Below are 109,893 nucleotides of genomic sequence, written 5' to 3' on the forward strand. Positions count from 1 at the left end.
TCTCGGCCGGGAAGTTCGGCAGCGTCGACAGGTCGTTGCCGAACGACGCGGTCTCCGAGGTGAAACGGTCACCGGTGAGCTGCATACCGTCACCCGAGTCCCCCGCGAACCTGATGATCACCCGGTCGAGGCGACGAACGTCCTTCGCGCCCGCCGCTTTGCGCTGCTCTCCTAGGACTGCTTCGTCGGCCTGCTCCGCTGGGCTACTGACCTGGCTGGTCACTGAACTGGACCTCCCTCGAGGCGGCTGTCCGGGAAGGCCTTCCCGCAGGCATTCCCAAAATCAACACTACGACCGCAAGGGTCGCCTTCTTCGGGTCATTCGCATGTTGGACACGACTTTGAGACGATCGCGCGGCCTGACTCGTCCTGTTTTCCGGTCTCCTGTCCTGCCCTTCAAGACGCTCCGCGCCCGCCCCTTGGTTCGGTCGGGGACTGGTCGGCCGGTCAGGAATTCAGGTACGTCAGCACGGCCAGCACCCGGCGGTGGTCCCCCTCGCTCTGGGAGAGCCCCAGCTTCAGGAAGATGTTGCTGACGTGCTTCTCGACCGCCCCGTCGCTGACCACGAGCTGCCGGGCGATCGCCGAGTTCGTCCGCCCCTCGGCCATCAGCCCCAGCACCTCACGCTCCCGCGGGGTCAGCCTCGCGAGCACGTCCTGCTTACGGCTGCGGCCCAGCAGCTGCGCGACGACCTCCGGGTCGAGGGCCGTCCCGCCCTCGGCCACCCGCACCACCGCGTCCACGAACTCACGCACCTCGGCCACGCGGTCCTTCAGCAGATAGCCGACGCCCCGGCTGGACCCCGCGATCAGCTCCGTGGCGTAGCGCTCCTCCACGTACTGCGAGAGCACCAGCACACCGAGCCCCGGGTGCGCCTTGCGCAACTGCACCGCGGCCCGCACCCCCTCGTCGGTGTGCGTGGGCGGCATCCGGACATCGGCGACCACGACATCCGGCAGCTCGCCCTGCGCGTCCAGCTCCGTGATGGTCTTGATCAGCGCCTCGCCGTCACCGACCCCGGCGACGACGTCGTGCCCCCGGTCGGTCAGCAACCGGGTCAGGCCCTCCCTGAGCAGCACTGAATCCTCGGCGATGACCACCCGCACCCTGTCCTCCACGATGTTTCGGCCCCCCACAGCCCGACGTCGCCCGTCCGCAGCCCACAACGGCTCCGCGCCCACCCGTACGACGGGTCCAGCATTTCAGGATCGGGAGCCGGATGGGGGTTGGACAGGCTTGTTGTCCGACCGAACCGGCCGATTCGGGTGGTGGGGCGAGCTTGCGGGAGCGGGAAGGATCAAGGCCGCGGGTCCGGGGGGGAGGGACCGAGGCCGGGCACAACTGTCAGTCCGGGGGAGAGACCCAGGCCGGGAACAACCGTCAGCCCGGGGGGAGAGACCCAGGCAGGGCGCAACCGTCAGCCCGGGGAGAGAGACCCAGGCCGGGCACAACCGTCAGCCCGGGGAGAGAGACCCAGGCAGGGCGCAACCGTGGGGGTGGCAGGGCTCAGTCCCCGCCACCCCCTCGCCCCAGCCGAAGGCCAGGTCACCTCACGTGCGCGCCCCGCCACGGCAACTCCGCCGTCACCCGGGTCGGCCCACCCGTCGGCGAGTCCACCACCAGGATCCCGTCCACCGCGTCGAGCCGCTCCGCCAGCCCCGCGAGCCCCGACCCCTGGGATGTGTCGGCCCCGCCCACGCCGTTGTCCACGACCTGGAGCATCAGCCGGTTCTCCGTCCGCCACACCTCCACGCCGGCCCAGGTCGCCCGCGCGTGCTTGCTGACGTTCTGGAGCAGCTCCGACACCGTGAAGTACGCGATCCCCTCGATCGCCGGCGCCGGCCGCTCCGCCAGGTCGACCTCGACCTGCACCGGCACGGTGCACCGCGACGCCACCGCCGACAGCGCCGCGTCCAGCCCCCGGTCCGTCAGCACCGCCGGGTGGATCCCCCGGGCCAGGTCCCGCAGCTCCTGCAACGCCGTCTTCACCTCGCCGTGCGCCTCGTCCACCATCCGCACGGCCTCCTCCGGATCCTCCTGGAGCTTCTCCTTCGCCAGCCCCAGATCCATGGCCAGTGCCACCAGCCGGGCTTGCGCCCCGTCGTGCAGATCCCGCTCGATGCGCCGCAGATCGGCCGCCGCCGTGTCGACCACGACGCCCCGGTCCGACTCCAGCTCCACCACCCGTGAGGCCAGCCGCGACGGCCCGAGCAGCCCGTGCACCAGCAGCCGGTCCACCATCGTCAGCGCCCGTACGATCCACGGCGTGGCGATCGTGAACAGCAGACCCACCAGCGCGGTCACCGTGATCTCGAAGGGGTTGTCCAGGTAGACCCGGTGCGTCTCGTCGCCGTACAGCTGCATCCCGTCCTGCCCGGCGTACATGGGGAACACCCAGAACCACACCGGGTACGTCAGCAGCGCCCAGCCCAGCACCCAGACGTTCACGGCGACGACGAAGGAGAACACCGCCCAGGGCAGATGCAGCACCGCGTACAGCAGGGCCCGCCAGGAAGCGCCGCTCTTGAGGACGGCCCCCATCCAGGCCATGGCACCGGGCTTCTTGGCCCGCAGCGGCTCCGGCTCGGCCACGTCCATGCCCAGCAGCGCCCGCGCCCGCAGCCGCTCCAGCGCCCCGAGGGCACGGCACCCGGCGAGCGCCGCCGCCAGCACCGGGATGCCGAGGAACGTCACGAGCAGTCCCGCCCCCAGCGACACCATCGTGACCGCGTAGGTGAACAGCAGGATGCTGATCGGCAGGCTGAGCAGCACATAGCCGAGCTCCCGCCAGGTGCGGCCCTCGACCGGCGCCCGCAGCGCGGCGGGCAGCCGGTGCCGCCGCTCGGTGCTCCCGGGGAACCCGGGCCTGCCGTCGAGCCCGTACCCCTGTCCGTACTCCGTGGCCATCGGCGCCGTCCTTCTCCTCGTCCTGCGGCTGTTCCCTCGTACCTCCACCCTGCTCCGCCGCAGGTCGGCGGACCATGGAGTCCGTCGGCGTCTTGGACGGGGGGTTTTCCCTACCTCGCGCGTGCGGCTACCGACGATGTGGCTGCGGCTGCGGCTGCGGCTGCGGCTACCGACGATGTGGCTGCGGTTGCGGCTGCGGTTCGGTTGCGGTTGGGATTGCGTCCCGCGTCTGCGGCCACCGACCACGCGTCTCCGGCCTTCGGCCCGCGTCTCCAGGCCTTCGGCCCGTGCCTGCGGCTTCCGTCTCGTGCCTTCGGGCTTCGGTGCGTGCCTGCGGTCTTCGGCCCGCGTGTGTGGCCACGGGGCCCGCGTCTCCGGTCTTCGCCCCCGTCCGTGGTCACCCGGCCCGTGCCTGCCGCCCTCGGCCCGCGTGTGCGGCCACCGGGCCCGCGTCTCCGGCCCCCGGCCCCCGACCTCCGGCCTCCGGCCCCCGGCCCCCGGCCCCGCGCCTGGCGGCGACAGGACCTGGACGGTGGCCGGACCTAGCGGCTGTCCGCGCCGGAGGCGTCCGTGCGGTCGCGCCAGGGGAGTTCGGCCATGACCGTCGTCGGGCCGCCTTCGGGCGACTCCAGGACGAACAGCCCGTCGACGGCGTCCAGCCGTTCGGCCAGGCCCTTCATCCCCGTACCGCCGTCGAGACTCGCGCCCCCGCGGCCGTCGTCCCAGACCTGGATGAGCAGCCGGTCGTTCGTCCGCCACACATCCACCGAGGCCGACCTCGCCGCGCTGTGCTTGCTGACGTTCTGGAGCAGCTCCGAGACGGTGAAGTAGGCGATGCCCTCGATGGCGGCGGCCGGCCGCGCCGGCAGGTCGACCGTCACCTTGACCGGGACCGTGCAGCGCGAGGAGACCGCGGACAGGGCCGCGTCCAGACCACGGTCGGTCAGCACCGCCGGGTGGATGCCGCGGGCCAGGTCGCGCAGTTCCTGGAGCGCCAGCTTCACCTCACCGTGCGCCTCCTCGACCATCGCCGCCGCCGCGTCGGGGTCCTCCAGCACCTTCTCCTTCGCCAGGCCCAGCCCCATGGCCAGGTTGACCAGCCGGGCCTGCGCCCCGTCGTGCAGATCCCGCTCGATGCGCCGCAGGTCGGCGGCGGCCGTGTCGACGACGACCCCCCGGTCCGACTCCAGCTCGGCGATGCGCCGCTCCAGCTCGTCGGAGGGGCACAGCAACGCGCGCACCATGGCCCGGTCGGCATTGGCCAGGCCCCGCGCGACGAACGGCAGCACGGGCCACAGCACGAACAGCGAGGTGAGCGTGATGGTGAAGGTGAGGACGCCCCACGGCAGCCGGATGAACTCGTACAGCACCGTGCGCCAGCCCACGGGGTCCTTCAGCAACATCCACAGCTGCGGGAGGAAACCGCCCGAGCCCCGCAGCGGCAGCCGGCTCGGTTCGTCCACCCGCACCCCCAGCAGCGCCCTGGCCCTCGCCCGCTCCAACCGCCCCAGCAGCCGCGCGCCCATGAGCGCGGCCGCGAGCAGCGGGAACCCGATCACCGTGATCGTCAGCCCCAAGCTCGTGAACAGCGCCGTCACGACGTAGGTGAATCCGAGCAGCGCGACCGGGAGGTTCGCCAGAAGGTGCGCGATCTCCTTCCAGGTGTGCCGGTCGTAGGCGAGACGGGGCGGCGGCGGACGGTCGTCCTGCCCGGCCGCCGCGGTGGCCGTGCTCGTGCCGGAGGACGGAATGCGTTCGGTCATATGCGTTAGCGTGCCCGGCGGCGGGCAGCCGCGCCATGAGGTAGACCGCCAGGATCGACTGAGGTAAACCCCACCCCCGCATGCCAGGGCGTGACGGGCTGCTTACCCTGCCTTTATCAGGGCCTAGACTCCCGTGCGTACAGATCGTCGAACGGCGGCGTCCGTGGTTCCCGGCCGTACTCCGGAGTCGCGGAATCGATCGTCGCAGGATCCAGTCCGAGTTTTCAGGGAGCGAGGGACGGACGTGCCGGAACCGACCGTCGTCACCACGACCGTCGTCGCGGCGGACTACTTCCAGTCCTATTCGGTCGTCGGGCTGCTCGCCGTCGTCGGCGTGCTGTTCGTCGCCGTCGCCTTCGGGGCGGGCCGACTGCTGCGGCCCGTGGTCCCCACACCGGAGAAGCTCCTGACGTACGAGTGCGGCGTCGACCCCGTCGGCGAGGGCTGGGCCCACACCCAGGTCCGCTACTACGTCTACGCCTTCCTGTACGTGATCTTCGCCGTCGACTCGATCTTCCTGTTCCCCTGGGCGACCGTGTTCGCAGCCCCCGGCTACGGCGCGACGACCCTGGTGGAGATGTTCATCTTCCTCGGCTTCCTGGCCGTGGGCCTGCTCTACGCATACAAGAAGGGCGTGCTGGCATGGACGTGACCCCCTCCAGCCCCGAGCCCGTGCTGCTTCCGGAGCCGAAGCGGCTCGGCGCCCTGGCGCGACTCGCGCCCGAGCCGATGAAGGTGATCCTCAACTGGGGCCGCCGCTACTCGCTCTGGGTCTTCAACTTCGGCCTCGCCTGCTGCGCGATCGAGTTCATCGCCGCGTCGATGGCCCGCCACGACTTCATCCGGCTCGGAGTCATCCCGTTCGCGCCGGGCCCCCGCCAGGCCGACCTGATGGTGGTGTCCGGCACGGTCACGGACAAGATGGCACCGGCGGTGAAGCGCCTCTACGAGCAGATGCCGGAACCCAAGTACGTCATCTCCTTCGGCGCGTGCAGCAACTGCGGCGGCCCGTACTGGGATTCGTACTCCGTCACCAAGGGCGTCGACCAGATCATCCCCGTCGACGTCTACGTCCCCGGCTGCCCGCCCCGGCCCGAGGCGCTGCTCCAGGGCATCCTCAAGCTCCAGGAGAAGATCGCCCGCGAGTCGCTGGGGGAGCGGTACGGCAGCGGCGCCGCCCGTCCTTCGGCAGCGGCGTTGCAGAGCGGTCTGGTGCAGCCGCCGGCCCCCGCCCCGGGCTCCGACTCGACGCCGGGGGAGGAACGATGACCGCGGTCGGCTGGCTCCCCGCCGACGCCGAGGAACTCTTCGGCGCGGACGCCACGGCCGAGGAGTCGTACGAGGTCCTCACGGTCGACGTACCGCCGACGACCTGGATCTCCGCCCTGGAGGCCGCACGCGACCGGCTGGGCTGCACGTACTTCGACTGGCTGAGCGCGGTCGACGAACCGGGCACGGGCTTCCGCGTCACGGCCCACGTCGCCGCGCTGTCCCCGCTCCGGCGGCTCCTCCTGCGGACGACGGTCCCGCACGAAGCCCCTGCCCTGCCCTCGGCCGTCGACGTCTACGCGGGTGCCGCCTGGCACGAACGCGAGACGCACGAGATGTTCGGCATCGCCTTCGAAGGCCACCCGGCGCTGGACCACCTGCTCCTGCCCGAGAACTTCGAAGGCCACCCCCTGCGCAAGGACTTCGTCCTGGCCGCACGCGTCGCCAAGGCCTGGCCCGGCGCGAAGGAACCCGGCGAGTCGGAACACGGCGGCCCCAAGCGCCGCCAGATGCTTCCCCCCGGCGTCCCCGACCCGAACGAGTGGGGCCCCCTGAAGGGCCAACTCCCCCCGGCTCCGGCCCGCGGCGCCGGCCGTGCGGCAGGCGACCGCCCCGCCAGGGGCACCGCCCGCCCCGCAGCCGAACGCCCGGTACGGCGGACCCGTTCGTCGTCGGAGGGCTCGGCCAGCCAGTCCCCTGCCGGTGACGCGGGTACTCCGCCCCCGACGGCCCCGCGCCGCAACCGCTCAGCGGCGGCGGGTTCGGCGAGCCAGTCCGCCGCGGGCGACACGGGCACGCCGCCTCCGTCTGCCCCGGCCCGCGACCGCTCGGCGGAAGAGGGCTCCGCCGGCCCGGCCGCTCCCGGCGACACGGGCACGCCGTCTCCGACTGCCCCACGCCGTGCGCGGACGGCCGCGGAGGGCTCGGCAAGCCAGACCGTGCCGGGGGAGTCGGCTGCTCCGGCCTCGGCGGGGCCGCGTCGCGCCCGCTCGGCGGCGGAGGGCTCGGCCGGTCAGGCCACGACGGGCGACACGCCCTCCGAGCCGCCGACCGGACCGCGCCGTACCGGCACAGCGGCGGAGGGCTCGGCAAGCCAGACGCCCACCGACCCTGAACCCACGGCTTCACGATCCCCGCGCAGCACGGACGCCCCCTGGCACCACGCCCGCCCGGCCTTCGAGGAACCGGCTCCCGAGCCGTCGCCCGAGGCCGGACCGTTGCCGACCCCCGAGCCACCGGGTGACTCGAAGACCCCGAACAGCACCTCGGAGTCACCGGACACCCCGAAGCCGACGGACAAGGGCAAGTCCCCCGACAACTCGCAGACGTCGAGCAGTCCGGAAACCCCCGAGCCTCCGGAGACTCCCGAGCCCTCGGCCGCCCCGGGCCTGGCTGACGGCCCCGAGCCCTCGGCCGCCCCGGGCCTGGCGGACGGCCCCGAGCCCTCGGGCACCCCGGGCCTGGCTGACGGCCCCGAGCCCTCGGCCACCCCGGGCCTGGCTGACGGCCCCGAGCCCTCGGGCACCCCCGGCCCCGCGGACGGTCCCACGCCCTCGGACACCCCGGGCCCCGCGGACGGCCCCGAGCCCTCGGCCACCCCCGACCCCCCGAAACCGGCGAACAACCGCCAGCGCATCGACGACCCCGACACCCCCGACAACCCCGAAGACCCCGCAGGAGGCCCGCGGTGAACGACGTGCTCGACGTCATCCTGCGACTCCTGATCGTGTTCGTCGTCTTCCTCACCTTCCCCTTGATCATCGGCCAGACCGAACACAAGGTGATGGCCCACATGCAGGGCCGCCTCGGCCCCATGTACGCCGGCGGCTTCCACGGCTGGGCCCAGCTGATCGCCGACGGCGTCAAGTTCGCGCAGAAGGAGGACGTCGTCCCCGCGGGCGCGGACCGCCGCATCTTCCAACTGGCCCCCGCCGTCGCCCTCCTGCCCTACCTCCTCGTCCTGCTCGCCATCCCCATCGGCCCGGGCGAGGGAGCCGTCGGCCAGGTCATCGACGCCGGCGTCTTCTTCGTCCTGGCCGTCATGGGCGTCGGCGTCCTCGGCTCACTCATGGCCGGCTGGGCGTCCGCGAACAAGTTCTCCCTCCTCGGCGGCCTCCGCACCGCCGCCCAGCTCCTCGCCTACGAACTGCCGATGCTCCTGACCGCCGCCTCGGTGGCGATGGCGGCCGGCACCGTCTCGATCCCCGGCATCCTCGACGCCTTCGAGTGGTGGTGGCTGCCCTGGCAGATCGTCGGCGCGATCGTCTTCTTCGTGGCCGGCCTCGCCGAACTCCAGCGCCCGCCCTTCGACATGCCCGTCGCCGACTCGGAGATCATCTTCGGCGCGTACACCGAGTACACCGGCCTCCGCTTCGCCCTGTTCCTCCTCGCCGAGTACGCCGGAATCGTCGTCCTGTGCGGCCTGACCACCGTCCTCTTCCTGGGCGGCTGGCACGGCCCCTGGGGCGCCGACGGACTCGGCTGGGTCTGGACCCTGCTGAAGACCGCCGTCCTCGCCTTCCTCGTCATCTGGCTGCGCGTCACCTACCCCCGGCTGCGCGAGGACCAGCTCCAGAAGCTCGCCTGGACCCTCCTCGTCCCCCTCTCCCTCGCCCAGATCGCCCTCACCGGCGTCGTCAAGGTGGTGATCCAGTAACCATGGCCCCCATCCCCGGCAGCGGCCTGGCCAAGGGCCTGGCCGTCACCCTCCGCACGATGACGAAGAAGTCCGTCACCGCGCAGTACCCCGACGCCCAGCCCGACCTTCCGCCCCGCACCCGTGGCGTGATCGGCCTGTTCGAGGAGAACTGCACGGTCTGCATGCTGTGCGCCCGCGAGTGCCCGGACTGGTGCATCTACATCGACTCCCACAAGGAGACGGTCCCGGCGGCGACCCCGGGCGGCCGCGAACGCAGCCGCAACGTCCTCGACCGCTTCGCCATCGACTTCTCCCTGTGCATGTACTGCGGTATCTGCATCGAGGTCTGTCCTTTCGACGCCCTGTTCTGGTCCCCGGAGTTCGAGTACGCCGAGACCGACATCCGCGACCTCACCCACGAGCGCGACAAGCTCCGCGAGTGGATGTGGACCGTCCCGGCCCCGCCGGCCCTCGACCCCGGCGCGGAGGAGCCGAAGGAGCTCGTCACCGCCCGCAAGACCGCCGACAAGCTGGCCGCCCAGCAGGCCCCGCCCGCCACCGAGCCGCACGCCGACGAGCAGGCCCGGGCAGCCGAGCGACCGACCCGCCCGCAGGGCGACTCCAAGCAGCAGACCGACCAGCCGAAGCCAGATCAGCCCAAGCCAGATGAGCCGACACCGGGGCAGGAGGGCCGGGAATGACCCTCGCCGCAACCGCAGGCCTCCTCACGACGGGCCCGGCCACCAGGGCCGCCGCCGAGACCCACGGCTTCCTCTCCCCGACCGGCGTCGAGATCGCCTTCCTCCTGGTCGGCCTGGTCACCTTCGGCGCCGCGCTCGTCACCGTCACCACCCGGCAGCTGGTGCACGCCGCCCTGTGGCTGGTGGTCACCCTCGGCGGCCTGGCCGTCGAGTACCTCCTGCTCACCGCCGAGTTCATCGCCTGGGTGCAGGTCCTCATCTACGTCGGTTCCGTCGTCGTCCTCCTCCTGTTCGGTCTGATGCTCACCAGGGCCCCCATCGGCCGCTCCCCGGACGCCGACTCCGGCAACCGCTGGGCCGCCCTCACCGTGGCCGTCGCCGCCGGTGCCGCCCTGATCTGGGTCGTCGTCGACGCCTTCCGCACGACCTGGATCGACCTGGACGGCCCCGCCGCCGGTTCCACCGAGGCCACCGGCGCGAGCCTCTTCCAGAACTGGGTCCTCCCCTTCGAGGCCCTCTCCGTCCTCCTCCTCGCCGCCCTGGTCGGCGCGATCGTCCTGTCCCGCAAGGCGAAGTCCGCCACGGCGACCGCGGCCGCGAAGACCCCGGCCGACCCGAGCGAGAAGGACCGGAGCGAGCAGAACCGGAGCGAGAAGGACCGGAGCGAGAAGGAAGGGACCCGCTGATGCACCTCGCCTATCCCGCCGTCCTCTCCGCCCTCCTCTTCTGCACGGGCCTGTACGGCGTCCTCGCCCGCCGCAACGCGATCCTGGTCCTGATGTCGGTCGAGCTGATGCTCAACGCCGTCAACCTCAACCTCGTCGCCTTCGACGTCTGGCTCAGCAAGACCGCCGAGGAGACCCTGCACTCCGGCCAGGCCCTCACCCTGTTCACCATCGCCATCGCCGCCGCCGAGATCGGCATCGGCCTGGCCATCGTCCTCGCCGTCCACCGCAACCGCGGCACCGCGGACATCGACAGGCTCCGCGACACCGCCGAACGGCACGACCCCGACGGCACCGACCACGACGCCCTTACGGCCGAGCAGTCCGGCGAGGCCCAGAAGGCTGAGGCCACCGCGTGACCACGACCACCCTCGCCGTCCTCGTCCCCCTCCTTCCGTTCCTCGGCGCCGTCGCCGGCCTGCTCCTGGGCCGCACGGCACCCGGCTTCGTCCGCCCGCTCGCCGTCCTGCCGACACTCACCTCCCTGGTGCTCGCCGCGCTGGTCGCCGTGCGTCAGGGTGGTGACGCGGCCGTCAACGCGGCCACGGAACTCACCCCCACCGGCTCCGTCCCGATCGAACTCGCCCTGCACATCGACGGCTTCGCCGCCCTCGTCGCCGTCCTGGTCGGCCTGGTCGCCTCCTGCGTGCAGATCTACTCGACGGGCTACCTGCGCGACGACCCGCGCTACTCCTCGTACGCCGCCCTCGTCTCCCTGTTCACCTCCGCGATGTTCCTGGTCGTCTACTCCGGCGACCTGATCGTGCTGCTGGTCGGCTGGGAAGTCATGGGCATCTGCTCCTACTTCCTGGTCGGCCACTACTGGGAGACCCCGGAGGCCCGCGCCGCCTCCCTCAAGGCCTTCCTGGTCACCAAGCTCGGCGACGTCCCGTTCCTCATCGGCCTGTTCGCCCTGGCCACCGACGCCGGTTCATTCCGCATCACCCGGGTCCTGGGCGCCGTCGCGAGCGGCTCGCTCGACCACCCGACGCTGATCGCCCTGCTGCTCCTGGCGGGCGTGGCGGGCAAGTCCGCGCAGTTCCCGCTGCACACCTGGCTCCCCGACGCGATGGCGGGCCCGACCCCCGTCTCCGCGCTGATCCACGCTGCGACGATGGTCGCCGCCGGCATCTACTTCATCGCCCGTCTCCTCCCGGTCTTCGAGGCCTCCCAGGCCGCGATGGTCGTCCTGGCCGTCATGGCCGCCGTCACCATGGCCGGCTCAGCGCTCGCGGCGCTCGCCCAGGACGACATCAAGCGCGTCCTCGCCTACTCGACGATCGGTCAGCTCGGCTACATGTCCGGCGCCCTCGCCGTAGGCGACCGCGGTGCCGCCGTCTTCCACCTCCTGTCCCACGGCGCCTTCAAGGCGCTGCTGTTCCTCGCGGCCGGCGTGATCATCCACGCCGCCGGCACCAACTCGCTCGCCGCGATGTCCCGCATGCGGAACCTGCGCGACCGCGTCCCCGACGCCTACTGGACGATGACCGTGGCGCTCCTCGCGCTCGCCGCGATCCCGCCGTTCAGCGGCTTCTTCTCCAAGGAGGCCGTCCTCGGCGTCGCCGAGCACGTCGTCACCGGACACACCGAGCACGCCCCCGCCGCCGCGGGCTGGATCGTCCTCGTCGCCGGCCTGCTCACAGCCGTTCTCACCGCCGCCTACGCGATGCGCCTGTGGCTGCTGGCCTTCCGCGGCCGGGGCACCGAAGCCCCCGACCACGGCAGGCAGCCGCTGACGATGACCGTCGTGCTGTGGGTACTCGCCGCCCCGTCCCTGGCCCTCGGCGCATTCGCGTTCCGCCTGCTGCCCGACTGGTTCGACGGCCGCGACCTCAGCCCCACCCTCACCACCTCCGTGCTCGGCACGGGCGTGGCCCTGGTCGGCGGCATCGTCACCTACGGCGCCTGGCGGCACACCACCGCGCTCACCGCACGCGTCCCGCTGGGCGCGGTCGCGGCCCACCCCGAGGGCGACGCCGCCCAGGTCGAGGCGGAGGCGATCGCCACCCACAAGCCGGCCTACGGCGACATCGCCTACGCGGCCGACCCCGCCGACCCCGGACGGCTCCTGCTCGGCCCGCTGCACCGCCACGCGGCCGCCGGCTTCCACATGGACGCCGTGTACAGGGCCCTCTTCGTCCGGCCGGTCCAGGCCGGGGCGAGCCTCGTCCGGTTCCTCGACCGGGAGGTCGTCGAGACCTACGTACGCGGAGCGGGTGCGCTGCCCCGCTGGCTCGGCGCCGCCGTACGGCGCGCCCAGACCGGCAACGTCCAGACCTATGTGAGCGCGCTGCTCGCCGGCACCGTCGTCCTCGCGGTCGCCGTCGTCCTCGTCGCCACGGGAGCGTGAGCAGGCGTGATCGATATCAACGAGTCCGTGATGCAGTTCCTTCTGGCGTTCATCGTCGTCGGCCCGCTCCTGGGCGCCGCCGCGGCTCTCCTGCCGGCCCCGCCCGGGCTGAAGGGGAAGTCACCCGAGCAGGCCGTCCTCCGGCACGGTGTCACCGTCACCGGCGCGGTCCTCATCGCGGCGATCGTCCTCGCGCTCGGCTTCGACCACGACCAGCCGTCGAAGATGCAGGCCAGCACGGACATCAGCTGGATCCCCGCACTCGACGTACGCATCCACCTCGGCATCGACGGCATCTCCCTCCCCCTTCTGGTCCTGACCGCGCTGCTGACCTTCCTCTGCGCGCTCTACTCGTACTCCAAAATGCCCGAAGGCCCGAGCCCGAAGGCCTTCGTCGCGCTGCTGCTCGTCCTCGAGGCCGGCACGCTCGCGACCTTCGCCGTCCTCGACCTGCTGCTGTTCTTCCTCGCCTTCGAGATGGTCCTCATCCCGATGTACTTCCTCATCGCCCGCTGGGGCGGCGAGGGCCGGAGCCAGGCCGCCTGGCGGTTCATCCTCTACACGCTGCTCGGCTCCGTGGTCATGCTGCTCGGCCTGCTCCTGATCGGGATCAAGGCGGGCACGTTCGACATGATGGCACTCGCCACTGACAACGCCCGGTCGCTGACCACATCCGTGCAGGTCATCGCCGTTCTGGCGATCGGGATCGGCCTCGCGGTCAAAACGCCGATGTGGCCGTTGCACAGCTGGCTGCCCGACGCCCACACCGCCGCGCCGACCGTCGGCTCCGTCCTGCTGGCCGGTGTCCTGCTGAAGATGGGTACGTACGGCTTCGTCCGGATCATCCTCCCCGTCGCCCCGGACGGCTTCCGCGCTTTCGCGCCCTACCTCGCAGCACTCGCCGTCGTCGGCATCATCTACGGATCCCTGGCCTGCCTGGCCCTCGCCAAGCAGGGCGCGAAGGGCGACCTCAAGCGCCTCATCGCCTACTCGTCCGTCGGCCACATGGGCTTCGTCCTGCTCGGCATCGCCACGATGACCCCGACCGGCGTGAACGGCGCCCTGTTCGCCAACATCGCCCACGGCCTCATCACCGGCCTGCTCTTCTTCCTGGTCGGGGCGCTGAAGGACCGCACCGGCACCACCGACCTCGACACCTTGGCCGAGGAGACCGGAGCCGCGCTCTACGGCAAGGCTCCGCGCCTCGGCGGCCTGCTCGCCTTCGCCGCGGTCGCCTCGCTCGGCCTGCCGGGCCTGGCCGGATTCTGGGGCGAGATGCTAGCCCTGTTCGGCGCGTTCCAGCCGGCAGCAGGCCTCAGCCGTCCCGCGTTCCTCACCTTCATGGCGATCGGTGCGTTCGGCACGCTGCTGACGGCCGCGTACCTGCTGATCGTGGTCCGCCGCGTCTGCATGGGTGCCCTGCCCCAGGACGCCCCCAAGCTCACCGACGTCCGCAGTTACGAGTTCGCGGCCTGGACTCCGCTAGTCGTCCTCACCGTCGTCGCGGGCCTGTGGCCCAGGGCCCTCCTCGGCCTGAGCGACCCGGCCGTCCAGCAGCTCCTCGCAGGAGGCACCCGATGAGCTCCCCGGCCCAGCCCCTGGCCGCGTCGCTGGTCCAGTCCGTCGACTGGCTCGCGATCGCACCGCCCACCATCGCGGCGGTCGTCGGCCTCGTCGTCCTGGTCGCCGACCTGTTCGTCGCCGAGAACCGGAAGACGCTGCTCGGCTGGACATCCGTGGCGGGCCTGGCCGCCGCCACGCTGATGCTGCTGCCCCTCCTGGACGGCGACCGCAGCACCTTCTGCCTGACCGGCGACGCCACCGTGTGCAGCTACACGGCCGACCGCTTCACCCTGGTCATCCAGTTCCTGGTCCTCGGCGGCGCCCTCCTCGCCGCTCTCCTGTCGGTCACCGCCCTGAAGGACGCCCGCAAGGAGCTTCCCGAAGGGGAGTACTGGTTCCTCCTGCTGTCCTCCGCGGCCGGCGCCGCCCTCCTGCCCGCCTCGCGCGACCTCGCGACCCTGATCGTCGCCCTCGAGGTCGCCTCCCTGCCCGCTTTCGCGCTGGTCGGCCTCAGGTACGGCGACCGGAAGTCCTCCGAAGCGGCCCTGAAATTCTTCCTGTCCTCGGTCACCGCGACCGCGGTCAGCCTCATGGGCATCAGCTTCCTGTACGCCTCCACGGGCACCCTGTACCTCACCCAGGTCGCCGACCGCATCCAGAACGTCGACGGGCAGCTCCACACGCTCGCCCAGACCGGCGTGGTCCTCACCCTCGTCGGCTTCGCCTTCAAGACGGCCGCCGTGCCCTTCCACTTCTGGGTGCCCGACACCTACGTGGGGGCGCCCCTGCCGATCGCCGCCTACCTGTCGGTCATCGGCAAGGCGGTCGGTTTCAGCGGGCTGATCCTGGTCACGGTCGTCGCCCTTCCGTCGTACGCCGACGCCTGGGGCCCGGCCCTGGCCGTCCTGGCCGCGCTCACCATGACCGTGGGCAACGTCGGAGCCTTGCGACAGCAGGCCACGCGCGCGTACAGCGCGGTACGCCTGCTCGCCTGGTCGTCCGTCGGCCAGGCGGGCTACCTCCTGGTGCCGATCGCGGCCGCCGCTTACTCCGGGGACGCCGAGAAGTCGATCGGCTCCACCGTCGCCTACGCCCTGATGTACGGCGCGGTGAACCTCGGCGCCTTCGCCGTGGCCGCCCTCGTCGGCCGGACGAAGTCCCTCAACCGCGTCTCCGACTACCGCGGCCTGTACGCGTCGAGCCCGCTGTCCGCGCTGCTGCTGGCGTTCTTCCTGCTCTGCCTCGCCGGGCTGCCGCCGGGCATCATCGGTCTCTTCGCCAAGGTCACCGTCTTCTCGGCGGCCGTCGACGCCGGCCTCGGCTGGCTGGCCGTGATCATGGCCGTCAACGTCGTCATCGCGCTGTTCTACTACCTCCAGTGGACGGCCCTGCTCTTCCGTGCCCCCGAGGGCGAACCCGAGAAGCACCGCGTCCCCGCCCCGCTCACCGCCGCGATCGCACTGACCGGCGTCCTCGGCATCGCCCTTTCCGGAGCACCTCAGTTGGTCCTGCGCTTCACCGACACGGCCCTCTTCTGAACAACAGGGGCATTCGCCACGCGCGCGTGGGGCACCCGGCCCTCCACGCGCGCGTGCCGCTTTCCCGGCGCCGTTCACCCGGACGGTCCACACCCCCCGCCGCGCGCACAAGGGAACTAGTGCCTCCCGCCTGGCGTTGACCAGTACGGGAAGGTCCACTGGACGTGAACATCACGCCACCAGTGGCACCGCAGATCAGCAAGCAAGGGTCCCCCTGCCGCACCACTTGGAGGGCGTACCGTGCACCGCCGGCACAACGGGCTCAGGACAGCAGTCCTCCTCGGAGGACTGTCCGCACTCATCATCGTCATCGGCAGCTTCTTCGGCCGCATGGGGCTCGTCATCGCCGTCCTGGTAGCGCTGGCCACCAACGCGTACGCGTACTGGAACAGCGACAAGCTGGCCCTCCGCGCGATGCGCGCCCGCCCGGTGAGCGAGTTCGAGGCCCCGGGGCTCTACCGCATGGTCCGCGAGCTCTCCACACAGGCCCGCCAGCCCATGCCGCGCCTTTACATCTCCCCGACGGAGGCGCCCAACGCCTTCGCCACGGGCCGCAACCCGCGCAACGCCGCCGTGTGCTGCACCGACGGCATCCTGCGCCTCCTGGACGAGCGCGAGCTGCGCGGCGTCATCGGCCACGAGCTCAGCCATGTCTACAACCGCGACATCCTCATCTCGTCGGTCGCCGGTGCCCTCGCCTCCGTGATCATGTTCCTGGTCAACTTCGCCTGGCTGATCCCGATCGGGCGCTCGGACGACGACGACGGCCCCGGCCTGCTCGGCATGCTGCTGATCATGATCCTGGGTCCGCTGGCCGCCTCCCTCATCCAACTGGCCGTCAGCCGCTCCCGGGAGTACCAGGCGGACGCCTCCGGCGCCCAGCTCACAGGCGACCCGCTCGCCCTGGCCAGCGCCCTGCGCAAGCTCGAACTCGGCACCAAGCAGCTCCCGCTGCCGCCCGAGCCGCGCATCGAGACCGCCAGCCACATGATGATCGCGAACCCGTTCCGGCCCGGCCAGGGCCTTTCGAAGATGTTCTCCACGCACCCGCCGATGGCGGACCGCATCGCCCGGCTCGAGAAGATGGCAGGTGGGAATCAATGAAGACCATCCTGAACGTCATATGGCTCGTCTTCAGCGGCTTCTGGCTGTTCCTCGCCTACATGCTCGCGGGCCTGCTCCTCTGCATCACGATCATCGGCATCCCGTTCGGCGTCGCGGCCTTCCGCATCGGCGTCTACGCGCTGTGGCCCTTCGGGTACACGACGGTCGAGCGCCGTGACGCGGGCGCGCCGTCCTGCGTCGGAAACGTGCTGTGGCTGGTGCTCGCGGGCTGGTGGCTGGCCCTCGGCCACATCGTCACCGGCATCGCGCTGTGCGTCACGATCATCGGCATCCCGCTCGGCGTCGCCAACTTCAAGCTCATCCCGGTCTCGCTGCTCCCGCTGGGCCGCGACATCGTGCGGACGAACGAGCCGTTCGCGGTGCGCTGACGGCGGGGCGACGCCACCCGTTTCCACAGGCCACGGGTTATCCACAGGCCCGCCCGGCTGTCAGTGGCGGTCTGCATCATGAACCCATGACCGCGATCGAGCAGTTGCAGACACGAGCGAGGGGCAAGGCCCCCAACACCTGCCCACACATTCAGACTTCACGTCCTGAGCCCGCCGCCCCGGACAGAGGCCCCTGACCGGCAGCATCCGAAGCGGGCCCGGACAGCAGCCAAGAGGCCCCGGGCCGCGGCTGAAGAAACCCCGACCGACCACAGTCACGAAGCCCCGACCACAGCAAACAGGGCAGTCCTACGCCCTCCCGGCCCTGGCCCGCACCACCCGCCGCACTCCGTACGCAACCGCCCCCACCACCAGCACACCCGCGCCCACGACCACCGAAACCCCCGGCAGCGAGAACGCCAGCACCGCGCACCCGACCAGCCCGACCACCGGCACCACGCGTGCCGTCGGCGCCGAATCCAGCGTCCAGGCCGACGCGTTGGCCACGGCGTAGTACGCCAGCACCCCGAAGGAGGAGAACCCGATCGCGCCCCGGACGTCCACCGTGGCGGCCAGGACCGCGACCACCGCACCCACGGCCAGCTCCGCCCGGTGCGGCACCTGGAAACGCGGATGCACGGCCGCCAGCGCCCCCGGCAGATTCCGGTCCCGGGCCATGGCCAGCGTCGTCCGCGAGACGCCAAGGATCAGGGCGAGCAGCGACCCCAGCGCGGCCACGGCCGCACCGATCCGCACCACCGGCACGAGCCAGGGCATCCCGGCCGCCCGCACAGCGTCGGCCAGCGGCGCCGCCGCGTCCCCGAGACCCTCCGATCCGAGCACCGAAAGGACAGCCACCGCCACACCCACGTACACCACCAGAGCGATGCCCAGCGCCAGCGGGATCGCGCGCGGAATGGTGCGCGCCGGGTCCCGCACCTCCTCACCGAGGGTCGCGATCCGGGCGTACCCGGCGAACGCGAAGAACAGCAGACCGGCCGCCTGAAGCACGCTTCCCGCACCGTCCGAGGCCCCGATGTCCAGCCGCCCGGCATCCGCCTCGCCGGACACCAGACACACGACCACCACAGCAGCGAGGACAGCCAGGACCACCGCCACGATCACCCGCGTCAGCCACGCGGACTTCTGGACACCGCCGTAGTTCACCGCCGTCAGCGCCACCACGGCCGCGACGGCCACCGCGTGCGCCTGCCCCGGCCAGACGTACGTGCCCACGGTGAGCGCCATCGCCGCACAGGAGGCCGTCTTCCCGACCACGAACGACCAGCCCGCGAGATACCCCCAGAACTCCCCGAGCCGCTCGCGCCCGTACACGTACGTACCGCCCGAGGCCGGATACAGGGCGGCGAGGCGAGCCGACGACATGGCGTTGCAGTACGCGACCAAGGCGGCGACGGCGAGCCCGAGGAGCAGCCCGGAGCCGGCGGCGTGCGCCGCGGGCGCGAGGGCGGCGAAGATCCCGGCTCCCACCATCGAGCCGAGTCCTACGACCACGGCGTCCCCGACGCCGAGGGTGCGGCGCAGTCCGGAAGCGGAGGCTGTCATGCACCGCACCCTACTGATCAGTGCAACCGGCGGGTGCTGCCAGGGCGTCCTCCCCACCAAGACGGTGTGAACACGCGCGGCAAGGACGTCGCACACGGAACACCGGCGTACGACGCACGAGCACGGCCTGCCGGGAGCAAGATCACATGGCCGGGCAGTGCGGGCACAGCGCGAAAGGGCAGGTTCACGGCATGACCATCATCAGCTGGATCCTCCTGGGACTGTTGGCCGGAGCCATCGCGAAGTTCCTGCTGCCGGGTCGCGACCCGGGCGGCCTCATCGGCACGACCCTGATCGGCATCGCAGGAGCGTTCATCGGCGGCTGGATATCGGCCCGCTGGATGGACCACCCGATCACCCAGAACTTCTACGACGGCGCGACCTGGGCCGCGGCGATCGGCGGATCGCTCGTCCTGCTGATCGCCTACCGCCTCCTGTTCGGCAACTCACGGAGCTGACCGCGCGTGACGCGCGGCCGGCACATCTCCACCGCCCCGCACAGCCCCACGACTGGTCGGCGCCCACCGCCCGTGCGCACACCCCAGGGGTGGCCGGCGCCCCCGGCCCGTGCCGCGCGACCGACCCACGTACCGCCCGTGCTCGGCACGAACCCAATCGACCGCAGCCAGCAGGCGAGAAGGGTGGGCACCCAGCAGGTGCCCACCCTTCCTCGCAACCATGCAGACCGGGAGCCCGCCCGTGCAGGCCGGGAGCCCCGAGGACCCGACCGGACCTACCGGTAGTTCACGAACTGCATGGCGAAGTCGAAGTCCTTGCCCTTCAGCAACGTGATGACGGCCTGAAGATCGTCACGGCTCTTGGAGCTGACCCGCAGTTCCTCACCCTGCACCTGAGCCTTCACGCCCTTGGGGCCCTCGTCGCGGATGGTCTTCGCCACCTTCTTCGCGTTCTCCTGGGAGATGCCCTCCTTGATCGACGCGAAGATCTTGTACTCCTTGCCGGAGAGCTGGGGCTCGCCCGCGTCCAGAGCCTTCAGTGAGATGCCGCGCTTGATCAGCTTGGACTGGAAGACGTCGAGGATGGCCTTCACCCGGTCCTCGGAGTTAGCCTCCATGAGGATCTGCTCACCGGACCACGAGATCGAGGCACCCACGCCCTTGAAGTCGTAGCGCTGCGAGATCTCCTTGGCGGCCTGGTTCAGTGCGTTGTCGACCTCCTGCCGCTCGACCTTCGAGACGATGTCGAAACTGGAGTCGGCCATGTCCTGTGGCTCCTTGTATCGGGGTGCGTATCGTGCGTACCGGCGTACGTAGGCGGCCGCCGGGCCTGTTCAGATCCCGGGCCGCATCCGGACAAGCCTAGCCACCCCCCGCCCTCCGAGCGCCGATCAATCGGGTGGCGAAGCACCCCTCCGCATCAGGTATTGTTTACGTCGTTGCCACGGAGCGCCGCCGAAGAAGGCGGTTCTACAGGCAGCAACCCCGGCGGTGTGCCCGAGCGGCCAAAGGGAGCAGACTGTAAATCTGCCGGCTCAGCCTTCCCAGGTTCGAATCCTGGCGCCGCCACACTGGGGAAGACCCCCTCTCAACTGCGAAAGTGCAGTTGAGAGGGGGTCTTTTCGTATGGGTGGTCCGATATCTGATGCCGGTCCGGGAGCCGACTGCCTCCGGGGGAGTGATGTGGATCATGGCCCAGTGCAACGTGCGCCGGTGCCCAGGCACCACCGAGGCACCGGTCGGGTGGCCCGAGCTACGGACGCCGGTGTGTACGTGGCGGTCGTGTCTGGGCAGGCCTCGGCGAGACCGGAGGTGTCGGTGGCCCAGCACCTCGCCATGGCGGAGGGCAAAGCGGGGTCGCTGATGGGGTGTTCGTGCGCCCTGGGCGACGTACTGGCGGCGTACTGGCCGGGGCGCACAGCGAACGGGTACGCGGGCTGGAGAAGACCACGGGACGCGGGAACGAGAAGACCACGGGCGAAGACCACGGGCCGGGGGACAGGCATACGCAAGCCGCCCGCGCGGCACACTGGCCCCATGTCCTCCCGTCGCAGAACCTGCCCCGAGTGCCGTCGCGAGATCGCCGTCGTCGCCGGGCGGTACGCGCGCCACGACCCGCCCGGGGCCCGGGAACATGGCGAACTCACCTCATGCCCGGGCTCCCGCCGCCAGGCCCGGCTCGGCCCGGAACAGCCCTCCCTGGACGGCTACGCGCTCCCCGACTTCCCGGGCCAACTGCCCCTGTTCTAGGAACGGTTCCCCGGCGTCGTCAGTTCCCCGCCACGGACTTCACCGCCACGGACACCGGAGCCGGCCCGCTGATCAGCTCCAGCGTGAGGCCGGCCGTCGCGGGGGTGTCCACCAGCTCCGCCAGCACGGCGGCCACGTCGTCGCGCGGAATCGGGCCGCGGCCCGTGCGCGCCTCCAGGCGTACGAGCCCGGTGCCGGCGTCGTCGGTGAGCTGACCGGGGCGCAGAATCGTCCAGTCCAGGGCGTCCAGACCGCGCACGTACGCGTCCGCCTCGCCCTTGGCGCGCAGGTACACGTCGAAGATCTCGTCGCCCTGGTGCCGCGGGTCGGCGCCCATGGACGACACGATCACGAAGCGCCGCACGCCCGCCTGCACCGCCGCGTCCGCGAACAGGACCGCCGCGGCCTTGTCCACGGTGTCCTTGCGGGCCGCCCCGCTGCCCGGGCCCGCACCCGCCGCGAACACCGCCGCGTCGGCCCCTCGCAACCGCTCCGCGACCTCGTCCACGGACGCCGACTCCAGGTCGAGCACGACCGGTTCGGCACCGGCCTCCCGCAGATCGTCGGCTTGTTCGGCCTTGCGGATGATCCCCGCGACCTCGTCCCCGCGCGCGGCGAGCAGCCGCTCGAGCCGCAGCGCGATCTGACCATGACCACCAGCGATGACAGTACGCATGCCTTCGACCGTACGCCCGGACAGCACCGTCCGCCGCACGACTTGAGCCACACCCCGACGCCCCACCCGGACTCTAGGACAACTGCCCCCGCCCCTGCCGCGGCAGCCCCAGCTCCACCGAAGCCGCCGAACTGCAGAACTCCCGCACCGCGCTGGTCCGTGCCACCACGCGCCCCCGGTGCACCACCACCCGGCTGTACGCCAGCGAGAGCGCCCCCGCCAGCCGGTCCCCGCGCACCGCGAGCAACTCGGCCGGGAAACCCGCCTCCACCCGCACCTCCGGCAGCCCCAGCACCGCCCGCGCCGACCCGCTCACCGTGTCGTACGCCTCCTCGGGCGAGAGGCCGTAGCGCGAGGCCAGCAGGAACGCCGCCTCCAGCGGGTCGCCGCGCCCCACGGGGTTCGACACGTCCCGCAGCGCCCCGCTCCCGGCGGCCACCCGCACACCCGCCGCGCGCAGCAGCCGCACCGGAGCCGCCCCCCGCCGGTCCACGCCACCGCAGCCGCCCTGCGGCAGGCACACCACCGCCACGCCGGCCGCCGCCAGTTGGTCCGCGGTCCGCGAGGCCACCTCGGAGGGCAGCCGTCCGAGATCGCCGCACGGGCTGAGGGTCACCCCGGGCCGCAATCCGCCCGCCATCGCCGCGAGCCGGGCCAGCCGCGCCGGATCCCCGGCGTCCGTGTGCAGGTCGACGGGACAGCCGTGCTCGGAGGCCACCTCCAGGACCGCCTCCACGTACCCCGTCGGATCCGGGTCGAGATCCGGCCGGCCGCCCACCACCGAGGCGCCCATCTTCACCGCGTCCCGCAGCACCGCAAGCCCGTCCGCCCCGGCCACCCCGGTCAGCACCCGGGGCATCGCCACCGTCGTCAGCTCGGCCAGCCCCCGCAGCGCCCGCCGCGCCTGCAACACGGCCGCCAGCGCGCCCAGCCCCTGGACGTCCCCCACACGCACATGGGCCCGCACCGCCGTCGCCCCGTGCCCGAGTTGGAGCAGCGCGGCCTCGGTCGCCCGGCGCTGGACGTCCTGGGGTTCGTACGAGACCGGGCCCTCGGCATCGGCCGACAACGCCGTGTCGGCATGGGCGTGCGGCTCGGCCGGGGCCGGCAGCAGCAGATAGCCGCCGAGATCCACTCGCGCCCCGCACGCGCGCGTGCCGCCCGCCGCCAGGCTGCCGGCCGTGCCGACCGCCTCGATACGCCCGCTGCCCAGCCGTACGTCCACGGTCCGGCCGTCGGTGAGCCGCGCCCCGCACAGCAGCAGCGACGACGGGTCGGCCGGACCCGGCGAGGACGACGGGGGTGGCGGTGGCTGCGGCTGGCTGTCGGGCATCGCGCTCCTGGGGCTCGGCTGCGCACGCGAGGACGCATGATCACTCAGAGTGAGTCGAGCCTAGGACGGCCTCCCGCCCGTCGCGGGGAGGAGCGCAATAGTCGTACCGGCGTGGCCCGCGATGCGGAACGAGAGGCACGCACGAGGCTGCCGGGAGGACGGTGCGCGCGTCCGGGGCGGGTACCCGAAACGGATTTGGGCGAACGGCGGCGGAGCGTGTAATGTCTTCATCGCTCGCCCCAATAGCTCAGTCGGCAGAGCGTCTCCATGGTAAGGAGAAGGTCAACGGTTCGATTCCGTTTTGGGGCTCTGGTGTGAACGGTTCCCGTCGCGAGGCGGGGGCCTGACCACATCAAAGCGGTGTAGCTCAGTCGGTAGAGCAAGCGGCTCATAATCGCTGTGTCACCGGTTCAAGTCCGGTCACCGCTACTCTCAGTAGCCGATTGCGGGGTCGGTCCTTCGATCGGCTACTCTTCTTGCGTTAAACAGTCCATCCGTTCGTCTTAGGAGCACTCACGTGGCTGCCACCGACGTCCGCCCGAAGATCACGCTGGCCTGCGTGGAGTGCAAGGAGCGGAACTACATCACCAAGAAGAACCGGCGTAACAACCCGGACCGTCTTGAGATGAAGAAGCACTGCCCGCGTTGCAACGCGCACACCGCGCACCGCGAAACGCGATAAATCAGGCTCGTACGCGAGGCCGTTCCCGAGTGATCGGGGGCGGCCTCGCGTCGTTGAATGACCACTATCGTCCAGTAGTGCAACCAGGAGGTGCCGGGCCATGGCGCTCGACCAGTCCTTCGTGGGGCGGACGTACCCGCCCACCGAGCCCTACGAGGTGGGCCGGGAGAAGATCCGTGAGTTCGCCGAGGCGGTCGGGGACGCCAACCCGGCGTACACGGACGCGGACGCCGCCAAGGCGCTCGGCCACCCCGACGTGATCGCGCCGCCGACCTTCGTCTTCTCGATCACCTTCAAGGCCGCCGGGCAGGTCGTCCAGGACCCCCAGCTCGGCCTGGACTACAGCCGCGTGGTGCACGGCGATCAGAAGTTCGCCTACCGCCGCCCGGTCCGCGCCGGCGACCGGCTCACGGTCACCTCCACCATCGAGGCGATCAAGTCCCTCGCGGGCAACGACATCCTGGACATCCGCGGCGAGGTCCACGACGAGGCCGGCGAGCACGTCGTGACCGCCTGGACCAAGCTCGTGGCCCGCGCGGCCGAGGAGGCGTGAGCGATCCCATGACGGCGAAGATCTCCTACTCCGACGTCGAGGTCGGCACGGAACTGCCCGCGCAGACCTTCCCCGTGACCCGCGCGAACCTCGTCCAGTACGCGGGCGCCTCCGGCGACTTCAACCCGATCCACTGGAACGAGAAGTTCGCCAAGGAAGTCGGCCTGCCGGACGTCATCGCGCACGGCATGTTCACCATGGCCGAGGCGATCCGTGTGGTCACCGACTGGATCGGCGACCCGGGCGCGGTCGTCGAGTACGGCGTCCGCTTCACCAAGCCCGTCGTCGTCCCGAACGACGACCAGGGCGCCCTGATCGAGGTCGGCGGCAAGGTCGCGGCCAAGCTCGACGACAACACGGTCCGCGTGGACCTCACGGCGACGAGCGCCGGGCAGAAGGTGCTGGGCATGTCGCGCGCGGTCGTGCGGCTGGCCTGAGACCGCGGATGCCGGGTAAGGGGCGCTCTCCGTTGCGGGGCGCCCCTTACTCGTACGCGCGTACGGCATCACTCATACCGACTCACCGGCATCCCGCTCCCGAACGGGGGCCGCACCCACGCGGGCCGGAGCCTGTCAGTGCCGTCTCGTACTCTTGAGCCCGTGCAGGAACTCCACGACGCCCCCCTCGCCCCGCTGACCACCTTCCGGCTGGGCGGCCCCGCGACCCGGCTGGTCACCGCGACGACGGACGACGAGGTGATCGCCGTCGTACGCGAAGCCGACGAGGCGGGCACCCCGCTGCTGCTCATCGGCGGCGGCTCGAACCTGGTCATCGGCGACAAGGGCTTCGAGGGCACCGCCCTCGTCATCGCCACCAAGGGCTACTCCCTCGACGGCACGAGCCTGGAGCTGGCCGCCGGCGAGGTGTGGACCGACGCCGTCGCCCGCACGGGCGAGGCGGGCCTGGCCGGCATCGAGTGCCTGGCCGGCATCCCCGGCTCGGCGGGCGCGACCCCCATCCAGAACGTCGGGGCGTACGGCCAGGAGGTCTCCTCGACGATCACCGAGGTCGTCGCCTACGACCGCCGGACCGGCGAGACGGTCACCCTGGCCAACGAGGACTGCGCCTTCTCCTACCGCCACAGCCGCTTCAAGTCCGACCCGGAGCGCTACGTGGTCCTGCGCGTCCGCTTCTCCCTGGAGGACGCCGACGGCCTCTCCGCTCCCCTCAGGTACGCCGAGACGGCCCGCGCCCTCGGCGTCGGACCCGGCGACCGCGTCCCGCTCGCATCAGCCCGCGACACCGTGCTCAAGCTGCGCGCCGGCAAGGGCATGGTCCTGGACCCCGAGGACCACGACACCTGGTCGGCCGGGTCCTTCTTCACCAACCCGATCCTCACGGACGCCGACTTCGCGACGTTCCGCGCGCGTGTGCGCGAGCGCCTCGGCGAGGGAGTGGAGCCGCCCGCGTACCCCGCGGGGGAGGGCCGCACCAAGACGTCCGCGGCCTGGCTGATCGACAAGGCGGGCTTCACGAAGGGCTACGGCGACGGACCGGCCCGCATCTCCACGAAGCACACCCTGGCCCTCACCAACCGGGGCACCGCGACCACGGAGGACCTGCTCGCCCTGGCCCGCGAGGTCGTGGCCGGTGTCCGCGAGGCCTTCGGGATCACACTGGTCAACGAGCCGGTGACGGTGGGAGTGAGCCTGTAGGGGTGCGGGCGCTCGGCGCGAGGGCCGAGGCCGGGCGGGTCCGCACCCCGGCGGGCGCTACGACGCCAACCAGTCGTCCACCCCCGCCAGCAGCTTGCTCTTCACGTCCTCCGGCGCCGCCGACCCCCGTACCGACTGCCGCGCCACCTCCGCCAGCTCCGCATCCGTGAACCCGTGATGCCGCCGCGCGATCTCGTACTGCGCGGCAAGACGCGACCCGAACAGCAACGGGTCGTCCGCGCCCAGCGCCAGCGGCACCCCCGCCTCGAACAGCGTCCGCAGCGGCACGTCCTCCGGCTTCTCGTACACCCCCAGAGCCACGTTCGACGCCGGGCACACCTCACAGGTCACCTGCCGGTCCGCCAGCCGCTTCATCAGCCGGGGATCCTCCGCGGCCCGCACTCCGTGCCCCACCCGGTTCGCGCCCAGGTCGTCCAGACAGTCCCGCACCGACGACGGCCCCGCCAGCTCGCCCCCGTGCGGCGTCGACAACAGCCCGGCCTCCCGCGCGATCCCGAACGCCCGGTCGAAGTCCCGCGCCATGCCCCGCCGCTCGTCGTTCGACAGCCCGAACCCGACGACGCCCCGGTCCGCGTATCGCACCGCCAGCCGCGCCAGGGTGCGCGCGTCCAGCGGGTGCTTCATCCGGTTCGCCGCGACCAGCACCCGCATACCGAGCCCGGTCTCCCGCGATGTCGTCTCGACCGCGTCGAGGATGACCTCCAGCGCCGGGATCAACCCGCCCAGCCGCGGCGCGTACGACGTCGGATCGACCTGGATCTCCAGCCACCCCGACCCGTCCCGCAGATCCTCCTCAGCGGCTTCCCGCACCAGCCGCTGGATGTCCTCCGGCTCCCGCAGACACGAGCGCGCCGCGTCGTACAGCCGCTGAAAGCGGAACCAGCCCCGCTCGTCCGTCGCCCGCAGTCTCGGCGGCTCCCCGCCGACCAGCGCGTCGGTCAGCGCGTCGGGCAGGCGCACCCCGTGCTTGTCGGCCAGTTCCAGCACGGTCGTGGGCCGCATCGACCCGGTGAAGTGCAGGTGCAGGTGGGCTTTCGGCAGTTCAGAGACATCACGTACACGCTCCATTCCAGGATCCTGCCGTACGCCCCAGCCGTCCCGGAAGCTGTTTCCCCTTTCGTGGTCTTGCTCGCACAAACAAATGGGGCACATACCGAATTCGGTATGTGCCCCGGGCCGGGAGGCCGACGCGGCGGACGTCAGTCCTTGGCCTCCGCCAGCAGCTTCTGCATCCGGCTCACGCCCTCGACGAGATCCTCGTCACCGAGCGCGTACGACAGCCGCAGGTACCCGGGCGTACCGAACGCCTCACCCGGCACCACCGCGACCTCGGCCTCCTCGAGGATCAGCGCGGCCAGCTCGACCGTGTCCTTGGGCCGCCGGCCCCGGATCTCCTTGCCGACCAGCGCCTTCACCGACGGGTACGCGTAGAACGCGCCCTCCGGCTCCGGGCACACCACGCCGTCGATCTCGTTCAGCATCCGGACCATGGTCTTGCGGCGCCGGTCGAACGCCTCGCGCATCTTCTCCACGGCGACCAGGTCACCGGAGACGGCGGCCAGCGCGGCGGCCTGGGCGACGTTGGACACGTTCGACGTGGCGTGCGACTGGAGGTTCGTCGCGGCCTTGATCACGTCCTTCGGGCCGATGATCCACCCGACCCGCCAGCCGGTCATCGCGTACGTCTTCGCGACACCGTTCACCACGACGCACTTGTCGCGCAGCTCGGGCAGCACCGCCGGCAGCGACACGGCGGAGGCGTCGCCGTAGACCAGGTGCTCGTAGATCTCGTCGGTCATCACCCACAGACCGTGCTCGACGGCCCAGCGGCCGATCGCCTCGGTCTCCTGCTCGCTGTAGACCGCGCCGGTCGGGTTCGACGGCGAGACGAACAGGACGACCTTCGTCTTCTCCGTCCGGGCCGCCTCCAGCTGCTCGACGGACACCCGGTAGCCGGTCGTCTCGTCGGCGACGACCTCCACCGGGACACCCCCGGCCAGCCGGATCGACTCCGGGTACGTCGTCCAGTACGGCGCGGGCACGATGACCTCGTCGCCCGGGTCGAGGATCGCGGCGAAGGCCTCGTAGATGGCCTGCTTGCCGCCGTTGGTGACGAGGATCTGCGACGCGTCGACCTCGAGGCCCGAGTCGCGCAGCGTCTTCGCGGCGATCGCGGCCTTCAGCTCGGGCAGGCCGCCGGCCGGCGTGTAGCGGTGGAACTTCGGGTTCTTGCAGGCCTCGATCGCGGCCGCGACGATGTAGTCCGGGGTGGGGAAGTCGGGCTCACCGGCGCCGAAGCCGATCACCGGCCGCCCGGCGGCCTTGAGGGCCTTGGCCTTGGCGTCCACGGCGAGGGTGGCGGACTCGGAGATCGCGCCGACTCGGGCGGAGACCCGGCGCTCGGTGGGAGGGGTTGCAGGGCTCATGGGCCCCATCGTTTCAGACAGGAAACGTGGGCGGCACCGGGGTTTCACAGACTGAACAACGCCGGGCAAACCCCAGAACAACAGTCCGGATCGACCGCCCGGCCTGGGCGATCTTCAGCCGGAGCCCGGTCGTCCGCACCCCGTTCCGCAGGCGATCTTCCGCCAACGAGGCCTCCTCGGAGCCCTTTCTGTTCGACGACCGGCCGCGGACCACGTACACTCTCACCTCGTTGGCCTTCAGCAGGCCGCGCCCGTTCGGTGCACACCAAGCATCCGGACGAATGCGGTACGTTGGGGGACACGCAAAGGGTCGTAGCTCAATTGGTAGAGCACTGGTCTCCAAAACCAGCGGTTGGGGGTTCAAGTCCCTCCGGCCCTGCTACACACACCTTCGCCAGGATGTGTGCGCATGTACGTACAGCAATGCACCGCCGTGCGGCTCAGACCGGGCGCGGCACGGCCACGACCCGGAATCAGGTGAGGACGAGTGACGGACGCCGTGGGCTCCATCGACATGCCTGATGCCCAGGACGAGGCACCGGAGTCCAGGAAGACCCGCAAGGGCGGCAAGCGCGGCAAGAAGGGCCCGCTGAAGCGGCTTGCCCTCTTCTACCGCCAGATCGTCGCGGAGCTGCGCAAGGTCGTCTGGCCGACCCGCAACCAGCTCACGACGTACACGACCGTGGTGATCATCTTCGTGGTCATCATGATCGGCCTGGTCACCGTGATTGACTATGGACTCAGCAACGCCGCCAAGTACGTGTTCGGCTGATCCACCAGCGAAGAGCGCCGAGGTACCCGGCGCTCCTTTCGCATGTTCCACCCCTATGTATCCAGGAAGAAGCAGCCACCGTGTCTGACCCGAACGTGAACGACGCCATCGAGCCTGTCGAGTCCGTCGAGGACGAGCTCGACACCGTCGAGGGCGCGGACAGCGAGGACACCGAGGCCTCCGCCGAGGTCGAGGCTGCCGACGCCGTCGCGGACGACGCCGCCGAGGCGGAGACCGAGGCCGACGAAGAGGCCGCGGACGAAGCGGAAGAACTCGAGGAAGAGCCCGAGGACGACCGCGACCCGATCGAGAAGCTCCGCGAGGAACTGCGGGTCCTGCCCGGCGAGTGGTACGTCATCCACACGTACGCCGGCTACGAGAACCGCGTGAAGACCAACCTGGAGCAGCGCGCCGTCTCGCTGAACGTCGAGGACTACATCTTCCAGGCCGAGGTGCCGCAGGAAGAGGTCGTCCAGATCAAGAACGGCGACCGCAAGACGATCAAGCAGAACAAGCTCCCGGGCTACGTCCTCGTCCGCATGGACCTGACGAACGAGTCCTGGGGCGTCGTCCGCAACACCCCCGGTGTCACCGGCTTCGTGGGCAACGCCTACGACCCGTACCCGCTGACGCTGGACGAGATCGTCAAGATGCTCGCCCCCGAGGCCGAGGAGAAGGCCGCCCGCGAGGCCGCCGAGGCGGAGGGCAAGCCCGCTCCGCAGCGCAAGGTCGAGGTCCAGGTGCTGGACTTCGAGGTCGGCGACTCGGTCACCGTCACCGACGGCCCGTTCGCCACGCTCCAGGCGACCATCAACGAGATCAACCCGGACTCGAAGAAGGTCAAGGGCCTCGTGGAGATCTTCGGCCGCGAGACGCCGGTCGAGCTCTCCTTCGACCAGATCCAGAAGAACTAGCAGCACCCCGGCTTCCGAACAGGTCAGGCGGGCCTCGCGGCCCGTCTGACCTGCTCGGTTTTTGGCCGCACATGGATACCCGTTATCGTTGTGCGGTATGCCTCCATCCGGATGATCCGGATCGGAGGCTGGAAAACTCTCACTAGGACCCGGAGAGAGCACATGCCTCCCAAGAAGAAGAAGGTCACGGGGCTCATCAAGCTCCAGATCCAGGCCGGTGCCGCCAACCCGGCCCCGCCGGTCGGCCCCGCGCTGGGTCAGCACGGCGTGAACATCATGGAGTTCTGCAAGGCCTACAACGCCGCGACCGAGTCGCAGCGTGGCTGGGTGATCCCGGTGGAGATCACGGTCTACGAGGACCGTTCCTTCACCTTCATCACCAAGACCCCGCCGGCCGCGAAGATGATCCTCAAGGCCGCGGGCGTGGACAAGGGCTCCGGCGAGCCGCACAAGACCAAGGTCGCGAAGATCACGCGTGACCAGGTCCGCGAGATCGCCACCACGAAGATGCCCGACCTCAACGCCAACAACCTGGACGCCGCCGAGAAGATCATCGCCGGCACCGCCCGTTCCATGGGCGTCACGGTCGAAGGCTGAGCCCCACCCCATCAAGCAGAAGTGGCAGGGCCTGCTCGGCCCGGACCACGACTCCTAAGAATCCACAGGAGCAGTAGTGAGCAAGCGCAGCAAGTCCCTTCGCGCTGCGGACGCCAAGATCGACCGGGAGAAGCTGTACGCCCCGCTCGAGGCCGTCCGTCTCGCCAAGGAGACCTCCACGACCAAGTTCGACGGCACCGTCGAGGTCGCCTTCCGTCTGGGTGTCGACCCGCGCAAGGCCGACCAGATGGTCCGTGGCACCGTGAACCTCCCGCACGGCACCGGTAAGACCGCCCGGGTCCTGGTCTTCGCGACCGGCGACCGTGCCGAGGCCGCGCGTGCCGCGGGCGCCGACATCGTCGGCGCCGACGAGCTGATCGACGAGGTGTCGAAGGGCCGTCTGGACTTCGACGCCGTCGTCGCCACCCCGGACCTCATGGGCAAGGTCGGCCGCCTCGGCCGCGTGCTCGGTCCGCGTGGTCTGATGCCGAACCCGAAGACCGGCACCGTCACCCCCGACGTCGCCAAGGCCGTCACCGAGATCAAGGGCGGCAAGATCGAGTTCCGTGTCGACAAGCACGCGAACCTGCACTTCATCATCGGCAAGTCGTCCTTCGACGACACCAAGCTGGTGGAGAACTACGGCGCCGCGCTGGAGGAGATCCTCCGTCTGAAGCCGTCCGCCGCCAAGGGTCGCTACATCAAGAAGGCCGCCATCACCACCACGATGGGCCCCGGCATTCCGGTCGACCCGAACCGCACCCGCAACCTCCTCGTCGAGGAGGACCCGGCCGCGGTCTGAGCCTGACGGCTCACCTGTCCGGTCACGGGCCCCGCACCTCTCACAGGTGCGGGGCCCGTTCCCTTTCCCGGTACGTACGCCGGTGGCCTGGGTTAACGTGCGGGAACCGGATGGGAACGGGGGACGTATGCAGGGCAGGACCGTGCGCCGTGTGAGCCTGGTGCTCGCGGTGACGACCGCGCTGACGGGGGTGGCCGCCTGTACCTCCCCGGACTCCTCCGACGGCCAGGGCAAGGACGACCGCGCCGCCCACGGCAGGTCGGTGGAAGCCCTGCGCTCCGCCGAGCGCGCCACGCGGCGGGCCGCGTCCGCCCGGATCGAGTCCACCACGACCATGGGCTCGCTGATGTCCATGACCGCCGACGGCACCCTCGGCTGGGGCCACGGCATCACGGGCACCCTGACCATCACCTACACCGGCGGCACCCTGGCCGACACCATGCGCCGGCTCGGCAGCACCTCCATGGAGGCGCGCTACCTGCCCGACGCCTATTACGCGCGCATGGGCGAGAAGTTCGCCGAGCAGACCGGCGGCAGGCACTGGATCCGGTACGCCTACGAGGACCTGGAAGCCCTCGCCGGGGGCTCCTCCCACCTTGGCGACCAGATGCGCACCGCCACCCCGAACCAATCAGTGAAGCTCCTGCTGGCCTCCGGGGACGTCCGGAAGGTCGGCGAGGAGTCCGTGCGCGGCCGGTCCGCCACGCACTACTCCGGCACCGTGGCCGCCGCGGACGTCACCGACGCAGCCCTGAAGAAGCAGCTCACGGCGGCCGGCGTAACCAGCGAGACCGTCGACATCTGGATCGACGAGCGCAATTTGCTGGTCAAGAAGGTGGAGAAGGCGCGGATGACCACGGGCCGGATGACCCAGACCGCGCACTACGGCGACTACGGTGTCCCGGTCCGTGCCCAGCGGCCCCCGCTGTCCGACACCGGGGACTTCGAGGACCTGATGGGGAAGCGGGCGGGTACGTCCTGAGGTCCCCGAGAATCCGCATAGATCACTTGTGCCCTCTGGGATAGGCTCACGTCCTTGCTGTGAAGCAATCAAGTATTCCTTGGGGGGAATCAATGAGGACATCCATACCTGTCGCCGGGCTGGGCGCTCTGCTTCTCGCCGCCGGTGCGGTCGGCTGCGGTTCGGAGCAGTCGCCGGAGATGACGCCCGCGGCCGCCGTCGCCAAGGCGGCGAAGAACACGGAGGACATCACGTCCCTCCGGTACCGCATGAGCGGCACGGTGCCGGAGTCGGGCCAGGTCAAGGGTGAGGCGTCGATGCGCCTGAAGCCCACGATCGCCATGAGCATGAAGATGACGGCGCCCGAGCAGGGAGCCGAGGCCATGGAGATCCGGCTCGTCGACAAGGCCATGTACATCGGTGGGGGAGCCGAGATGGCCAAGGAGATGGACGGCAAGACCTGGATGAAGTTCGACCTGTCCGGGTCCGACGCGGTCAAGGAGCTGGACCAGCTGGGGTCCGCGACCCAGGCCGAGCAGAACCCGGCGGCCGAGTCCACCTTCCTCACGGGCGCCAAGGACGTGAAGAAGGTCGGTTCCGAGAAGGTCGAGGGCGTCGAGACGACCCACTACACGGGCACCGTCACGCTCAAGGACCTCCGTGCGTCCCTCAAGGACGGCAAGGCGGACACGCGCGCGCAGCGCGAGAAGAGCATCAAGCAGTACGAGAAGCTGGGTGTCGACAAGCTCACGATGGACATGTGGGTCGACGGTGACGACCACACCAAGCAGTTCCGGATGAAGGGCGCGGCCGACAAGGGTCCGCTCGACATGACCATCACCTTCCTCGACTACAACAAGCCGGTGAACGTCACGGCCCCGCCGGCCAAGGACGTCGCCGACCTCGCCGACCTGTTCAAGGAACTCGACGCGAGCTGATCCGTCGTACGGGGCGGATTTGCTTGACGGCGATCCGTTCCCGTACTCTCCTACAGAAGCCAAAGACCGCTGGTCGTTACCGCGCGCTCGGATGAGGGCGCGGTGGCCGAAGGATCCGCTGAACGGCGGACGACCCGCGCAGGTGACACTTGGAGAAGCTCCCGGAGTCCGCCGCCTCGTGCGTGCGTGCAACCGGTCGAGCTACGCCCCGTGCGCCTGCGCCGGGGCGTTTCGTTTTCCCCAGTCCTCCTTCGGGTCCGCGCGGTCCGAATCACCCGGAAGGAGGCCGAGGCTCATGGCGAGGCCTGACAAGGTCGATGCCGTCGAGGAGATGCGGGACAAGTTCCGCAACTCCAACGGCGCCGTCATCACCGCGTACACCGGTCTCACCGTGGCGCAGCTCCAGCAGCTGCGTCGTTCACTCGGTGAGAACGCTAACTACCGTGTGGCAAAGAACACGCTGACCAAGATTGCGGCCAACGAGGCCGGGATCAACGAGATCGACGACCTCTTCACGGGTTCGTCGGCCGTCGCCTTCGTGACCGGTGACCCGGTCGAGGCGGCGAAGGGTCTCCGTGACTTCGCCAAGGACAACCCCAGCCTGGTCATCAAGGGCGGCGTCCTTGACGGCAAGGTGTTGTCCGCTGACGACATCAAGAAGCTTGCGGACCTCGAGTCCCGCGAGGTTCTGCTCTCCAAGCTGGCCGGTGCCATGAAGGGCAAGCAGTCCCAGGCTGCCTCTGTCTTCCAGGCGCTGCCGTCGAAGCTCGTCCGCACCGTGGACGCGCTCCGTGCCAAGCAGGACGAGCAGGGCGGTGCCGAGTAACTCGGCTCGCATCCCGGCCCCCGCTGCCTGAACGCGGAGGCCGTCGCGGGCCAGTAGTACGCCCGCCTCACATGTACATCCGGCACCTGCCGATTTAGTGGAAGGACCGCCAATCATGGCGAAGCTCAGCCAGGAAGACCTGCTCGCGCAGTTCGAGGAGATGACCCTCATCGAGCTCTCCGAGTTCGTGAAGGCGTTCGAGGAGAAGTTCGACGTCACCGCCGCCGCCGCCGCGGTCGCCGTCGCGGGCCCGGCCCAGGGTGGCCCGGCTGCCCCGGCCGAGGAGGAGAAGGACGAGTTCGACGTCGTCCTCACCGGCGCCGGCGACAAGAAGATCCAGGTCATCAAGGTCGTGCGTGAGCTGACCTCCCTGGGCCTGAAGGAGGCCAAGGACCTGGTCGACGGTGCGCCGAAGCCGGTTCTGGAGAAGGTCAACAAGGAGGCCGCCGACAAGGCGAAGGAGTCCCTCGAGGGCGCCGGTGCCTCCGTCGAGGTCAAGTAAGACCTCTCGGATCCGCCAGGATCCACGACACGTCCCACTGGGCGTGTAACGCGTAAGCGCCGAAGAGCGATCATCCATCCGGGTGGTCGCTCTTCGGCGTTTCCGGGGTCCGGCCACGGTTGCCTTGAACCCTCTGTGGCGGGGGGTATGGTGATCTTCGTCGTGTCTCTGGGCCGATCCCGGATCGGGCAGGGGGGCCTTGACGAACCGCACGCAGCGCGCAATTCTCAGGACGCGTCGTCACAAGGATCCGAATCCGAGGTATGGATCGGCGACGAAGAGGGCAGTATCAACGTGCGTTGAGGGCAGCGCCGTGTCGCAGGAGTGGAACAACGAGGGTGAACACGGGTTTCAGAACCCGGACTGGACATCAGTGTGCCGTATGGCTACACTGACCCTTTGCGCTGCCTGTTAGCTGTCCCCTGCCCGTCACCAGGGGTCTGCCCTCGCCCGAGCATCGACGACAAGACCTGTCTGACCTGGCTTTTCGGCCGGACCGACATAGCTTGTCTCTGTGTACGGGAGAGGGGCCGGTACGCGCGTAGTGAGTCCGAGCCCTCGGAAGGACCCCCTCTTGGCCGCCTCGCGCAACGCCTCGACCGCGAATACGAACAACGCCGCCAGCACTGCCCCGCTGCGCATCTCTTTTGCAAAGATCAAGGAGCCTCTCGAGGTTCCGAACCTGCTCGCGCTGCAGACCGAGAGCTTCGACTGGCTGCTCGGCAACACCGCCTGGCAGAGTCGGGTCGAGGAGGCTCTCGAGAACGGTCAGGACGTCCCCACCAAGTCCGGGCTCGAGGAGATCTTCGAGGAGATCTCCCCGATCGAGGACTTCAGCGGGTCGATGTCGCTGACCTTCCGCGACCACCGCTTCGAGCCGCCGAAGAACTCGATCGACGAGTGCAAGGAGCGCGACTTCACGTACGCGGCCCCGCTCTTCGTCACCGCCGAGTTCACCAACAACGAGACCGGCGAGATCAAGTCGCAGACCGTCTTCATGGGCGACTTCCCGCTCATGACGAACAAGGGCACCTTCGTCATCAACGGCACCGAGCGTGTCGTGGTGTCGCAGCTCGTCCGTTCGCCCGGTGTCTACTTCGACTCCTCCATCGACAAGACGTCCGACAAGGACATCTTCTCCGCCAAGATCATCCCGTCCCGGGGTGCCTGGCTGGAGATGGAGATCGACAAGCGCGACATGGTCGGTGTCCGCATCGACCGCAAGCGCAAGCAGTCCGTCACCGTCCTGCTCAAGGCGCTCGGCTGGACCACCGAGCAGATCCTCGAGGAGTTCGGCGAGTACGAGTCCATGCGCGCCACCCTGGAGAAGGACCACACTCAGGGCCAGGACGACGCGCTGCTCGACATCTACCGCAAGCTGCGCCCGGGCGAGCCCCCCACGCGTGAGGCCGCGCAGACGCTGCTCGAGAACCTCTACTTCAACCCCAAGCGCTACGACCTGGCCAAGGTCGGCCGCTACAAGGTCAACAAGAAGCTGGGTACCGACACCGCGCTGGACGCCGGGATCCTGACCGTCGAGGACATCATCGCGACGATCAAGTACCTGGTGAAGCTGCACGCCGGCGAGACCGAGACGGTCGGTGACAACGGCACGTCCGTGGTCGTCGAGACCGACGACATCGACCACTTCGGCAACCGCCGCCTGCGCAGCGTCGGCGAGCTCATCCAGAACCAGGTCCGTACGGGTCTGGCGCGTATGGAGCGTGTCGTCCGCGAGCGGATGACGACCCAGGACGTCGAGGCGATCACGCCGCAGACCCTGATCAACATCCGGCCGGTCGTCGCCTCCATCAAGGAGTTCTTCGGCACCAGCCAGCTGTCCCAGTTCATGGACCAGAACAACCCGCTGTCGGGTCTGACGCACAAGCGGCGTCTGTCCGCGCTCGGCCCGGGTGGTCTGTCCCGTGAGCGGGCCGGCTTCGAGGTCCGTGACGTGCACCCCTCGCACTACGGCCGCATGTGCCCGATCGAGACCCCTGAAGGCCCGAACATCGGTCTGATCGGTTCGCTCGCCTCCTACGGCCGGGTCAACGCGTTCGGTTTTGTCGAGACCCCCTACCGCAAGGTGTTCGAGGGCCAGGTCACCGACGAGGTCGACTACCTGACCGCCGACGAGGAGGACCGCTTCGTCATCGCGCAGGCCAACGCGCCGCTGACGGACGACCTCCGCTTCGCCGAGGCCCGCGTCCTGGTCCGCCGTAAGGGCGGCGAGGTCGACTACGTCACCGGCGAGGACGTCGACTACATGGACGTCTCGCCGCGCCAGATGGTGTCGGTCGCGACCGCCATGATCCCCTTCCTGGAGCACGACGACGCCAACCGTGCCCTCATGGGCGCGAACATGATGCGCCAGGCCGTTCCGCTGATCCAGGCGGAGTCCCCGCTCGTCGGCACCGGCATGGAGTACCGCTCCGCGGTCGACGCCGGCGACGTGGTCAAGGCCGAGAAGGCCGGTGTGGTCCAGGAGGTCTCCGCGGACTACATCACCACCGCCAACGACGACGGCACGTACATCACGTACCGCCTGGCCAAGTTCGCCCGCTCCAACCAGGGCACCTCGGTCAACCAGAAGGTCATCGTGGCCGAGGGCGACCGGATCATCGAGGGCCAGGTCCTCGCCGACGGTCCGGCCACCCAGCAGGGCGAGATGGCGCTGGGCAAGAACCTGCTCGTGGCGTTCATGCCGTGGGAGGGTCACAACTACGAGGACGCGATCATCCTGTCGCAGCGCCTCGTGCAGGACGACGTCCTCTCCTCGATCCACATCGAGGAGCACGAGGTCGACGCCCGTGACACCAAGCTCGGCCCCGAGGAGATCACCCGGGACATCCCGAACGTCTCCGAGGAGGTCCTCGCCGACCTCGACGAGCGCGGCATCATCCGCATCGGTGCCGAGGTCATCGCCGGTGACATCCTCGTCGGCAAGGTCACGCCCAAGGGTGAGACCGAGCTGACGCCGGAGGAGCGCCTGCTGCGCGCGATCTTCGGTGAGAAGGCCCGTGAGGTCCGTGACACCTCGCTGAAGGTGCCGCACGGCGAGACCGGCAAGGTCATCGGTGTGCGCGTCTTCGACCGCGAAGAGGGCGACGAGCTTCCCCCCGGTGTGAACCAGCTGGTGCGCGTCTACGTCGCGCAGAAGCGCAAGATCACCGACGGTGACAAGCTCGCCGGCCGTCACGGCAACAAGGGCGTCATCTCGAAGATCCTGCCGATCGAGGACATGCCGTTCCTGGAGGACGGCACCCCGGTCGACATCATCCTCAACCCGCTCGGTGTCCCGTCCCGAATGAACCCGGGACAGGTGCTGGAGATCCACCTCGGCTGGCTCGCCAGCCAGGGCTGGGACGTCTCCGGTCTCGCCGACGAGTGGGCGCAGCGTCTCCAGGCCATCGACGCCGACCAGGTCCCGCCGCGGACCAACGTCGCGACGCCGGTCTTCGACGGTGCCCGCGAGGACGAGCTGGCCGGCCTGCTGGAGCACACCATCCCGAACCGCGACGGCGAGCGCATGGTGCTTCCGTCCGGCAAGGCGCGGCTGTTCGACGGCCGCTCCGGTGAGCCGTTCCCGGAGCCGATCTCGGTCGGCTACATGTACATCCTGAAGCTGCACCACCTGGTCGACGACAAGCTGCACGCCCGTTCGACCGGCCCGTACTCCATGATCACCCAGCAGCCGCTGGGTGGTAAGGCCCAGTTCGGTGGCCAGCGGTTCGGCGAGATGGAGGTGTGGGCACTCGAGGCGTACGGCGCCGCCTACGCGCTCCAGGAGCTGCTGACCATCAAGTCCGACGACGTCACCGGCCGCGTGAAGGTCTACGAGGCCATCGTCAAGGGCGAGAACATCCCCGAGCCCGGCATCCCCGAGTCCTTCAAGGTGCTCATCAAGGAGATGCAGTCTCTCTGCCTGAACGTGGAGGTGCTGTCCAGCGACGGTATGTCCATCGAGATGCGTGACACCGACGAGGACGTCTTCCGCGCTGCGGAGGAGCTCGGCATCGACCTGTCCCGGCGCGAGCCGAGCAGCGTCGAAGAGGTCTGACGGGAGTTCGGCGGCCTTCGTCATGAAGGCCGCCGGCCCCAGGACCCCCGTATCAGACCAAAGACTTACAACCCTGAGAGGGATTGACGCATAGTGCTCGACGTCAACTTCTTCGACGAGCTCCGGATCGGTCTGGCTACCGCTGACGACATCCGTCAGTGGAGCCACGGCGAGGTCAAGAAGCCCGAGACCATCAACTACCGCACGCTCAAGCCCGAAAAGGACGGACTCTTCTGCGAGAAGATCTTCGGTCCGACCCGGGACTGGGAGTGCTACTGCGGCAAGTACAAGCGTGTCCGCTTCAAGGGCATCATCTGTGAGCGCTGTGGCGTCGAGGTCACGCGCGCCAAGGTGCGCCGTGAGCGGATGGGCCACATCGAGCTCGCCGCGCCCGTCACGCACATCTGGTACTTCAAGGGCGTCCCGTCGCGGCTGGGTTACCTGCTCGACCTCGCCCCGAAGGACCTCGAGAAGGTCATCTACTTCGCGGCGTACATGATCACGTACGTCGACGAGGAGCGCCGTACGCGCGACCTGCCCTCGCTGGAGGCCCACGTCTCCGTCGAGCGCCAGCAGATCGAGCAGCGCCGCGACGCCGACCTGGAGGCCCGGGCCAAGAAGCTCGAGACCGACCTGGCCGAGCTGGAGGCCGAGGGCGCCAAGGCCGACGTGCGCCGCAAGGTGCGCGAGGGTGCCGAGCGCGAGATGAAGCAGCTGCGCGACCGTGCGCAGCGCGAGATCGACCGTCTCGACGAGGTGTGGAACCGCTTCAAGAACCTCAAGGTCCAGGACCTCGAGGGCGACGAGCTGCTCTACCGCGAGCTGCGTGACCGCTTCGGCACGTACTTCGACGGCTCGATGGGTGCCGCGGCGCTGCAGAAGCGCCTGGAGTCCTTCGACCTCGACGAGGAGGCCGAGCGCCTCCGCGAGATCATCCGCACCGGCAAGGGCCAGAAGAAGACCCGTGCGCTCAAGCGCCTGAAGGTCGTCTCCGCGTTCCTGCAGACGAGCAACAGCCCCAAGGGCATGGTGCTGGACTGCGTGCCGGTCATCCCGCCGGACCTGCGTCCGATGGTGCAGCTGGACGGTGGCCGCTTCGCGACCTCCGACCTGAACGACCTGTACCGCCGTGTGATCAACCGGAACAACCGACTGAAGCGGCTTCTCGACCTCGGTGCGCCCGAGATCATCGTGAACAACGAGAAGCGCATGCTCCAGGAGGCCGTCGACGCGCTGTTCGACAACGGCCGCCGTGGTCGCCCGGTCACCGGTCCCGGTAACCGCCCGCTGAAGTCCCTCAGCGACATGCTGAAGGGTAAGCAGGGCCGCTTCCGTCAGAACCTGCTCGGTAAGCGTGTGGACTACTCCGCGCGTTCCGTGATCGTCGTCGGTCCGCAGCTGAAGCTGCACCAGTGCGGTCTGCCGAAGGCGATGGCGCTGGAGCTCTTCAAGCCGTTCGTGATGAAGCGCCTGGTCGACCTGAACCACGCGCAGAACATCAAGAGCGCGAAGCGCATGGTCGAGCGCGGCCGCACGGTCGTGTACGACGTGCTGGAAGAGGTCATCGCGGAGCACCCGGTTCTGCTGAACCGTGCGCCCACGCTGCACCGCCTCGGCATCCAGGCCTTCGAGCCGCAGCTGGTCGAGGGCAAGGCCATCCAGATCCACCCGCTCGTCTGCACCGCGTTCAACGCGGACTTCGACGGTGACCAGATGGCCGTGCACCTGCCGCTGTCCGCGGAGGCGCAGGCCGAGGCCCGCATCCTGATGCTGTCCTCGAACAACATCCTCAAGCCGGCCGACGGCCGTCCGGTGACGATGCCGACCCAGGACATGGTCCTCGGTCTGTTCTTCCTCACCACCGACGGCGAGATGCGCGACCTCAAGGGCGAGGGCCGTTCCTTCGCCTCGGTCGCCGAGGCGATCATGGCCTTCGACGCGGGCGAGCTGTCGCTCCAGTCGAGGATCGACGTCCGCTTCCCGGTCGGCACCATCCCGCCGCGCGGCTGGACCCCGCCGGCGCGCGAGGAGGGCGAGCCCGAGTGGCAGCAGGGTGACAGCTTCCGGCTGAACACCACGCTGGGCCGCGCGCTCTTCAACGAGCTGCTGCCCGAGGACTACCCGTTCGTCGACTACGAGGTCGGCAAGAAGCAGCTCTCCGAGATCGTCAACGACCTCGCCGAGCGCTACCCGAAGGTCATCGTGGCGGCGACGCTCGACAACCTGAAGGCGTCCGGCTTCTTCTGGGCGACCCGCTCCGGCGTCACCGTGGCCATCTCCGACGTCGTCGTTCCCGAGGCGAAGAAGGAGATCGTCAAGGGCTACGAGGCGCAGGACGAGAAGGTCCAGAAGCAGTACGAGCGCGGTCTGATCACCAAGGACGAGCGCACGCAGGAGCTCATCGCGATCTGGACCAAGGCGACCAACGAGGTCGCCGAGGCGATGAACGACAACTTCCCGAAGACCAACCCGATCTTCATGATGGTGAACTCGGGTGCACGAGGCAACATGATGCAGATGCGTCAGATCGCCGGTATGCGTGGTCTGGTGTCGAACGCGAAGAACGAGACGATCCCGCGTCCGATCAAGGCGTCGTTCCGTGAGGGCCTGTCCGTGCTGGAGTACTTCATCTCCACGCACGGTGCCCGTAAGGGTCTGGCGGACACCGCTCTGCGTACCGCCGACTCGGGTTACCTCACCCGTCGTCTGGTCGACGTCTCCCAGGACGTCATCATTCGCGAGGAGGACTGCGGCACCGAGCGCGGTCTGCGTCTGCAGATCGCGAGCCGGAACGCCGAGGGCACGCTGCTCAAGGCGGAGGACGTCGAGACGTCCGTGTACGCGCGCTGCCTCGCCGAGGACATCGTGGTCGACGGCAAGGTGCTGGCCCCGGCCGGTACCGACCTCGGCGACGTGCTCATCGACGAGCTGGTCCGCCACGGCGTCGAGGAGGTCAAGACCCGCTCGGTCCTGACCTGCGAATCCGCCGTCGGCACCTGCGCGATGTGCTACGGCCGTTCGCTGGCCACCGGCAAGCTGGTCGACATCGGTGAGGCGGTCGGCATCATCGCCGCCCAGTCCATCGGTGAGCCCGGCACCCAGCTGACGATGCGTACCTTCCACACCGGTGGTGTGGCCGGTGACGACATCACCCAGGGTCTGCCGCGTGTCGTCGAGCTCTTCGAGGCCCGTACCCCGAAGGGTGTCGCCCCGATCTCCGAGGCCTCCGGCCGCGTCCGGATCGAGGAGACCGAGAAGACCAAGAAGATCGTCATCACGCCGGACGACGGCAGCGACGAGACGGCGTACCCGATCTCGAAGCGCGCCCGACTCCTGGTCAGCGAGGGCGAGCACGTCGAGGTGGGCCAGAAGCTCACCGTGGGTGCCACCAACCCGCACGACGTGCTGCGCATCCTGGGCCAGCGTGCCGTCCAGGTCCACCTGGTCGGCGAGGTCCAGAAGGTCTACAACTCGCAGGGTGTGTCGATCCACGACAAGCACATCGAGATCATCATCCGGCAGATGCTCCGCCGCGTGACGATCATCGAGTCCGGCGACGCCGAGCTGCTGCCCGGCGAGCTGGTCGAGCGCTCGAAGTTCGAGACCGAGAACCGTCGTGTGGTCCAGGAGGGCGGTCACCCGGCCTCCGGTCGTCCGCAGCTGATGGGTATCACCAAGGCCTCGCTGGCGACGGAATCCTGGCTGTCGGCCGCCTCCTTCCAGGAGACGACCCGAGTCCTGACGGACGCGGCGATCAACGCCAAGTCCGACAGCCTCATCGGCCTCAAGGAGAACGTCATCATCGGTAAGCTCATCCCGGCCGGTACGGGTCTGTCCCGCTACCGCAACATCCGGGTCGAGCCGACCGAGGAGGCCAAGGCCGCGATGTACTCGGCCGTCGGCTACGACGACATCGACTACTCGCCGTTCGGCACGGGCTCCGGCCAGGCCGTGCCGCTGGAGGACTACGACTACGGTCCGTACAACCAGTAAGGCGTACGTCTGAGTCACTGAAGGGCGGTCACCTCTCGGGGTGGCCGCCCTTCGGCGTGTCCTCGGGGACGCGCCGGTGCCAGGAGGGCCGTCAGGGCGCATCATGGAGGGACTCCGCGCTCCGGGGAGGTGCCTCACGTGTCCCAGCCGCCCTATCCCTCCTGGCAGCCCTGGCAGGGCCCCAGTGCCCCGTCCATGCTCGCCTCGCATGCCGATCGGGAGCGGGCCGTGGACGTGCTCAGAGCCGGGTACGGCGAGGGGCGGATGGAGCACGGTGAGTTCGAGAAGCGGGTGGCGCGGGCGTACGCGGCGCGGACCGTGGGGGAGCTGGCGGTGCTCGTCGCCGATCTGCCTCAGGGGCCCGTGCCGCAGCCCGCCGGGGTGATGCCCGTGCCGCGGACGTTTCTGCCCGTGCCGCGGCCGCAGACGAACGGGAAGGCGGTGGCGGCCGGCGTGTGCGGGCTGCTGTGCGTGCCGACCATGGGGCTGACGGGGATCCCGGCCGTGGTGCTGGGGCACGTGGCGCGGGCTGAGATCCGCAGCCGGGGGGAGCTGGGGGACGGGCTCGCGCTGACCGGTCTCGTACTGGGGTGGTTGTCCACCGTCGGCTGGGCACTCGTCCTGGTGTTGCTGACGGTGGTGTCCATCGCGGCGGGGTGACGCCCGGGGCTGCTGCGAGAACGTGCGCAAATCGGACAGCCGTCATCGAATTGAAGATCGACAACGGCCGGGGGTCTTGACATGCCCCGTATGGCGATGCGGTCGGCATCCATTTGTTTTGACCGCAGCCAATGCGATAGGTACGCTCAGACCTTGTGCCTGGGGTGTGCCCTGGCTCTCGTGCGTGCCATGAACCGCACGTCGAGCTGATACCGGCCACCGTAATCCGCGCTTAATTCTGCCTGGCAGCGGGAGTTCGCGGGATTCGACACACCCGACCGCGTGGGTCGGCGACGTTCCAGGTTAGCTTCACCTATCGGCACACAGAAACCGGAGAAGTAGTGCCTACGATCCAGCAGCTGGTCCGCAAGGGCCGGCAGGACAAGGTCGAGAAGAACAAGACGCCCGCACTCGAGGGTTCCCCTCAGCGCCGCGGCGTCTGCACGCGTGTGTTCACGACCACCCCGAAGAAGCCGAACTCGGCCCTGCGTAAGGTCGCGCGTGTGCGTCTGACCAGCGGGATCGAGGTCACCGCTTACATTCCGGGTGAGGGACACAACCTGCAGGAGCACTCCATCGTGCTCGTGCGCGGCGGCCGTGTGAAGGACCTGCCGGGTGTTCGCTACAAGATCATCCGCGGTTCGCTCGACACCCAGGGTGTCAAGAACCGCAAGCAGGCCCGCAGCCGCTACGGCGCCAAGAAGGAGAAGTAAGAATGCCTCGTAAGGGCCCCGCCCCGAAGCGCCCGGTCATCATCGACCCGGTCTACGGTTCTCCTCTGGTGACCTCCCTGATCAACAAGGTGCTGCTGAACGGCAAGCGCTCCACCGCCGAGCGCATCGTCTACGGCGCCATGGAGGGCCTGCGCGAGAAGACCGGCAACGACCCGGTCATCACGCTGAAGCGCGCTCTCGAGAACATCAAGCCGACCCTCGAGGTCAAGTCCCGCCGTGTCGGTGGTGCCACCTACCAGGTGCCGGTCGAGGTCAAGCCCGGCCGCGCCAACACGCTGGCGCTGCGCTGGCTCGTCGGTTACTCCCGCGCCCGTCGCGAGAAGACCATGACCGAGCGTCTCCTCAACGAGCTTCTCGACGCCTCCAACGGGCTCGGTGCGGCCGTGAAGAAGCGCGAGGACACCCACAAGATGGCCGAGTCCAACAAGGCCTTCGCGCACTACCGCTGGTAGTCGCTACCCACATCGAGACCGAGAGAAGACTGAAGCCTTATGGCTACCACTTCACTTGACCTGGCCAAGGTCCGCAACATCGGGATCATGGCCCACATCGACGCGGGCAAGACGACCACCACCGAGCGGATCCTGTTCTACACCGGCGTTTCCTACAAGATCGGTGAGGTCCACGACGGCGCTGCCACCATGGACTGGATGGAGCAGGAGCAGGAGCGTGGCATCACGATCACCTCTGCTGCCACCACCTGTCACTGGCCGCTCGAGGACAACGACTACACCATCAACATCATCGACACCCCGGGTCACGTCGACTTCACCGTCGAGGTGGAGCGCTCCCTGCGCGTGCTCGACGGTGCCGTGACGGTGTTCGACGGTGTCGCCGGCGTTGAGCCCCAGTCCGAGACGGTGTGGCGTCAGGCGGACCGCTACGGCGTTCCGCGGATCTGCTTCGTCAACAAGCTCGACCGCACCGGTGCCGAGTTCCACCGCTGCGTCGACATGATCAGCGACCGTCTGGGCGCGCAGCCGCTGGTCATGCAGCTGCCGATCGGTGCCGAGGCGGACTTCAAGGGCGTCATCGACCTCGTGACGATGAAGGCCCTGGTCTGGTCGGCCGAGGCGACCAAGGGTGAGATGTACGACACCGTCGACATCCCGGACACCCACGTCGAGGCTGCCGAGGAGTACCGCGGCAAGCTGCTCGAGGCCGTCGCCGAGAACGACGAAGAGCTGATGGAGCTGTACCTGGAGGGCACCGAGCCCACCGTGGAGCAGCTCTACGCCGCGATCCGTCGCATCACCATCGCGTCCGGCAAGGGCGGCGGCACCACCGTCACCCCCGTGTTCTGCGGTACCGCGTTCAAGAACAAGGGCGTTCAGCCCCTGCTCGACGCGGTCGTGCGCTACCTGCCCACTCCGCTCGACGTCGAGGCCATCGAGGGCCACGACGTCAAGGACCCGGAGAAGGTCGTCGCGCGCAAGCCGTCGGACGAGGAGCCCCTCTCCGCGCTCGCGTTCAAGATCATGAGCGACCCGCACCTCGGCAAGCTCACCTTCGTCCGCGTGTACTCCGGCCGTCTTCACTCCGGCACCCAGGTGCTGAACTCGGTGAAGGGCAAGAAGGAGCGCATCGGCAAGATCTACCGGATGCACGCGAACAAGCGTGAGGAGATCGAGTCGGTGGGCGCCGGCGACATCGTCGCCGTCATGGGCCTGAAGCAGACCACCACCGGTGAGACGCTGTCGGACGACAAGAACCCGGTCATCCTGGAGTCCATGGACTTCCCGGCGCCGGTCATCCAGGTCGCCATCGAGCCCAAGTCGAAGGGCGACCAGGAGAAGCTGGGCGTCGCGATCCAGCGCCTGGCCGAGGAGGACCCGTCCTTCCAGGTCCACTCGGACGAGGAGACCGGCCAGACCATCATCGGTGGTATGGGCGAGCTGCACCTCGAGGTGCTGGTCGACCGTATGCGCCGTGAGTTCAAGGTCGAGGCCAACGTCGGCAAGCCGCAGGTCGCGTACCGCGAGACCATTCGCAAGGCCGTCGAGAAGGTCGAGTTCACCCACAAGAAGCAGACGGGTGGTACCGGCCAGTTCGCCCGCGTCATCATCGCGATCGAGCCGATCGAGGGCGGCGACGCCTCGTACGAGTTCGTCAACAAGGTGACCGGTGGCCGTGTGCCGAAGGAGTACATTCCTTCGGTGGACGCCGGTGCGCAGGAGGCCATGCAGTTCGGCATCCTCGCCGGTTACGAGATGACCGGTGTCCGCGTGACGCTGCTCGACGGTGCCTACCACGAGGTCGACTCCTCCGAGCTCGCGTTCAAGATCGCCGGTTCGCAGGCCTTCAAGGAGGCCGCGCGCAAGGCCAGCCCCGTGCTGCTCGAGCCGATGATGGCCGTAGAGGTCACCACGCCCGATGACTACATGGGCGAGGTCGTCGGTGACATCAACTCCCGCCGTGGCCAGATCCAGGCCATGGAGGAGCGGGCCGGTGCCCGCGTCGTGAAGGGCCTCGTGCCCCTTTCGGAGATGTTCGGCTACGTCGGCGACCTGCGCAGCAAGACGTCCGGCCGTGCCAGCTACTCCATGCAGTTCGACTCCTACGCCGAGGTTCCCAGGAACGTCGCCGAGGAGATCATCGCGAAGGCCAAGGGCGAGTAACGCACCGCGTCTACACGCCGTAGGCTTGACTCCGGAGCCTTGAGGGGCATTCCGCCGCAATCATGGTGAGAATGCCCCGGGGCCCGGGCTTTCCAGCAAAGATCACCTGGCGCCGATGAGTAAGGCGTACCAGAACCACTCCACAGGAGGACCCCAGTGGCGAAGGCGAAGTTCGAGCGGACTAAGCCGCACGTCAACATCGGCACCATCGGTCACATCGACCACGGTAAGACGACCCTCACGGCCGCCATTACCAAGGTGCTGCACGACGCGTACCCGGACCTGAACGAGGCCTCGGCCTTCGACCAGATCGACAAGGCTCCTGAGGAGCGCCAGCGCGGTATCACCATCTCCATCGCGCACGTCGAGTACCAGACCGAGACGCGTCACTACGCCCACGTCGACTGCCCCGGTCACGCGGACTACATCAAGAACATGATCACGGGTGCGGCGCAGATGGACGGCGCCATCCTCGTGGTCGCCGCCACCGACGGCCCGATGCCGCAGACCAAGGAGCACGTGCTCCTGGCCCGCCAGGTCGGCGTTCCGTACATCGTCGTCGCGCTGAACAAGGCCGACATGGTGGACGACGAGGAGATCCTGGAGCTCGTCGAGCTCGAGGTCCGTGAGCTCCTCTCCGAGTACGAGTTCCCGGGCGACGACGTTCCCGTCGTCAAGGTCTCCGCTCTGAAGGCCCTCGAGGGCGACAAGGAGTGGGGCAACTCCGTCCTCGAGCTCATGAACGCCGTCGACACCGCGATTCCGGAGCCGGAGCGCGACGTCGACAAGCCGTTCCTCATGCCGATCGAGGACGTCTTCACGATCACCGGTCGCGGTACGGTCGTCACCGGCCGTATCGAGCGTGGTGTCCTGAAGGTCAACGAGACCGTCGACATCATCGGCATCAAGACCGAGAAGACCACCACCACGGTCACCGGTATCGAGATGTTCCGGAAGCTCCTCGACGAGGGCCAGGCCGGTGAGAACGTCGGTCTGCTCCTCCGTGGCATCAAGCGCGAGGACGTCGAGCGCGGCCAGGTCATCATCAAGCCGGGCTCGGTCACCCCGCACACCGAGTTCGAGGCGCAGGCCTACATCCTGTCCAAGGACGAGGGTGGCCGCCACACGCCGTTCTTCAACAACTACCGCCCGCAGTTCTACTTCCGTACGACGGACGTGACCGGCGTCGTGACCCTCCCCGAGGGCACCGAGATGGTCATGCCGGGTGACAACACCGAGATGAAGGTGGAGCTCATCCAGCCCGTCGCCATGGAAGAGGGCCTGAAGTTCGCCATCCGTGAGGGTGGCCGGACCGTGGGCGCCGGCCAGGTCACCAAGATCAACAAGTAAGTCTTCGGACTGACTTGAGGGTCGACTGACCTGAGTGGCTCGGAGGGGCCCGTACGACTTCGGTCGTGCGGGCCCTTCTGCTGTTTCCGACGCCCGCTCTACGCCGGCTGGGACGCGGCTTCGGCCGGTCCGAGGGCGAGGAGAACCAGGACCGTCACCCGCACGATGACGCCGCCGAGCAGGGCGGCGAGGAAGCCGTCGACGTGAAGGCCGTACTCCATGTCGGAGCCGAGCCAGGACACCAGCAGCCAGATCAGGGTGTCCTGAGCGATGCCGACCACGCCCAGGATCAGCAGGAGGACCGGGGGAGCTGTCCTGATGTCGCTCGGGTAGCTGTAGATCAGCTGGTTCACGATGAGGAAGACCGCGCCGGCGAGGACCACCTCCCACGGGGGTGAGTCGAGGATCGTGCTGATGCCGGGGAGGAGCACGGTGGCCAGTGTGACCCCGAGAAAGGTGCCGAGTACGCGTCTTCGCTTGTCCATGGGGCGGATCATGACTTAGGGCATGTCTGGCGACAAGGTCCTGGCGTGTGCGGGTTCCGGCGCCACGATCGTGAGACGCGTTTCGTCCAGCTGGTCAGAAGCCCAGGTACGTGATTGGCGGCGATGCGGGTCGTGCCCTCGGGGAAGCGGGCTGCGAGCGACTTGATGTCGACTCGGGCGCCCGCCGGGAGCGACTGGATGTGCACGCCGAGCCCGATCGCGAGCAGCGACAGCTCCGGGTGCTGGGCGAGGCGGTTGCCGATCACCGTGAAGCGGGTGGTGTGGCGGGTGTTGTCGTGAACCAGGCCGGCTTGAGGGTGCCGGTTCGAGTGCTTCTTCCCGGCAACACGGGCGTGGGCGTGCGAGGGCGCGCTAGGGTTCTGCGTATCCATCAGGAAGGGGCTTTCTTCCTCGGTGGTCAGGCCCTCGCACTGGGATTGCCGTCCCGGCGAGGGCCGTCGCATGTCTGCGGTCGTGTTGCGCTGAGCGTAGGGCAGGCAACGGCTCCCGAATCCAGCTGAGTTGGCGATGTTCACTCGCGTGAGTGAGGCGGCGGCCTGGGCGGGAGGGGTGGGGTTTGGTGGGGTTCCTTCCTCGTCATGGTCCTTGGAAGAGACCGCCTGCGGCACCGGAGCGCGAGGTGTCGGGACCCGGTGCTTCAAGGGTCAGAGGGTGAGTTCGGCCCAGACGGTCTTGCGTGGTGGCGGGCCGGGGATGACGCCCCAGCGGTCGGCGAGCGCGTCGACGAGGAGCAGGCCGCGGGCGGACTCGGACTCCGGGTCGGGCAGTTGCGGTGTCGGCAGCCGGTCGTCGCGGGTGTCCGTGACCTCGATGCGGAGGGTGTCGGCCACGACGTAGAGGAGCAGGCGGAAGTCGCGGCCGGGGATGCGGCCGTGTTCCGCCGCGTTGGCCGACAGCTCTGCGATGACCTGCCTCGCCGGGTCCAACCGGAGTCCCCAGGAGCGCAGTTGTTCGGTGGCCAGGAGACGGGCCAGGCGGGCGCCGCGTGGGGTGGGGGACAGCTGGATGCTGAAGTGTCGGATGCCGGTGGTCAGTTCGGGGGATTTCTGCGTCACGTCACTCAGCGTGGCGGCCCGTGCCTACTGTGAACAGTGACTCAGCGGGTGCGTACGGTAACTGTCCGGAGCTTGTCCGGTCGTGTCCGGGCTGTCGGGGCCGGGCGTGCGGGTAGGGCGCTGGGCACGGTCGTACGACGGAAGGGTGCGGGATGACGGCGGTCGAGGCGGACGCGGGTCGGCTCAAGAGCGAGGCGGACGAGCCGGGTTGGGAGGTGGACCCGGACGACGAGTGGGGAGTCGCGGTCATCGCCACGGTCGGGCGGCAGCTGAAGCTGCGGCGGGAGGCGGTGGGGATGCGGGCCGCGGAGTTCGGGACGGCGGTGGGGTACGGCGAGGACATGGTCTACAAGATCGAGGGTGGGAAGCGGATTCCTCGGCAGGACTATCTGGTGAGGGCCGATGAGGTGCTGGGGGCGGGTGGGCTCATCGCGGCGACGTGGGAGGACGTGAAGAGGGTCCGGTATCCCAAGAAGGTGCGAGAGCTGGCGAAGTTGGAGGGGCAGGCGGTTGAGATCGGGGTGTACGAAAGCATCAGTATCAACGGCCTGTTGCAGACCCCCGATCACGCGCGAGCCCTGTTCGAGTCTTGGCAGCCCGCGTACTCGCCGGACGAGGTGGAGCGTTTGGTGGCTGCGCGCATGGCCCGGCAGGCCGTGTTCGAGCGGTCGCCGGCGCCGTCGCTCAGTTTCGTCCAGGAGGAGGCGACGCTGCGGCGCCCGGTTGGGGGCACAATGGTCTGGCGTCAGCAGCTTGAGCGCCTGCTGGAGGTGGGGCGGTTGCGTAACGTCAGGCTCCAGGTGATGCCGACGAGCAGCGAGGCCCATCCCGGTCTGAACGGGAGGATCGAGGTGCTGAAGTTCGGGGACGGTACTGCGGTGGGCCGGTCCGACGGCGCCTTCAATGGGCGACCGACCACTGATCCGAAGCAGATCCGGATCCTCGAACTGCGCTATGGCACCATCCGAGCTCAGGCCCTTCCACCACGGGAGTCGCTGGCCTTCATTGAGCAACTGCTGGGAGAAACATGATCCGCAAGCCCTCGATCGGGGACGCCTCCGAACTGGCGTGGTACAAGAGCAGCTACAGCAGTGGCCCTGACGGCGACTCCTGCGTCGAGATCGCGACCAGTGTGGGTGTGATTCACGTCCGCGACTCGAAGCAGGCAACAGGCCCCCGACTCGCACTCACGCCGAAGGCGTGGTCGGACTTCGTGGCCTCCGTCCAGGCGTAGGGCATGCCTTCGGAACCCGCCTCCGACGACCTCGACCTGGAAGGGATCGAGTAACTGTGCGCGGCTGCCACTCCGGGGCCGTGGTTCGTCAGGAACCTCGACGACGACCACGCCATGAACCTGGTCGGGGTCGCGGGCCGGGCCGAGCGATATCCCGACTTCGATCACCGGGAACTGATCGCCGAGAACGCCGCGTTCATCGCCATGGCCAGAGAGGCCGTGCCGCGTCTCGTGGCGGAGGTCAGGCGCCTGCGCTGGCTCGTCGAATTCGGAGCGTGCCACACGGCCGGCACGACGGGCACGGAGTTCGTACTGCCCCTCGACGACGAGATGCTCGCCTACTTCCGCGAGATGACAGACGTACTGGTGGAACACATCGGCATCTCCCGCGCAGAAGCGGTCGCCAGGATCAACGCGGCGTACGGCACGCGACAGTGGGTCGCCCTGGACCTACAGCTCATGGGACATGAACTGCCCGAGTACTGGGCCTACGCGGTGTACTACGCCCCGGACAGCCAGCACCGCCTGCCGATCGGAGACCCGACCGCTGACGCGGACATCGACTTCAGCACGCACCCCGTACGCCCTGCGCCACCGAAGGACTCACCGTTCTGGACGCTGTAGGAGTAGTGGCACGATGAGCGCACGAGTGATCGAGTCATCGTGTGATCGAGCGAACGGGGAGGCCGGCGTCATGGCCCGCTACATGGAGGCACTGACCGTCGAGAGGGGCGGTTTCCGGATCAAGGTGCCGGAGTCGTGGTGGGAGTTCGACGTGCGGCCGGAGTCGCGGGACGACTCGATCCGGCGGATGGTGAACGAACGGGTGCGGCAGCGGCCGGAGTTGGAGCAGTACCGCGACACGTACGTCGACTTCCTCCGGAAGGCGGCTGCGGACGCGTGGAAGTCGGGCGCGCTGTACTGCGGCTGCATGGCGGAGAGCTTCGGCGGGGACACGCCGATCACGGGCTCGGTGACCGTCTCCCTGGTGGGCGGGCGCAACGAGCGCGGTGAGCCGCTGTCGAACGACCCGGCCGTCATCGCGAGTCAGCTTGCGGTCAAGGAGGCCAAGCGGGAAGGGGACTCCTGGCGGAAGGTGACGACCGTCGACATCCCCGGAGTCGGTCCGGCGGCGCGGACGTACGGCATCGAGGACATCGCCGTACCGGGCGACGCGCTGAACCGCACCATCCGGGCTGTGCTGGTGCAGACGTACATTCCCGTGCCGGGCCAGGAGGGCAAGGTGGCGTTGGTCGCCGGCAGCAGTCAGGTCCTCGACCTCGCGGACTCCTTCTTCGACATCTTCGACGCGATCACGTCGACGTTCCGCTTCACTGCTTGATCTCCCTGGACCGGCCGACGATCGCCGAGCACTTTGTTTTCGAGTTCCGTGAGTTCGATCGACACAAGGCGGCGCTGCGGATTGAACAAGATGACCTGACCGTCACCACCGGGGACAAGTTCGTCGATGCCGCTCTCAACCCTGGGAATGGCATTGACGTCCGTAAATGTTGACGTAAGTGGAGAACTGAGTCGACTGTGCGACCTCGACTGGCTCACTGGTCAGGCCGTCGAAGAGGTTCTCGCCGCGTCGGGCTGGGAAGGCGAGCGCAGGAATCCGGCAAAGGATTGGGCGACCACGTGGAAGCGTAAGGACGCCGGCGCCTGGATCCAGGGCGACAGGCCTGTGGAGGTGGAGTTCACCCTCTGGTTTCGCGAGGTCGCCGATGAGTGGCCCGACCCGGACACGTACCTGGACGACCTGTACGACACCGCTGCCGCCGAACTCCCAGGTGTCGTCTCCCAGCTCGAGTCAGGGGTGCTGGGCGCTCGCCTCGAGGTGTGCGACGAGGACCTGACGGGTGGGAGGGATTTCATCGACCACGCCGCATGGAGGGTCTCCGGCAAGGTCCTTCTGGCCGGGGTCAAGCACGACGACACCGAAGTACCGGTGCAGCTCGTCGTCGTCCTGCGCGAGTACGGGACGTCGGCACCGAGTTCTCATGCGGCCAACCAACGCTGACGGCACCGAATCATGGGAGTACATGTGATGTGGCGCGAGCTCGTCGAAGCCTTCCCCAAGGCGGAAGTCCGTGACGCCGTAGACCCCGGAACCCTCGACCGCATCGAATCGGTCCTGGGGCAGTCGCTCCCGGGTGACCTCCGCGCCTTTCTTCTGGAGAGCGATGGGCTGACCGATGAATACGGCACCGACGTCATCTGGTCTGCCGAGCGGATCCTCGACGACAATCTCTCGTTTCGTCACGACCAACAATACGAGTCCCTGTACATGGAGTTCGATTCGCTCATGTTCTTCGGAGACAACGGCGGGGGAGACCAGTTCGCCTTCGTCCGGCGACCCGAGCGCCACGAGGTGTTCGTCTGGGACCACGAGACGGACAGTAGAAACCTCGTGGCGCCGAGCCTGGAGCGCTATGTGCGTAGTGCGTTGGAGAGCGACGGCGAGGATTGGCACCGGTAGGGGCACTGCTCATGGCGTCCGATCGTGACTGGGAAAACGGTAAGGGCCTGCTGGGCATCGACGACCCCGCCGAGTGGGATGCCGCGTGGGAGCGTGGTGAGAGTCGTCTCGGTACAGCGGCGATCGGGTTGGCGCTCCAGTGTTCACTGGAGGAGGCCTCGCCTCGGATCGTGAGGGCGACGCAGTTGCCGCACCCCGAGCAGCGGGGGTACGCCTTCACAGCCGTGGGTACCGCAGCGCGACTCAACCGGGAGCTGACGCCGGAGTTGTACGCGGTGTTGCGCGTTGAAGGGCCCAAGGGCCTGGCCGAGGACGCCATCAACGACACGCTGACCTTCGTGCCGTTCCGCAAGCTGCCGTTGTGGTTCAAGTGGCGGTGGGTTCATGCGACGTTGCGGAACAAGGTGGAGGGCTGGTGGCTGCGGTCCGCGGACGCCGTAGGGGAGGCCTGGCGGGCTGGGCGCGGGCGCCGTTCCTGACGCTGCCCCGAGCTGATCTTTCCGTCGAACGGTTGTGCCTTGTAAGTTCACGTGTGCATACGGTTGTTGACGTTGATGTGCGTGTGACGGGGGTTGCGGTATGGCGGGGCACAGGCCTGCGGACTGGCATGTCCTGGACTTGGACAAGGATCCGACGCCTGGTGATCCGCAGCGGGTGCACACGCTTGCGAAGCAGTTGCACGACTTCGCCGATGACGTCTCCGAGGCGCTGCGTCTGGTCAAGGGGATGGCGGGGGAGGGCACGCTTCTTGAGTGGGCGGGCAAGTCGGCGGATGTGTTCAAGGAGGACTTCGCGGATGTCCGGCGGGGCAGGGAGCGGCCACCGCGCGACGTGTTCTGGGGGCGCTCCGGAGAGCAAGGCGGTGTGGGGCGAGTTGCCGCAGCCTGTCCTGGAAGCGATCGCTCGGTGCGATGCGGAGCGGCTGGAGGTGGAGAGGTTGCGAGTCGCACCCCACATCCGGGAAAAGATCACGGCCCCCGTGTACTCGGTGGCGGACCGGTTCGCCTCCTGGGAACGTCTGGTACGCCGGATGGAGCCGGGCTGGTCGAGCGACGACTTCTACCCCATCAGTGCGTACGACAACGACCTCGACTCCAGGGACGCACTGGACGAGGTGATGCGCGCACTGCCCGCGGAGGCGGGTGGCGGTGCGCTAGGGCAGCTACTCGCACGGCTGGACGCACGTTTTCATGCCGCCACCGTCCCGGACCCGGAGCGATCGCTCCGCCCTTGGGTGCGTCCGACGAACGAGAAACCGGAAGCGGAGCTCGGCGAGTGGTGGAAGCGCAAGCCGGTACGCGTTCCCTGGGCCGACTGATCTTGTCGGCTCGGGGGCGTGGTGGAGACCGGTGTGGTGAACGCCACCGGCACGGAGGCTCACCGACGTGTCGGTGGGCGCCTTCGTGGCCGGTGTTGTGTTGTGCGTGACGGCCGCACACGGGGCTGGTCCTCACAGACGGAAGAGGTGCTGCGCCGCGCGGGCTGGCGTCCCGGCCGTTCGGTATCGGTGGGCACCTGGGAGCAGGTCCTGCGTGAGCGTGGGTCCTTCGTGGCCCACGACGCCGCGCGCCGGTTCCTCTCCGAATTCGGCGCTCTGGTGACGTACGGCTGGCCCGCCGACACGATCACCACGTCGTCGGCCATCCGTTTCGACCCCCTCAAGGCCGGTTGGCAGGACGAGCGGTTCGCGGCGGGAAGCCGGGAAGCGGGGGCGTCCCTCTACCCCGTCGGGACGGCCGACGAAGGTGCCGGTTTCCTCGGCATCACCGAGGACGGGGCGCTCCACCTCGTTAGGGATCGCGTGGAACTGCTGGCTGAGACCACCGACCGGGCGCTGGACCGCCTGGTCGAGGCGCAGGCGGCCCGGTCCGCCCTCTGGACGCCCGGGGTGCCGGCGGCCGAGCACGCCTTCTGGCGGCTGCTCCACACGGTGGAGACGGGCCCGGACGCCGGACTGCGCTGGTCCGAGGAGACGGACCGGGTGCTGCGGGCGGGCGGCTGGTTCCCGGGCCGGTCGGTTCCCACGGAGACCTGGGAGAGCATCCTTCTGCAGACCGGCGAGTTCGAGATCCACGACGCGGCACGGCGCTTCCTGACGGAGTTCGGAGCCGTGGGCGCTCCCTACCGGGAGCCGTGGGACTCGATGCCGTGGCTGGAGTTCTCGCTCGACCCGCTGCTCGCCCTCTGGGACGCGGAGATCATCGAAGACCTCGCCGAGCGGGCGGGCGTCCATCTGTATCCCATTGGTATGCGTGACCGCGGGAACCAGCACCTGGCCATGGCGGAGGACGGATCGGTCTACGCCGGCATGGACGACGTCTGGCTCCTGGCCCCCACCCCCGACGAGGCAGTGCAGAAGCTCACCAGGAGAATCCGGCCGACGGCTTCCTATTGATCATCGGTGGCACGAGCGTGCGGACCCCGGTTTGACCTACGTCACCCCCGGGGTATTCTCTCCGGCTCGATTGGCGTCCGCCCTGCCCCGTATGGCAGACTGTCCGAGTTGCTCGGTCGAGTGTTGATGCTGCGCGCCTCCCGCCGGGAGGACCGAAAGCGAGTCCCACAGTACTCGTCGTCCTAACTGCCACACGGCAGCGCTGGGGCGGACGTACGGGAATCTTTCGGGAAGTGTCAGTGCGGCACCGGCCAGGCACCCGGTGGCCTTCTGGTCCCGGTCTGCGGTTCCGGAAGGGCCGTGTGCATTCCCTGGAAGGGATGTCCGAACAAGGGACATCTGTGTCAGCGGAAGAGCGACACGCCCGACCGCGTGGGTCGGACAGAAGGGCTGGAACGCCGGGTTCCAGAGCGTTACGAGAGACAGGACTACTGAGTAGCCATGGCGGGACAGAAGATCCGCATCCGGCTCAAGGCCTACGACCACGAGGTCATCGACAGCTCGGCGAAGAAGATCGTCGAGACGGTGACGCGTACTGGTGCGTCGGTCGCGGGCCCGGTGCCGCTGCCCACTGAGAAGAACGTGTACTGCGTCATCAAGTCGCCGCACAAGTACAAGGACTCGCGCGAGCACTTCGAGATGCGCACCCACAAGCGCCTGATCGACATCCTCGACCCGACCCCCAAGACCGTTGACTCTCTGATGCGACTCGACCTCCCGGCCGGTGTCGACATCGAGATCAAGCTCTGAGGCCGGTGATCTGAGAGATGGCTAAGCAGATCAAGGGCATCCTGGGCGAGAAGCTCGGTATGACGCAGGTGTGGGACGCGAACAACCGCGTCGTCCCGGTCACCGTCGTCAAGGCCGGGCCCAACGTCGTCACCCAGGTCCGTACGAACGATGTCGACGGCTACGAGTCCGTCCAGATCGCCTTCGGCGAGATCGACCCGCGCAAGGTGAACAAGCCCCTCAAGGGCCACTTCTCCAAGGCCGACGTCACTCCCCGTCGCCACCTCGTCGAGATCCGCACCGCGGACGCCTCCGAGTACACGCTGGGCCAGGAGATCACCGCTGAGGTGTTCGAGGCCGGCGTGAAGGTCGACGTGACCGGCAAGAGCAAGGGCAAGGGCTTCGCCGGTGTCATGAAGCGTCACAACTTCAAGGGCCTCGGCGCCGGACACGGCACCCAGCGCAAGCACCGCTCTCCCGGTTCCATCGGTGGCTGCGCCACCCCGGGCCGCGTGTTCAAGGGCCTCCGCATGGCGGGTCGCATGGGCAACGAGCGGGTCACCACCCAGAACCTGACCGTCCACGCCGTTGACGCGGAGAAGGGTCTGCTGCTCATCAAGGGCGCGGTTCCCGGTCCGAACGGCGGCCTCGTCCTGGTCCGCACCGCGGCCAAGGGGGCCTGAGGTAATGAGCACTGTTGACATCCTTTCGCCGGCGGGCGACAAGGCCGGTTCCGTCGAGCTCCCCGCGGAGATCTTCGACGTCGAGAAGGTCAGCATTCCGCTGATCCACCAGGTCGTCGTCGCACAGCTGGCCGCTGCCCGCCAGGGCACGCACAAGACCAAGACTCGTGGCGAGGTCCGCGGCGGTGGCAAGAAGCCGTACCGCCAGAAGGGCACCGGTCGCGCCCGTCAGGGTTCGACCCGCGCGCCGCAGTTCGCCGGTGGTGGCGTCGTGCACGGTCCCGTGCCGCGCGACTACTCGCAGCGGACGCCCAAGAAGATGAAGGCTGCCGCGCTGCGTCACGCCCTCACCGACCGGGCCCGCCACAACCGCATCCACGTCGTCTCCGGCGTGATCGAGGGCGAGACTCCCTCCACCAAGGCCGCCAAGAGCCTGTTCGGCAAGATCAGCGAGCGCAAGAACCTGCTCCTGGTCGTCGACCGCTCCGACGAGGCCGCGTGGCTGTCCGCCCGCAACCTGCCCCAGGTCCACATCCTGGAGCCGGGCCAGCTGAACACGTACGACGTTCTCGTCTCGGACGACGTGGTCTTCACCCAGGCCGCTTTCGAGTCCTTCGTCGCCGGCCCGAAGGCCAACGACACCGAAGGGAGCGAGGTCTGATGGCCATCCGTCACCCCGCTATCGCCTCGAAGGCCGCGAAGAAGGCCAAGGAGGCTCGCGTCAAGAAGGCGCGTCGCCACGCCACCGAGGGCAAGAACACCGTCGAGACCCCGCTGAGCAAGTCCTTCACGGACCCCCGTGACGTGCTGCTCAAGCCGGTCGTCTCGGAGAAGAGCTACGCGCTCCTCGACGAGGGCAAGTACACCTTCATCGTGGACCCGAGCGCCAACAAGACCCAGATCAAGCAGGCCGTCCAGTCGGTCTTCTCGGTCAAGGTCACCGGGGTCAACACGATCAACCGCCAGGGCAAGCGCAAGCGCACCAAGACCGGCTTCGGTCAGCGCGCCGGCTCCAAGCGCGCGATCGTGACCCTCGCCGAGGGCGACCGTATCGACATCTTCGGCGGTCCGACCGCGTAAGCGGGTCGGATCGTCCGATATCGGACGAGGACTGAGAAATGGGAATCCGCAAGTACAAGCCGACTACGCCGGGCCGTCGTGGCTCCAGCGTCGCCGACTTCGTCGAGGTCACGCGGTCCACGCCGGAGAAGTCGTTGGTCCGCCCCCTGCACAGCAAGGGTGGCCGTAACAACTCCGGTCGTGTGACCGTCCGCCACCAGGGTGGTGGCCACAAGCGCGCCTACCGCGTGATCGACTTCCGTCGTCACGACAAGGACGGCGTGCCGGCGAAGGTCGCGCACATCGAGTACGACCCCAACCGCACCGCGCGCATCGCGCTCCTGCACTACGCGGACGGCGAGAAGCGCTACATCCTCGCGCCGCGTGGCCTGTCGCAGGGCGACCGCGTCGAGAACGGTCCCGGGGCCGACATCAAGCCGGGCAACAACCTGGCCCTGCGCAACATCCCGGTCGGTACCACGCTGCACGCCATCGAGCTGCGTCCGGGCGGCGGTGCGAAGTTCGCCCGCTCCGCCGGCGCCTCGGTGCAGCTGCTCGCGAAGGAGGGCTCCATGGCCCACCTGCGCATGCCGTCCGGTGAGATCCGCCTGGTCGACGTCCGCTGCCGCGCCACTGTGGGCGAGGTCGGCAACGCCGAGCAGAGCAACATCAACTGGGGCAAGGCCGGCCGTAAGCGCTGGCTGGGCGTCCGCCCGACCGTGCGTGGTGTGGTCATGAACCCGGTTGACCACCCGCACGGTGGTGGTGAGGGCCGTACCTCCGGTGGTCGCCACCCGGTGTCCCCGTGGGGCAAGAAGGAAGGCCGTACTCGTTCGCCCAAGAAGGCGTCGAACAAGTACATCGTCCGCCGCCGCAAGACGAACAAGAAGCGCTAGGAGCGGGTTTAGATGCCGCGCAGTCTCAAGAAGGGGCCCTTCGTCGACGACCACCTGATCAAGAAGGTGGACGCCCAGAACGAAGCCGGCACCAAGAACGTCATCAAGACCTGGTCCCGTCGCTCCATGATCGTGCCGGCCATGCTCGGCCACACGCTCGCGGTGCACAACGGCAAGACCCACATTCCGGTGTTTGTCACCGAGTCGATGGTCGGCCACAAGCTCGGCGAGTTCTCGCCGACGCGCACCTTCCGGGGTCACGTCAAGGACGACCGGAAGTCGAAGCGCCGCTAAGCGCGGGGTGGAATGACCATGACAGACACTGGAAGGACAACCATGGAAGCCAGGGCCCAGGCGCGGTACATCCGCGTCACGCCCATGAAGGCCCGCCGAGTGGTGGACCTCATCCGTGGCCTGAACGCCACGGAGGCTCAGGCGGTCCTGCGTTTCGCCCCGCAGGCCGCGAGCGTGCCGGTCGGCAAGGTGCTGGACAGCGCCATCGCCAACGCCGCGCACAACTACGACCACACCGATGTCGACAGCCTCTACATCTCCGAGGCCTACGTCGACGAGGGCCCGACCCTGAAGCGGTTCCGTCCGCGCGCCCAGGGCCGTGCCTACCGGATCCGCAAGCGGACCAGCCACATCACCGTGGTCGTCAGCAGCAAGGAAGGAACCCGGTAATGGGCCAGAAGGTAAACCCGCACGGGTTCCGGCTCGGCGTTACGACCGACTTCAAGTCGCGCTGGTACGCCGACAAGCTGTACAAGGACTACGTCAAGGAAGACGTCGCCATCCGTCGGATGATGACGTCCGGCATGGAGCGCGCCGGCATCTCCAAGGTCGAGATCGAGCGCACCCGTGACCGCGTGCGTGTGGACATCCACACCGCTCGTCCGGGCATCGTCATCGGCCGCCGCGGCGCCGAGGCCGACCGCATCCGCGGTGACCTGGAGAAGCTGACCGGCAAGCAGGTCCAGCTGAACATCCTCGAGGTCAAGAACCCGGAGACGGACGCTCAGCTGGTGGCCCAGGCCGTCGCCGAGCAGCTGTCCTCCCGCGTCTCCTTCCGCCGTGCCATGCGCAAGAGCATGCAGTCGGCGATGAAGGCCGGCGCCAAGGGCATCAAGATCCAGTGCGGTGGCCGCCTCGGTGGCGCCGAGATGTCCCGCTCGGAGTTCTACCGCGAGGGCCGTGTGCCCCTGCACACGCTCCGCGCGAACGTGGACTACGGCTTCTTCGAGGCCAAGACGACCTTCGGCCGCATCGGCGTGAAGGTCTGGATCTACAAGGGCGACGTCAAGAACATCGCCGAGGTCCGCGCCGAGAACGCCGCTGCCCGTGCGGGTAACCGCCCGGCGCGCGGCGGTGCAGACCGCCCGGCCCGTGGTGGCCGCGGTGGCGAGCGGCGCGGTCGCAAGCCGCAGCAGGCTGCCGGCGCCGAGGCCCCCAAGGCCGAGGCTCCCGCGTCCGCCGCTCCGGCTGAGAGCACCGGAACGGAGGCCTGACCGAAATGCTGATCCCCCGTAGGGTCAAGCACCGCAAGCAGCACCACCCCAAGCGCAGCGGCATGTCCAAGGGTGGCACGCAGGTTGCGTTCGGCGAGTACGGCATCCAGGCGCTGACCCCGGCGTATGTGACGAACCGTCAGATCGAGGCCGCTCGTATCGCCATGACGCGTCACATCAAGCGTGGTGGCAAGGTCTGGATCAACATCTACCCGGACCGCCCCCTCACCAAGAAGCCCGCCGAGACCCGCATGGGTTCCGGTAAGGGTTCGCCGGAGTGGTGGGTGGCCAACGTCAAGCCCGGACGCGTGATGTTCGAGCTGTCGTACCCCAACGAGAAGATCGCGCGCGAGGCCCTGACCCGTGCGGCTCACAAGCTGCCGATGAAGTGCAAGATCGTCAAGCGCGAGGCAGGTGAAGCGTGATGTCGGCCGGTACCAAGGCGTCGGAGCTGCGCGAGCTGGGCAACGAGGAGCTTCTCAACAAGCTCCGCGAGGCCAAGGAAGAGCTGTTCAACCTCCGCTTCCAGGCGGCGACGGGCCAGCTCGAGAACCACGGTCGGCTCAAGGCCGTCCGCAAGGACATCGCGCGGATCTACACCCTGATGCGTGAGCGCGAGCTGGGCATCGAGACGGTGGAGAGCGCCTGATGAGCGAGAGCAACGTGACTGAAGAGACCAAGACGGACCGCGGTTTCCGCAAGACCCGTGAGGGTCTGGTCGTCAGCGACAAGATGGACAAGACCGTCGTCGTCGCCGTCGAGGACCGCGTCAAGCACGCGCTGTACGGCAAGGTCATCCGCCGTACGAACAAGGTCAAGGCGCACGACGAGCAGAACGCCGTCGGCGTTGGCGACCGGGTTCTCCTGATGGAGACCCGCCCGCTCTCGGCGACCAAGCGCTGGCGCGTCGTGGAGATCCTCGAGAAGGCGAAGTAACCAAGCGGGGGTCATCCCCGCTGACCCCCGCCGGGGGCGGCCGTACGGCCCCCGGCGCGGGTTTTCGCCCACAGAGGCTTAAGTAATTCCTTCGGGGGCTACCCCGCAGGACAGTTCCGCCAGGCTCGCAGGTTCGTCCCGAAAGGGCCCTGCGGGAACCGGCAGACAACCAGGAGATAGACGTGATCCAGCAGGAGTCGCGACTGCGTGTCGCCGACAACACGGGTGCGAAGGAGATCCTCTGCATCCGTGTGCTCGGCGGCTCCGGTCGCCGCTACGCGGGTATCGGTGACGTCATCGTCGCCACCGTCAAGGACGCGATCCCCGGTGGCAACGTGAAGAAGGGTGACGTCGTCAAGGCGGTCATCGTTCGCACCGTCAAGGAGCGCCGCCGTCCGGACGGCTCGTACATCCGCTTCGACGAGAACGCCGCTGTCATTCTGAAGAACGACGGCGACCCTCGTGGCACCCGTATCTTCGGCCCGGTCGGCCGTGAGCTGCGCGAGAAGAAGTTCATGAAGATCATCTCCCTCGCGCCGGAGGTGCTGTGAGCATGAAGATCAAGAAGGGCGACCTGGTCCAGGTCATCACCGGTAAGGACAAGGGCAAGCAGGGCAAGGTCATCGCGGCCTTCCCCCGCGAGGACCGTGTCCTGGTCGAGGGTGTCAACCGGGTCAAGAAGCACACCAAGGCCGGTCCGACGGCTCGCGGTTCGCAGGCCGGCGGCATCGTCACCACCGAGGCGCCGATCCACGTCTCCAACGTCCAGCTGGTCGTGGAGAAGGACGGCAACAAGGTCGTGACCCGCGTCGGTTACCGCTTCGACGACGAAGGCAACAAGATCCGCGTTGCCAAGCGGACGGGTGAGGACATCTGATGACGACCACCACCAGCCCGCGTCTGAAGCAGAAGTACCGTGAGGAGATCACGGGCAAGCTGCGTGACGAGTTCAAGTACGAGAACGTCATGCAGATCCCCGGTCTCGTGAAGATCGTGGTCAACATGGGTGTGGGCGACGCCGCCCGCGACTCCAAGCTGATCGAGGGCGCCATCCGCGACCTCACCACGATCACCGGTCAGAAGCCGGCCGTCACCAAGGCCCGCAAGTCCATCGCGCAGTTCAAGCTGCGTGAGGGCCAGCCGATCGGTGCCCACGTCACGCTCCGTGGCGACCGCATGTGGGAGTTCCTGGACCGCACCCTGTCGCTCGCGCTGCCGCGCATCCGCGACTTCCGCGGCCTGTCCCCCAAGCAGTTCGACGGCCGTGGCAACTACACCTTCGGTCTCACGGAGCAGGTCATGTTCCACGAGATCGACCAGGACAAGATCGACCGCGTCCGGGGTATGGACATCACCGTGGTCACCACGGCGACCAACGACGCTGAGGGCCGCGCGCTCCTCCGTCACCTCGGCTTCCCCTTCAAGGAGGCGTGAGCGAGATGGCGAAGAAGGCTCTGATCGCGAAGGCTGCTCGTAAGCCCAAGTTCGGCGTACGTGGCTACACGCGCTGCCAGCGCTGTGGTCGTCCGCACTCCGTGTACCGCAAGTTCGGCCTGTGCCGCGTGTGCCTTCGTGAGATGGCTCACCGTGGCGAGCTGCCGGGCGTGACCAAGAGCTCCTGGTAATCCCTCCAATCAGGGATTAGCAGGGCTCTCGGTAAGCATCTGGGGCGGCAGGACGTCCAGCTCGCATGCCTTAGGCTTGTGGGGTTGGGCGTCTGCCGCCGCCCTTACGACTTACTACGCCGTAGGTCCACCGCGCCGCACCCGTCCCGTCTCGGATCGGGGAGAGGGATGGCGCACCAGGAAACCCCGGCGAGAGAGGCCGAAGGCCAATTCATGACCATGACTGATCCGATCGCAGACATGCTGACGCGTCTGCGGAACGCGAACTCGGCGTACCACGACTCCGTGGCGATGCCGCACTCGAAGATCAAGTCGCACATCGCGGAGATCCTCCAGCAGGAGGGCTTCATCACGGGCTGGAAGGTCGAGGACGCCGAGGTCGGCAAGAACCTCGTCCTGGAGCTGAAGTTCGGCCCCAACCGTGAGCGCTCCATCGCGGGGATCAAGCGGATCTCCAAGCCCGGTCTCCGGGTGTACGCGAAGTCCACCAACCTGCCGAAGGTTCTGGGCGGCCTGGGCGTGGCCATCATCTCCACGTCCCACGGTCTCCTGACCGACAAGCAGGCGCAGAAGAAGGGCGTGGGTGGGGAAGTCCTCGCCTACGTCTGGTAGTTCGGGAACGGAGGAGAGACAACATGTCGCGTATCGGCAAGCTCCCCATCCCGGTTCCCGCCGGCGTGGACGTCACCATCGACGGCCGTACGGTCGCGGTCAAGGGCCCCAAGGGCGAATTGACCCACACCGTCATCGCGCCGATCGACATCGCCAAGGCCGAGGACGGCACCCTTCAGGTGCTGCGGCCCAACGACGAGCGGCAGAGCAAGGCCCTGCACGGCCTGTCCCGCACGCTGGTGGCGAACATGATCACCGGTGTGACCCAGGGATACGTCAAGAAGCTCGAAATCAGCGGTGTCGGTTACCGCGTCCAGGCCAAGGGCTCCAACCTGGAGTTCTCCCTGGGCTACAGCCACCCGATCCTGGTCGAGGCCCCCGAGGGCATCACCTTCAAGGTGGAGTCCCCGACCCGTTTCTCGGTCGAGGGCATCGACAAGCAGAAGGTCGGCGAGGTTGCGGCCAACATCCGCAAGCTGCGCAGGCCCGACCCGTACAAGGCCAAGGGCGTCAAGTACGAGGGCGAAGTCATCCGCCGCAAGGTCGGAAAGGCGGGTAAGTAAGCCATGGCATACGGACAGAAGATCCTTAAGGGCGACGCCTACAAGCGCGCCGCGATCAAGCGCCGCCACATCCGGATCCGTAAGCACATCAACGGTACGGCGGAGCGTCCGCGTCTGGTCGTTACCCGCTCGAACCGCCACATCGTGGCCCAGGTGATCGACGACATCAAGGGTCACACCCTTGCGTCGGCGTCCACCCTGGACACCTCGATCCGCGGTGGCGAGGGCGACAAGTCCGCGCAGGCCAAGCAGGTCGGCGCCCTGGTCGCCGAGCGCGCCAAGGCCGCCGGTGTCGAGGCCGTCGTGTTCGACCGTGGTGGTAACCAGTACGCGGGGCGCATCGCCGCCCTGGCGGACGCCGCCCGCGAGGCCGGACTCAAGTTCTGAGTCCTGGTTCCGTAGCTAGCGGAGACAGAGAGAGGTAATTCCAATGGCTGGACCCCAGCGCCGCGGTGGCGGTGCCGGTGGCGGCGAGCGGCGGGACCGGAAGGGCCGTGACGGCGGCGCAGCTGCCGCCGAGAAGACCGCGTACGTTGAGCGCGTTGTCGCGATCAACCGCGTCGCCAAGGTTGTGAAGGGTGGTCGTCGCTTCAGCTTCACCGCGCTGGTCGTGGTGGGCGACGGTGACGGCACCGTGGGTGTCGGTTACGGCAAGGCCAAGGAGGTGCCGGCCGCCATCGCCAAGGGCGTTGAGGAGGCCAAGAAGCACTTCTTCAAGGTCCCCCGGATCCAGGGCACCATCCCGCACCCCATCCAGGGTGAGAAGGCTGCCGGCGTCGTCCTGCTCAAGCCCGCGTCGCCCGGTACCGGTGTTATCGCCGGTGGTCCGGTGCGTGCCGTGCTCGAGTGCGCCGGTATCCACGACGTGCTGTCGAAGTCGCTCGGCTCCGACAACGCGATCAACATCGTGCACGCCACCGTGGAGGCCCTGAAGGGCCTGCAGCGTCCCGAGGAGATCGCGGCCCGCCGTGGTCTGCCCCTCGAGGACGTCGCTCCCGCGGCTCTCCTGCGTGCGCGTGCCGGGGCGGGTGCGTAATCATGGCGCAGCTCAAGATCACGCAGGTCAAGTCCTACATCGGCAGCAAGCAGAACCACCGTGACACCCTGCGCTCCCTTGGTCTCAAGGGCATCAACACGCAGGTCGTCAAGGAGGACCGCCCCGAGTTCCGCGGCATGGTGCACACCGTCCGCCACCTCGTGACGGTCGAGGAGGTCGACTGATCATGGCGGAGAACAACCCGCTCAAGATCCACAACCTCCGTCCCGCCCCGGGCGCCAAGACCGCCAAGACCCGTGTCGGTCGTGGTGAGGCGTCGAAGGGTAAGACGGCCGGTCGTGGTACCAAGGGCACCAAGGCCCGCTACCAGGTTCCGGAGCGCTTCGAGGGCGGGCAGATGCCCCTCCACATGCGTCTCCCGAAGCTGAAGGGCTTCAAGAACCCGTTCAAGACCGAGTACCAGGTCGTGAACCTCGACAAGCTGGCCTCCCTCTACCCCGAGGGTGGCGAGGTCACCGTCGAGTCGCTGGTGGCCAAGGGCGCTGTTCGCAAGAACAGCCTCGTCAAGGTCCTCGGCCAGGGCGAGATCTCCGTGGCGCTCCAGGTGACGGTCGACGCCGTCTCCGGTTCCGCCAAGGAGAAGATCACCGCTGCCGGCGGTTCCGTCACCGAGCTCGTCTGAACACCACAGGCGTCTCGATGACCTGAGCGATCCCGACCGGGGATACCCCAACATATGGGGTATCCCCGGTTGGTCGTTCCTAGGGCGGCAGTCTCGCCGGTAAGGTGGCCTGCACTGCCCTCTTTTCACAGGGTGCTGCACTTCGGGCACTCTGAGCGGCAGTTGACCGTTACTTATTCGTCGAACCTCAAGACCGTCACCCTTGACGCAGTTGCGCGGGGGTCGCAGGAGGCACCGTGCTCACCGCGTTCGCCCGGGCGTTCAAGACGCCCGACCTGCGCAAGAAGCTGCTCTTCACGCTCGGCATCATCGTGGTCTACCGGGTCGGTACGCATGTCCCGATCCCGGGTGTCGACTACCGGAACGTCCAGACCTGTATCGACAATGCCCAGGCCAACCAGGGCCTGTTCGGTCTGGTCAACATGTTCAGCGGCGGCGCGCTGCTCCAGATCACGATCTTCGCGCTGGGCATCATGCCGTACATCACGGCGAGCATCATTCTGCAGCTGCTGACCGTGGTGATCCCGCGCCTGGAAGCCCTGAAGAAGGAGGGCCAGGCCGGTACGGCGAAGATCACGCAGTACACCCGTTACCTGACGGTGGCCCTCGCCATCCTCCAGGGCACCGGCCTCGTCGCCACCGCTCGCAGCGGCGCCCTGTTCTCGGGGTGCCCGGTGGCCAGCCAGATCGTCCCTGACCAGTCGATCTTCGTCACCATCACCATGGTCATCACCATGACCGCCGGTACGGCGTTCGTGATGTGGCTCGGCGAGCTCATCACCGACCGCGGCATCGGCAACGGCATGTCGATCCTGATGTTCATCTCGATCGCCGCCACCTTCCCGTCCGCCCTGTGGGCCATCAAGGAGCAGGGCTCCCTGGCCGACGGCTGGATCGAGTTCGGCACCGTCGTCGCGGTCGGTCTCGTCGTGATCGGCCTGGTGGTCTTCGTCGAGCAGGCTCAGCGCCGTATCCCGGTCCAGTACGCGAAGCGCATGATCGGCCGCCGGTCCTACGGCGGTACGTCGACCTACATCCCGCTGAAGGTCAACCAGGCCGGCATCATCCCTGTGATCTTTGCCTCGTCGCTGCTCTACATCCCGGCACTGGTCGCGCAGTTCGCCGGTGGAAACTCCGGCTGGAAGATCTGGATCGAGAAGAATCTTGCGTTGCCGGACGCCCCGATGCACATCGTCCTCTACTTCTTCCTGATCATTTTCTTCGCCTTCTTCTACGTGGCCATCTCGTTCAACCCCGAGGAAGTCGCGGACAACATGAAGAAGTATGGTGGCTTCATCCCGGGCATCCGGGCTGGCCGGCCGACCGCTGAGTACCTGTCGTACGTGCTCAACCGGATCACCTGGCCGGGTTCGCTGTACTTGGGACTGATCGCTCTCGTGCCAACGATGGCGTTGGCTGGTTTCGGGGCAAACCAGAACTTCCCGTTCGGCGGGACCAGCATCCTGATCATCGTGGGTGTGGGTCTCGAGACGGTGAAGCAGATCGAGAGCCAGCTCCAGCAGCGCAATTACGAAGGGTTCCTCCGCTGATGCGTATCGTCCTCGTCGGGCCGCCGGGTGCCGGTAAGGGAACGCAGGCCGCGTTCCTGGCCAAGAACCTGTTGATCCCGCACATCTCCACGGGCGACCTGTTCCGGGCCAACATCAGCCGGCAGACGGAACTCGGCAAACTGGCGAAGTCCTACATGGACGCGGGCAATCTCGTGCCCGACGAGGTCACGATCGCGATGGCCAAGGACCGGATGGAGCAGCCGGACGCCGAGAACGGCTTCCTGCTGGACGGCTTCCCCCGCAACGTCTCCCAGGCCGAGGCCCTCGACGAGCTGCTCGAGACCGAGAGCATGCAGCTCGACGCGGTGCTGGACCTGGAGGTCCCCGAGGACGAGGTCGTCAAGCGGATCGCCGGCCGTCGCGTCTGCCGCAACGAGTCGGCGCACGTCTTCCACGTGACGTACAAGCCGCCGGCCAAGGAGGGCGTCTGCGACGTCTGCGGCGGCGAGCTCTACCAGCGGGACGACGACTCCGAAGAGACCGTCCGCAAGCGGCTGGAGGTCTACCACACGCAGACCGAGCCGATCATCGACTACTACAAGGCGCAGGGCCTGGTGGTCACGATTTCCGCGCTCGGCAAGGTGGAGGACGTCACGACGCGCGCCATGGAGGCGCTCAAGCGTGGCGAGGACGGCAAGTAGTCGTTCATGCACAGCTACGGCCGCGGTTCCCCTCGGGGAGCCGCGGCTGCTGTGTGGGCGGGGCCCTCACGCGGCCCCGTATCGTTGAAGGCATTCATGTTCTCCGAAGGTCCAGAAAGGCCGTAGCCCCCATGGTGCAGATCAAGAGCCCCGAGCAGATCGCCAAGATGCGTGAGGCGGGGCTGGTCGTCGCCGCCATTCACGCGGCGACGCGCGAAGCCGCCGTGCCGGGGGCCACGACGAAGGATCTGGACCAGGTCGCGCGCAAGGTGCTCGCCGAGCACAACGCCAAGCCGAACTTCCTCGGCTACGGCGGCTTCCCCGCGACCATCTGCACCTCGGTGAACGAGGTCGTCGTCCACGGCATCCCCTCCGACGAGGTCGTCCTCAAGGACGGGGACGTCATCTCCATCGACTGCGGCGCGATCATCGACGGCTGGCACGGCGACGCGGCGTACACGGCCTTCGTGGGCTCCGGTCACGCCCCGGAGCTCGTCGAGCTCTCCCGGGTGACCGAGGAGTCGATGTGGGCGGGCATCGCGGCCATGAAGCAGGGCAACCGGCTGGTCGACGTCTCCCGGGCGATCGAGACGTACATCCGCCGCCAGCCCAAGCCCGGCGGCGGCCGCTACGGGATCATCGAGGACTACGGCGGCCACGGCATCGGCACCGAGATGCACATGGACCCGCACCTGCTGAACTACGTCGACCGCCGGCGCGGCAAGGGCCCGAAGCTGGTGCCCGGGTTCTGCCTCGCGATCGAGCCGATGGTGTCGCTGGGGACGCCGAAGACGGAGGTCCTGGAGGACGACTGGACGGTCGTCACCACGGACGGTACGTGGTCGTCGCACTGGGAGCACTCCGTCGCGCTGACGGAGGAGGGGCCGCTGGTGCTGACGTCTCCCGACGGGGGTAAGGCGAAGCTCGCCGAGCTGGGGATCGTCGCCGCGCCGGATCCGCTGGGCTGAGCGCCTTCCGGGGTGGGCGGTCCTGCTGGTCGGCGGCTGCGGGTTCGTTGTGGCTTGTCGCGCCCACGCGGCGGAGCAGCATACGACACAGCCCCGCGCCCCTATGGGGCGCGCTTAAGGATCTCTCCGCTGGGGCAGGCTCTCTCGATTCGTGTTTCCGAGGGCCCTGACGTAGACTGACTCGTCGGCTCTTGTGCATCCGCATGTCTGCATGCGCTCGCACTGAGTCGATCAAGGTAGTCGATTCGAAGGGCGAAGCGTGGCCAAGAAGCAAGGTGCCATCGAGATCGAGGGCACTGTCGTCGAGTCTCTTCCGAACGCCATGTTCAAGGTCGAGCTCCAGAACGGCCACCAGGTCCTGGCACACATCAGCGGCAAGATGCGTATGCACTACATCCGCATCCTCCCTGACGACCGGGTCGTGGTGGAGCTGTCTCCGTACGACCTGACGCGTGGCCGGATCGTCTACCGCTACAAGTAGATCTTGCCCGCGCCCCGGCTTCCGGGGTGGTGGCACTGACCCGGAGAACCTCACCCATGAAGGTCAAGCCGAGCGTCAAGAAGATCTGCGACAAGTGCAGGGTGATCCGCCGTCACGGCCGGGTCATGGTCATCTGCGAGAACCCGCGCCACAAGCAGCGCCAGGGCTGACGCACGACCGCACCTCTGCATCCGCAGAATTTCGCGCGACGCAAGCTGAATATGTTCATACGCAGGACCCAGACCCCCGGGTCTGACACCCCCGGTCGGAGGCCGGGGACCCAGTTCGTACCTAGTACGGCGGCTGGGAGTCGGTTCTGTGGAAGACCTCCGTCAAGTAACTGGAGCCATTGAATGGCACGCGTTTCCGGTGTTGACATCCCGCGCGAAAAGCGCGTGGAGATCGCCCTCACCTATGTGTTCGGCATCGGCCGGACCCTCTCGCAGCAGACGCTGGCCGCCACCGGCGTCGACCCGAACACCCGCGTTCGCGACCTCTCCGAGGAGCAGCTCGTCGCGATCCGCGAGTACGTCGACAACAACATCAAGACCGAGGGTGACCTCCGTCGCGAGATCCAGGCCGACATCCGCCGCAAGGTCGAGATCGGTACCTACCAGGGTCTGCGTCACCGCCGCGGTCTGCCCGTCCGCGGTCAGCGCACCAGCACGAACGCTCGTACCCGCAAGGGCCCGCGTCGCGCCATCGCCGGCAAGAAGAAGCCGGGCAAGAAGTAGTCCGCAGCGGACTCGCCGTCCAGCGGTCTTCGCTGTAGGACCGACCACCTCCCGTAGGAGTTATAGATGCCCCCCAAGGGTCGTCAGGGCGCTGCCAAGAAGGTGCGCCGCAAGGAAAAGAAGAACGTCGCTCACGGCCACGCGCACATCAAGAGCACGTTCAACAACACGATCGTCTCGATCACGGACCCGTCCGGCAACGTGATCTCCTGGGCCTCCGCCGGCCACGTCGGCTTCAAGGGCTCCCGGAAGTCCACGCCGTTCGCCGCGCAGATGGCCGCCGAGTCGGCTGCCCGCCGCGCCCAGGAGCACGGCATGCGCAAGGTCGACGTGTTCGTGAAGGGCCCGGGTTCCGGTCGTGAGACCGCGATCCGCTCCCTCCAGGCCACGGGCCTCGAGGTCGGCTCCATCCAGGACGTCACCCCGACCCCGCACAACGGTTGCCGTCCGCCGAAGCGCCGTCGCGTCTGACGTTCGTTTCACGGGCAGCGGTTTCGGGCGGTACGGCTCTGCAAAGGGGCGTATCGCCCGTACCCTTGCAGTACCCGTCCCTTTTCGTCGGGGACGGTTCAAGTCGGGCGTCATATAGCGGGCGCCCCCGACTGAAGGATCTGATCCACACATGCTGATCGCTCAGCGTCCCTCGTTGACCGAAGAGGTCGTCGACGAATTCCGCTCCCGGTTCGTGATCGAGCCGCTGGAGCCGGGCTTCGGTTACACCCTCGGCAACTCCCTGCGCCGGACCCTCCTCTCCTCGATCCCGGGTGCGGCGGTCACGTCCATCCGCATCGACGGCGTGCTGCACGAGTTCACCACCGTGCCGGGCGTCAAGGAGGACGTCACCGACCTGATCCTCAACATCAAGCAGCTGGTCGTCTCCTCGGAGCACGACGAGCCGGTCGTGATGTACCTGCGCAAGCAGGGCCCGGGTCTGGTCACCGCCGCCGACATCGCGCCGCCGGCCGGTGTCGAGGTGCACAACCCCGACCTCGTCCTCGCCACGCTCAACGGCAAGGGCAAGCTGGAGATGGAGCTGACGGTCGAGCGTGGCCGCGGTTACGTCTCCGCCGTGCAGAACAAGCAGGTCGGCCAGGAGATCGGCCGGATCCCGGTCGACTCGATCTACTCGCCGGTGCTCAAGGTCACGTACAAGGTCGAGGCCACGCGTGTCGAGCAGCGGACCGACTTCGACAAGCTGATCGTCGACGTCGAGACGAAGCAGGCCATGCGTCCGCGTGACGCCATGGCGTCGGCCGGTAAGACCCTGGTCGAGCTGTTCGGTCTGGCCCGCGAGCTCAACATCGACGCCGAGGGCATCGACATGGGTCCGTCCCCGACGGACGCCGCTCTCGCCGCCGATCTGGCGCTGCCGATCGAGGAGCTGGAGCTCACGGTCCGCTCCTACAACTGCCTCAAGCGTGAGGGCATCCACTCCGTGGGTGAGCTCGTCGCCCGCTCCGAGGCCGACCTCCTCGACATTCGCAACTTCGGTGCGAAGTCCATCGACGAGGTCAAGGCGAAGCTGGCCGGCATGGGCCTGGCCCTGAAGGACAGCCCGCCCGGATTCGACCCGACCGCTGCGGCCGACGCCTTCGGTGCGGACGACGACGCGGACGCGGGCTTCGTGGAGACCGAGCAGTACTGAGTCTCTGCTTCCGGGGTTCGCGTCAGCGGACCCCGGATCTCCGACGGGCAACCGCTCGCTCGGATACTGACCCCGGTACCTGATACGGCCGGGGCAGACACCTAGGAGAAACACCATGCCGAAGCCCACCAAGGGTGCCCGTATGGGCGGCAGCGCCGCGCACGAGAAGCTGATGCTCGCGAACCTCGCGAAGTCGCTTTTCGAGCACGGCCGGATCACCACCACCGAGGCGAAGGCGCGCAAGCTGCGTCCGTACGCCGAGCGTCTGGTCACCAAGGCGAAGAAGGGCGACCTTCACAACCGCCGTCAGGTGCTCCAGGTCATCACGGACAAGAGCATCGTCCACACGCTCTTCACCGAGATCGGCCCGCGCTACGAGAACCGTCCGGGTGGCTACACCCGCATCACCAAGATCGGTAACCGCCGTGGCGACAACGCGCCCATGGCTGTCATCGAGCTGGTCGAGGCGCTGACGGTGGCGCAGGAGGCGACCGGCGAGGCCGAGGCCGCGACCAAGCGTGCCGCGAAGGATGCCGAGGCCTCTGAGGCTCAGGTCGATGTGACCAAGGCCGATGACGCCGAGGAGTCCAAGGACGCCTGAGCGTCTGCCGGGGGCTGTTCGTCGGCGGCTGCGGGCTCGTTGTGGCTTGTCGCGCAGTTCCCCGCGCCCCTTGAGGGCGTTCGCGGGTCCGTTCCTTTCGAGGGGCGGGCCCGCTTTTGTGTTGCTGAGAGGATCTGTACGTGAGTGATGAAGCAGCAGCCGGTTACGTGCGTGTGCGTCTCGATCTGTCGTACGACGGGAGCGAGTTCTCCGGGTGGGCCAAACAGGCCGGGGGGCGGCGGACCGTGCAGGGGGAGATCGAGGACGCTCTGCGGACCGTGACGCGCTCGGGGGAGACGTACGAGCTGACCGTGGCGGGGCGCACCGATGCCGGGGTGCATGCCCGGGGGCAGGTGGCGCATGTCGATCTGCCGCGTGAGGTCTGGGCCGAGCACCACCCGAAGCTGCTGAAGCGGCTCGCCGGGCGGCTGCCCAGGGACGTGCGGGTGTGGGCCCTCAGGGAGGCGCCCAGTGGCTTCAACGCGCGGTTCTCAGCGATCTGGAGGCGGTACGCGTACCGGGTCACGGACAATCCCGGGGGCGTCGATCCGCTGCTGCGCAACCATGTGCTGTGGCACGACTGGCCCTTGGACGTCGATGCCATGAACGAGGCCGCGCGGCGGCTGCTCGGGGAGCACGACTTCGCCGCCTACTGCAAGAAGCGGGAGGGCGCGACGACGATCCGTACGCTCCAGGAGCTGAGTCTCGTGAAGGGCGACGACGGGATCATCACCGCGACCGTGCGGGCCGACGCCTTCTGCCACAACATGGTGCGTTCGCTGATCGGGGCGCTGCTGTTCGTGGGCGACGGGCACCGGCCGCCGGACTGGCCCGCGAAGGTGCTGGCGGCCGGCGTGCGGGACTCGGCCGTGCACGTCGTACGGCCGCACGGGCTGACGCTGGAGGAGGTCGGCTACCCGGCCGACGAACTGCTCGCAGCGCGCAGCAAGGAGGCGCGGAACAAGCGGTCGCTGCCGTCCGCGCGGTGCTGCTGACCGGCTTCCAGGGGCCCCTCACCGGTGGGCGGAGTTCCAGGTGGTGACCAGGCCGGAGAGGGCCGCGGTGGCGCCGTCGGCGTCGTTGCCGTCGCCGCGTGCCTTGGGGGAGAGCTCCACGTGGAGGAACTTGGCGTGGTGGCGCTCCGCGGCCTTGCCCTGGACGTTCGTGGCGCCTTCCAGGGGGCAGCGGGCCGACCAGCCCCGGCACACCCGCAGCCCGTCGGCCTGCATGGCGTCGGCCAGAGCGGCGGCCTCGGTGAGGGTGCTCCGCGCGGCCCCGGTGGAGAGCACGGCCTCGTAGGGGCGGTCCGAGTCCTTGGCGAAGCCGTGCAGTTGCACGCCCGGGACGTCGCGTTTCTGGAGCTCCACGACGATGGCGTGGAAGACGCTGTCCGCCGTGTGGGCGACGTCGGCGGCGTCGCGCCGGCCCGCATCGCGGTGTGCGCCGGCGAGGACCAGTGAGCCGCCGGGGTTGTCCTCCAGGAGCCGCACGCCGAGGCGTTCGGTGTCCCGGTCGGAGACCGGGTGCGGTACCTGGGCGTTCCAGCGGACGTCGGAGTCGGCGGTCAGGTAGAGGCGCCCCCAGCGTTCGGCCCGGCCGGGGCCGGAGGCGGCGATCTCGTCGTACCTGCGGCCGGACTCGGTGTCGGTGAGGCGGGTGAGCTTCAGGCCGAGGGGGTCGAGCAGTCGTTCGGCCTTCGTGGCGTCGCCGTCCAGGAGGTGGCCGACGCTCTCGGCGACGCGCTCGCGCTGGGTGTCGTCCGGCGGGGAGTACGCGGCGTCGGGCTCCAGGTCCGCCGTGTACGCGAGGATCCTGCTGCGGAGGTCCACCAGCTCCCGGGCGCCCGGAGTGGAGTCGTCAGTTGACCGGTCTGGTGCCGATTGACAGCCGAACAAGGCGAGGGCAAGTCCGATTTGGACCATAATTCGAGTCAAGTGTGACTGTCTTGTGACGGTAACTTCCGTGGTGCTTGTGTGCTTCATGTGAATATGATGCGGTGACATTTCGTAAACCTCTCCGGATCGCCCGGGCGGCAAGCGCTTTCGCGGCCATCATCGCCGTGACGACCGCGTGTACCTCCGCGGCCTCCGCACCTCAGGTGAAGCCGGATGGCCGCTCGTTCACCGTCGCCGCCGCCGGTGACGTGCTGATCCACCCCGAGCTGGTCGACCAGGCCGCCAAGGATGCCAAGGAGACCGGCGAGGGCGAGGCCGGGCTGGACTTCGGGCCGCTGCTCGCCGGGATCAAGCCGGTCATCAGCGAGGCCGACCTGGCCATCTGTCACATGGAGACGCCCGTCGGAAAGCCGCGGGGGCCCTTCGAGGGGTACCCGGAGTTCCTCGTGCCGCCGCAGATCCTGACGACGCTCAAGGACGTGGGCTACGACACCTGCTCGACGGCCTCCAACCACACTTACGACCACGGCCTCGGGGCCGTGCGGCGCACCTTGAACGCCATGGACGAGGCCGGCCTCGGGCACACCGGCTCCGCCCGCACGCCCGAGGAAGCGGAACGGATCAACATCCGTGACGTCAACGGCGTCAAGGTCGCCCACCTCTCGTTCTCCTGGATGTCGTTCCTGAACCCGACGCCCGAAAAGGAGAAGTGGGCGTTCAACCAGATCGGCACGGACGCGATCAAGGACGCCGAGGCCCGCGCCCGCGAGAAGGGCGCCGAGGTCGTCATCCTCTCGGTCCACTGGGGCCTGGAGCACTACAACGAACCGAGTGTTCCCCAGTTGCAGTTGGCGGAGCGGCTCACCGAGGAGACCGGGGTCGACCTGGTGATCGGGCACCACGCCCATGTGGTGCAGCCGATCCAGAAGGTGAACGGCACCTGGATCGCCTACAGCCTGGGCAACCAGGTCGCCCGGCACTCCTCGCCCACCGGGCTCACCGAGGAGGGCGCGATCGGCTGGTTCGAGTTCCGCGAGACGACCGACGGCTGGGACGTCTCGGCCCGCTACGCCACGACGCTGGTGGACATCCCGCCCGAGGTGGAGGCCGGTGAGAAGCCGCCCGCCGGCGCGGTCGAGGACCACCGGGTGGTGGACGTACGGCGGGCGCTCGACGAGCCGGGCGACCTCTCCGAGGAGCGGCTCGCCCGCTACCGGCTGGCGGCCGACCGCACGCGTGGCTTCCTGTACAACCGCGGGGCGCCGGGGGGCGACGGCCTGAAGGAGCTCACGCTGGAGCGTGACTAGCGCCACAGCGCATACGGGGCGACCGGCGCAACTTCGGCGCTCCCCAACAGTCTTGTATACGGCGGTCCGTTGCCACTCCCGCGGGAGCGGTGTTCTGTGCGGCCGTTCTTCACCCAGAGAGGCCGGAGGAGACCACCGGTGACACCCACCCGCGCCGTGCGCCCCGTGAAGGGGGGACGGCGGCGCAGCCGGAGACGCGCGGACATGCCGCTGCTGGGCGGCGTCCGTCCCCCGATCGCGCTGCTGTGCGTGCTGGTGCTGGCCCTCGCCGGCCTCACCGCCCAGGTGCTCGGCCCCGCCGGCGAGCAGGCCGTACCGCAGGCGGTGCTCTCCTCGCAGCGGCACTTCGCGGAGGACGGCGCCATCGCCCTGCGCGCCTCGATCGACGAGCGGGTCACCGACCTCAACCGCACCGCCGCCGCGCTGAACGCGGGGCCGCCGGTGAAGCCCGAGCGCGTCCTGTCCGACCTGGGGAAGACCTACCAGAAGTGGACGGGCACCACGGTCCTGGACCTGGAGAGCGGCAAGGTGCTGGCCGCCAGGGGGGAAACGATTCCCCTCGGGTGGCTCGACAAGGACGTCCTCACCGGGGACACGGCCCTCAAGCCCCGCATGGTGCGGCTGGAGACCGGTGACGTACGCCTGATGACCATGGCCGTCCTGGACTTCGAGGACCGGCCGCAGCAGCTGCTGGTCGCCTCCAACAGCCTGTCCGTGCCCGCCATCAACCTGGGCCAGTTCCGCTCCATGGCGGTCGTCGCCACCGGCGGGGAGATCCTCGCGACGGCCGGCTTCGAGCAGTCCGAGGCGCTCAACTCCGACCAGGAGCGCAAGGAACTCGGCTTCCTCCAGAAGCAGATGAGCGGGCTGTCCGCCAAGGCGGCACGGGAGACCGAGCAGGACCCGGTCAGCGCCAGGGAGCCAGGCTCCCGCGGCTACCCCGGTGTCAGCGGGACCCTGGTCGGAGGGAGCTACAACGGCCGTGTCGCCACGGCCGGTTACGCCTCCCTCTCGTCCGCCGACCCGGAGGAGAAGAAGAGCGTCGGCGCGGGCCTCGGGCTCACCGTCGTCGCCCTGCTGCCCGTGGTCCAGCAGGAGGGCGCCGCTGCGGACCGGGAGCTGTACGGGCTGCTGGCGGCCGGAGCTCTGGTGGTGCTCGGACTGCTCGCCGCGGCCGTGCTGTGGGTGACCGTGCAGCGGCCGCTGCTGCGGCTGTTCCTGGAGTCCCGCCGACTGGCCCGGGGCGACCTGACCCGCCCGGTGGACGTGCCCCGGTGGGGTGAGGCCGCGCGCATCGGCTCCGCACTGGAGAGGCTGCGCGCGCAACTGGGCGGCCCGGCCGATGACCCCGGCGGGCGCCAGCGCGTCAAGGGGCGGTTCGGGGTGCGCGGGCCGCTCGCGCTGACCGCCGTACTGCTGCTGCTGTGGTGTGTGCCCGTCGGCCTCCTGCTGAACCGCACCGACGACTCCGTCAGCATTCCCGCCAGCATGGTCGCGGACCAGCGTGACCGCACCGACCTGGTCGCCGACCGGGTGCGCCGGGCGCTCAACGAGGCGCAGGCGGACCTGGTCTCCACGTCCCGGCTGATCGCCCCGGACGACGCCGACGCCGCCCGCGCACTGCTCGAGGAGACCCTGCGCGAGCACACCCGCTACGAGGCGCTGTACCTCCTCGACGAGGACGGCGAGGTCGTCGCCCGCGCGGGCGAGGAACCGCGCGCCGGTTTCGCCGACGCGGACGAGCTGCCGCTGGTCCGCGTGGCCGGCAAGGGGGAGAAGAAGCCGGTCGTCCAGGCCGGGGCGCCCCTGCCGGACCACAAGGGCATGACCCTGGTCGGCGAGGTCCGGGTCGAGTTCCTCAACTCCCTGCTGAAGCGGCCCGGCCTCGGCGAGGTCCGCGTGGTCGACTCCAAGACGCAGACCATCGCCGCCAGCGACGGCTTCCTGGCCTTCGAGGACCTGCCGCGCGACGCGCTCACCGATCTCGTCCAGGCCGGCAGCGTCCACGTCGGCGCCGGTCCCGTCGAGAACGGCCTGCTGATCCGCGAGGGGCGCGGGACCACGGTCGCCGCGGCCGCCCCGTTCTCCGGCGGCGGTGTGGCGGCCGACATCGGCTGGACCGTGGTCAGCTGGCAGAACGCCAAGGACTTCCAGATCACCCCGTACGAGCGCGAGGACCGCAGCGTCCTGGCCGGACTGCTCGGTCTGGCCCTGATCGTCGTCTGCCTCGGCTGGTTGTACCTGGTCGTGGCCCGGCCGATGCGGGCCCTGGCGGCCGGCGCCGAGAAGCTGGCCGACGGCGACCTCAAGTCCGTGCTGTACCCCCGCTACCAGGACGAGGTCGGCGCCGTCGTGCGCAGCCTCGAACTGCTCCGCCAGCAACTCCAGGCCCGTAAGCAGACCCAGGCGCGCCGGCTCGCGGAGCCGGAAGCCGGCGTTCGGGGAAGGTGACCCAGCCGTGCTCTATCTGTACTTCGTCCTGCTCACCGGCAGTGTGCTGCTGCTGGTGGCGGGCATCGTGGAACAGCGCCGGCACTACGCCAGCCTGCACAGCATCCCGTCGCGCGTGCTCGTGAACGGCATCCGCGGCAAGTCCTCCATCACCCGGCTGTGCGCCGGGGCGCTGCGCGGCGGCGACCTGGTGACCGTGGCGAAGACCACGGGCACGGCGGCCCGGTTCATCCACCCGGACGCCACCGAGGAGCCGGTCTACCGCAAGTTCGGCATCGCCAACGTGGTGGAGCAGATCGGCATCGTGCGCCGGGCCGCCACCTACCGGCCCGACGCCCTCGTCATCGAGTGCATGGCCGTCATGCCGGCCCTCCAGGAGGTGAACCAGAGCAAGCTGATCCGCTCCACGATCGGCGTGCTGTGCAACGTCCGCGAGGACCACCTCGCCGAGATGGGGCCCACCCTCGACGACGTGGCGCGGTCGCTGTGCCGCTCCATGCCGGAGGACGGCATCTGCGTCACCGCCGAGAAGGAGCGCTTCCACATCCTCCAGGAGGAGGCCGACGCCCGTAACTGCCAGCTCATCTACGCCGACCCGGAGACCGTCACCGACGAGGAGCTGCGCGGCTTCAGCTGGTTCACCTTCAAGGAGAACGTCGCGATCGCCCTCGTCGTGGCCGAACTGCTCGGCGTGGAACGGCGCGTCGCCCTCCAGGGCATGTACGACGCCCCGCCGGACCCGGGCGTGCTGTCGGTCGAGCGCTACGCGACGCCCGAGGGCAAGCGGCTCGCCTTCGCCAACGTCTTCGCGGCGAACGACCCCGAGTCGACGCTGATGAACATCAACCAGCTGCTCGACCTCGGAGCCATCCACCGGCCGCTGAACGTCGTGATCAACTGCCGGCCCGACCGCGTGGAGCGCAACGGGCAGATGGGCGAGATCATCCCCGACCTCCAGCCGGACCACGTCTTCGTCATCGGGCACCCCGCCAAGAGCGCGATCGACGCCATCCCCGCCGAGTGGCGCGACCGCGCCATCGACCTCGGGGGTGAGCGCCGGTCGGCCGAGGAGTTCATGCCCGCCCTGCTGGAGCGCCTGGCCGCCGACTCCTCCCTGGTCGCCATCGGCAACATCCACGGCCAGGGCGAGGAACTGCTGGAGTACCTGGCCGAACTCCCGGCGGACGAGTCCGCCCCCGCGGAAGCGGACCGGCCCGCGGACGCCCCGGTGCCGCCGCATCAGCCGGCGCGCCTGGACCCGTACGCCTCATACCCCGTGGCCTATGAGGAGCGCTACCAGGCCTCGCAGACCCAGGAGATCCCGGTGGTCCGCATCCCCGCTCAGCAGCGCCAGCCGTCGTGGGCCCAGCAGCACGCCGCTCAGCACCAGGGCCAGTACGGCCAGGGGCAGGGCCAGTACGCCGCCCCGGTCCAGGAGACCTGGCCGTACGGCGACGACGCGGGCGGCGGTCATCCGTACCCGGCGGCCGACGGCGGTGGGCAGCATCCGCGCCACTGACCTCCACGGGCGGGGACGACACCCCGTGCCCGCACGCCTGAGCCGACCGCCCCGCACCACGACCCGCACCCGTGCCCGGAGACCCCGTTGACCACCGCCGCCCTGACCCCCGAGATGGCCGCCCTCGGCATCGCCATCGGCCTGTTCTTCTCGTTGCTGTGCTACCTGACCACCAACCTGTCGCCCGGCGGCATGATCACGCCGGGCTGGCTCGCCCTGACCCTCATCGAGGACCTCCAGCGGGCGGCCATGGTGGTCGGCGTCACCGCCCTCACCTACGCGGGCACCAAGGTCATGCAGCGGCTGGTGATCCTCTACGGCAAGCGGCTGTTCGCCGCGGTGGTCCTGCTGGGCGTGCTGCTCCAGGCCACCGTGATGATCGTGCTGTCGATCGAGTTCCCGCTGCTGTACGGCAACCAGACCCTCGGCTTCATCGTGCCCGGCCTGATCGCCTACCAGATGGTCCGCCAGCCCAAGGGGGCGACGCTGCTGGCGACCGGCACCGTCTCGCTCATGGCCTACATCGTCGTCGCCGCCGGACTGCTGCTCGGCATCATGCCCACCGTCTGAGACCGGCGTCCCGGCGACTGAGAACCCAGGAGAGAACACATGGCAGGGAAGAAGAAATCGAGGCCGGTCCTCTCCGGCCTCGTGGTGCTGGGGCTCGTCGCGACCTCCGGCTACCTCACCGTGGAGCTCCGCAAGCAGGAGGAGAAGGGCGTCCCGGAGATCACGAACGTCGGCGTGCTGGACGGCTCGGACCGGGCCGGCGGCGCGACGAAGACCCGCGACAAGGGCGGGGAGAGCTGGTCCCGGCTGGAGAACCCCGCCCGCTCCGTGCTGCGCGGCTCCGACGGCCAGGTCAAGGCGGTGTTCACCGACGGGGCGCGCACCGCGACCCTGACCGGACCGGCCCGCACCTTCACCGAGCCCTCGTCGACGAGCTCCAAGGTCTCCACGACGGACTGGGTCCGCCTCATGCCCGAGCCCTGGAAGAACGGCGCGGACAAGGAGAAGTGGTTCAAGGACTGGTACGCCGAGTACGAGTCCAGCAAGGAGGACGACCTCCTGGCCATCTCCTTCCAGTACGTCGCGGGCGCCAAGCAGAAGAAGGACGAGCAGGGCACCGTCTACGCCGGTGACGCCAACTTCGGGCCCCTCAACGCGAACGGGGCGGAGGGCGGCGACCTGCGCCTGGAGCAGTCCGACTTCTACGACTACCTCGGCGTCCAGTACCCCTTCCGGGACGGCGTGATCGGCCAGCCGGAGACCGCGCGCGCCCGGTCGATCGACTGCTCGGGGTACATGCGGATGGTGTTCGGCTACCGCGCCCGCTACCCGCTCATGTCCTCGGACGAGTCGGGCGACGGCCTGCCGCGCACCGCCAACGGCATGGCCCGCTCCAAGCAGGGTGCCGACATCCTGCCGCTCACCGGCATCTCGCCCGAGGACCGGCCCACCGGCATCGACCAGCTCCAGCCCGGCGACCTCGTCTTCTTCAAGCTCGACACCCGGACGAAGCAGCGCCTGGACCACGTCGGCATGGTGCTCGGCTACGACACCGAGGGCCACCTGCTCTTCGTCTCCAGCCGCGAGGAGGTAAACGGCCCGACCATCGGCGACGTCGGCGGAGTGTCCCGGCTGGACGGCAACGGCTACTACGCCAAGACGCTGCGCAGCGCGAAGAGGCTGTGACCGGGTGACCGGCCGCGGCCGGTCACCCGTTGGCCGCGGCCGACGCCTGTGCCTGGCCGCGGCGGTGGATCTGGCGGAACGTGAACAGCTGGAGGTTGTCGCCCGTGGCGAACACCTCGGTGTCCTTCGTCGTGACGTCCTTGCCGCTGGTGAAGCCGGCGTTGGTGAAGTAGGCGTAGCGGCCGTAGGAGTTGCTGGTCGTGCGGCAGAACCCGGACTCGCAGAAGCCCTTCACGCCGCCGCCGGAGAGCGACTTGACGAAGCTCTTCTTGTTGGTCTGGCTCTTGGCCTTGGCGGCCTGTGCCTCGGTGTCGAAGACCGCCACGCCGACCGTCACCGCGATGCCGTCCCTGGTGTAGGTGACGCGTATCAGCCGCGTGCAGTCGTTCGCGGTGAGGATTTTCGGGAGGGTGCCGCCCGAGGCCGAGGCGCAGTTCTCGGTGTCGGCCGTGGGGCCCTTCTTGTACGTCGTCTCGCCCATGGTCAGCTGGGTGCCGGGGAAGAGGGCGTCCGGGCTGAGCGGAGCCGTGTCCTTCTTCGCGCTGGCGATGAAGTCCTTCGGGTCCAGCGGGGGCGGGGCGCTGGTCGGGGCGAACGACGGGGCCGAGGCCGACTCGCTCGGGATGTCGGCCGAGGGCACCTGGGAGGTCGGGCTGTTCGCCTGGTTGTCGCCGCCCGCCGAGACCACGGCCACGGCGACGGCAGCGCCGATCGCGACGGTGGCGAGCGCGCCGCCGCCGACCAGGAACAGCCGGCGTCGTTTGTTACGGGCCTCGGACGCCTCGGCGAGCGCGGCCCAGTCCGGAGACTGGCCGCCCCCGCTGCTCCAGGGCTGCTGCGACTGCGGTTTCCATGGATCCCACTGGGACTGGGGTCCCCCCTGCCCAAAGCTCATGTGGCGCATCTTAGACGGGACATGGTGCGTGCTGGTCCGCGTGGTTGGGCCCTCGAGCCCCTAGCGTTCCTCCCATGCGGACGGGCAAAGGCGACATCTGCGGGTGGTTGGGGCGACTGCTGCCGGCCGGGGTGCTGCTGGTGTGCCTGTGGTCCTGGCCGGTGGCCGCGGTCGGGGTGTGGCCGTCCGTCCTGGTCGGGGCGCTGCGGGCGCTGCGCCGTCCGCGCGGTGGCGGCTCCCTGGCCGGGTGGTGCGCCGCCGTGGCCGTCGACGTGCTGCTGTCGTCCGTGTTCCCGTACGTGCGGCCGGTGCGGCGCCGGACGCTGAGGAGGGCCGTTACCCTGTGTGCGGGCCTGTGCGTCTGCGTGGCGGATCGCCGGCGATGATCCCGCGTTTTGACCCCTGTGGTGAGCCCCGGTATTCTGCTCTTTCGTTGTGTATTGGCTTGCTCATTCTCACGGGACGGGCCCTTACACCGGTCCACCGGGCCGATGACCAGCGACCAGCACGCGGTTTGCGTCACCGCAGTGCGGTCAAGGCTGTCGTGATCGTTTCGGTGACCTGTTATGGACCATTCACTCGAAGCGAAGGCTACGAACCGTGCGTACGTACAGCCCCAAGCCCGGCGATGTGACGCGCCAGTGGCACGTCATCGACGCCCAGGACGTTGTCCTGGGTCGTCTCGCCACCACCGCAGCGACCCTCCTCCGGGGCAAGCACAAGCCGATCTACGCGCCCCACGTCGACGCTGGTGACTTCGTCATCATCATCAACGCGGACAAGGTGCACCTGTCCGGCAACAAGCGCACCCAGAAGATGGCGTACCGCCACTCCGGCTACCCGGGTGGTCTGCGCTCCGTCCGTTACGACGAGCTGCTCGACAAGAACCCCGAGAAGGCCATCGAGAAGGCCGTCAAGGGCATGCTCCCCAAGAACACTCTGGGCCGTCAGATGCTCTCGAAGCTGAAGGTCTACAAGGGTGACCAGCACCCGCACGGCGCGCAGCAGCCGCAGCCGTACGAGATCACCCAGGTCGCGCAGTAAGTCCGGCCACCCCCTAAGACTGAAGAGAATCTGAGGAGAATCGTGGCCGAGACCACTGCCGAGCAGCCGCTCGAAGAGCTTGACATCGACAGCTACACCACCGAGTCCGAGGTCCCCGTCGAGGGTGAGTACACCTCGGAGTCCATGGCCTCCCGCTTCGGCGAGCCCCAGCCGGCCGCCGGCCTGGGCCGTCGCAAGAACGCCATCGCCCGCGTCCGGATCATCCCGGGCACCGGCAAGTGGAAGATCAACGGGCGCACCCTCGAGGACTACTTCCCGAACAAGGTGCACCAGCAGGAAGTCAACGAGCCCTTCAAGGTGCTCGAGCTCGAGGGCCGCTACGACGTCGTCGCCCGCATCGCCGGTGGCGGTGTCTCCGGTCAGGCCGGTGCGCTCCGTCTCGGTGTCGCCCGCGCGCTGAACGAGGCGGATGTCGACAACAACCGCGGCCCGCTGAAGAAGGCCGGCTTCCTCAAGCGCGACGACCGTGCGGTCGAGCGCAAGAAGGCCGGTCTGAAGAAGGCCCGCAAGGCCCCGCAGTACAGCAAGCGCTAATCGCGTCGCTGTCGTTGCGACTGTCTTCGCAACGTTGCGCCTGATTTCGCAACGATCGCCCCGGCGGCACGTTCTGTGCCGCCGGGGCGTTCCCGTACACAACCCCTGCGGATGTCGGACCGTCCCCGGGGATGTACTGGAGCCGCACTCTCTCGCAATTCGGAGGACACCACAGTGGGACGACTCTTCGGCACGGACGGCGTGCGCGGTGTCGCCAACGCGGATCTGACGGCGGAGATGGCCCTCGGCCTCTCCGTGGCCGCGGCGCACGTACTGGCCGAGGCGGGCACGTTCGAGGGACACCGGCCGACCGCGGTGGTCGGGCGGGATCCGCGTGCGTCCGGGGAGTTCCTGGAGGCCGCCGTGGTCGCGGGCCTCGCCAGCGCCGGCGTGGACGTCCTGCGGGTCGGCGTGCTGCCGACGCCGGCGGTGGCGTACCTGACCGGTGAGCTCGGCGCCGACCTCGGTGTGATGCTCTCCGCGAGCCACAACGCCATGCCCGACAACGGCATCAAGTTCTTCGCCCGCGGCGGGCACAAGCTCGCCGACGAGCTGGAGGACCGGATCGAGTCCGTCTACGAGGAGCACCGCACCGGCGCCCCGTGGGACCGGCCGACCGGGGCCGGAGTGGGCCGCGTGCGCGACTCCGAGGAGGGCGCCGACCGGTACGTCGAGCATCTGCTGCGCGTCCTGCCGAACCGGCTCGACGGGCTGAAGGTCGTCCTCGACGAGGCGCACGGCGCCGCCTACCGGGTCTCGCCCGAGGTGTTCCAGCGGGCCGGTGCCGAGGTCGTCACGATCGGGGCCGAGCCGGACGGGCTCAACATCAACGACGGGTGCGGCTCCACGCACCTGGACAAGATCAAGGCCGCCGTCGTCGAGCACGGGGCCGACCTGGGCATCGCGCACGACGGGGACGCCGACCGGTGCCTCGCCGTGGACCACACCGGCGAGGAGGTGGACGGCGACCAGATCCTGGCCGTGCTCGCCCTGGCCATGCGCGAGGCCTCCACGCTGCGGTCCGACACGGTCGTGGCGACGGTGATGTCCAACCTCGGCTTCAAGCTCGCCATGGAGCGTGAGGGCATCCGGCTCGTGCAGACCGCCGTGGGCGACCGGTACGTGCTGGAGGAGATGAAGGAGCACGGGTTCGCCCTCGGGGGCGAGCAGTCCGGGCACGTGATCATCCTCGACCACGCGACGACGGGCGACGGCACGCTGACGGGGCTGCTGCTGGCGGCGCGGGTCGCGCAGAGCGGGCGTCCGCTGCGGGAGCTGGCGTCGGTGATGGAGCGGCTGCCGCAGGTGCTGATCAATGTGCGGGACGTCGACAAGTCCCGGGTGACGACGTCGGCGGAGCTGTCCTCGGCGGTTGCCGACGCGGAGCGGGAGCTGGGCGCGACCGGGCGGGTGCTGTTGCGGTCCTCGGGGACCGAGCCGTTGGTTCGCGTGATGGTGGAGGCGGCTGACATCGAGCAGGCTCGGGCTGTTGCCGGGCGGTTGGCCGATGTGGTGAAGTCCGCGCTCGGTTAGGGAGCGGGCCCGGGGGTGGGGGGTTCTGCTGTGGGCGGGCTGCGGGTCGTGTGTGGCCTGTCGCGCAGTTCCCCGCGCCCCTGAAGACGCTGCCCCTACGGCGTCTGCTTGCGCTGCTTGGACCACAACCACCTCTGTGCCAGCAAGGTCAGCGTGCCGGCGACGATGATGCCCAGCAGGTTCAGCAGAAGCTGCTCCGTGGAACCCCAGGTCTGGTTCATGTCGCCGTAGCTGAGGGCTACGGCGGCGTTCGCGGCTGCCGGGACCGTGGTCACCGAGATGGCCACGCCCACCAGGGCGCCCGACTTCGCCGACGTCAGGGAGAGCGTCCCGGCGATGCCGGCCAGGACCGCCACGACGAACGAGAACCAGTCGGGGGCGTAGATGAAGCCCGTGTTGGGGCGGTCCGCGCTGAGTTGCCGCTCGCTGAACAGGTCGACCGCGTCCATGAAGAGGCTGAAGCCGACCGTCACCGCCATCGCCACCGCGAAGCCCACCAGGAGGGCGATCAGCGAGCGCAGGGCCAGGCGTGCTTTGCTGCGGACGATCGCGGTGCAGATGCCGGCGAGAGGGCCGAACTCCGGGCCCACCGCCATGGCGCCCACGATCAGGATCGCGTTGTCCAGGACGACACCGCAGGCCGCGATCATGGTGGCCAGGGTGATGAACGCGAGGTACGTGGCGGAGAGGGTCGACTCCTCGTGCGTCGCTTCGGTCAGTTGCTCCCACAGGACCGCGTCCGCGCCCTCGCCGGGTGCGTCGGCCGCGGCCTGGTCGGCCCGCTCGGACAGCGACAGGTCGATGGCCTCGACGGCGATGGAGCCATTGGTGTCGATGCCGAGTCCCCGCAGGCCGGTGAGCAGTTCGTCGCCCGCCTCGCGCGCCACGTCGCACATCACGACGTCCCCGGCGGGGTCGCGGGCGGCGTCCGGCAGCACGACGAGGTGCGTGGTGCCGACCGTCTTGTCGATCAGCCGCACCACGTCGTCGGTCTTCTCGGACGGCGTGATCAGGCGCAAGTGGAGCATGACGGCTATCTAACCGGTCTTTCCCCCGACGTCACAGCTTGCGCAGGCTGAGGCGCTGCACCTTGTGGTCCAAGCCCTTGCGCAGGACGAGGGTGGCGCGGCCGCGGGTGGGGGCGATGTTCTCCACCAGGTTGGGCCGGTTGATCGTGCGCCACATCGTCCGGGCGTAGTCGAGGGCCTCCTCCTCCGAGACCTGGGTGTACTTGCGGAAGTACGAGGACGGGTTCTGGAACGCGGTCGCGCGTAGCTTGCGGAAGCGGTTCAGGTACCAGTGCTCGATGTCCTCGACGCGGGCGTCGACGTACACGCTGAAGTCGAAGTAGTCGGCGAGGCCGACCCGGGTGCGGCCGTCCTTGCCGGGGAGGGCGGGCTGGAGGACGTTCAGGCCCTCGACGATCAGGATGTCGGGGCGGCGGACCGTGAGCTTCTTGTCGGGGACGATGTCGTAGATCAGGTGGGAGTAGACGGGTGCCGTGACCTCGTCCTTGCCGGCCTTGATGTCGGCGACGAAGCGGGTCAGCGCGCGGCGGTCGTAGGACTCGGGGAAGCCCTTGCGCGACATCAGGCCGCGGGCCTGGAGCTCCTTGGTGGGCAGCAGGAAGCCGTCGGTGGTGACCAGTTCGACGCGCGGGTGTTCCGGCCAGCGCGAGAGCAGGGCCTGGAGGAGGCGGGCGACCGTCGACTTGCCCACGGCGACCGAGCCGGCGACTCCTATGACGAACGGAGTGCCGGACTGGGAGCCCTGCTCGCCCAGGAAGGTGTTGAGCGCGCCTCTGAGGCCGTCCGTGGCACCGACGTAGAGGTTGAGGAGTCTGGACAGCGGGAGATAGATGTCCCGGACCTCGTCGAGGTCGATGACATCGCCGAGACCGCGCAGTTTCTCGACCTCCTCGGCCGTGAGCGGCAGCGGCGTCTTGTCGCGCAACGCGCTCCACTCGGCTCGGGTGAGGTCGACGTAGGGAGTCGCCTCCGGCCGCTGCCGGTGGGCGCTCCGGGGCATCGAGGAGACCGGAGAGATCACAGTCCATTGTTACGGGCGTACGAACGGACCGTGAGGTGGGATCCGTCACGCAGGGTCCTTAGGTCGTCCTATTTGGGAGAAAACCGGCTAAGGGGAGGAATGTCAGTGGCGTGCGTCACAGTTGTGGGAAGGGTGGGCCCAGGCCGGGGTCCAGGAACGCCGAGGGGTGACCCATGACGTATGCGATAGAGGCGGAAGGTCTGGTCAAACGGTTCAAGGAGACCGAGGCGCTGGCCGGTGTCGATCTGGCGGCCCGCAAGGGCACGGTGCTCGGGCTGCTGGGACCCAACGGTGCGGGCAAGACGACCGCGGTGCGGATCTTCGCCACGCTGCTGCGCCCGGACGGGGGCACGGCCCGGGTGGCCGGCCACGACGTGGTCCGGGAGGCCGGAGTCGTGCGGGCCATGGTCGGGCTGACCGGGCAGTACGCGGCGGTCGACGAGAACCTGACCGGTACGGAGAATCTGCTGCTCATCGGCCGGCTGCTGGGCCTGCCGAGGCGGGAGGCGAAGGCGCGGGCGGGGGAGCTGCTGGAGCGTTTCCAGCTGACGGACGCGGCCGGCCGGGCCGTGAAGACGTTCTCGGGAGGCATGCGCCGGCGCCTGGACCTCGCGGCCAGCCTGGTGGGGCGGCCCCGCATCCTCTTCCTCGACGAGCCGACCACGGGCCTCGACCCGCACAGCCGCGGTGAGCTGTGGGACATGCTGCGCGGCCTGGTCGCGGACGGTGCGACCGCCCTGCTGACCACGCAGTACCTGAACGAGGCCGATGTGCTCGCCGACGACATCGTGGTGATCGACAAGGGCCGGGTGATCGCCGAGGGCACGCCGGACCGGCTGAAGGCCCAGGTCGGCGGCCAGGTGCTGGAGCTCCGGCCGATCCTCGGACAGGACCTCACGCGGGCGCACGCGCTGGTGGCCGGGGCCGCCGGGCCGGAAGCCCGGATCGAGGGCGAGATGATCACCGCGCCGGTGAAGGACCCCGAGCTGATGCCGGCCGTCGTGCGCGCTCTGGACCGGGAGGGGATCGCGGTGGGCGAGCTGGCCCTGCGCCGCTCCTCGCTCGACGAGGTCTTCCTGGCCCTGACCGGCCACCGCGCCGAACCGGGCGAGCCCGAGCAGGACGGCGGCACGGCCGTCCGGGGCGAGGACGAGGAAGAGGACGAGCTGGAGAAGGCGGTGAGCCGGTCATGACCGCCACCACCGTCACCGCGCCCGTCACCGCGTCCGGCCGCGTGCCGCCCCTCGCCGGAGTGCGGCAGACCTTCACGATGGCCTGGCGGAGCCTGGTAGCCGTCAAGCACAACCCGCTCGAACTGGTCGACTACAGCATCACGCCGATCATGTTCGTGTTCCTCTTCACCTACGTGCTGGGCGGGCAGATGGCCGGATCGCCCGACGCGTATCTGAAGTACGCGCTGCCCGGGATCATCGTGCAGAACACCCTGTTCATGACGATGTACACGGCGATGGCACTCAACACCGACCTCACCAAAGGTGTCTTCGACCGGCTGCGCAGCCTGCCCATCGCGCGCTCGGCCCCGCTGATCGGGCGGATCACGGCCGACCTCGCGAAGCACGTGTGGGCGATGCTGCTGATGATCGGTCTCGGACTGGCGCTCGGCTTCCGCGTCACCGGCGGGTTCGACGGGTTCCTGCTCGGCGTGCTGCTGGTGGTGGTGTTCGCCGCGGCCGTGTCGTGGTGCGCGGTACTGATCGGGATGCTGGCCGGTGACGCGGAGAAGGTGCAGGCGTTCGCCTTCACCCTGATCTTCCCGATCACCTTCACCAGCAGCGCCTTCGTCGTCGTCGACACCATGCCGGGCTGGCTCCAGGCGTGGAGCGACGTCAACCCGGTCACGCACCTGTCCGACGCCTTCCGCGGGCTGCTGCTCGGCGGGGCGGTGGCGGAGCCGGTGCTGTGGTCGCTGGTGTGGGCGGCGGTGATCGCGCTCGTGTTCTATCCGCTGGCGATGAGGGCCTATCGGGCGAAGGCGTGAGATCGAGGGGTCAGACCTTCGTACCCCGGTGGGAATTTCCGATTCCGGGCACGCTACGGCCGGTTCGGCGCGGGCATGGACCCTAAGCTGCCGCCCATGTGTGGAATCGTGGGATACGTGGGACCGCAGTCGGCGCTCGAGGTCGTGATGGCCGGGCTGAAGCGGCTGGAGTACCGGGGGTACGACTCGGCGGGCGTCGCCGTGCTGGCCGACGGCGGGCTCGCGGCGGCCAAGAAGGCAGGCAAGCTCCTCAACCTGGAGAAGGAACTGGACGGCAAGCCACTGCCGACCGGTACGACGGGCATCGGACACACCCGGTGGGCCACACACGGCGGACCGACGGATGCCAATGCCCACCCGCACATCGACAACGCGGGCCGGGTCGCGGTGGTGCACAACGGCATCATCGAGAACTTCGCCCTGCTGCGGGCCGAGTTGGAGGAGCGGGGGCACGAGCTGGCCTCCGAGACCGACACCGAGGTCGTCGCGCACCTGCTCGCCGAGGAGTTCTCGTCGTGCGCGGACCTCGCCGAGGCGATGCGGCTGGTGTGCCGGCGGCTGGAAGGCGCCTTCACGCTGGTCGCGGTGCACGCCGACGAGCCGGACGTGGTGGTGGGCGCGCGGCGCAACTCGCCGCTGGTGGTGGGTGTCGGAGAGGGCGAGGCCTTTCTCGCCTCGGACGTCGCCGCGTTCATCGCCCACACGCGGTCGGCGATCGAGCTGGGGCAGGACCAGGTGGTGGAGCTGCGCCGGGACGGCGTGACGGTGACGGGCTTCGACGGCCGCCCGGCCGACGTCCGCTCGTACCACGTCGACTGGGACGCGTCGGCCGCGGAGAAGGGAGGCTACGACTACTTCATGCTCAAGGAGATCGCCGAGCAGCCCAAGGCGGTCGCCGACACGCTGCTGGGCCGGATCGACGGCTCCGGTTCGCTGAGCTTGGACGAGGTGCGGATCCCCGCGGGGGTGCTGCGGGAGATCGACAAGGTCGTCATCGTCGCGTGCGGTACGGCCTTCCACGCCGGGATGATCGCCAAGTACGCCATCGAGCACTGGACGCGCCTGCCGTGCGAGGTGGAACTGGCCAGTGAGTTCCGCTACCGGGACCCGATCCTGGACGCGCAGACCCTCGTCATCGCCATCTCCCAGTCGGGCGAGACCATGGACACGCTCATGGCGCTGCGGCATGCCCGCGAGCAGGGCTCCAAGGTGCTGGCGATCTGCAACACCAACGGCTCGACGATCCCGCGCGAGTCGGACGCGGTGCTGTACACGCACGCCGGTCCCGAGGTGGCCGTCGCCTCCACCAAGGCGTTCCTGACGCAGCTCGTCGCCTGCTATCTGGTCGCCCTGTATCTGGGCCAGGTGCGGGGCACCAAGTGGGGTGACGAGATCCGGGCGGTGATCCGCGACCTGTCCTCGATCTCCGGCGCGGTGGAGCAGGTCCTGGGCACGATGGAGCCGGTGCGGGAGCTGGCGCGCACGCTCGCCTCGAAGAACACGGTGCTGTTCCTCGGCCGGCACGTGGGGTATCCGGTGGCGCTGGAGGGCGCGCTCAAGCTCAAGGAGCTGGCCTACATGCACGCCGAGGGGTTCGCGGCGGGGGAGCTGAAGCACGGGCCGATCGCCTTGATCGAGGAGGACCTGCCGGTGGTCGTCGTGGTGCCGTCGCCGCGCGGGCGGTCCGTGCTGCACGACAAGATCGTGTCCAACATCCAGGAGATCCGGGCGCGGGGTGCGCGGACGATCGTCATCGCGGAGGAGGGGGACGAGGCGGTGGTGCCGTACGCGGACCACTTGATCCGGGTACCGGTCACGCCGACGCTGCTCCAGCCGCTCGTGGCCACGGTGCCGCTCCAGGTGTTCGCGTGTGAGCTGGCGACGGCTCGCGGGAACGAGGTGGACCAGCCCCGGAACCTGGCGAAGTCGGTGACGGTGGAGTAGCGGAGCGACGGAAAGGGGCGAACGGCCGGTCGCCGTTCGCCCCTGTGCGGCTGGTGACTACCAGTTGATGCAGGTCTTCGGGACCCAGCCGTTCACCTTGTCGCCGCCGTAGTACCACATGTTGCTCTTCTTGCCGCAGGCCTTGTACGAGCCGCCCTTGTAGGCCTTGCCGTCGTTGCAGATCCCGCCACGCTTGCCCTTGCCCCAGATACCGAGGGCGGTGGCGCTCGTCTTCGGCGCGGTGCGGACCTTGACGGTCTCCTTGGCCTTGACGTTGACGATCGCCTTGCTGCAGTCCTTCGGCGGGGCCGCGGCGGCGGTGCCGGCGGTCGCGACGGTGCCGGTGAGGGCCGTTGCGAAGAGAGCTATCGAAGTGGCCGCGGTCCCCAGCGACTTGAACCTCATGGTCGTGCGTCCTCCCGTTGTGTGCGATGCAGTTTGCACATCGCGGTCATCGCGAACTGTACAAGGGGGAGGGGGAGTTCACGTTCGGGGGTTCAGTAGGGGAAGGTCCAGGGCGGCGGCGGCTTGGGGCTGTAGGGGAGCTTGGTCCAGCCGTCGGGGGTCACGTGGTAGAAGTCCCCGTTGTCGCCGTCCATCCGCGAGCTGCCGTTCACGTGCACGACGTCCGCGTGGAGGCGGTAGTGGAAGCCGCCCATCATGCCGACCACCCGGAAGAAGATCCGCACGTCCCGACCCTCCGTCAGGGGGGACAGCGGTGGCAGGAGGTGTTCGATCTCGTCGAAGCAGCTGCCGGTGCGCTCCCGCAGCATCGCGTGGAAGTGGCGCTCCAACGCGTCGGCGGGGGCGGGTAGCTGCCGCACCGCGACCGGCTCCAGCAGTTCCAGCAGATGCGTGTGACCCCGCTCCCGCGCGATGTCCGCCGGGCGCCGTCCGTCACGGGTGCGCTGCGTGCGCCAGGCGCCGTGCGCGATCAGCCGGGAGACGACCGCGATCGTGGCGCCGTGCCAGGCGGCCTGGTGCAGCGGGGCGAACCCGCTGCGGTTCCCGGGGCGGGCGAGATTGACCCGCTCGGGATGCTCCACCAGCTCCCCGAACAGGCCGTCCCAGTCGGCGTCCCGGGCCAGGTCCGAGAACCGGTCCCGCTCCTTCAGGTACCAGTCCCCGTAGCGCTCGCGGTCGGTGAGGCCGTCCCATTCCATGCCGATCATGCTAGGGGGTGTCCGCAAAGTCCCGCCTGCGGGCGGACGACGGGACTTTGCGGACACCCCCTGGTCACCGCCGTCGAGGCCGAAGGCGGGGGAGTCTCGCCGTAGGGTGCTGCGCATGAGCATCATCGGGGTCGGGATCGACGTCGCCGAGATCGATCGGTTCGCGGCGTCGCTGGAGCGTACGCCCGCGTTGGCCGGACGGCTGTTCGTGGAGCGGGAGTTGTTGCTGCCCAGCGGGGAGCGCCGTGGGGTCGCCTCCCTGGCTGCCCGCTTCGCCGCCAAGGAGGCCCTGGCCAAGGCGCTCGGGGCTCCGCCCGGGCTGCTGTGGACCGATGCCGAGGTGTGTGTCGAGGACAGCGGGCAGCCCTGGCTGCGGGTGACCGGGACCGTGGCGGCGCGGGCCGCCGAGCTGGGGGTGCGGTCCTGGCATGTGTCCCTGAGCCATGACGCGGGTGTGGCCTCGGCCGTTGTGATCGCCGAGGGGTGACGGGTGGCGCGGGACGGTTGGCGCGGGGACTTACGACATGCCCCACAGGAGCGTGACCGTGCCGATGAAGCCCACGGCGCCCAGGGTGGTGCCCGCCGCCGCGGTCCACATGCGGCCCGTGCCCTGGCGGGCGTAGTGCATGCCCATCACGCCGAACGTGATGGCGAGCGCTCCGGTCAGCACCGTCCAGGGGATCAGGAACGCCCAGGTGCCCGCGGCGGAGAAGGTGCCCAGGACGAGTGCCGTGGGGCCGAGGGCGGTGGCGGGTGTGTCGGTTTCCGTGGGTGTGGGTGATCCGGCCATGTTCTGCTCCCCCTTTTTGAACGAGTTCAAAATGTGTCTCGATGGTAGCGCGTCGGAGGGAATGGCATGACCACGGTGAAGGGCGTCGACCCTCGCGGTACGCGGCACTGCGAGACGTCGGCTCTGGGAGTGTTGCTGCGGCACCAGGGGATCGATCTGTCCGAGCCCATGCTCTTCGGCCTCGGGTCCGGGCTGTCCTTCATCTACTGGGACAGCAAGAACATGGACTTTCCCTTCCTCGGCGGGCGGGTCAAGCCCTTCGAGCTCACCAGGAACCTGGCCGCCAGACTGGGGCTGGAGCTCGCGGTCCAGGAGACCGGCTCCGCCCGCAAGGCGTGGGAGAACGTGGCGACCGCCGTCGACGCCGGACGCCCCGTCGGGCTCCAGCTCGACAGCTACCACCTGGACTACTTCACCTCGAAGGTGCACTTCGGCGGTCACGTCGTCGCCCTGTACGGCTACGACGAGCACGACGCCTACCTGGTGGACACCGACCAGCAGGGCGGAGCGGTGACCACGAGCCTGAGCGGCCTCGCCCGGGCCAGGGCCGCGCGCGGACCGATGACCGCCAGGCACCGGTCCTTCACACTCACCGCCGACGGGAAGGCGCCCTCGCTGGAGAGTCGGATCATTCCGGCCGTCACCGAATGCGCCGACGCCTTCCTCGACCCGCCCATCGCCAACCTCGGCCACCGAGGCATCGACAAGGCCGGGAAGCTCGTACCCGCCTGGCTCCGGCGCACCGACGCCCCCCGGCGGGACCTGCCGCAGGCCGCCCTGCTGATGGAGAAGGCCGGCACCGGCGGTGCTCTGTTCCGCAACCTCTACCGCGACTTCCTCGCCGAATGCGCCCAGCTGCTCGACAACGGCCACCTGCGCACCGGCCACAGGCTGTACTCGGAAGCGGCCGGCTTGTGGACGGACGTCGCGGCGCTCATCACGGACGCCGGTGAGTCGGGCGATGAGCAGTACCTCGGACGGGCAGGCACCCTCCTGCGCGACATCGCGCGCATCGAACGCGAAGCCATGGAGGCGCTGAGCCGCCTGCGCGGTGAAGCCCCCGCCGGGTGAGGGCGAGGGCTCCACGGGACAGGGCTTCGAGGGCTCGGGCGTCAGCAGATCGACTGGCTGCTGTTCACCCGCGTGATGTTGCGGAACGTCGTGTTCTCGCCGCACGGGCTTTCCCTGATGGCCGAGTTGGTGACCGTCAGGTTCTGGATGGTGATGTCCTTGTTGTTCGGGAACTCCGAGCGGGCGGCCAGGCGCAGTTCGCCGCCGCCCGAGATCGTGCCGCTCTGGGCCGCGAGGTTGACGTTGTAGCAGTTCTCGATCAGGACCGAGTTGTTGCCGGTGTTGGAGATCGTCACCTTGTTGATCGTCGCCCCGCCGCTCTCCGACACGCAGAACACCCCGCGTCCGCCGCCGCGCGCGATGACCTCGCCGACGCGGATGTTGGTCGGGTAGCCGCTGCCGACCCGGCCGTTGCGGTTGGCCATGCGGAAGGCCGCGTAGCCGGTGCCCGTGCCCGCGTTCTCCGCGTCCACCTTGGTGACGTTGGCGTTGATGGTCTGGTTGAGCAGCAGGCCGGACTCGCCGACGTTGCGGGCGGTGACCGTGCCGATGGTGATGCCGTCGACGCCGTAGGTCTCGACGGCATGGCTGGACGCGCCGGAGACGTAGACGTTGTCGATGCGGACGTTGCGCGTCCACTGGCTGGTGTCGCCGCGGTTGTCGATGCGGATGCCCAGGCCGCGGGAGAGGCGCATGTCTATCTGGCCGAGCACGACGTTCTGGACGTTGCGCAGGAAGATGCCGTAGAGCGGGGTGCCGGTGAGCCTGAGGTTCTGGACCTCGACGTCGCGGGTGCCGCGGGAGTAGACCGGCGCCTGGTCGCCGGAGCCGCTGCCGGTGACGTTGATGGTGCCGCAGACGTCGAGGACGGTGTAGCTCGGGAGCGAGATGCGTGAGCCGGCCGAGATCGAGCCCGAGCCGCGGACCACGACCCGCTCCTTCGAGGTGCGGCCCGACGTGAGGCTGTTGACGGCCGCCTGGACGGCGGCGCGCATGTCGGTTCCGGTGTAGACCGTGCTGCCGCCGCGCCGGGCGGTCCAGTTGCCGCCGTTCTGCACGGCCTCGGCCTGGAAGGAGCCGTCTCCGCAGGCAGCCGCTCGCGTGGGGGCTGCGGTGGCGGGGGCGGTCAGGGTGCCGGCGGCGGTGAGGACGGCGGTGGTACCGGCGGCGGCGAGGAATGCGGCTCTGCGTCCCATGGTGGCCTCGGTTTCGTCGAATGTGGGGGGTGTGCAAGCGCTTTCTGCGCGGCCGGTGAGTCTGGCAAAGGGCAGGCAAAGCGTCAATGGATGCGACACGGTCCGGAGTTGAGCGAGATACGGGGGAGTGGCCGGGCGGTCGTACGGGAAACTCGACCGCATGCGTAGTGCGTACAGCGTGGACACGGTCAGGACCGCCGAACGGGAGCTGATGGCGCGGCTGCCGGAGGGGGCGCTGATGCAACGCGCCGCCGCCGGACTCGCCGCGGCCTGCGCCGACCTGCTGGGGCGGGTGTACGGGAGCAGGGTCGTGCTGCTGGTCGGGAGCGGGGACAACGGGGGTGACGCGCTGTACGCCGGGGCCCGGCTGGCCCGGCGCGGGGCCGGTGTCACGGCGGTCCTGCTCGCGCCGGAGCGGGCTCATGCCGGGGGACTCGCGGCGCTGCGGCGGGCCGGGGGGCGGGTCGTGGTCGCCGGTGGGGCCGACGGTGCCGGCGGGGGCGTGGAGGAGCTGGTCGAGCGGGCGGATCTCGTCGTCGACGGGATCGTCGGGATCGGTGGGAAGGGCGGGCTGCGGCCGGACGCGGTGCCGCTGGCCGCCGCCGCCGAGCGGTCGCGGGGCGCCGTGGTCGCCGTCGACCTGCCGAGCGGCGTCGACGCCGACACCGGGGAGGTGCGCGGCGTCGCGGTCCGGGCCGATCTGACGGTGACGTTCGGGACGCACAAACCCGGGCTGCTGATCGATCCGGCCCGGGAGTACGCGGGGTCGGTGCGGCTGGTCGACATCGGTCTTGAGCTGCCGGCCGAGCCGGAGCTGGAGGCGTTGCAGCACGCGGACGTGGCGCGGCTGCTGCCGGTGCCGCGGGCCGAGAGCGACAAGTACCGGCGGGGTGTCGTGGGCATCGCCGCCGGGTCCGCGCGCTACCCCGGGGCCGCCGTGCTCGCCGTCGCCGGGGCGCTGCGGGGCGGGGCCGGGGCCGTGCGGTACGTCGGGCCGGCCGGTGACGCCGTCCTCACACGGTTCCCCGAGACGCTCGTGTCGGACCAGGGGCCGAAGCACGCCGGGCGGGTGCAGGCGTGGGTCGTCGGGCCGGGTGCCGGGGACGACGCGGCGACGGTCGGGGAGGTGCTGGCGGCGGACGTCCCGGTGCTGGTCGACGCGGACGGGCTGCGGCTGGCCGAGGCGGGGGTCGTACGGGCGCGGCGGGCGCCGACTTTGATGACGCCGCATGCCGGGGAGGCGGCGGCGCTGCTCGGGGTCGACCGGGCGGAGGTCGAAGGCGGACGGCTGGCGGCGGCGCGGGAGCTCGCCGGGCGGTACGGGGCGACCGTGCTGTTGAAGGGGTCCACGACGTTGGTCGCCGACTCGGGGGGCGGTGCGGTGCGGGTCAACCCGACGGGGACGTCCTGGCTGGCCACGGCGGGGAGCGGGGACGTGCTGTCGGGGCTGGCGGGGTCGTTGCTGGCGGCGGGGCTTTCCACGGTGGACGCGGGGAGTGTGGGGGCGTATGTGCACGGGCTGGCCGGGAGGCTGGCGGCGGACGGGGCGCCGGTGGGGGCGCATGACGTGGCGGAGGCTGTTCCTGAGGCCTGGCGGAATGTCCTGGGATGAGTGAGACGGAGGTGCGGGTGCCTGGGGTGCCGCATCCGGGGGCTGCCGCCCCCGGGCCCCCGCTTCGGCCTGGACGGCCTCGTCCTCGAGCGCCGGACGGGCCGGCCTGTGGCTGATGCCTCTGGGGGACCCGCGCCGTGCGGCGACCCCCGGCCTGCCAAGATCCGCGTTGCTCTGACCACATGACCAGCAGACGTACCACCGGGCGCTCCCTCGCCCTCCTGCTCGCCGCCGTCGCCGCGCTGCCCGCCGGTGTCGCCGGTGCCGCTCCCGTACCGCCCGCCCCGGGGCCCTGGGCGAGCTGGTCCCGGGCGTCGCTCCGGGGCCCGCGCAGCCCTGGTCCGTCGACACGCCCGACCAGGCGCTGCCGCCGGTGGTGTACACGCCGTCGGCCGCGGAGGACGCCGTCGAGCCGCGCAGGGCGGTGGAGGGGACCTACGCGCTCGTCGAGTACGTGCCGTTGGGGGAGGCGGTCGCGCGGGTGAGCTGTACCGGGAAGACCGGGCCGTACCAGCGGCAGGTCGAGCGGTGGCTGGGGCTGAGGGTGGACGGGAGGCAGTCGGCGGCCGACTGCCGGGCCGTCCGGGCGTTCCAGGTGAGGCAGGGGATCAAACCGGCCATCGGGTTCGCCGGGCCCGTGACATGGGCCCGGATGCAGTACCTGTCGGCGCGCCGGAACCCCGATGCCGCCGGTCGGTGCCCGGTGCGGAGCCATCCCGTGATGTGTGTGGATCTCAGCCGGCAGCTGACCTGGGTGCAGAAGGGGCGGAAGATCGTGTTCGGGGCGGTCCCGATCCGCAGCGGGCGGGCCGGGTACCGGACCCGGGCCGGGTGGCACAAGGTCTACTGGCGGCACAAGAACCACTGGTCGACGCTGTACAACACGCCCATGCCGTACTCCCGGTTCTTCAGCGGCGGGCAGGCCTTCCACGGTGTCTACGGCTGTCTCAACACCACCGTCGGCTCCATGGGCTGCGTCAATCTCTCCGTCCCCGACGCGCGGAGGCTGTGGAGCGTGCTGAAGAAGGGTGACCGCGTGTTCGTGTGGGGGCGCAGGCCCGGGACGTAGCCGAGCCGCAGGCCTCGGGCCGTGGGAGCCGCCGACGGGGGCCGCTGCCTCGGGCGTGTCGGGCCCCTCTGAGACACTGGGCGCGATGAGCGAGAGAACAGCCCCGCGGACCGCGCCCCTGCGCGCCCGCGCGGAGATCGACCTGGCCGCCCTGCGGGCCAATGTGCGGACGCTGCGTGCCCACGCGCCGGGCGCGGCCCTGATGGCCGTCGTGAAGTCCGAGGCGTACGGCCACGGGGCTGTGCCGTGTGCCCGCGCGGCCGTCGCCGCCGGGGCGGACTGGCTGGGCACGGCGACGCCCGAGGAGGCCCTCGCCCTGCGGGCCGCCGGGCTGCCGGGCCGCATCATGTGCTGGCTGTGGACGCCCGGCGGACCCTGGCGCGAGGCGATCGAGGCGGACCTCGACGTGTCCGTGAGCGGGATGTGGGCCCTGGCCGAGGTCACCGGGGCGGCCCGGCTCGCCGGGCGGCCCGCCCGGGTGCAGCTCAAGGCCGACACGGGGCTCGGGCGGGGCGGCTGCCAGCCCGGGGACGACTGGGCCGATCTGGTCCGGGAGGCGCTGCACGCCGAGGCCGAGGGGCTCCTGCGCGTCACGGGGCTCTGGTCGCACTTCGCCTGTGCCGACGAACCCGGCCATCCCTCCATCGCCGCCCAGCTCGGCCGGTTCCGGGAGATGGTCGCGTACGCCGAGGAGCAGGGCGCCCGCCCCGAGGTCCGGCACATCGCCAACTCGCCGGCCACGCTCACGCTCCCCGAGAGCCATTTCGACCTGGTCCGCACCGGCATCGCCACCTACGGCATCTCGCCCAGCCCCGAGCTCGGCACCCCGGCGGACTTCGGACTGCGCCCGGTGATGACGCTGTCCGCCTCGCTCGCCCTGGTCAAGCACGTGCCGGGCGGGCACGGCGTCAGCTACGGCCACCGGTACGTGACGTCCGGTGAGACCACCCTCGGCCTCGTCCCGCTGGGCTACGCCGACGGCATCCCGCGGCACGCCTCCTCGGCCGGGCCGGTCCTCGTCGAGGGCAAGTGGCGCACGATCGCGGGGCGGGTCGCCATGGACCAGTTCGTGGTCGACCTGGGCGGCGACGAGCCCGCGCCGGGCGCCGAGGCGGTGCTCTTCGGGCCCGGGGACCGCGGCGAGCCCACCGCCGAGGACTGGGCCCAGGCGGCCGGAACCATCGCCTACGAGATCGTGACCCGGATCGGAACGCGCGTTCCTCGCGTCTATGTGAATGAGGAACAGGACGGGTAACTCGCACAGAGGACCGGTCACGCGAAGAACAATGGGCACCCTGGCAACACAAGCACCAGTACCAGGCACCCTGACCAGCACCATGAGCATCCACAGCAGTACCCCGGCGAAGAGGAGCGGTACGTGAGCGAGAGCAGCGCGGAGGTCGTCGCGAACGCCGCCACCGCGGCCGTCGCGGCCTCCGCCGCGGGGGCGGCGGGAGGCTGGCGCCGGGCGACCGGCATCGCCGGAGTCGCGATAGGCGTGGTGGCCGCGGGCGCGGCCGCCGGTGTTGCCCTGGAGCGGATGACGGTCGGCCGGGGCATGCGCCAGAAGGCCCGGCTCGCCCTCGACTCCGCGGGACCCTACGGCGCGCTGCGCGGCATGCCCGGCAAGGCGTTCGCGGACGACGGCACGGAGCTGTACTACGAGGTCGACGACCTCGACCCGGAGGCCGCCCCCGCCGCCCTCGGCCCGCGCCGCCGCCGGCTCTTCGGCCGCAAGGCCCCCGCCCCCGTCACCGTCGTCTTCAGCCACGGCTACTGCCTCAACCAGGACTCCTGGCACTTCCAGCGGGCGGCGCTGAGAGGCGTCGTACGGACCGTCCACTGGGACCAGCGCAGTCACGGCCGGTCCGGACGGGGCGTGGCCCAGGGGCGGGGCGAGCCGATCACCATCGAGCAGCTGGGCCGCGACCTCAAGGCCGTCATCGACGCGGCCGCGCCCGAGGGGCCGATCGTGCTGGTCGGGCACTCGATGGGCGGCATGACGGTGATGGCGCTGGCCGACCAGTACCCCGAGCTGGTCCGGGAGCGGGTCGTCGGGGTGGCCTTCGTGGGGACGTCGTCGGGGCGGCTCGGCGAGGTCAACTACGGGCTTCCGGTGGCTGGCGTCAACGCGGTGCGGCGGGTGCTGCCCGGCGTGCTGAAGGCGATGGGGCAGCGGGCCGACCTGGTGGAGAAGGGGCGCCGGGCGACCGCGGACCTGTTCGCCGGGATCATCAAGCGGTACTCCTTCGCCTCCCGGGACGTCGATCCGGCCATCGCCCGGTTCGCCGAGCGGATGATCGAGAGCACGCCCATCGACGTGGTCGCCGAGTACTACCCGGCGTTCAACGACCACGACAAGACCGAGGCGCTCGCCCACTTCGCCGACATGCCGGTCCTCGTCCTGGCCGGGGTGCAGGATCTGGTCACGCCGAGTGAGCACAGCGAGGCCATCGCCGATCTGCTGCCGGAGGCCGAGCTGGTGCTGGTGCCGGACGCGGGGCACCTGGTGATGCTGGAACACCCGGAAGTGGTCACCGACCGCCTCGCCGACCTGCTCACCCGCACGGGTGCCGTGCCCGCAGGAGCTACCGTGAAGGGTTATGGAAGCACCAGCAGCACCGCACAACCCGGCTGAGTCCGGATCCGTCCAGATCGTCGTCACGTCCCCCGAGCAGATGCGGGAGCTGGGCCGCCGGCTCGCGAAACTGCTGCGCGCGGGTGACCTGGTGATGCTCAGCGGAGAGCTCGGGGCGGGCAAGACGACACTGACGCGTGGGCTGGGCGAGGGGCTCGGCGTACGCGGGGCCGTCACCTCGCCGACGTTCGTGATCGCCCGGGTGCATCCGTCGCTGGGCGACGGGCCGCCGCTGGTCCATGTCGACGCGTACCGGCTGTCCGGCGGGCTGGACGAGATGGAGGACCTCGACCTCGACGTCTCGCTGCCCGAGTCCGTGGTCGTCGTGGAGTGGGGCGAGGGCAAGGTCGAGGAACTGACCGAGGACCGGCTCCAGGTGGTCATCCACCGCGCCGTGGGCGACACGACCGACGAGGTCCGGCAGATGACGATCACCGGTGTGGGGGAACGCTGGGCTTCGGCGGACCTGAGCGTGCTCGCGGCGTAGATCCCGCCGCGTGGTGTTTTGATGAACGTTCCGACAAGGCGTCGGCAAAATGTTGCGTTCGGCGTCTTGTGCGTGGTCACATGGTATCCAGTCCGTAGTTAGGTGTACCTAACTACGTCCGCCCCGCCTTCGGGAGGCGTCCATGTCGGCTACAGAGAGCAAGGGGCAGCCGCTGCCGTTCGCGGTCGCCGGGGTGTCCATGCGGGACCTGCTGGCGGCGGGCGAGGCGGCGGCACTGATCTCCACGCCACCGCGGGCTCCCGAGCCGGGTTTCGCCGATCCGGTGAGGCCGGTCAAGCCGACGGCGGACCACCGCGAAGCGGCCTAGCGGCGGACCGGGGCCCGGCGGCGGCCCCGTGGCCCGGTGGCCCGGCCTCGCGGCCGACCATGGCCTTGCGGCCTTGCGGCCTTGCGGCCTTGCGGCCTTGCGGACGATCACGACGCGGGGGGCCTCGCAGCCCGGCGGCCTGGCGGCTTAGCGGACGGTCACGGTCTTGCGGCCTGGTGGCCCGGCGTCCTTGCGCGCCCCTGGCGGACCACCGCGGAGCGGCCTGGCGGCCGAGCATGACCTTGCGGTCCGGCGGCCTTGCGGCCTTGCAGTCCGGCGGTCCAGCGGACGATCACGGCCTGGGGTCTCGCAGCCCGGTGGCCTGGCGGCCCAGTGGCTTAGCGGACGGTCATGGTCTTGCGGCCCAGTGGCCTGGCGCCCTTGTGCCCTGGCGGGCCACTGCGGAGCGGCCTCGCGGTCGACCATGGCCTTGCGGCCAGGCGGCCCAGCGGACGATCACGGCCTGGGGCCTCGCAGCCCGGCGGCCTTGCGTCCTGGCGGACCACCGCGGAGCGGCCTCGCGGCCTCGCGGCCTCGTGGTCTAGCGGACGACCACGACCTTGCGGCCGATCGTCGCGAAGGTCCACATCGCCTCGCCGTCCTCGCGTGACTCGCGGATGCCGCCCGTGCGGACGTTCGGGGCCGGTGCGGCGGTCGGGTCGGCGACGGCCGCGCTGAAGCCGATGACCACGCCGTTTACGCTGGTGAAACGTACGACGTGCTCTACGGGGACGCCGTCGGAGCCGGTGATCGCGTTCGAGCGGGACGTGACCAAGTAGTTGCCCGGGGCGGGGTCCACCGCGCTCGGGTGGACCGCGAACGTACGGGTGACCGTCTCGTCCTCGCCGACCAGCCACACCCGGTCGCCGCCCAGGGAGTACACGACCCGTGCGCCCACGCCGGAATCGCCGGGCAGCGCGGCGGGGTCCTTCCTGGCCTGGGCCGGCGCCTTGGAGACGCCGGCCGCCGGTGCGGCACCCGCCTGCCTGCCCAGACCGGCCGGGAGGGTCTGTGACGCCTGGTGGGCGAGGTAGCCGACCGTCGTGAGGGCCACGGCGGTGAGCCCGGCCACGATCCCCGAGCTGCTGAGTGCCACCGGCTCCCACCTCCGTGTCGTACGTCCCTGTCACGCACGGTGCGTATGGCGCGCCGTGACGGTAGGTGACGGTAGCAGCAGGTGACGGCCCGCCAGGTACGTCCGACACGGGCCCCGGGGAGCCGTAGGCTGTTTGCGTGCTCTTGCTCGCTCTGGATACCGCCACCCCCGCCGTCACCGTCGCGCTGCACGACGGCCGGGACGTCATCGCCTCGTCGAGTCAGGTGGACGCGCGCCGGCACGGGGAACTGCTGCTGCCGGCGATCGACCGGGTGCTCGCCGAGGCCGGTCTGAAGCTCGACGCCGTCACCGGGGTCGTCGCCGGCATCGGTCCGGGCCCGTACACCGGGCTGCGCGTCGGACTGATGACCGCCGAGACCTTCGGGCTCGCGCTCGGCGTCCCCGTGCACGGCGTGTGCACGCTGGACGGCCTCGCCTACGCCGCCGACATCGAGGGCCCGTTCGTCGTGGCGACCGACGCCCGCCGCAAGGAGGTGTACTGGGCGCGCTACGCCGACTCCCGCACCCGCGTCACCGACCCGGCCGTCGACCGGCCCGCCGACATCGCCGAGCAGGTCGCGGGGCTGCCCGCGGTCGGCGCGGGCGCGCTGCTGTACCCGGACACCTTCCCCCAGGCGCACGAGCCCGAGCACGTGTCCGCCGCCGCGCTGGCCAGGCTGGCCGCGGAGAGGCTGGCGGCGGGTGAGGAATTCCCCGCGCCCCGGCCGCTGTACCTGCGCCGCCCCGACGCCCAGGTCCCCAAGAACTACAAGGTGGTCACGCCCAAGTGACCGAGTCCGAGACGTGTGTGCTGCGCGAGATGCGCTGGTGGGACATCGACCGCGTGCTGGAGCTGGAACGTGCCCTGTTCCCCGACGACGCCTGGTCACGGGGCATGTTCTGGTCCGAGCTGGCCCATGCCCGCGGGCCGGAGGCGAGCCGGAAGTACCTCGTGGCCGAGGAGGGGGAGCGGATCGTCGGGTACGCCGGTGTCGCCTCCTCCGGCGAGCAGGCCGACATCCAGACCATCGCCGTCACCCGGGAGTACTGGGGGACGGGACTGGGCGGCCGGCTCCTCACCGAACTGCTGCGGGCCGCGACCGCCTTCGAGTGCGCCGAAGTGATGCTGGAGTGCCGGGTGGACAACATCCGCGCGCAGAAGCTGTACGAGCGCTTCGGCTTCGAGGCCATCGGCTTCAGGCGCGGCTACTACCAGCCGGGGAACGTGGACGCCCTGGTGATGCGACTGACCACGAAACCCGACAGCGGCTCCGCCGCGGGTTCGGCTCCCGTACAAGGAACCCAGATCAATGACTGACTCACGCGACGAGCCTCTCGTTCTCGGCATCGAGACCTCCTGCGACGAGACCGGCGTCGGCATCGTCCGCGGCACCACCCTGCTCGCCGACGCCGTCGCCTCCAGCGTCGACGAGCACGCCCGCTTCGGCGGTGTCGTGCCCGAGGTCGCCTCCCGGGCGCACCTGGAGGCGATGGTCCCGACCATCGACCGCGCGCTGAAGGATGCGGGAGTCAGCGCCCGCGACCTCGACGGCATCGCGGTCACCGCCGGTCCCGGCCTCGCCGGTGCCCTGCTGGTCGGTGTCTCGGCGGCGAAGGCGTACGCGTACGCCCTCGGCAAGCCCCTGTACGGCGTCAACCACCTCGCCTCGCACATCTGCGTCGACCAGCTGGAGCACGGCGCGCTGCCCGAGCCGACCATGGCCCTGCTGGTCTCGGGTGGCCACTCCTCGCTGCTGCTGTCCTCGGACATCACCTCCGACGTCCGCCCGATGGGCGCGACCATCGACGACGCGGCCGGTGAGGCCTTCGACAAGATCGCCCGCGTGCTGAACCTGGGCTTCCCGGGCGGCCCGGTCATCGACCGGTACGCGCGCGAGGGCGACCCGGACGCGATCGCCTTCCCGCGCGGGCTGACCGGTCCGCGCGACCCGGCCTACGACTTCTCCTTCTCCGGGCTGAAGACGGCCGTGGCGCGCTGGATCGAGGCGAAGCGGGCGGCGGGGGAGGAGGTCCCGGTGCGGGACGTGGCGGCCTCCTTCCAGGAGGCGGTCGTGGACGTGCTGACCCGCAAGGCCGTCCGGGCCTGCAAGGACGAGGGCGTCGACCACCTGATGATCGGCGGCGGTGTGGCCGCCAACTCCCGGCTGCGCGCCCTGGCCCAGGAGCGCTGCGAGGCGTCCGGGATCCGGCTGCGGGTGCCGCGGCCCAAGCTGTGCACGGACAACGGCGCGATGGTCGCCGCGCTCGGCGCCGAGATGGTGGCCCGGAACCGGCCCGCCTCGAGCTGGGACCTGCCGGCGGACTCCTCGCTGCCGGTGACGGAGCCGCACGTGCCGGGCCACCGGCACGACCACGACCATGTGCACGAGATCAGCAAGGAGAACCTCTACTCGTGACGGTCGCCTTGATGTGGGAGGCGCGGGCGGTGCCCGGCCGGGGCGAGGATCTGCTGGCCTGGGCACGGGCGCAGGAACTGCCCCGCGCACCCCTGCGCCGGGAGACCCTGCGCGCTCCCCAGGACCGGGTCCTCGTCATCACCTGGTGGGACGCTCCGTACGACGCCGAGCTGCCCGAACTGCCCGAGCCGGACGGGGAGCTGGTGACCCGGGCCGTGCACCGGTGGCGGTTCGAGTCGGTCGGCGGCGCCTGACTCCGGGCCGGAGAGCCTTCGGCGGATCATCCGGATGCTGCCCGCGCGATGTCGTCCAAGCCGGCGGCGGACCAGGCCCTCGATGCGCTCCGGCATGACAGGGAACTCACGGACAGACAGCGTCATCGCAGCGCCTCCTCCCGGTCCTGCTCCTCCTCGTCGCCGGTGCCGTCCGGGCCGTCCTCGGCCCGGTAGCCGGCCGCCTGGAGGTTGAACAGGTAGGCGTAGATGCCGTCGTGCTCCATCAGCTCGCCGTGGGTGCCCTCCTCCGCCAGGCGGCCGTCCTCGATCACGATGATCTTGTCCGCGATCCGCACCGTCGAGAACCGGTGGGCGATCACCAGCGACGTGGCCCCGGAGGCGATCTCGCGCAGCCTGCCGAACACCTCCGCCTCGGCCTCGGCGTCGATGGACGCGGTCGGCTCGTCCAGCACCAGCACGGGCGCCTGCCGCATGAACGCGCGGGCCAGTGCCACCTTCTGCCACTGGCCGCCGGACAGCTGGGCCCCGTCCTCGAAGTGCCGCCCGAGGACGGTGTCGTAGCCGTCGTCCAGTTTCGCGACGACCTCCGCGGCGCCGCTCGCGGTGGCCGCGCGGGCGATCCGCGCCTCGTCGTCCAGGGCCTCGACCCGGCCGAAGCCGATGTTCTCGCGGGCGGGCAGCTCGTACTTGATGAAGTCCTGGAAGATCACGCCGATGCCGGACCGCAACTGGTCCACGTCGTAGTCCTCGATGGGATGCCCGTCGATGAGGATCCGCCCCGACGTGGGCTCGTACAGCCGGGTCAGCAGCTTGACGATGGTGGTCTTGCCCGCGCCGTTCTGCCCCACCAGGGCACAGCACTTGCCCGCGGGGATCAGGCACGAGAAGCCGTCGAGCGCCTTGGTGTCCGTGCCGGGGTAGACGAACGTGACGTCCTGGAGCTCGATGCCGTGCCGCAGGCGCTCCGGGAAGGGACGCGCGCCGCCCTTGATGATGGACTCCGGCAGGCCGAGGTAGTCAAAGAGGTTCCCCGTGAACAGGGTGTTCTGGTACAGCGTCGCCAGGCCGACGAGCATCCCCGAACTGGCCGCGCTCACCGAGGCGATGGCCTGGAGGAAGCCCGCCAGCTCGCCCACCTCGCCGGTGTCCATCGCGGACAGCATGGCCAGCGCCATGGCGCCGGTCGCGCCGAGGACGCCGATCAGGCCGGCCGCCGCGCTCCAGCCCTCCTGCTTCATCGCCAGCCTGCGGTCCACCTCGTAGAAGCCCTGGACCAGTTCGCGGTAGCGGCGGATGAAGTGGGGGCCGAGACCGAAGAGCTTGATCTCCTTGAAGGTGTGGTCCTGGGTGGTGAGCCACTGGAAGTAGTACGCCCGCCGCCGGTCCTGGGCGCGGTCGTACTCCACCTCGAACTCCCGCTTGCCGTAGGCGGCCTGGACGACCGCCGCGGGCAGCGGCGACAGCAGGGTGATCAGCGCGGCCCACGGGTGCCAGGAGAAGAGCGCCGCGCTGATGGCGATCAGGGTGACGAGGTTCTTCACCGTCTCGACGAGGTCGCTGAAGATCTCGTACGCCCGTCCGGTGGTGCTCTCCTGGAAGGCCCGCTGCAGCCGGTCGTAGGACTCCGGGTCCTCATAGGTCGCGAGGTCCATGCGGGTGCCCTTGGCCATGACCTGTTCGCTGATCCGCGCGGTGAGCTGGAGCCCCACGACCGCCCCGAGGTACTGCGCGTACGCGCCGACCACATGAGCCAGCAGGGACAGGCTCAGAATGCCGGCGAGCGCCGTGATCAGCGCGTCGCGGGCGGTGTCGCCGCCGGCGGCCGTGACACCGTCGGTGACGGCGTCGACCGCCGCCGCGGTGAGCCGGATCTGCAGGCCGGGGACGATCGCCACGGCCCAGGTCAGCAGGGCGAGGACGGATATCCGGGCGGGGCTGATGCGCCAGAACAGGGCCATCAGCCGCAGCCAGTAGGAGGGGCTGCGGGACAGCTTGCGGTTCACCTCTTGCTCGTCGAGCTTTTCGGCGCTTTCCCCGTCGTGGCGGCTGGCGTCACCGGTGGTCATGCCGGTCGGCCTCCTCCGTTCTCAGTACGTTCTTCCAGACCACGTAGATCCGCTCCTCACGGGAGATGTCCACGGGCAGCAGCCGGTCACCGTCATGTGCGCCAGGCTCGCGAGGACGTCCTGCGCGGCTTGGTCGGCGCGGCCCCTGGGGTGCGGCCGGAGATCCCACGGGGCGAGCAACTCGCCCAGGTGGTCGCGGTGCTCCCGGTACAGCGAACGCGCCGCCGTCTCCTCCGGGCCGGCTGGCCCACATCCGGTCGACGACCTGGAGCGCGGTGTCACTGCCAGCCTCGAAGAGCCGCTCGATCGCGTCGTGGACGCGCGGGCCACCGTAGCGGACGACCTCCGGTTCGTACGAGGCGATTTCGAGGTCGCCGGCGAGCCCACGCCGCACCGTGTCCCGCCCGAAGGCGAGGAGTCAGGCGAGGGGTCGGGGACCGGCGTACCGGATGGTCGGCACCGGATGGCCGCGAACGAATTACCGGTCGGCGCGTCCGAAGCGGCGCAGGGCGCGCAGCGGGCCGGCCAGGATCTCGTCGTGCCGGTCGAAGCGGGAGCAGAGCTTCAGCACGACCACCGGTCACCGGGCAGGTGCCGGGACCGGCTCGTCGACCTTCTCGGGTTGTCCCGGGCGGCCGCGGCACGGCAGCGGTTCAACGAACTCGTCGACCTGCTCCGGGACGACCTCGGCGTGGCGCCGATGTTCTCCTGGGAGGAGCTGCTGGAGGACCCGCCGCGAGCGCCCGTCACCGGCCTCCGGGCGTGACCGGCCTCACGTGCCTCACGGCAGCTCCGACACCTCCGTCTCGCAGCGCAGCCGCCGGCCGGCGCCGAGCACCCGGACCGGGCCCGTGAGGGTGAGGCGCGCGGTGTGGCGTATGTCCGCGCTGGACGCCGCCAGCCGCAGCTCCAGGGTGCCGGGTTCGACCACGCGCCTGCACGAGCGGTCGGTGAACGCCGACAGGTCCGCGTGGAAGCGGAACGTCACCCGCACCGCCTCGCCCGGGGCCGCCGCCACGCGCCGGTAGCCCACCAGTCGCACATCGGGCCGGGTCACCGACGCCACCGGGTCGTGCAGATACAGCTGCACGACCTCCGCCCCTTCGCGGTCGCCGGTGTTGCGGACGGTCACCGAGACGTCGTACGTCCCGTCGGTGCCGATCTCCGCCGGCTCCTCGCCGCCCGTGCCGTCCTCCCACACGAACGTCGTGTACGAGCGGCCGTGCCCGAAGGCGTACAGCGGGGTCGGGTCGAGGTTGCTGACCTCGCCCGCGAGGCCGAGGGGCGGCTGGAGGTACGTCCAGGGCTGGCCGCCGGGGACCTGCGGGACGCTCACGGGAAGCCGGCCCGACGGGTTCACGCGGCCCGACAGCACTCCCGCCACCGCCGGGCCGCCCTCCTCCCCCGGGAAGAAGGCCTGGACCACCGCGCCCAGGCGGCCGTGCCAGCGGCCGAGAGCGTAGGGACGGCCGGTCAGCAGCACCAGCACCACGGGGACGCCCGTGGCGACCAGCGCGTCCAGCAGCTCGCCCTGGGCGCCCGGCAGGGCTAGGTCCGTCGCGTCGCAGCCCTCGCCCGAGGTGCCGCGGCCGAACAGGCCCGCCCGGTCGCCGAGGACCGCCACGCACACGTCCGCCTCGGCGGTGCGGGCGACGGCCTCCTCGAAGCCGGAGGTGTCCGGGTCCGTCACGTCGCAGCCCGGTGCGAACGTCACCTTGGCATCGGGCAGTTCGGTGCGCAGGGCGTCGAGGACCGTCGGGATCTCGATGCCGGTCGGGACGTCCGGGTGGTGGGTGAGGACGTGGGACGGGAAGGAGTAGCAGCCCAGCATGGCCAGGGCGTCGGCCGCGCGGGGGCCGATCACCGCGATCCGGGTGTCGGGGGCGAGCGGGAGCAGGCCGTCGGGGTTGTCGAGCAGGACGACCGACTCCTCGGCCAGGCGGCGGGCCAGGATGCGGTTGCGCGTCGAGTCGAGCTCGACCGCGGCGGCCGGCTCGGGGGTCCAGTCCTCGTCCAGCAGGCCCAGTTCGCACTTCTGGAGCAGGACGCGGCGGGCCGCGCGGTCCACCAGCTCCTCGGGGATCTCGCCCGAGCGGACCGCGTCCACCAGCGGATCGCCGTAACACTTGAGGCTCGGCAGTTCGACGTCGATGCCGGCCTCCAGGGCCGCGTGGGCCGCCTCGGCCGGGGTGCCGGCCACCCGGTGGAGGGTCTGGAGGAAGCCGATGCCGAAGTAGTCCGCGACGACCGTGCCGGTGAAGCCCCACTCCTCGCGCAGGAGTCCGGTCAGCAGTTCGGGGTCCGCCGAGGCCGGGACGCCGTCCCGTTCCGTGTACGCGGCCATCACCGAACGGGCCCCGCCCTCGCGCAGCGCCATCTCGAAGGGCGGGAGGGTGACGTCGGCGAACTCGCGGACGCCGGCCCGTACGGGT

The 109,893-nt window shown here is 69.5% G+C and carries 122 protein-coding genes, 4 tRNA genes and 3 pseudogenes (1 of these 129 only partly in view); 104 read left to right on the top strand and 25 right to left on the bottom strand.

Features of this window, described 5'->3' with window-relative positions; all coding sequences use genetic code 11:
• The 4 genes and pseudogenes from ABFX81_RS15320 to ABFX81_RS15335 form a co-directional block, all read right to left on the bottom strand.
• Positions 1-223, bottom strand: a pseudogene (locus ABFX81_RS15320) (2-oxoacid:acceptor oxidoreductase subunit alpha); the annotation flags it as partial.
• 224 nt (positions 224-447) lie between these two features.
• Positions 448-1,107: a response regulator transcription factor gene (locus ABFX81_RS15325; RefSeq protein ID WP_280117576.1), complete on the bottom strand. Its 660-nt coding sequence runs from the start codon at positions 1,105-1,107 to the stop codon at positions 448-450.
• A gap of 439 nt (positions 1,108-1,546) precedes the next feature.
• Positions 1,547-2,908 carry a sensor histidine kinase gene (locus ABFX81_RS15330; protein WP_346138205.1) on the bottom strand — a complete coding sequence of 454 codons (1,362 nt, stop codon included), beginning with the start codon at positions 2,906-2,908 and terminating at the stop codon, positions 1,547-1,549.
• A gap of 542 nt (positions 2,909-3,450) precedes the next feature.
• Positions 3,451-4,671 (bottom strand): sensor domain-containing protein, encoded by a 1,221-nt coding sequence (locus ABFX81_RS15335; protein ID WP_086853591.1) that lies wholly within the window; start codon positions 4,669-4,671, stop codon positions 3,451-3,453.
• Positions 4,672-4,915: 244 nt separating this feature from the next.
• Here ABFX81_RS15335 and ABFX81_RS15340 point away from each other — a divergent pair, with 244 nt between their 5' ends.
• The 12 genes from ABFX81_RS15340 to ABFX81_RS15395 all read left to right on the top strand — a co-directional run bounded on the left by ABFX81_RS15340 (position 4,916) and on the right by ABFX81_RS15395 (position 16,948).
• Positions 4,916-5,323 (top strand): NADH-quinone oxidoreductase subunit A, encoded by a 408-nt coding sequence (locus tag ABFX81_RS15340; protein WP_010041427.1) that lies wholly within the window; start codon positions 4,916-4,918, stop codon positions 5,321-5,323.
• On the top strand, positions 5,314-5,940 hold the full coding sequence (locus tag ABFX81_RS15345) for an NADH-quinone oxidoreductase subunit NuoB (RefSeq protein ID WP_086853593.1): 627 nt from the start codon (positions 5,314-5,316) through the stop codon (positions 5,938-5,940). The genes ABFX81_RS15340 and ABFX81_RS15345 overlap by 10 nt, the downstream gene beginning before the upstream one ends.
• Entirely contained in the window at positions 5,937-7,631 is a 1,695-nt protein-coding gene (locus ABFX81_RS15350; RefSeq protein WP_346138206.1) for an NADH-quinone oxidoreductase subunit C, read from the top strand. The genes ABFX81_RS15345 and ABFX81_RS15350 overlap by 4 nt, the downstream gene beginning before the upstream one ends.
• Complete coding sequence (locus tag ABFX81_RS15355; protein ID WP_086852905.1) at positions 7,628-8,596, top strand: NADH-quinone oxidoreductase subunit H; 969 nt, start codon at positions 7,628-7,630, stop codon at positions 8,594-8,596. Before ABFX81_RS15350 ends, ABFX81_RS15355 begins: the two co-directional genes overlap by 4 nt.
• Before the next feature lie 2 nt (positions 8,597-8,598).
• Positions 8,599-9,279, top strand: a complete 681-nt coding sequence (locus ABFX81_RS15360; protein ID WP_086852907.1) for a 4Fe-4S binding protein — start codon at positions 8,599-8,601, stop codon at positions 9,277-9,279.
• Positions 9,276-9,965: an NADH-quinone oxidoreductase subunit J family protein gene (locus ABFX81_RS15365; protein ID WP_346138207.1), complete on the top strand. Its 690-nt coding sequence runs from the start codon at positions 9,276-9,278 to the stop codon at positions 9,963-9,965. Before ABFX81_RS15360 ends, ABFX81_RS15365 begins: the two co-directional genes overlap by 4 nt.
• Positions 9,965-10,363 (top strand): NADH-quinone oxidoreductase subunit NuoK, encoded by a 399-nt coding sequence (gene nuoK / locus ABFX81_RS15370; RefSeq protein ID WP_086852909.1) that lies wholly within the window; start codon positions 9,965-9,967, stop codon positions 10,361-10,363. The genes ABFX81_RS15365 and nuoK overlap by 1 nt, the downstream gene beginning before the upstream one ends.
• A complete protein-coding gene (locus tag ABFX81_RS15375; RefSeq protein WP_086852911.1) occupies positions 10,360-12,354 on the top strand; it encodes an NADH-quinone oxidoreductase subunit L in 1,995 nt (664 codons plus the stop codon). The genes nuoK and ABFX81_RS15375 overlap by 4 nt, the downstream gene beginning before the upstream one ends.
• A gap of 6 nt (positions 12,355-12,360) precedes the next feature.
• Complete coding sequence (locus ABFX81_RS15380; RefSeq protein ID WP_086852914.1) at positions 12,361-13,935, top strand: NADH-quinone oxidoreductase subunit M; 1,575 nt, start codon at positions 12,361-12,363, stop codon at positions 13,933-13,935.
• Entirely contained in the window at positions 13,932-15,455 is a 1,524-nt protein-coding gene (locus ABFX81_RS15385) for a proton-conducting transporter transmembrane domain-containing protein (protein ID WP_086852916.1), read from the top strand. The genes ABFX81_RS15380 and ABFX81_RS15385 overlap by 4 nt, the downstream gene beginning before the upstream one ends.
• A 240-nt stretch (positions 15,456-15,695) precedes the next feature.
• Positions 15,696-16,559 (top strand): zinc metalloprotease HtpX, encoded by an 864-nt coding sequence (gene htpX / locus ABFX81_RS15390; RefSeq protein ID WP_086852918.1) that lies wholly within the window; start codon positions 15,696-15,698, stop codon positions 16,557-16,559.
• A complete protein-coding gene (locus tag ABFX81_RS15395; protein ID WP_086852920.1) occupies positions 16,556-16,948 on the top strand; it encodes a YccF domain-containing protein in 393 nt (130 codons plus the stop codon). Before htpX ends, ABFX81_RS15395 begins: the two co-directional genes overlap by 4 nt.
• 309 nt (positions 16,949-17,257) lie before the next feature.
• On the opposite strand, the gene ABFX81_RS15400 is transcribed toward ABFX81_RS15395, so the two are convergent.
• Positions 17,258-18,514: an APC family permease gene (locus ABFX81_RS15400; RefSeq protein ID WP_346138208.1), complete on the bottom strand. Its 1,257-nt coding sequence runs from the start codon at positions 18,512-18,514 to the stop codon at positions 17,258-17,260.
• Between the two features lie 191 nt (positions 18,515-18,705).
• Between ABFX81_RS15400 and ABFX81_RS15405 the strand changes: the two genes are divergently transcribed.
• A complete protein-coding gene (locus ABFX81_RS15405; RefSeq protein ID WP_059424749.1) occupies positions 18,706-18,972 on the top strand; it encodes a GlsB/YeaQ/YmgE family stress response membrane protein in 267 nt (88 codons plus the stop codon).
• Positions 18,973-19,247: 275 nt separating this feature from the next.
• Here ABFX81_RS15405 and ABFX81_RS15410 read toward each other — a convergent pair whose 3' ends face one another.
• A complete protein-coding gene (locus ABFX81_RS15410) occupies positions 19,248-19,736 on the bottom strand; it encodes a YajQ family cyclic di-GMP-binding protein (RefSeq protein ID WP_086842684.1) in 489 nt (162 codons plus the stop codon).
• 222 nt (positions 19,737-19,958) lie between these two features.
• Between ABFX81_RS15410 and ABFX81_RS15415 the strand changes: the two genes are divergently transcribed.
• Both ABFX81_RS15415 and ABFX81_RS15420 read left to right on the top strand, forming a co-directional pair.
• Positions 19,959-20,040, top strand: a tRNA-Tyr gene (locus ABFX81_RS15415).
• Between the two features lie 468 nt (positions 20,041-20,508).
• Complete coding sequence (locus ABFX81_RS15420; RefSeq protein WP_086842698.1) at positions 20,509-20,721, top strand: hypothetical protein; 213 nt, start codon at positions 20,509-20,511, stop codon at positions 20,719-20,721.
• Positions 20,722-20,740: 19 nt separating this feature from the next.
• Here the strand turns inward: ABFX81_RS15420 and ABFX81_RS15425 are convergent, their stop codons facing one another.
• Positions 20,741-21,397: an NAD(P)H-binding protein gene (locus tag ABFX81_RS15425; RefSeq protein WP_086842696.1), complete on the bottom strand. Its 657-nt coding sequence runs from the start codon at positions 21,395-21,397 to the stop codon at positions 20,741-20,743.
• Positions 21,398-21,470: 73 nt separating this feature from the next.
• Complete coding sequence (locus tag ABFX81_RS15430) at positions 21,471-22,730, bottom strand: amidohydrolase family protein (RefSeq protein WP_086842682.1); 1,260 nt, start codon at positions 22,728-22,730, stop codon at positions 21,471-21,473.
• A gap of 236 nt (positions 22,731-22,966) precedes the next feature.
• On the opposite strand from ABFX81_RS15430, the gene ABFX81_RS15435 reads away from it, so the two are divergent.
• The 6 genes from ABFX81_RS15435 (at position 22,967) to ABFX81_RS15460 (ending at position 25,620) form a co-directional block, all read left to right on the top strand.
• Positions 22,967-23,039 (top strand) — tRNA-Thr (locus ABFX81_RS15435).
• Positions 23,040-23,086: 47 nt separating this feature from the next.
• Positions 23,087-23,159, top strand: a tRNA-Met gene (locus ABFX81_RS15440).
• Between the two features lie 88 nt (positions 23,160-23,247).
• Positions 23,248-23,412: a 50S ribosomal protein L33 gene (gene rpmG / locus ABFX81_RS15445; protein WP_003948671.1), complete on the top strand. Its 165-nt coding sequence runs from the start codon at positions 23,248-23,250 to the stop codon at positions 23,410-23,412.
• 100 nt (positions 23,413-23,512) lie between these two features.
• Complete coding sequence (locus tag ABFX81_RS15450) at positions 23,513-23,965, top strand: MaoC family dehydratase N-terminal domain-containing protein (RefSeq protein WP_086842680.1); 453 nt, start codon at positions 23,513-23,515, stop codon at positions 23,963-23,965.
• An 8-nt stretch (positions 23,966-23,973) separates the two neighbouring features.
• Positions 23,974-24,402: a MaoC/PaaZ C-terminal domain-containing protein gene (locus ABFX81_RS15455; protein WP_086842678.1), complete on the top strand. Its 429-nt coding sequence runs from the start codon at positions 23,974-23,976 to the stop codon at positions 24,400-24,402.
• A gap of 162 nt (positions 24,403-24,564) precedes the next feature.
• Positions 24,565-25,620: a UDP-N-acetylmuramate dehydrogenase gene (locus ABFX81_RS15460; RefSeq protein ID WP_086842676.1), complete on the top strand. Its 1,056-nt coding sequence runs from the start codon at positions 24,565-24,567 to the stop codon at positions 25,618-25,620.
• A gap of 57 nt (positions 25,621-25,677) precedes the next feature.
• Here the strand turns inward: ABFX81_RS15460 and ABFX81_RS15465 are convergent, their stop codons facing one another.
• Positions 25,678-26,709 (bottom strand): adenosine deaminase, encoded by a 1,032-nt coding sequence (locus ABFX81_RS15465; RefSeq protein WP_086842674.1) that lies wholly within the window; start codon positions 26,707-26,709, stop codon positions 25,678-25,680.
• Between the two features lie 131 nt (positions 26,710-26,840).
• A complete protein-coding gene (locus ABFX81_RS15470) occupies positions 26,841-28,067 on the bottom strand; it encodes an aminotransferase class I/II-fold pyridoxal phosphate-dependent enzyme (RefSeq protein ID WP_086842672.1) in 1,227 nt (408 codons plus the stop codon).
• A 306-nt stretch (positions 28,068-28,373) separates the two neighbouring features.
• Between ABFX81_RS15470 and ABFX81_RS15475 the strand changes: the two genes are divergently transcribed.
• The 16 genes from ABFX81_RS15475 to tuf all read left to right on the top strand — a co-directional run bounded on the left by ABFX81_RS15475 (position 28,374) and on the right by tuf (position 47,794).
• A tRNA-Trp gene (locus ABFX81_RS15475) sits at positions 28,374-28,446 on the top strand.
• Between the two features lie 108 nt (positions 28,447-28,554).
• A complete protein-coding gene (gene secE, locus ABFX81_RS15480; RefSeq protein WP_059424774.1) occupies positions 28,555-28,839 on the top strand; it encodes a preprotein translocase subunit SecE in 285 nt (94 codons plus the stop codon).
• Positions 28,840-28,919: 80 nt separating this feature from the next.
• Positions 28,920-29,753: a transcription termination/antitermination protein NusG gene (gene nusG, locus ABFX81_RS15485; RefSeq protein ID WP_086842670.1), complete on the top strand. Its 834-nt coding sequence runs from the start codon at positions 28,920-28,922 to the stop codon at positions 29,751-29,753.
• A 162-nt stretch (positions 29,754-29,915) separates the two neighbouring features.
• Entirely contained in the window at positions 29,916-30,350 is a 435-nt protein-coding gene (gene rplK, locus ABFX81_RS15490; protein ID WP_086842667.1) for a 50S ribosomal protein L11, read from the top strand.
• A 76-nt stretch (positions 30,351-30,426) separates the two neighbouring features.
• Positions 30,427-31,152 carry a 50S ribosomal protein L1 gene (gene rplA, locus ABFX81_RS15495; RefSeq protein WP_010036794.1) on the top strand — a complete coding sequence of 242 codons (726 nt, stop codon included), beginning with the start codon at positions 30,427-30,429 and terminating at the stop codon, positions 31,150-31,152.
• A gap of 127 nt (positions 31,153-31,279) precedes the next feature.
• Positions 31,280-32,134, top strand: a complete 855-nt coding sequence (locus ABFX81_RS15500; protein ID WP_086842665.1) for an SCO4651 family lipoprotein — start codon at positions 31,280-31,282, stop codon at positions 32,132-32,134.
• Between the two features lie 92 nt (positions 32,135-32,226).
• Entirely contained in the window at positions 32,227-33,051 is an 825-nt protein-coding gene (locus ABFX81_RS15505; protein WP_086842663.1) for an SCO4651 family lipoprotein, read from the top strand.
• A gap of 295 nt (positions 33,052-33,346) precedes the next feature.
• Complete coding sequence (rplJ, locus tag ABFX81_RS15510; RefSeq protein ID WP_086842661.1) at positions 33,347-33,877, top strand: 50S ribosomal protein L10; 531 nt, start codon at positions 33,347-33,349, stop codon at positions 33,875-33,877.
• Between the two features lie 115 nt (positions 33,878-33,992).
• The gene (gene rplL, locus ABFX81_RS15515) at positions 33,993-34,379 is read left to right on the top strand and encodes a 50S ribosomal protein L7/L12 (protein WP_059424784.1); all 387 of its coding nucleotides are present in this window, start codon (positions 33,993-33,995) and stop codon (positions 34,377-34,379) included.
• A gap of 574 nt (positions 34,380-34,953) precedes the next feature.
• On the top strand, positions 34,954-38,439 hold the full coding sequence (rpoB, locus tag ABFX81_RS15520; protein ID WP_086842659.1) for a DNA-directed RNA polymerase subunit beta: 3,486 nt from the start codon (positions 34,954-34,956) through the stop codon (positions 38,437-38,439).
• A 93-nt stretch (positions 38,440-38,532) separates the two neighbouring features.
• On the top strand, positions 38,533-42,432 hold the full coding sequence (locus tag ABFX81_RS15525; RefSeq protein WP_086842656.1) for a DNA-directed RNA polymerase subunit beta': 3,900 nt from the start codon (positions 38,533-38,535) through the stop codon (positions 42,430-42,432).
• 138 nt (positions 42,433-42,570) lie between these two features.
• A complete protein-coding gene (locus ABFX81_RS15530; protein ID WP_086842654.1) occupies positions 42,571-43,092 on the top strand; it encodes a DUF1707 domain-containing protein in 522 nt (173 codons plus the stop codon).
• A 341-nt stretch (positions 43,093-43,433) separates the two neighbouring features.
• Positions 43,434-43,805 carry a 30S ribosomal protein S12 gene (gene rpsL, locus ABFX81_RS15535; RefSeq protein WP_003948652.1) on the top strand — a complete coding sequence of 124 codons (372 nt, stop codon included), beginning with the start codon at positions 43,434-43,436 and terminating at the stop codon, positions 43,803-43,805.
• Positions 43,806-43,807: 2 nt separating this feature from the next.
• Positions 43,808-44,278 (top strand): 30S ribosomal protein S7, encoded by a 471-nt coding sequence (rpsG, locus tag ABFX81_RS15540; RefSeq protein WP_003998848.1) that lies wholly within the window; start codon positions 43,808-43,810, stop codon positions 44,276-44,278.
• Positions 44,279-44,317: 39 nt separating this feature from the next.
• On the top strand, positions 44,318-46,444 hold the full coding sequence (gene fusA / locus ABFX81_RS15545) for an elongation factor G (RefSeq protein WP_086842652.1): 2,127 nt from the start codon (positions 44,318-44,320) through the stop codon (positions 46,442-46,444).
• 156 nt (positions 46,445-46,600) lie between these two features.
• Positions 46,601-47,794: an elongation factor Tu gene (tuf, locus tag ABFX81_RS15550; protein ID WP_033308978.1), complete on the top strand. Its 1,194-nt coding sequence runs from the start codon at positions 46,601-46,603 to the stop codon at positions 47,792-47,794.
• A 98-nt stretch (positions 47,795-47,892) separates the two neighbouring features.
• Here the strand turns inward: tuf and ABFX81_RS15555 are convergent, their stop codons facing one another.
• The 3 genes and pseudogenes from ABFX81_RS15555 to ABFX81_RS15565 all read right to left on the bottom strand — a co-directional run bounded on the left by ABFX81_RS15555 (position 47,893) and on the right by ABFX81_RS15565 (position 49,355).
• The gene (locus tag ABFX81_RS15555) at positions 47,893-48,279 is read right to left on the bottom strand and encodes a phage holin family protein (RefSeq protein WP_346138209.1); all 387 of its coding nucleotides are present in this window, start codon (positions 48,277-48,279) and stop codon (positions 47,893-47,895) included.
• A 116-nt stretch (positions 48,280-48,395) separates the two neighbouring features.
• Positions 48,396-48,671, bottom strand: a pseudogene (locus ABFX81_RS15560) (helix-turn-helix domain-containing protein); the annotation flags it as partial.
• Positions 48,672-48,944: 273 nt separating this feature from the next.
• Positions 48,945-49,355: an ATP-binding protein gene (locus ABFX81_RS15565; RefSeq protein WP_086842648.1), complete on the bottom strand. Its 411-nt coding sequence runs from the start codon at positions 49,353-49,355 to the stop codon at positions 48,945-48,947.
• A gap of 152 nt (positions 49,356-49,507) precedes the next feature.
• Here ABFX81_RS15565 and ABFX81_RS15570 point away from each other — a divergent pair, with 152 nt between their 5' ends.
• The 42 genes and pseudogenes from ABFX81_RS15570 to truA all read left to right on the top strand — a co-directional run bounded on the left by ABFX81_RS15570 (position 49,508) and on the right by truA (position 73,392).
• Positions 49,508-50,386 (top strand): Scr1 family TA system antitoxin-like transcriptional regulator, encoded by an 879-nt coding sequence (locus ABFX81_RS15570; RefSeq protein WP_086842646.1) that lies wholly within the window; start codon positions 49,508-49,510, stop codon positions 50,384-50,386.
• Positions 50,383-50,589 (top strand): DUF397 domain-containing protein, encoded by a 207-nt coding sequence (locus ABFX81_RS15575; RefSeq protein ID WP_086842644.1) that lies wholly within the window; start codon positions 50,383-50,385, stop codon positions 50,587-50,589. Before ABFX81_RS15570 ends, ABFX81_RS15575 begins: the two co-directional genes overlap by 4 nt.
• Before the next feature lie 114 nt (positions 50,590-50,703).
• Entirely contained in the window at positions 50,704-51,213 is a 510-nt protein-coding gene (locus ABFX81_RS15580; RefSeq protein WP_346138210.1) for a hypothetical protein, read from the top strand.
• Between the two features lie 70 nt (positions 51,214-51,283).
• Positions 51,284-51,931, top strand: a complete 648-nt coding sequence (locus ABFX81_RS15585; RefSeq protein ID WP_086842642.1) for a hypothetical protein — start codon at positions 51,284-51,286, stop codon at positions 51,929-51,931.
• Positions 51,928-52,104 (top strand): hypothetical protein, encoded by a 177-nt coding sequence (locus tag ABFX81_RS15590; protein ID WP_346138211.1) that lies wholly within the window; start codon positions 51,928-51,930, stop codon positions 52,102-52,104. The genes ABFX81_RS15585 and ABFX81_RS15590 overlap by 4 nt, the downstream gene beginning before the upstream one ends.
• Positions 52,079-52,612, top strand: a complete 534-nt coding sequence (locus ABFX81_RS15595; protein WP_346138212.1) for a hypothetical protein — start codon at positions 52,079-52,081, stop codon at positions 52,610-52,612. Before ABFX81_RS15590 ends, ABFX81_RS15595 begins: the two co-directional genes overlap by 26 nt.
• 27 nt (positions 52,613-52,639) lie before the next feature.
• Positions 52,640-53,071, top strand: coding sequence for an SMI1/KNR4 family protein (locus tag ABFX81_RS15600; RefSeq protein WP_086842692.1), 432 nt, complete (start codon positions 52,640-52,642; stop codon positions 53,069-53,071).
• Between the two features lie 11 nt (positions 53,072-53,082).
• The gene (locus ABFX81_RS15605; RefSeq protein ID WP_086842638.1) at positions 53,083-53,550 is read left to right on the top strand and encodes a hypothetical protein; all 468 of its coding nucleotides are present in this window, start codon (positions 53,083-53,085) and stop codon (positions 53,548-53,550) included.
• 100 nt (positions 53,551-53,650) lie between these two features.
• Positions 53,651-53,890: pseudogene (locus tag ABFX81_RS15610) on the top strand (hypothetical protein); the annotation flags it as partial.
• A 118-nt stretch (positions 53,891-54,008) separates the two neighbouring features.
• Positions 54,009-54,389: a hypothetical protein gene (locus ABFX81_RS15615; RefSeq protein ID WP_346138387.1), complete on the top strand. Its 381-nt coding sequence runs from the start codon at positions 54,009-54,011 to the stop codon at positions 54,387-54,389.
• Between the two features lie 102 nt (positions 54,390-54,491).
• A complete protein-coding gene (locus ABFX81_RS15620) occupies positions 54,492-55,466 on the top strand; it encodes an SUKH-3 domain-containing protein (protein ID WP_086842636.1) in 975 nt (324 codons plus the stop codon).
• A gap of 441 nt (positions 55,467-55,907) precedes the next feature.
• Positions 55,908-56,216: a 30S ribosomal protein S10 gene (gene rpsJ / locus ABFX81_RS15625; RefSeq protein ID WP_003948644.1), complete on the top strand. Its 309-nt coding sequence runs from the start codon at positions 55,908-55,910 to the stop codon at positions 56,214-56,216.
• Between the two features lie 17 nt (positions 56,217-56,233).
• Positions 56,234-56,878: a 50S ribosomal protein L3 gene (gene rplC, locus ABFX81_RS15630; protein ID WP_059424828.1), complete on the top strand. Its 645-nt coding sequence runs from the start codon at positions 56,234-56,236 to the stop codon at positions 56,876-56,878.
• A gap of 4 nt (positions 56,879-56,882) precedes the next feature.
• A complete protein-coding gene (gene rplD / locus ABFX81_RS15635) occupies positions 56,883-57,539 on the top strand; it encodes a 50S ribosomal protein L4 (RefSeq protein ID WP_086842634.1) in 657 nt (218 codons plus the stop codon).
• Positions 57,539-57,958: a 50S ribosomal protein L23 gene (gene rplW, locus ABFX81_RS15640; RefSeq protein ID WP_086601016.1), complete on the top strand. Its 420-nt coding sequence runs from the start codon at positions 57,539-57,541 to the stop codon at positions 57,956-57,958. Before rplD ends, rplW begins: the two co-directional genes overlap by 1 nt.
• A gap of 38 nt (positions 57,959-57,996) precedes the next feature.
• Entirely contained in the window at positions 57,997-58,833 is an 837-nt protein-coding gene (gene rplB / locus ABFX81_RS15645) for a 50S ribosomal protein L2 (protein WP_010036731.1), read from the top strand.
• A gap of 12 nt (positions 58,834-58,845) precedes the next feature.
• Positions 58,846-59,127, top strand: a complete 282-nt coding sequence (rpsS, locus tag ABFX81_RS15650) for a 30S ribosomal protein S19 (RefSeq protein WP_003992359.1) — start codon at positions 58,846-58,848, stop codon at positions 59,125-59,127.
• 42 nt (positions 59,128-59,169) lie between these two features.
• A complete protein-coding gene (gene rplV, locus ABFX81_RS15655; RefSeq protein ID WP_010036727.1) occupies positions 59,170-59,517 on the top strand; it encodes a 50S ribosomal protein L22 in 348 nt (115 codons plus the stop codon).
• Positions 59,517-60,341, top strand: coding sequence for a 30S ribosomal protein S3 (rpsC, locus tag ABFX81_RS15660; RefSeq protein WP_086560684.1), 825 nt, complete (start codon positions 59,517-59,519; stop codon positions 60,339-60,341). The genes rplV and rpsC overlap by 1 nt, the downstream gene beginning before the upstream one ends.
• 5 nt (positions 60,342-60,346) lie before the next feature.
• A complete protein-coding gene (gene rplP / locus ABFX81_RS15665; RefSeq protein ID WP_059424836.1) occupies positions 60,347-60,766 on the top strand; it encodes a 50S ribosomal protein L16 in 420 nt (139 codons plus the stop codon).
• The gene (gene rpmC / locus ABFX81_RS15670; protein ID WP_010036720.1) at positions 60,766-60,990 is read left to right on the top strand and encodes a 50S ribosomal protein L29; all 225 of its coding nucleotides are present in this window, start codon (positions 60,766-60,768) and stop codon (positions 60,988-60,990) included. Before rplP ends, rpmC begins: the two co-directional genes overlap by 1 nt.
• Positions 60,990-61,277 (top strand): 30S ribosomal protein S17, encoded by a 288-nt coding sequence (gene rpsQ, locus ABFX81_RS15675; protein WP_086601012.1) that lies wholly within the window; start codon positions 60,990-60,992, stop codon positions 61,275-61,277. Before rpmC ends, rpsQ begins: the two co-directional genes overlap by 1 nt.
• A 182-nt stretch (positions 61,278-61,459) precedes the next feature.
• A complete protein-coding gene (gene rplN, locus ABFX81_RS15680; protein ID WP_003998823.1) occupies positions 61,460-61,828 on the top strand; it encodes a 50S ribosomal protein L14 in 369 nt (122 codons plus the stop codon).
• A gap of 2 nt (positions 61,829-61,830) precedes the next feature.
• The gene (rplX, locus tag ABFX81_RS15685) at positions 61,831-62,154 is read left to right on the top strand and encodes a 50S ribosomal protein L24 (protein ID WP_003992365.1); all 324 of its coding nucleotides are present in this window, start codon (positions 61,831-61,833) and stop codon (positions 62,152-62,154) included.
• A complete protein-coding gene (gene rplE, locus ABFX81_RS15690) occupies positions 62,154-62,711 on the top strand; it encodes a 50S ribosomal protein L5 (protein ID WP_086842632.1) in 558 nt (185 codons plus the stop codon). The genes rplX and rplE overlap by 1 nt, the downstream gene beginning before the upstream one ends.
• Before the next feature lie 5 nt (positions 62,712-62,716).
• A complete protein-coding gene (locus ABFX81_RS15695) occupies positions 62,717-62,902 on the top strand; it encodes a type Z 30S ribosomal protein S14 (RefSeq protein WP_003948630.1) in 186 nt (61 codons plus the stop codon).
• Between the two features lie 213 nt (positions 62,903-63,115).
• Entirely contained in the window at positions 63,116-63,514 is a 399-nt protein-coding gene (gene rpsH / locus ABFX81_RS15700; protein WP_003992367.1) for a 30S ribosomal protein S8, read from the top strand.
• A gap of 23 nt (positions 63,515-63,537) precedes the next feature.
• Entirely contained in the window at positions 63,538-64,077 is a 540-nt protein-coding gene (gene rplF / locus ABFX81_RS15705; RefSeq protein ID WP_059424839.1) for a 50S ribosomal protein L6, read from the top strand.
• 3 nt (positions 64,078-64,080) lie between these two features.
• Positions 64,081-64,464 carry a 50S ribosomal protein L18 gene (rplR, locus tag ABFX81_RS15710; RefSeq protein ID WP_007494754.1) on the top strand — a complete coding sequence of 128 codons (384 nt, stop codon included), beginning with the start codon at positions 64,081-64,083 and terminating at the stop codon, positions 64,462-64,464.
• A 43-nt stretch (positions 64,465-64,507) separates the two neighbouring features.
• Positions 64,508-65,113, top strand: a complete 606-nt coding sequence (rpsE, locus tag ABFX81_RS15715; protein ID WP_009190144.1) for a 30S ribosomal protein S5 — start codon at positions 64,508-64,510, stop codon at positions 65,111-65,113.
• 2 nt (positions 65,114-65,115) lie between these two features.
• Positions 65,116-65,298 carry a 50S ribosomal protein L30 gene (rpmD, locus tag ABFX81_RS15720; protein WP_003974250.1) on the top strand — a complete coding sequence of 61 codons (183 nt, stop codon included), beginning with the start codon at positions 65,116-65,118 and terminating at the stop codon, positions 65,296-65,298.
• A gap of 2 nt (positions 65,299-65,300) precedes the next feature.
• Positions 65,301-65,756 carry a 50S ribosomal protein L15 gene (gene rplO / locus ABFX81_RS15725; RefSeq protein ID WP_086560685.1) on the top strand — a complete coding sequence of 152 codons (456 nt, stop codon included), beginning with the start codon at positions 65,301-65,303 and terminating at the stop codon, positions 65,754-65,756.
• A gap of 236 nt (positions 65,757-65,992) precedes the next feature.
• Positions 65,993-67,306, top strand: a complete 1,314-nt coding sequence (gene secY / locus ABFX81_RS15730) for a preprotein translocase subunit SecY (protein WP_086842630.1) — start codon at positions 65,993-65,995, stop codon at positions 67,304-67,306.
• Complete coding sequence (locus ABFX81_RS15735; RefSeq protein WP_086842628.1) at positions 67,306-67,968, top strand: adenylate kinase; 663 nt, start codon at positions 67,306-67,308, stop codon at positions 67,966-67,968. Before secY ends, ABFX81_RS15735 begins: the two co-directional genes overlap by 1 nt.
• Positions 67,969-68,099: 131 nt before the next feature.
• Positions 68,100-68,936 carry a type I methionyl aminopeptidase gene (map, locus tag ABFX81_RS15740; RefSeq protein WP_086842626.1) on the top strand — a complete coding sequence of 279 codons (837 nt, stop codon included), beginning with the start codon at positions 68,100-68,102 and terminating at the stop codon, positions 68,934-68,936.
• A gap of 259 nt (positions 68,937-69,195) precedes the next feature.
• On the top strand, positions 69,196-69,417 hold the full coding sequence (infA, locus tag ABFX81_RS15745) for a translation initiation factor IF-1 (RefSeq protein ID WP_003948620.1): 222 nt from the start codon (positions 69,196-69,198) through the stop codon (positions 69,415-69,417).
• 56 nt (positions 69,418-69,473) lie between these two features.
• Positions 69,474-69,587, top strand: a complete 114-nt coding sequence (rpmJ, locus tag ABFX81_RS15750; protein WP_003998809.1) for a 50S ribosomal protein L36 — start codon at positions 69,474-69,476, stop codon at positions 69,585-69,587.
• Between the two features lie 183 nt (positions 69,588-69,770).
• Positions 69,771-70,151, top strand: coding sequence for a 30S ribosomal protein S13 (rpsM, locus tag ABFX81_RS15755; protein WP_004984507.1), 381 nt, complete (start codon positions 69,771-69,773; stop codon positions 70,149-70,151).
• A 66-nt stretch (positions 70,152-70,217) separates the two neighbouring features.
• Positions 70,218-70,622: a 30S ribosomal protein S11 gene (gene rpsK, locus ABFX81_RS15760; RefSeq protein WP_003956432.1), complete on the top strand. Its 405-nt coding sequence runs from the start codon at positions 70,218-70,220 to the stop codon at positions 70,620-70,622.
• 151 nt (positions 70,623-70,773) lie between these two features.
• Complete coding sequence (locus ABFX81_RS15765; protein WP_003966937.1) at positions 70,774-71,796, top strand: DNA-directed RNA polymerase subunit alpha; 1,023 nt, start codon at positions 70,774-70,776, stop codon at positions 71,794-71,796.
• A gap of 115 nt (positions 71,797-71,911) precedes the next feature.
• Positions 71,912-72,397, top strand: a complete 486-nt coding sequence (gene rplQ, locus ABFX81_RS15770) for a 50S ribosomal protein L17 (protein ID WP_086842624.1) — start codon at positions 71,912-71,914, stop codon at positions 72,395-72,397.
• A 140-nt stretch (positions 72,398-72,537) separates the two neighbouring features.
• Entirely contained in the window at positions 72,538-73,392 is an 855-nt protein-coding gene (gene truA / locus ABFX81_RS15775; RefSeq protein ID WP_086842622.1) for a tRNA pseudouridine(38-40) synthase TruA, read from the top strand.
• A gap of 18 nt (positions 73,393-73,410) precedes the next feature.
• Here truA and ABFX81_RS15780 read toward each other — a convergent pair whose 3' ends face one another.
• Complete coding sequence (locus tag ABFX81_RS15780; protein ID WP_428837178.1) at positions 73,411-74,226, bottom strand: hypothetical protein; 816 nt, start codon at positions 74,224-74,226, stop codon at positions 73,411-73,413.
• A 230-nt stretch (positions 74,227-74,456) separates the two neighbouring features.
• Between ABFX81_RS15780 and ABFX81_RS15785 the strand changes: the two genes are divergently transcribed.
• The 5 genes from ABFX81_RS15785 (at position 74,457) to ABFX81_RS15805 (ending at position 81,264) form a co-directional block, all read left to right on the top strand.
• On the top strand, positions 74,457-75,599 hold the full coding sequence (locus ABFX81_RS15785; RefSeq protein WP_428837179.1) for a CapA family protein: 1,143 nt from the start codon (positions 74,457-74,459) through the stop codon (positions 75,597-75,599).
• A 204-nt stretch (positions 75,600-75,803) separates the two neighbouring features.
• Positions 75,804-78,050 carry a HAMP domain-containing protein gene (locus tag ABFX81_RS15790; protein ID WP_086842620.1) on the top strand — a complete coding sequence of 749 codons (2,247 nt, stop codon included), beginning with the start codon at positions 75,804-75,806 and terminating at the stop codon, positions 78,048-78,050.
• A 7-nt stretch (positions 78,051-78,057) separates the two neighbouring features.
• Positions 78,058-79,569 (top strand): poly-gamma-glutamate synthase PgsB, encoded by a 1,512-nt coding sequence (gene pgsB / locus ABFX81_RS15795; RefSeq protein WP_346138213.1) that lies wholly within the window; start codon positions 78,058-78,060, stop codon positions 79,567-79,569.
• 87 nt (positions 79,570-79,656) lie between these two features.
• Positions 79,657-80,139, top strand: coding sequence for a poly-gamma-glutamate biosynthesis protein PgsC/CapC (locus ABFX81_RS15800; RefSeq protein WP_020276280.1), 483 nt, complete (start codon positions 79,657-79,659; stop codon positions 80,137-80,139).
• Between the two features lie 39 nt (positions 80,140-80,178).
• The gene (locus ABFX81_RS15805; RefSeq protein WP_086842618.1) at positions 80,179-81,264 is read left to right on the top strand and encodes an NlpC/P60 family protein; all 1,086 of its coding nucleotides are present in this window, start codon (positions 80,179-80,181) and stop codon (positions 81,262-81,264) included.
• Positions 81,265-81,286: 22 nt separating this feature from the next.
• Here ABFX81_RS15805 and ABFX81_RS15810 read toward each other — a convergent pair whose 3' ends face one another.
• A complete protein-coding gene (locus ABFX81_RS15810) occupies positions 81,287-82,159 on the bottom strand; it encodes a hypothetical protein (protein WP_346138214.1) in 873 nt (290 codons plus the stop codon).
• A gap of 74 nt (positions 82,160-82,233) precedes the next feature.
• On the opposite strand from ABFX81_RS15810, the gene ABFX81_RS15815 reads away from it, so the two are divergent.
• The 4 genes from ABFX81_RS15815 to glmM all read left to right on the top strand — a co-directional run bounded on the left by ABFX81_RS15815 (position 82,234) and on the right by glmM (position 85,291).
• A complete protein-coding gene (locus tag ABFX81_RS15815; RefSeq protein WP_086854679.1) occupies positions 82,234-82,545 on the top strand; it encodes a hypothetical protein in 312 nt (103 codons plus the stop codon).
• A 214-nt stretch (positions 82,546-82,759) separates the two neighbouring features.
• Complete coding sequence (gene rplM, locus ABFX81_RS15820; protein WP_010036634.1) at positions 82,760-83,203, top strand: 50S ribosomal protein L13; 444 nt, start codon at positions 82,760-82,762, stop codon at positions 83,201-83,203.
• A 42-nt stretch (positions 83,204-83,245) separates the two neighbouring features.
• Complete coding sequence (gene rpsI / locus ABFX81_RS15825) at positions 83,246-83,758, top strand: 30S ribosomal protein S9 (protein ID WP_059424859.1); 513 nt, start codon at positions 83,246-83,248, stop codon at positions 83,756-83,758.
• A gap of 174 nt (positions 83,759-83,932) precedes the next feature.
• Positions 83,933-85,291 carry a phosphoglucosamine mutase gene (gene glmM / locus ABFX81_RS15830; RefSeq protein ID WP_346138215.1) on the top strand — a complete coding sequence of 453 codons (1,359 nt, stop codon included), beginning with the start codon at positions 83,933-83,935 and terminating at the stop codon, positions 85,289-85,291.
• Between the two features lie 95 nt (positions 85,292-85,386).
• On the opposite strand, the gene ABFX81_RS15835 is transcribed toward glmM, so the two are convergent.
• Both ABFX81_RS15835 and coaA read right to left on the bottom strand, forming a co-directional pair.
• The gene (locus ABFX81_RS15835) at positions 85,387-86,319 is read right to left on the bottom strand and encodes a DUF389 domain-containing protein (RefSeq protein ID WP_346138216.1); all 933 of its coding nucleotides are present in this window, start codon (positions 86,317-86,319) and stop codon (positions 85,387-85,389) included.
• Positions 86,320-86,350: 31 nt separating this feature from the next.
• Positions 86,351-87,319 (bottom strand): type I pantothenate kinase, encoded by a 969-nt coding sequence (gene coaA / locus ABFX81_RS15840; RefSeq protein ID WP_346138368.1) that lies wholly within the window; start codon positions 87,317-87,319, stop codon positions 86,351-86,353.
• A 194-nt stretch (positions 87,320-87,513) separates the two neighbouring features.
• Between coaA and ABFX81_RS15845 the strand changes: the two genes are divergently transcribed.
• From ABFX81_RS15845 to glmS, 3 genes are all read left to right on the top strand, one after another.
• On the top strand, positions 87,514-88,533 hold the full coding sequence (locus tag ABFX81_RS15845) for an ATP-binding cassette domain-containing protein (RefSeq protein ID WP_346138217.1): 1,020 nt from the start codon (positions 87,514-87,516) through the stop codon (positions 88,531-88,533).
• Positions 88,530-89,339, top strand: a complete 810-nt coding sequence (locus tag ABFX81_RS15850) for an ABC transporter permease (protein ID WP_346138218.1) — start codon at positions 88,530-88,532, stop codon at positions 89,337-89,339. Before ABFX81_RS15845 ends, ABFX81_RS15850 begins: the two co-directional genes overlap by 4 nt.
• 96 nt (positions 89,340-89,435) lie before the next feature.
• Positions 89,436-91,283 carry a glutamine--fructose-6-phosphate transaminase (isomerizing) gene (gene glmS, locus ABFX81_RS15855; RefSeq protein WP_346138219.1) on the top strand — a complete coding sequence of 616 codons (1,848 nt, stop codon included), beginning with the start codon at positions 89,436-89,438 and terminating at the stop codon, positions 91,281-91,283.
• A gap of 57 nt (positions 91,284-91,340) precedes the next feature.
• Here glmS and ABFX81_RS15860 read toward each other — a convergent pair whose 3' ends face one another.
• Positions 91,341-91,688, bottom strand: a complete 348-nt coding sequence (locus ABFX81_RS15860; RefSeq protein ID WP_346138220.1) for a hypothetical protein — start codon at positions 91,686-91,688, stop codon at positions 91,341-91,343.
• 92 nt (positions 91,689-91,780) lie between these two features.
• The gene (locus ABFX81_RS15865; protein WP_346138221.1) at positions 91,781-92,455 is read right to left on the bottom strand and encodes an ankyrin repeat domain-containing protein; all 675 of its coding nucleotides are present in this window, start codon (positions 92,453-92,455) and stop codon (positions 91,781-91,783) included.
• 115 nt (positions 92,456-92,570) lie between these two features.
• On the opposite strand from ABFX81_RS15865, the gene ABFX81_RS15870 reads away from it, so the two are divergent.
• Complete coding sequence (locus ABFX81_RS15870; RefSeq protein WP_086565408.1) at positions 92,571-92,942, top strand: holo-ACP synthase; 372 nt, start codon at positions 92,571-92,573, stop codon at positions 92,940-92,942.
• A gap of 30 nt (positions 92,943-92,972) precedes the next feature.
• Here the strand turns inward: ABFX81_RS15870 and ABFX81_RS15875 are convergent, their stop codons facing one another.
• Positions 92,973-93,245: a hypothetical protein gene (locus ABFX81_RS15875; protein WP_346138222.1), complete on the bottom strand. Its 273-nt coding sequence runs from the start codon at positions 93,243-93,245 to the stop codon at positions 92,973-92,975.
• 66 nt (positions 93,246-93,311) lie between these two features.
• On the opposite strand from ABFX81_RS15875, the gene ABFX81_RS15880 reads away from it, so the two are divergent.
• Complete coding sequence (locus ABFX81_RS15880; protein ID WP_346138224.1) at positions 93,312-94,316, top strand: BtrH N-terminal domain-containing protein; 1,005 nt, start codon at positions 93,312-93,314, stop codon at positions 94,314-94,316.
• 41 nt (positions 94,317-94,357) lie between these two features.
• On the opposite strand, the gene ABFX81_RS15885 is transcribed toward ABFX81_RS15880, so the two are convergent.
• Entirely contained in the window at positions 94,358-95,512 is a 1,155-nt protein-coding gene (locus tag ABFX81_RS15885; RefSeq protein WP_346138225.1) for a hypothetical protein, read from the bottom strand.
• A gap of 160 nt (positions 95,513-95,672) precedes the next feature.
• On the opposite strand from ABFX81_RS15885, the gene ABFX81_RS15890 reads away from it, so the two are divergent.
• The 6 genes from ABFX81_RS15890 to ABFX81_RS15915 all read left to right on the top strand — a co-directional run bounded on the left by ABFX81_RS15890 (position 95,673) and on the right by ABFX81_RS15915 (position 101,646).
• On the top strand, positions 95,673-97,124 hold the full coding sequence (locus tag ABFX81_RS15890; protein ID WP_346138226.1) for an NAD(P)H-hydrate dehydratase: 1,452 nt from the start codon (positions 95,673-95,675) through the stop codon (positions 97,122-97,124).
• Positions 97,125-97,497: 373 nt separating this feature from the next.
• Positions 97,498-98,193, top strand: coding sequence for a L,D-transpeptidase family protein (locus ABFX81_RS15895; protein WP_346138227.1), 696 nt, complete (start codon positions 97,498-97,500; stop codon positions 98,191-98,193).
• A gap of 85 nt (positions 98,194-98,278) precedes the next feature.
• Positions 98,279-99,448, top strand: a complete 1,170-nt coding sequence (gene alr, locus ABFX81_RS15900; protein WP_086848065.1) for an alanine racemase — start codon at positions 98,279-98,281, stop codon at positions 99,446-99,448.
• Between the two features lie 123 nt (positions 99,449-99,571).
• Entirely contained in the window at positions 99,572-100,831 is a 1,260-nt protein-coding gene (locus ABFX81_RS15905) for an alpha/beta fold hydrolase (RefSeq protein ID WP_346138228.1), read from the top strand.
• Positions 100,797-101,318 (top strand): tRNA (adenosine(37)-N6)-threonylcarbamoyltransferase complex ATPase subunit type 1 TsaE, encoded by a 522-nt coding sequence (tsaE, locus tag ABFX81_RS15910; protein WP_086849456.1) that lies wholly within the window; start codon positions 100,797-100,799, stop codon positions 101,316-101,318. The genes ABFX81_RS15905 and tsaE overlap by 35 nt, the downstream gene beginning before the upstream one ends.
• A gap of 142 nt (positions 101,319-101,460) precedes the next feature.
• Complete coding sequence (locus tag ABFX81_RS15915) at positions 101,461-101,646, top strand: hypothetical protein (protein WP_086849458.1); 186 nt, start codon at positions 101,461-101,463, stop codon at positions 101,644-101,646.
• A 541-nt stretch (positions 101,647-102,187) separates the two neighbouring features.
• On the opposite strand, the gene ABFX81_RS15920 is transcribed toward ABFX81_RS15915, so the two are convergent.
• A complete protein-coding gene (locus ABFX81_RS15920) occupies positions 102,188-102,742 on the bottom strand; it encodes a hypothetical protein (protein ID WP_086849460.1) in 555 nt (184 codons plus the stop codon).
• Between the two features lie 137 nt (positions 102,743-102,879).
• On the opposite strand from ABFX81_RS15920, the gene tsaB reads away from it, so the two are divergent.
• From tsaB to ABFX81_RS15940, 4 genes are read left to right on the top strand one after another with little or no spacing between them, the layout of a single operon-like run.
• On the top strand, positions 102,880-103,533 hold the full coding sequence (tsaB, locus tag ABFX81_RS15925) for a tRNA (adenosine(37)-N6)-threonylcarbamoyltransferase complex dimerization subunit type 1 TsaB (protein ID WP_086849462.1): 654 nt from the start codon (positions 102,880-102,882) through the stop codon (positions 103,531-103,533).
• The gene (gene rimI, locus ABFX81_RS15930) at positions 103,530-104,060 is read left to right on the top strand and encodes a ribosomal protein S18-alanine N-acetyltransferase (RefSeq protein ID WP_381042739.1); all 531 of its coding nucleotides are present in this window, start codon (positions 103,530-103,532) and stop codon (positions 104,058-104,060) included. Before tsaB ends, rimI begins: the two co-directional genes overlap by 4 nt.
• Positions 104,053-105,159 (top strand): tRNA (adenosine(37)-N6)-threonylcarbamoyltransferase complex transferase subunit TsaD, encoded by a 1,107-nt coding sequence (gene tsaD / locus ABFX81_RS15935; protein WP_086849464.1) that lies wholly within the window; start codon positions 104,053-104,055, stop codon positions 105,157-105,159. Before rimI ends, tsaD begins: the two co-directional genes overlap by 8 nt.
• Positions 105,156-105,413, top strand: coding sequence for a hypothetical protein (locus ABFX81_RS15940; protein ID WP_086849466.1), 258 nt, complete (start codon positions 105,156-105,158; stop codon positions 105,411-105,413). Before tsaD ends, ABFX81_RS15940 begins: the two co-directional genes overlap by 4 nt.
• A gap of 122 nt (positions 105,414-105,535) precedes the next feature.
• On the opposite strand, the gene ABFX81_RS15945 is transcribed toward ABFX81_RS15940, so the two are convergent.
• Both ABFX81_RS15945 and ABFX81_RS42200 read right to left on the bottom strand, forming a co-directional pair.
• Positions 105,536-107,461, bottom strand: a complete 1,926-nt coding sequence (locus ABFX81_RS15945) for an ATP-binding cassette domain-containing protein (RefSeq protein WP_086849468.1) — start codon at positions 107,459-107,461, stop codon at positions 105,536-105,538.
• Positions 107,448-107,855 (bottom strand): lantibiotic dehydratase C-terminal domain-containing protein, encoded by a 408-nt coding sequence (locus ABFX81_RS42200; protein ID WP_428837180.1) that lies wholly within the window; start codon positions 107,853-107,855, stop codon positions 107,448-107,450. The genes ABFX81_RS15945 and ABFX81_RS42200 overlap by 14 nt, the downstream gene beginning before the upstream one ends.
• A gap of 69 nt (positions 107,856-107,924) precedes the next feature.
• Here ABFX81_RS42200 and ABFX81_RS15950 point away from each other — a divergent pair, with 69 nt between their 5' ends.
• Complete coding sequence (locus ABFX81_RS15950) at positions 107,925-108,227, top strand: hypothetical protein (protein ID WP_346138229.1); 303 nt, start codon at positions 107,925-107,927, stop codon at positions 108,225-108,227.
• 15 nt (positions 108,228-108,242) lie between these two features.
• On the opposite strand, the gene ABFX81_RS15955 is transcribed toward ABFX81_RS15950, so the two are convergent.
• Positions 108,243-109,893 carry the 3' portion of a beta-xylosidase/alpha-l-arabinosidase gene (locus ABFX81_RS15955; protein ID WP_086849470.1) on the bottom strand. Its footprint extends 662 nt past the window's final position, so the window shows 1,651 of its 2,313 coding nt (coding positions 663-2,313); the start codon falls outside the window, past its right edge; it ends in the stop codon at positions 108,243-108,245.

The organism is Streptomyces coeruleofuscus (genome assembly GCF_039532725.1).
GTDB classification, from domain to species: Bacteria; Actinomycetota; Actinomycetes; order Streptomycetales; family Streptomycetaceae; genus Streptomyces; species Streptomyces coeruleofuscus.

What these genes read in the sequence shown, in the direction of transcription:
- ABFX81_RS15330 (WP_346138205.1), bottom strand. Translation starts at nt 2,908, where the DNA reads ATGGCCACGGAGTACGGACAGGGGTACGGGCTCGACGGCAGGCCCGGG.
- ABFX81_RS15335 (WP_086853591.1), bottom strand. Translation starts at nt 4,671, where the DNA reads ATGACCGAACGCATTCCGTCCTCCGGCACGAGCACGGCCACCGCGGCG.
- ABFX81_RS15345 (WP_086853593.1), top strand. Translation starts at nt 5,314, where the DNA reads ATGGACGTGACCCCCTCCAGCCCCGAGCCCGTGCTGCTTCCGGAGCCG.
- ABFX81_RS15350 (WP_346138206.1), top strand. Translation starts at nt 5,937, where the DNA reads ATGACCGCGGTCGGCTGGCTCCCCGCCGACGCCGAGGAACTCTTCGGC.
- ABFX81_RS15360 (WP_086852907.1), top strand. Translation starts at nt 8,599, where the DNA reads ATGGCCCCCATCCCCGGCAGCGGCCTGGCCAAGGGCCTGGCCGTCACC.
- ABFX81_RS15365 (WP_346138207.1), top strand. Translation starts at nt 9,276, where the DNA reads ATGACCCTCGCCGCAACCGCAGGCCTCCTCACGACGGGCCCGGCCACC.
- nuoK (WP_086852909.1), top strand. Translation starts at nt 9,965, where the DNA reads ATGCACCTCGCCTATCCCGCCGTCCTCTCCGCCCTCCTCTTCTGCACG.
- ABFX81_RS15385 (WP_086852916.1), top strand. Translation starts at nt 13,932, where the DNA reads ATGAGCTCCCCGGCCCAGCCCCTGGCCGCGTCGCTGGTCCAGTCCGTC.
- ABFX81_RS15395 (WP_086852920.1), top strand. Translation starts at nt 16,556, where the DNA reads ATGAAGACCATCCTGAACGTCATATGGCTCGTCTTCAGCGGCTTCTGG.
- ABFX81_RS15400 (WP_346138208.1), bottom strand. Translation starts at nt 18,514, where the DNA reads ATGACAGCCTCCGCTTCCGGACTGCGCCGCACCCTCGGCGTCGGGGAC.
- ABFX81_RS15405 (WP_059424749.1), top strand. Translation starts at nt 18,706, where the DNA reads ATGACCATCATCAGCTGGATCCTCCTGGGACTGTTGGCCGGAGCCATC.
- ABFX81_RS15410 (WP_086842684.1), bottom strand. Translation starts at nt 19,736, where the DNA reads ATGGCCGACTCCAGTTTCGACATCGTCTCGAAGGTCGAGCGGCAGGAG.
- ABFX81_RS15420 (WP_086842698.1), top strand. Translation starts at nt 20,509, where the DNA reads ATGTCCTCCCGTCGCAGAACCTGCCCCGAGTGCCGTCGCGAGATCGCC.
- ABFX81_RS15425 (WP_086842696.1), bottom strand. Translation starts at nt 21,397, where the DNA reads ATGCGTACTGTCATCGCTGGTGGTCATGGTCAGATCGCGCTGCGGCTC.
- ABFX81_RS15430 (WP_086842682.1), bottom strand. Translation starts at nt 22,730, where the DNA reads ATGCCCGACAGCCAGCCGCAGCCACCGCCACCCCCGTCGTCCTCGCCG.
- ABFX81_RS15450 (WP_086842680.1), top strand. Translation starts at nt 23,513, where the DNA reads ATGGCGCTCGACCAGTCCTTCGTGGGGCGGACGTACCCGCCCACCGAG.
- ABFX81_RS15455 (WP_086842678.1), top strand. Translation starts at nt 23,974, where the DNA reads ATGACGGCGAAGATCTCCTACTCCGACGTCGAGGTCGGCACGGAACTG.
- ABFX81_RS15465 (WP_086842674.1), bottom strand. Translation starts at nt 26,709, where the DNA reads ATGGAGCGTGTACGTGATGTCTCTGAACTGCCGAAAGCCCACCTGCAC.
- ABFX81_RS15470 (WP_086842672.1), bottom strand. Translation starts at nt 28,067, where the DNA reads ATGAGCCCTGCAACCCCTCCCACCGAGCGCCGGGTCTCCGCCCGAGTC.
- rplK (WP_086842667.1), top strand. Translation starts at nt 29,916, where the DNA reads ATGCCTCCCAAGAAGAAGAAGGTCACGGGGCTCATCAAGCTCCAGATC.
- ABFX81_RS15500 (WP_086842665.1), top strand. Translation starts at nt 31,280, where the DNA reads ATGCAGGGCAGGACCGTGCGCCGTGTGAGCCTGGTGCTCGCGGTGACG.
- ABFX81_RS15505 (WP_086842663.1), top strand. Translation starts at nt 32,227, where the DNA reads ATGAGGACATCCATACCTGTCGCCGGGCTGGGCGCTCTGCTTCTCGCC.
- rplJ (WP_086842661.1), top strand. Translation starts at nt 33,347, where the DNA reads ATGGCGAGGCCTGACAAGGTCGATGCCGTCGAGGAGATGCGGGACAAG.
- rplL (WP_059424784.1), top strand. Translation starts at nt 33,993, where the DNA reads ATGGCGAAGCTCAGCCAGGAAGACCTGCTCGCGCAGTTCGAGGAGATG.
- rpsG (WP_003998848.1), top strand. Translation starts at nt 43,808, where the DNA reads ATGCCTCGTAAGGGCCCCGCCCCGAAGCGCCCGGTCATCATCGACCCG.
- fusA (WP_086842652.1), top strand. Translation starts at nt 44,318, where the DNA reads ATGGCTACCACTTCACTTGACCTGGCCAAGGTCCGCAACATCGGGATC.
- ABFX81_RS15555 (WP_346138209.1), bottom strand. Translation starts at nt 48,279, where the DNA reads ATGGACAAGCGAAGACGCGTACTCGGCACCTTTCTCGGGGTCACACTG.
- ABFX81_RS15570 (WP_086842646.1), top strand. Translation starts at nt 49,508, where the DNA reads ATGACGGCGGTCGAGGCGGACGCGGGTCGGCTCAAGAGCGAGGCGGAC.
- ABFX81_RS15575 (WP_086842644.1), top strand. Translation starts at nt 50,383, where the DNA reads ATGATCCGCAAGCCCTCGATCGGGGACGCCTCCGAACTGGCGTGGTAC.
- ABFX81_RS15580 (WP_346138210.1), top strand. Translation starts at nt 50,704, where the DNA reads ATGAACCTGGTCGGGGTCGCGGGCCGGGCCGAGCGATATCCCGACTTC.
- ABFX81_RS15585 (WP_086842642.1), top strand. Translation starts at nt 51,284, where the DNA reads ATGGCCCGCTACATGGAGGCACTGACCGTCGAGAGGGGCGGTTTCCGG.
- ABFX81_RS15595 (WP_346138212.1), top strand. Translation starts at nt 52,079, where the DNA reads ATGGCATTGACGTCCGTAAATGTTGACGTAAGTGGAGAACTGAGTCGA.
- ABFX81_RS15600 (WP_086842692.1), top strand. Translation starts at nt 52,640, where the DNA reads ATGTGGCGCGAGCTCGTCGAAGCCTTCCCCAAGGCGGAAGTCCGTGAC.
- ABFX81_RS15605 (WP_086842638.1), top strand. Translation starts at nt 53,083, where the DNA reads ATGGCGTCCGATCGTGACTGGGAAAACGGTAAGGGCCTGCTGGGCATC.
- rpsJ (WP_003948644.1), top strand. Translation starts at nt 55,908, where the DNA reads ATGGCGGGACAGAAGATCCGCATCCGGCTCAAGGCCTACGACCACGAG.
- rplC (WP_059424828.1), top strand. Translation starts at nt 56,234, where the DNA reads ATGGCTAAGCAGATCAAGGGCATCCTGGGCGAGAAGCTCGGTATGACG.
- rplD (WP_086842634.1), top strand. Translation starts at nt 56,883, where the DNA reads ATGAGCACTGTTGACATCCTTTCGCCGGCGGGCGACAAGGCCGGTTCC.
- rplW (WP_086601016.1), top strand. Translation starts at nt 57,539, where the DNA reads ATGGCCATCCGTCACCCCGCTATCGCCTCGAAGGCCGCGAAGAAGGCC.
- rplB (WP_010036731.1), top strand. Translation starts at nt 57,997, where the DNA reads ATGGGAATCCGCAAGTACAAGCCGACTACGCCGGGCCGTCGTGGCTCC.
- rpsS (WP_003992359.1), top strand. Translation starts at nt 58,846, where the DNA reads ATGCCGCGCAGTCTCAAGAAGGGGCCCTTCGTCGACGACCACCTGATC.
- rplV (WP_010036727.1), top strand. Translation starts at nt 59,170, where the DNA reads ATGGAAGCCAGGGCCCAGGCGCGGTACATCCGCGTCACGCCCATGAAG.
- rpsC (WP_086560684.1), top strand. Translation starts at nt 59,517, where the DNA reads ATGGGCCAGAAGGTAAACCCGCACGGGTTCCGGCTCGGCGTTACGACC.
- rplP (WP_059424836.1), top strand. Translation starts at nt 60,347, where the DNA reads ATGCTGATCCCCCGTAGGGTCAAGCACCGCAAGCAGCACCACCCCAAG.
- rpmC (WP_010036720.1), top strand. Translation starts at nt 60,766, where the DNA reads ATGTCGGCCGGTACCAAGGCGTCGGAGCTGCGCGAGCTGGGCAACGAG.
- rpsQ (WP_086601012.1), top strand. Translation starts at nt 60,990, where the DNA reads ATGAGCGAGAGCAACGTGACTGAAGAGACCAAGACGGACCGCGGTTTC.
- rplX (WP_003992365.1), top strand. Translation starts at nt 61,831, where the DNA reads ATGAAGATCAAGAAGGGCGACCTGGTCCAGGTCATCACCGGTAAGGAC.
- rplE (WP_086842632.1), top strand. Translation starts at nt 62,154, where the DNA reads ATGACGACCACCACCAGCCCGCGTCTGAAGCAGAAGTACCGTGAGGAG.
- ABFX81_RS15695 (WP_003948630.1), top strand. Translation starts at nt 62,717, where the DNA reads ATGGCGAAGAAGGCTCTGATCGCGAAGGCTGCTCGTAAGCCCAAGTTC.
- rpsH (WP_003992367.1), top strand. Translation starts at nt 63,116, where the DNA reads ATGACCATGACTGATCCGATCGCAGACATGCTGACGCGTCTGCGGAAC.
- rplF (WP_059424839.1), top strand. Translation starts at nt 63,538, where the DNA reads ATGTCGCGTATCGGCAAGCTCCCCATCCCGGTTCCCGCCGGCGTGGAC.
- rplR (WP_007494754.1), top strand. Translation starts at nt 64,081, where the DNA reads ATGGCATACGGACAGAAGATCCTTAAGGGCGACGCCTACAAGCGCGCC.
- rpsE (WP_009190144.1), top strand. Translation starts at nt 64,508, where the DNA reads ATGGCTGGACCCCAGCGCCGCGGTGGCGGTGCCGGTGGCGGCGAGCGG.
- rpmD (WP_003974250.1), top strand. Translation starts at nt 65,116, where the DNA reads ATGGCGCAGCTCAAGATCACGCAGGTCAAGTCCTACATCGGCAGCAAG.
- rplO (WP_086560685.1), top strand. Translation starts at nt 65,301, where the DNA reads ATGGCGGAGAACAACCCGCTCAAGATCCACAACCTCCGTCCCGCCCCG.
- ABFX81_RS15735 (WP_086842628.1), top strand. Translation starts at nt 67,306, where the DNA reads ATGCGTATCGTCCTCGTCGGGCCGCCGGGTGCCGGTAAGGGAACGCAG.
- map (WP_086842626.1), top strand. Translation starts at nt 68,100, where the DNA reads ATGGTGCAGATCAAGAGCCCCGAGCAGATCGCCAAGATGCGTGAGGCG.
- rpmJ (WP_003998809.1), top strand. Translation starts at nt 69,474, where the DNA reads ATGAAGGTCAAGCCGAGCGTCAAGAAGATCTGCGACAAGTGCAGGGTG.
- rpsM (WP_004984507.1), top strand. Translation starts at nt 69,771, where the DNA reads ATGGCACGCGTTTCCGGTGTTGACATCCCGCGCGAAAAGCGCGTGGAG.
- rpsK (WP_003956432.1), top strand. Translation starts at nt 70,218, where the DNA reads ATGCCCCCCAAGGGTCGTCAGGGCGCTGCCAAGAAGGTGCGCCGCAAG.
- ABFX81_RS15765 (WP_003966937.1), top strand. Translation starts at nt 70,774, where the DNA reads ATGCTGATCGCTCAGCGTCCCTCGTTGACCGAAGAGGTCGTCGACGAA.
- rplQ (WP_086842624.1), top strand. Translation starts at nt 71,912, where the DNA reads ATGCCGAAGCCCACCAAGGGTGCCCGTATGGGCGGCAGCGCCGCGCAC.
- ABFX81_RS15790 (WP_086842620.1), top strand. Translation starts at nt 75,804, where the DNA reads ATGCCGCTGCTGGGCGGCGTCCGTCCCCCGATCGCGCTGCTGTGCGTG.
- ABFX81_RS15805 (WP_086842618.1), top strand. Translation starts at nt 80,179, where the DNA reads ATGGCAGGGAAGAAGAAATCGAGGCCGGTCCTCTCCGGCCTCGTGGTG.
- ABFX81_RS15810 (WP_346138214.1), bottom strand. Translation starts at nt 82,159, where the DNA reads ATGAGCTTTGGGCAGGGGGGACCCCAGTCCCAGTGGGATCCATGGAAA.
- ABFX81_RS15815 (WP_086854679.1), top strand. Translation starts at nt 82,234, where the DNA reads ATGCGGACGGGCAAAGGCGACATCTGCGGGTGGTTGGGGCGACTGCTG.
- ABFX81_RS15835 (WP_346138216.1), bottom strand. Translation starts at nt 86,319, where the DNA reads ATGCTCCACTTGCGCCTGATCACGCCGTCCGAGAAGACCGACGACGTG.
- coaA (WP_346138368.1), bottom strand. Translation starts at nt 87,319, where the DNA reads ATGCCCCGGAGCGCCCACCGGCAGCGGCCGGAGGCGACTCCCTACGTC.
- ABFX81_RS15845 (WP_346138217.1), top strand. Translation starts at nt 87,514, where the DNA reads ATGACGTATGCGATAGAGGCGGAAGGTCTGGTCAAACGGTTCAAGGAG.
- ABFX81_RS15850 (WP_346138218.1), top strand. Translation starts at nt 88,530, where the DNA reads ATGACCGCCACCACCGTCACCGCGCCCGTCACCGCGTCCGGCCGCGTG.
- glmS (WP_346138219.1), top strand. Translation starts at nt 89,436, where the DNA reads ATGTGTGGAATCGTGGGATACGTGGGACCGCAGTCGGCGCTCGAGGTC.
- ABFX81_RS15860 (WP_346138220.1), bottom strand. Translation starts at nt 91,688, where the DNA reads ATGAGGTTCAAGTCGCTGGGGACCGCGGCCACTTCGATAGCTCTCTTC.
- ABFX81_RS15865 (WP_346138221.1), bottom strand. Translation starts at nt 92,455, where the DNA reads ATGATCGGCATGGAATGGGACGGCCTCACCGACCGCGAGCGCTACGGG.
- ABFX81_RS15870 (WP_086565408.1), top strand. Translation starts at nt 92,571, where the DNA reads ATGAGCATCATCGGGGTCGGGATCGACGTCGCCGAGATCGATCGGTTC.
- ABFX81_RS15875 (WP_346138222.1), bottom strand. Translation starts at nt 93,245, where the DNA reads ATGGCCGGATCACCCACACCCACGGAAACCGACACACCCGCCACCGCC.
- ABFX81_RS15880 (WP_346138224.1), top strand. Translation starts at nt 93,312, where the DNA reads ATGACCACGGTGAAGGGCGTCGACCCTCGCGGTACGCGGCACTGCGAG.
- ABFX81_RS15885 (WP_346138225.1), bottom strand. Translation starts at nt 95,512, where the DNA reads ATGGGACGCAGAGCCGCATTCCTCGCCGCCGCCGGTACCACCGCCGTC.
- ABFX81_RS15890 (WP_346138226.1), top strand. Translation starts at nt 95,673, where the DNA reads ATGCGTAGTGCGTACAGCGTGGACACGGTCAGGACCGCCGAACGGGAG.
- alr (WP_086848065.1), top strand. Translation starts at nt 98,279, where the DNA reads ATGAGCGAGAGAACAGCCCCGCGGACCGCGCCCCTGCGCGCCCGCGCG.
- tsaE (WP_086849456.1), top strand. Translation starts at nt 100,797, where the DNA reads ATGGAAGCACCAGCAGCACCGCACAACCCGGCTGAGTCCGGATCCGTC.
- ABFX81_RS15915 (WP_086849458.1), top strand. Translation starts at nt 101,461, where the DNA reads ATGTCGGCTACAGAGAGCAAGGGGCAGCCGCTGCCGTTCGCGGTCGCC.
- tsaD (WP_086849464.1), top strand. Translation starts at nt 104,053, where the DNA reads ATGACTGACTCACGCGACGAGCCTCTCGTTCTCGGCATCGAGACCTCC.
- ABFX81_RS15945 (WP_086849468.1), bottom strand. Translation starts at nt 107,461, where the DNA reads ATGACCACCGGTGACGCCAGCCGCCACGACGGGGAAAGCGCCGAAAAG.
- ABFX81_RS15950 (WP_346138229.1), top strand. Translation starts at nt 107,925, where the DNA reads ATGGCCGCGAACGAATTACCGGTCGGCGCGTCCGAAGCGGCGCAGGGC.